The 115343-nt window shown below is 42.3% G+C and carries 115 protein-coding genes, 1 tRNA gene and 3 riboswitches (2 of these 119 running past the window's edge); of the genes, 105 read left to right on the forward strand and 11 right to left on the reverse strand.

Annotated elements, in window-relative coordinates; translation table 11 throughout:
- The 47 genes from AC0MXB_RS03260 to AC0MXB_RS03490 all read left to right on the forward strand — a co-directional run.
- A protein-coding gene (locus AC0MXB_RS03260; protein WP_474038176.1) for a terminase crosses the window boundary here: on the forward strand, window positions 1-94 show its end. It extends 1319 nt beyond the left edge of the window; the window shows 94 of its 1413 coding nt (coding positions 1320-1413); the start codon falls outside the window, past its left edge; its stop codon occupies window positions 92-94.
- Window positions 95-326: 232 nt separating this feature from the next.
- Window positions 327-1688, forward strand: a complete 1362-nt coding sequence (locus tag AC0MXB_RS03265; protein ID WP_474038177.1) for a hypothetical protein — start codon at window positions 327-329, stop codon at window positions 1686-1688.
- The gene (locus AC0MXB_RS03270) at window positions 1672-3342 is read left to right on the forward strand and encodes a hypothetical protein (protein WP_474038178.1); all 1671 of its coding nucleotides are present in this window, start codon (window positions 1672-1674) and stop codon (window positions 3340-3342) included. The genes AC0MXB_RS03265 and AC0MXB_RS03270 overlap by 17 nt, the downstream gene beginning before the upstream one ends.
- Window positions 3342-3581: a hypothetical protein gene (locus AC0MXB_RS03275; RefSeq protein ID WP_474038179.1), complete on the forward strand. Its 240-nt coding sequence runs from the start codon at window positions 3342-3344 to the stop codon at window positions 3579-3581. Before AC0MXB_RS03270 ends, AC0MXB_RS03275 begins: the two co-directional genes overlap by 1 nt.
- A 227-nt stretch (window positions 3582-3808) precedes the next feature.
- Complete coding sequence (locus AC0MXB_RS03280) at window positions 3809-4567, forward strand: hypothetical protein (protein WP_474038180.1); 759 nt, start codon at window positions 3809-3811, stop codon at window positions 4565-4567.
- A 14-nt stretch (window positions 4568-4581) separates the two neighbouring features.
- On the forward strand, window positions 4582-4950 hold the full coding sequence (locus AC0MXB_RS03285; protein ID WP_474038181.1) for a hypothetical protein: 369 nt from the start codon (window positions 4582-4584) through the stop codon (window positions 4948-4950).
- Between the two features lie 55 nt (window positions 4951-5005).
- Window positions 5006-6055 (forward strand): major capsid protein, encoded by a 1050-nt coding sequence (locus AC0MXB_RS03290; protein WP_474038182.1) that lies wholly within the window; start codon window positions 5006-5008, stop codon window positions 6053-6055.
- Between the two features lie 44 nt (window positions 6056-6099).
- Window positions 6100-6600, forward strand: coding sequence for a hypothetical protein (locus AC0MXB_RS03295; protein ID WP_474038183.1), 501 nt, complete (start codon window positions 6100-6102; stop codon window positions 6598-6600).
- Entirely contained in the window at window positions 6597-6974 is a 378-nt protein-coding gene (locus tag AC0MXB_RS03300) for a hypothetical protein (RefSeq protein ID WP_474038184.1), read from the forward strand. Before AC0MXB_RS03295 ends, AC0MXB_RS03300 begins: the two co-directional genes overlap by 4 nt.
- Window positions 6975-6976: 2 nt before the next feature.
- Window positions 6977-7387, forward strand: a complete 411-nt coding sequence (locus tag AC0MXB_RS03305; protein ID WP_474038185.1) for a hypothetical protein — start codon at window positions 6977-6979, stop codon at window positions 7385-7387.
- A 1-nt stretch (window position 7388) separates the two neighbouring features.
- The gene (locus tag AC0MXB_RS03310; protein WP_474038186.1) at window positions 7389-8504 is read left to right on the forward strand and encodes a phage tail tube protein; all 1116 of its coding nucleotides are present in this window, start codon (window positions 7389-7391) and stop codon (window positions 8502-8504) included.
- A gap of 84 nt (window positions 8505-8588) precedes the next feature.
- Window positions 8589-9098 (forward strand): hypothetical protein, encoded by a 510-nt coding sequence (locus AC0MXB_RS03315; RefSeq protein ID WP_474038187.1) that lies wholly within the window; start codon window positions 8589-8591, stop codon window positions 9096-9098.
- A 166-nt stretch (window positions 9099-9264) separates the two neighbouring features.
- Complete coding sequence (locus AC0MXB_RS03320) at window positions 9265-9699, forward strand: hypothetical protein (RefSeq protein ID WP_474038188.1); 435 nt, start codon at window positions 9265-9267, stop codon at window positions 9697-9699.
- Window positions 9696-9923: a hypothetical protein gene (locus tag AC0MXB_RS03325; protein WP_474038189.1), complete on the forward strand. Its 228-nt coding sequence runs from the start codon at window positions 9696-9698 to the stop codon at window positions 9921-9923. The genes AC0MXB_RS03320 and AC0MXB_RS03325 overlap by 4 nt, the downstream gene beginning before the upstream one ends.
- 1 nt (window position 9924) lies before the next feature.
- Entirely contained in the window at window positions 9925-13923 is a 3999-nt protein-coding gene (locus AC0MXB_RS03330) for a transglycosylase SLT domain-containing protein (protein ID WP_474038190.1), read from the forward strand.
- A gap of 4 nt (window positions 13924-13927) precedes the next feature.
- Window positions 13928-14884, forward strand: a complete 957-nt coding sequence (locus AC0MXB_RS03335) for a hypothetical protein (RefSeq protein ID WP_474038191.1) — start codon at window positions 13928-13930, stop codon at window positions 14882-14884.
- A 109-nt stretch (window positions 14885-14993) separates the two neighbouring features.
- Window positions 14994-16274 (forward strand): hypothetical protein, encoded by a 1281-nt coding sequence (locus tag AC0MXB_RS03340; protein WP_474038192.1) that lies wholly within the window; start codon window positions 14994-14996, stop codon window positions 16272-16274.
- Between the two features lie 11 nt (window positions 16275-16285).
- Entirely contained in the window at window positions 16286-17395 is a 1110-nt protein-coding gene (locus AC0MXB_RS03345) for a hypothetical protein (protein ID WP_474038730.1), read from the forward strand.
- A 14-nt stretch (window positions 17396-17409) separates the two neighbouring features.
- Window positions 17410-18348, forward strand: a complete 939-nt coding sequence (locus tag AC0MXB_RS03350) for a hypothetical protein (RefSeq protein ID WP_474038193.1) — start codon at window positions 17410-17412, stop codon at window positions 18346-18348.
- Window positions 18349-18353: 5 nt separating this feature from the next.
- Window positions 18354-19562 (forward strand): hypothetical protein, encoded by a 1209-nt coding sequence (locus tag AC0MXB_RS03355; RefSeq protein WP_474038194.1) that lies wholly within the window; start codon window positions 18354-18356, stop codon window positions 19560-19562.
- On the forward strand, window positions 19562-20461 hold the full coding sequence (locus AC0MXB_RS03360) for a phage BR0599 family protein (RefSeq protein WP_474038195.1): 900 nt from the start codon (window positions 19562-19564) through the stop codon (window positions 20459-20461). The genes AC0MXB_RS03355 and AC0MXB_RS03360 overlap by 1 nt, the downstream gene beginning before the upstream one ends.
- 15 nt (window positions 20462-20476) lie before the next feature.
- On the forward strand, window positions 20477-23611 hold the full coding sequence (locus AC0MXB_RS03365) for a phage tail protein (protein ID WP_474038196.1): 3135 nt from the start codon (window positions 20477-20479) through the stop codon (window positions 23609-23611).
- A 13-nt stretch (window positions 23612-23624) separates the two neighbouring features.
- Window positions 23625-24488 carry a hypothetical protein gene (locus AC0MXB_RS03370; protein ID WP_474038197.1) on the forward strand — a complete coding sequence of 288 codons (864 nt, stop codon included), beginning with the start codon at window positions 23625-23627 and terminating at the stop codon, window positions 24486-24488.
- Window positions 24489-24503: 15 nt separating this feature from the next.
- Window positions 24504-24818, forward strand: coding sequence for a hypothetical protein (locus AC0MXB_RS03375; RefSeq protein WP_474038198.1), 315 nt, complete (start codon window positions 24504-24506; stop codon window positions 24816-24818).
- A gap of 10 nt (window positions 24819-24828) precedes the next feature.
- Window positions 24829-25206, forward strand: a complete 378-nt coding sequence (locus tag AC0MXB_RS03380; protein ID WP_474038199.1) for a hypothetical protein — start codon at window positions 24829-24831, stop codon at window positions 25204-25206.
- Between the two features lie 12 nt (window positions 25207-25218).
- Window positions 25219-26118, forward strand: coding sequence for a hypothetical protein (locus tag AC0MXB_RS03385; RefSeq protein ID WP_474038200.1), 900 nt, complete (start codon window positions 25219-25221; stop codon window positions 26116-26118).
- 12 nt (window positions 26119-26130) lie between these two features.
- Window positions 26131-27084, forward strand: a complete 954-nt coding sequence (locus tag AC0MXB_RS03390) for a hypothetical protein (RefSeq protein WP_474038201.1) — start codon at window positions 26131-26133, stop codon at window positions 27082-27084.
- Complete coding sequence (locus AC0MXB_RS03395; protein WP_474038202.1) at window positions 27084-27365, forward strand: hypothetical protein; 282 nt, start codon at window positions 27084-27086, stop codon at window positions 27363-27365. Before AC0MXB_RS03390 ends, AC0MXB_RS03395 begins: the two co-directional genes overlap by 1 nt.
- 87 nt (window positions 27366-27452) lie before the next feature.
- Window positions 27453-27857, forward strand: a complete 405-nt coding sequence (locus tag AC0MXB_RS03400; RefSeq protein ID WP_474038203.1) for a hypothetical protein — start codon at window positions 27453-27455, stop codon at window positions 27855-27857.
- Between the two features lie 2 nt (window positions 27858-27859).
- On the forward strand, window positions 27860-28135 hold the full coding sequence (locus tag AC0MXB_RS03405) for a hypothetical protein (RefSeq protein WP_474038204.1): 276 nt from the start codon (window positions 27860-27862) through the stop codon (window positions 28133-28135).
- Between the two features lie 2 nt (window positions 28136-28137).
- On the forward strand, window positions 28138-28506 hold the full coding sequence (locus tag AC0MXB_RS03410) for a YcbK family protein (RefSeq protein ID WP_474038205.1): 369 nt from the start codon (window positions 28138-28140) through the stop codon (window positions 28504-28506).
- Window positions 28499-28999: a glycoside hydrolase family 73 protein gene (locus AC0MXB_RS03415; protein ID WP_474038206.1), complete on the forward strand. Its 501-nt coding sequence runs from the start codon at window positions 28499-28501 to the stop codon at window positions 28997-28999. Before AC0MXB_RS03410 ends, AC0MXB_RS03415 begins: the two co-directional genes overlap by 8 nt.
- A 158-nt stretch (window positions 29000-29157) precedes the next feature.
- Window positions 29158-29688, forward strand: coding sequence for a hypothetical protein (locus AC0MXB_RS03420; protein ID WP_474038207.1), 531 nt, complete (start codon window positions 29158-29160; stop codon window positions 29686-29688).
- A 99-nt stretch (window positions 29689-29787) separates the two neighbouring features.
- A complete protein-coding gene (locus AC0MXB_RS03425) occupies window positions 29788-30135 on the forward strand; it encodes a hypothetical protein (RefSeq protein ID WP_474038208.1) in 348 nt (115 codons plus the stop codon).
- A 576-nt stretch (window positions 30136-30711) separates the two neighbouring features.
- A complete protein-coding gene (locus AC0MXB_RS03430; RefSeq protein ID WP_474038209.1) occupies window positions 30712-33372 on the forward strand; it encodes a TrlF family AAA-like ATPase in 2661 nt (886 codons plus the stop codon).
- A 274-nt stretch (window positions 33373-33646) separates the two neighbouring features.
- Entirely contained in the window at window positions 33647-33916 is a 270-nt protein-coding gene (locus tag AC0MXB_RS03435; RefSeq protein ID WP_474038210.1) for a hypothetical protein, read from the forward strand.
- A 189-nt stretch (window positions 33917-34105) separates the two neighbouring features.
- Window positions 34106-36991 (forward strand): KAP family P-loop NTPase fold protein, encoded by a 2886-nt coding sequence (locus AC0MXB_RS03440; RefSeq protein ID WP_474038211.1) that lies wholly within the window; start codon window positions 34106-34108, stop codon window positions 36989-36991.
- Between the two features lie 209 nt (window positions 36992-37200).
- Window positions 37201-38439 (forward strand): DNA polymerase Y family protein, encoded by a 1239-nt coding sequence (locus AC0MXB_RS03445; RefSeq protein WP_474038212.1) that lies wholly within the window; start codon window positions 37201-37203, stop codon window positions 38437-38439.
- An 11-nt stretch (window positions 38440-38450) separates the two neighbouring features.
- Window positions 38451-38684 (forward strand): hypothetical protein, encoded by a 234-nt coding sequence (locus tag AC0MXB_RS03450; RefSeq protein ID WP_474038213.1) that lies wholly within the window; start codon window positions 38451-38453, stop codon window positions 38682-38684.
- Between the two features lie 485 nt (window positions 38685-39169).
- Entirely contained in the window at window positions 39170-39685 is a 516-nt protein-coding gene (locus AC0MXB_RS03455) for a hypothetical protein (protein ID WP_474038214.1), read from the forward strand.
- 581 nt (window positions 39686-40266) lie between these two features.
- Complete coding sequence (locus AC0MXB_RS03460) at window positions 40267-41262, forward strand: TRAP transporter substrate-binding protein (RefSeq protein WP_474038215.1); 996 nt, start codon at window positions 40267-40269, stop codon at window positions 41260-41262.
- A 23-nt stretch (window positions 41263-41285) separates the two neighbouring features.
- A complete protein-coding gene (locus tag AC0MXB_RS03465; RefSeq protein ID WP_474038216.1) occupies window positions 41286-44387 on the forward strand; it encodes an EAL domain-containing protein in 3102 nt (1033 codons plus the stop codon).
- 83 nt (window positions 44388-44470) lie between these two features.
- Window positions 44471-44546 (forward strand) — tRNA-Ala (locus tag AC0MXB_RS03470).
- 182 nt (window positions 44547-44728) lie between these two features.
- A complete protein-coding gene (locus AC0MXB_RS03475; protein WP_474038217.1) occupies window positions 44729-45154 on the forward strand; it encodes a VOC family protein in 426 nt (141 codons plus the stop codon).
- A gap of 768 nt (window positions 45155-45922) precedes the next feature.
- Window positions 45923-46068, forward strand: a riboswitch (FMN riboswitch).
- A 134-nt stretch (window positions 46069-46202) separates the two neighbouring features.
- The gene (gene ribB / locus AC0MXB_RS03480; protein ID WP_474038218.1) at window positions 46203-46847 is read left to right on the forward strand and encodes a 3,4-dihydroxy-2-butanone-4-phosphate synthase; all 645 of its coding nucleotides are present in this window, start codon (window positions 46203-46205) and stop codon (window positions 46845-46847) included.
- 125 nt (window positions 46848-46972) lie between these two features.
- Window positions 46973-47995 carry a DUF1848 domain-containing protein gene (locus AC0MXB_RS03485; protein WP_474038219.1) on the forward strand — a complete coding sequence of 341 codons (1023 nt, stop codon included), beginning with the start codon at window positions 46973-46975 and terminating at the stop codon, window positions 47993-47995.
- 783 nt (window positions 47996-48778) lie between these two features.
- The gene (locus AC0MXB_RS03490; protein WP_474038220.1) at window positions 48779-49468 is read left to right on the forward strand and encodes a phospholipase D family nuclease; all 690 of its coding nucleotides are present in this window, start codon (window positions 48779-48781) and stop codon (window positions 49466-49468) included.
- 57 nt (window positions 49469-49525) lie between these two features.
- Here AC0MXB_RS03490 and AC0MXB_RS03495 read toward each other — a convergent pair whose 3' ends face one another.
- Entirely contained in the window at window positions 49526-49957 is a 432-nt protein-coding gene (locus tag AC0MXB_RS03495) for a bacteriohemerythrin (protein WP_474038221.1), read from the reverse strand.
- Window positions 49958-50346: 389 nt separating this feature from the next.
- Here AC0MXB_RS03495 and AC0MXB_RS03500 point away from each other — a divergent pair, with 389 nt between their 5' ends.
- The 5 genes from AC0MXB_RS03500 (at window position 50347) to AC0MXB_RS03520 (ending at window position 56396) form a co-directional block, all read left to right on the forward strand.
- Window positions 50347-51558, forward strand: coding sequence for a sensor histidine kinase (locus tag AC0MXB_RS03500; RefSeq protein WP_474038222.1), 1212 nt, complete (start codon window positions 50347-50349; stop codon window positions 51556-51558).
- Between the two features lie 24 nt (window positions 51559-51582).
- Window positions 51583-53220, forward strand: coding sequence for a response regulator (locus AC0MXB_RS03505; RefSeq protein ID WP_474038223.1), 1638 nt, complete (start codon window positions 51583-51585; stop codon window positions 53218-53220).
- 187 nt (window positions 53221-53407) lie between these two features.
- Window positions 53408-54490, forward strand: coding sequence for a hypothetical protein (locus tag AC0MXB_RS03510; protein WP_474038224.1), 1083 nt, complete (start codon window positions 53408-53410; stop codon window positions 54488-54490).
- 34 nt (window positions 54491-54524) lie between these two features.
- The gene (gene eutJ / locus AC0MXB_RS03515; protein ID WP_474038225.1) at window positions 54525-55340 is read left to right on the forward strand and encodes an ethanolamine utilization protein EutJ; all 816 of its coding nucleotides are present in this window, start codon (window positions 54525-54527) and stop codon (window positions 55338-55340) included.
- 30 nt (window positions 55341-55370) lie between these two features.
- Entirely contained in the window at window positions 55371-56396 is a 1026-nt protein-coding gene (locus AC0MXB_RS03520; protein WP_474038226.1) for a PocR ligand-binding domain-containing protein, read from the forward strand.
- A gap of 102 nt (window positions 56397-56498) precedes the next feature.
- Here AC0MXB_RS03520 and AC0MXB_RS03525 read toward each other — a convergent pair whose 3' ends face one another.
- Window positions 56499-57659, reverse strand: a complete 1161-nt coding sequence (locus AC0MXB_RS03525) for an iron-containing alcohol dehydrogenase (RefSeq protein ID WP_474038227.1) — start codon at window positions 57657-57659, stop codon at window positions 56499-56501.
- A gap of 283 nt (window positions 57660-57942) precedes the next feature.
- On the opposite strand from AC0MXB_RS03525, the gene AC0MXB_RS03530 reads away from it, so the two are divergent.
- The 21 genes from AC0MXB_RS03530 to ytaF all read left to right on the forward strand — a co-directional run bounded on the left by AC0MXB_RS03530 (window position 57943) and on the right by ytaF (window position 75133).
- Window positions 57943-59034 carry a glycerol dehydrogenase gene (locus AC0MXB_RS03530; protein ID WP_474038228.1) on the forward strand — a complete coding sequence of 364 codons (1092 nt, stop codon included), beginning with the start codon at window positions 57943-57945 and terminating at the stop codon, window positions 59032-59034.
- Between the two features lie 85 nt (window positions 59035-59119).
- Window positions 59120-59878 (forward strand): adenosylcobinamide-GDP ribazoletransferase, encoded by a 759-nt coding sequence (gene cobS, locus AC0MXB_RS03535; RefSeq protein ID WP_474038229.1) that lies wholly within the window; start codon window positions 59120-59122, stop codon window positions 59876-59878.
- Between the two features lie 122 nt (window positions 59879-60000).
- A riboswitch (cobalamin riboswitch) is annotated at window positions 60001-60196 on the forward strand.
- Between the two features lie 115 nt (window positions 60197-60311).
- Complete coding sequence (locus tag AC0MXB_RS03540) at window positions 60312-61340, forward strand: nicotinate-nucleotide--dimethylbenzimidazole phosphoribosyltransferase (protein ID WP_474038230.1); 1029 nt, start codon at window positions 60312-60314, stop codon at window positions 61338-61340.
- A gap of 194 nt (window positions 61341-61534) precedes the next feature.
- A complete protein-coding gene (gene eutS, locus AC0MXB_RS03545; RefSeq protein ID WP_474038231.1) occupies window positions 61535-61876 on the forward strand; it encodes an ethanolamine utilization microcompartment protein EutS in 342 nt (113 codons plus the stop codon).
- 2 nt (window positions 61877-61878) lie between these two features.
- The gene (locus tag AC0MXB_RS03550) at window positions 61879-62325 is read left to right on the forward strand and encodes a EutP/PduV family microcompartment system protein (RefSeq protein ID WP_474038232.1); all 447 of its coding nucleotides are present in this window, start codon (window positions 61879-61881) and stop codon (window positions 62323-62325) included.
- Window positions 62318-62593 (forward strand): propanediol utilization microcompartment protein PduA, encoded by a 276-nt coding sequence (gene pduA / locus AC0MXB_RS03555; RefSeq protein WP_474038233.1) that lies wholly within the window; start codon window positions 62318-62320, stop codon window positions 62591-62593. Before AC0MXB_RS03550 ends, pduA (AC0MXB_RS03555) begins: the two co-directional genes overlap by 8 nt.
- 26 nt (window positions 62594-62619) lie before the next feature.
- Window positions 62620-63423 (forward strand): propanediol utilization microcompartment protein PduB, encoded by an 804-nt coding sequence (gene pduB, locus AC0MXB_RS03560; protein WP_474038234.1) that lies wholly within the window; start codon window positions 62620-62622, stop codon window positions 63421-63423.
- A 22-nt stretch (window positions 63424-63445) separates the two neighbouring features.
- On the forward strand, window positions 63446-65116 hold the full coding sequence (locus tag AC0MXB_RS03565; protein WP_474038235.1) for a propanediol/glycerol family dehydratase large subunit: 1671 nt from the start codon (window positions 63446-63448) through the stop codon (window positions 65114-65116).
- Between the two features lie 23 nt (window positions 65117-65139).
- Window positions 65140-65790 (forward strand): propanediol/glycerol family dehydratase medium subunit, encoded by a 651-nt coding sequence (locus tag AC0MXB_RS03570; RefSeq protein WP_474038236.1) that lies wholly within the window; start codon window positions 65140-65142, stop codon window positions 65788-65790.
- A 19-nt stretch (window positions 65791-65809) separates the two neighbouring features.
- Entirely contained in the window at window positions 65810-66337 is a 528-nt protein-coding gene (locus tag AC0MXB_RS03575) for a diol dehydratase small subunit (protein WP_474038238.1), read from the forward strand.
- 12 nt (window positions 66338-66349) lie between these two features.
- Window positions 66350-68173 (forward strand): diol dehydratase reactivase subunit alpha, encoded by a 1824-nt coding sequence (locus AC0MXB_RS03580; RefSeq protein WP_474038240.1) that lies wholly within the window; start codon window positions 66350-66352, stop codon window positions 68171-68173.
- 5 nt (window positions 68174-68178) lie between these two features.
- A complete protein-coding gene (locus AC0MXB_RS03585) occupies window positions 68179-68688 on the forward strand; it encodes a glycerol dehydratase reactivase beta/small subunit family protein (RefSeq protein WP_474038242.1) in 510 nt (169 codons plus the stop codon).
- Window positions 68681-69304 carry a BMC domain-containing protein gene (locus AC0MXB_RS03590; RefSeq protein WP_474038243.1) on the forward strand — a complete coding sequence of 208 codons (624 nt, stop codon included), beginning with the start codon at window positions 68681-68683 and terminating at the stop codon, window positions 69302-69304. Before AC0MXB_RS03585 ends, AC0MXB_RS03590 begins: the two co-directional genes overlap by 8 nt.
- Window positions 69304-69591, forward strand: a complete 288-nt coding sequence (gene pduA / locus AC0MXB_RS03595) for a propanediol utilization microcompartment protein PduA (RefSeq protein ID WP_474038244.1) — start codon at window positions 69304-69306, stop codon at window positions 69589-69591. Before AC0MXB_RS03590 ends, pduA (AC0MXB_RS03595) begins: the two co-directional genes overlap by 1 nt.
- 36 nt (window positions 69592-69627) lie before the next feature.
- Window positions 69628-70266, forward strand: coding sequence for a phosphate propanoyltransferase (locus AC0MXB_RS03600; protein WP_474038245.1), 639 nt, complete (start codon window positions 69628-69630; stop codon window positions 70264-70266).
- 20 nt (window positions 70267-70286) lie between these two features.
- Window positions 70287-71087 carry a flavoprotein gene (locus tag AC0MXB_RS03605; protein ID WP_474038246.1) on the forward strand — a complete coding sequence of 267 codons (801 nt, stop codon included), beginning with the start codon at window positions 70287-70289 and terminating at the stop codon, window positions 71085-71087.
- Between the two features lie 24 nt (window positions 71088-71111).
- Window positions 71112-71396, forward strand: a complete 285-nt coding sequence (locus AC0MXB_RS03610) for a EutN/CcmL family microcompartment protein (RefSeq protein ID WP_474038247.1) — start codon at window positions 71112-71114, stop codon at window positions 71394-71396.
- 5 nt (window positions 71397-71401) lie between these two features.
- Window positions 71402-72385 carry a cob(I)yrinic acid a,c-diamide adenosyltransferase gene (locus AC0MXB_RS03615; RefSeq protein ID WP_474038248.1) on the forward strand — a complete coding sequence of 328 codons (984 nt, stop codon included), beginning with the start codon at window positions 71402-71404 and terminating at the stop codon, window positions 72383-72385.
- A gap of 44 nt (window positions 72386-72429) precedes the next feature.
- The gene (locus AC0MXB_RS03620; RefSeq protein WP_474038249.1) at window positions 72430-73872 is read left to right on the forward strand and encodes an aldehyde dehydrogenase family protein; all 1443 of its coding nucleotides are present in this window, start codon (window positions 72430-72432) and stop codon (window positions 73870-73872) included.
- A gap of 45 nt (window positions 73873-73917) precedes the next feature.
- On the forward strand, window positions 73918-74463 hold the full coding sequence (locus tag AC0MXB_RS03625; protein WP_474038250.1) for a BMC domain-containing protein: 546 nt from the start codon (window positions 73918-73920) through the stop codon (window positions 74461-74463).
- 70 nt (window positions 74464-74533) lie between these two features.
- Complete coding sequence (gene ytaF / locus AC0MXB_RS03630; protein ID WP_474038251.1) at window positions 74534-75133, forward strand: sporulation membrane protein YtaF; 600 nt, start codon at window positions 74534-74536, stop codon at window positions 75131-75133.
- A 92-nt stretch (window positions 75134-75225) separates the two neighbouring features.
- Here ytaF and AC0MXB_RS03635 read toward each other — a convergent pair whose 3' ends face one another.
- Window positions 75226-75954 (reverse strand): MIP/aquaporin family protein, encoded by a 729-nt coding sequence (locus tag AC0MXB_RS03635; RefSeq protein WP_474038252.1) that lies wholly within the window; start codon window positions 75952-75954, stop codon window positions 75226-75228.
- A 396-nt stretch (window positions 75955-76350) separates the two neighbouring features.
- On the opposite strand from AC0MXB_RS03635, the gene AC0MXB_RS03640 reads away from it, so the two are divergent.
- The 5 genes from AC0MXB_RS03640 to AC0MXB_RS03660 all read left to right on the forward strand — a co-directional run bounded on the left by AC0MXB_RS03640 (window position 76351) and on the right by AC0MXB_RS03660 (window position 81351).
- A complete protein-coding gene (locus AC0MXB_RS03640; RefSeq protein WP_474038253.1) occupies window positions 76351-76587 on the forward strand; it encodes a hypothetical protein in 237 nt (78 codons plus the stop codon).
- Between the two features lie 256 nt (window positions 76588-76843).
- Window positions 76844-77836 carry a beta-ketoacyl-ACP synthase III gene (locus tag AC0MXB_RS03645; protein ID WP_474038254.1) on the forward strand — a complete coding sequence of 331 codons (993 nt, stop codon included), beginning with the start codon at window positions 76844-76846 and terminating at the stop codon, window positions 77834-77836.
- A gap of 14 nt (window positions 77837-77850) precedes the next feature.
- Window positions 77851-78384: a 3'-5' exonuclease gene (locus AC0MXB_RS03650; protein WP_474038255.1), complete on the forward strand. Its 534-nt coding sequence runs from the start codon at window positions 77851-77853 to the stop codon at window positions 78382-78384.
- A gap of 352 nt (window positions 78385-78736) precedes the next feature.
- Window positions 78737-80491, forward strand: a complete 1755-nt coding sequence (locus tag AC0MXB_RS03655) for a 2-oxoacid:acceptor oxidoreductase subunit alpha (protein WP_474038256.1) — start codon at window positions 78737-78739, stop codon at window positions 80489-80491.
- Window positions 80491-81351: a 2-oxoacid:ferredoxin oxidoreductase subunit beta gene (locus AC0MXB_RS03660; RefSeq protein WP_474038257.1), complete on the forward strand. Its 861-nt coding sequence runs from the start codon at window positions 80491-80493 to the stop codon at window positions 81349-81351. The genes AC0MXB_RS03655 and AC0MXB_RS03660 overlap by 1 nt, the downstream gene beginning before the upstream one ends.
- Window positions 81352-81599: 248 nt before the next feature.
- On the opposite strand, the gene AC0MXB_RS03665 is transcribed toward AC0MXB_RS03660, so the two are convergent.
- Window positions 81600-81743 (reverse strand): hypothetical protein, encoded by a 144-nt coding sequence (locus tag AC0MXB_RS03665; protein ID WP_474038258.1) that lies wholly within the window; start codon window positions 81741-81743, stop codon window positions 81600-81602.
- 95 nt (window positions 81744-81838) lie between these two features.
- On the opposite strand from AC0MXB_RS03665, the gene AC0MXB_RS03670 reads away from it, so the two are divergent.
- The 8 genes from AC0MXB_RS03670 to mutY all read left to right on the forward strand — a co-directional run bounded on the left by AC0MXB_RS03670 (window position 81839) and on the right by mutY (window position 88413).
- Window positions 81839-82291, forward strand: a complete 453-nt coding sequence (locus AC0MXB_RS03670) for a HEAT repeat domain-containing protein (RefSeq protein WP_474038259.1) — start codon at window positions 81839-81841, stop codon at window positions 82289-82291.
- 44 nt (window positions 82292-82335) lie between these two features.
- Window positions 82336-82437: riboswitch (TPP riboswitch) on the forward strand.
- 71 nt (window positions 82438-82508) lie between these two features.
- Window positions 82509-82709, forward strand: coding sequence for a sulfur carrier protein ThiS (thiS, locus tag AC0MXB_RS03675; protein WP_474038260.1), 201 nt, complete (start codon window positions 82509-82511; stop codon window positions 82707-82709).
- 2 nt (window positions 82710-82711) lie between these two features.
- Window positions 82712-83491, forward strand: a complete 780-nt coding sequence (locus AC0MXB_RS03680; RefSeq protein ID WP_474038261.1) for a thiazole synthase — start codon at window positions 82712-82714, stop codon at window positions 83489-83491.
- On the forward strand, window positions 83484-84608 hold the full coding sequence (gene thiH / locus AC0MXB_RS03685; protein WP_474038262.1) for a 2-iminoacetate synthase ThiH: 1125 nt from the start codon (window positions 83484-83486) through the stop codon (window positions 84606-84608). The genes AC0MXB_RS03680 and thiH overlap by 8 nt, the downstream gene beginning before the upstream one ends.
- Before the next feature lie 12 nt (window positions 84609-84620).
- Complete coding sequence (gene thiF, locus AC0MXB_RS03690) at window positions 84621-85232, forward strand: sulfur carrier protein ThiS adenylyltransferase ThiF (RefSeq protein ID WP_474038263.1); 612 nt, start codon at window positions 84621-84623, stop codon at window positions 85230-85232.
- A gap of 16 nt (window positions 85233-85248) precedes the next feature.
- A complete protein-coding gene (thiE, locus tag AC0MXB_RS03695) occupies window positions 85249-85887 on the forward strand; it encodes a thiamine phosphate synthase (RefSeq protein WP_474038265.1) in 639 nt (212 codons plus the stop codon).
- A gap of 23 nt (window positions 85888-85910) precedes the next feature.
- Window positions 85911-87215, forward strand: coding sequence for a phosphomethylpyrimidine synthase ThiC (gene thiC, locus AC0MXB_RS03700; RefSeq protein WP_474038266.1), 1305 nt, complete (start codon window positions 85911-85913; stop codon window positions 87213-87215).
- Between the two features lie 130 nt (window positions 87216-87345).
- Window positions 87346-88413 carry an A/G-specific adenine glycosylase gene (gene mutY / locus AC0MXB_RS03705; protein WP_474038267.1) on the forward strand — a complete coding sequence of 356 codons (1068 nt, stop codon included), beginning with the start codon at window positions 87346-87348 and terminating at the stop codon, window positions 88411-88413.
- A 28-nt stretch (window positions 88414-88441) separates the two neighbouring features.
- Here mutY and AC0MXB_RS03710 read toward each other — a convergent pair whose 3' ends face one another.
- Complete coding sequence (locus AC0MXB_RS03710) at window positions 88442-88681, reverse strand: hypothetical protein (RefSeq protein WP_474038268.1); 240 nt, start codon at window positions 88679-88681, stop codon at window positions 88442-88444.
- A 173-nt stretch (window positions 88682-88854) separates the two neighbouring features.
- On the opposite strand from AC0MXB_RS03710, the gene AC0MXB_RS03715 reads away from it, so the two are divergent.
- The 6 genes from AC0MXB_RS03715 (at window position 88855) to cooS (ending at window position 93696) form a co-directional block, all read left to right on the forward strand.
- The gene (locus AC0MXB_RS03715) at window positions 88855-89442 is read left to right on the forward strand and encodes a CheB methylesterase domain-containing protein (protein WP_474038269.1); all 588 of its coding nucleotides are present in this window, start codon (window positions 88855-88857) and stop codon (window positions 89440-89442) included.
- Between the two features lie 16 nt (window positions 89443-89458).
- Complete coding sequence (locus AC0MXB_RS03720; RefSeq protein WP_474038270.1) at window positions 89459-89836, forward strand: response regulator; 378 nt, start codon at window positions 89459-89461, stop codon at window positions 89834-89836.
- On the forward strand, window positions 89829-90308 hold the full coding sequence (locus tag AC0MXB_RS03725) for a chemotaxis protein CheX (RefSeq protein WP_474038271.1): 480 nt from the start codon (window positions 89829-89831) through the stop codon (window positions 90306-90308). Before AC0MXB_RS03720 ends, AC0MXB_RS03725 begins: the two co-directional genes overlap by 8 nt.
- Window positions 90305-90766, forward strand: a complete 462-nt coding sequence (locus AC0MXB_RS03730; RefSeq protein WP_474038272.1) for a chemotaxis protein CheX — start codon at window positions 90305-90307, stop codon at window positions 90764-90766. The genes AC0MXB_RS03725 and AC0MXB_RS03730 overlap by 4 nt, the downstream gene beginning before the upstream one ends.
- A gap of 98 nt (window positions 90767-90864) precedes the next feature.
- The gene (locus AC0MXB_RS03735) at window positions 90865-91518 is read left to right on the forward strand and encodes a TerC family protein (RefSeq protein ID WP_474038273.1); all 654 of its coding nucleotides are present in this window, start codon (window positions 90865-90867) and stop codon (window positions 91516-91518) included.
- 54 nt (window positions 91519-91572) lie between these two features.
- Complete coding sequence (cooS, locus tag AC0MXB_RS03740) at window positions 91573-93696, forward strand: anaerobic carbon-monoxide dehydrogenase catalytic subunit (RefSeq protein WP_474038274.1); 2124 nt, start codon at window positions 91573-91575, stop codon at window positions 93694-93696.
- Window positions 93697-93750: 54 nt separating this feature from the next.
- Here the strand turns inward: cooS and AC0MXB_RS03745 are convergent, their stop codons facing one another.
- The 3 genes from AC0MXB_RS03745 to lgt all read right to left on the reverse strand — a co-directional run bounded on the left by AC0MXB_RS03745 (window position 93751) and on the right by lgt (window position 97080).
- The gene (locus AC0MXB_RS03745) at window positions 93751-94686 is read right to left on the reverse strand and encodes a metal-dependent hydrolase (RefSeq protein ID WP_474038275.1); all 936 of its coding nucleotides are present in this window, start codon (window positions 94684-94686) and stop codon (window positions 93751-93753) included.
- Window positions 94687-94796: 110 nt separating this feature from the next.
- A complete protein-coding gene (locus tag AC0MXB_RS03750; protein WP_474038276.1) occupies window positions 94797-96221 on the reverse strand; it encodes an amino acid permease in 1425 nt (474 codons plus the stop codon).
- 79 nt (window positions 96222-96300) lie between these two features.
- On the reverse strand, window positions 96301-97080 hold the full coding sequence (lgt, locus tag AC0MXB_RS03755; RefSeq protein ID WP_474038277.1) for a prolipoprotein diacylglyceryl transferase: 780 nt from the start codon (window positions 97078-97080) through the stop codon (window positions 96301-96303).
- 119 nt (window positions 97081-97199) lie between these two features.
- On the opposite strand from lgt, the gene AC0MXB_RS03760 reads away from it, so the two are divergent.
- Window positions 97200-99956, forward strand: a complete 2757-nt coding sequence (locus AC0MXB_RS03760) for a PAS domain S-box protein (RefSeq protein ID WP_474038278.1) — start codon at window positions 97200-97202, stop codon at window positions 99954-99956.
- Window positions 99957-99973: 17 nt separating this feature from the next.
- Here the strand turns inward: AC0MXB_RS03760 and AC0MXB_RS03765 are convergent, their stop codons facing one another.
- Window positions 99974-100669: a metallophosphoesterase gene (locus AC0MXB_RS03765; protein ID WP_474038279.1), complete on the reverse strand. Its 696-nt coding sequence runs from the start codon at window positions 100667-100669 to the stop codon at window positions 99974-99976.
- A gap of 177 nt (window positions 100670-100846) precedes the next feature.
- Between AC0MXB_RS03765 and AC0MXB_RS03770 the strand changes: the two genes are divergently transcribed.
- The 3 genes from AC0MXB_RS03770 to AC0MXB_RS03780 all read left to right on the forward strand — a co-directional run bounded on the left by AC0MXB_RS03770 (window position 100847) and on the right by AC0MXB_RS03780 (window position 102795).
- On the forward strand, window positions 100847-101275 hold the full coding sequence (locus AC0MXB_RS03770; protein WP_474038280.1) for a DoxX family protein: 429 nt from the start codon (window positions 100847-100849) through the stop codon (window positions 101273-101275).
- Between the two features lie 26 nt (window positions 101276-101301).
- On the forward strand, window positions 101302-102030 hold the full coding sequence (locus tag AC0MXB_RS03775; protein WP_474038281.1) for a DODA-type extradiol aromatic ring-opening family dioxygenase: 729 nt from the start codon (window positions 101302-101304) through the stop codon (window positions 102028-102030).
- A 123-nt stretch (window positions 102031-102153) separates the two neighbouring features.
- Complete coding sequence (locus AC0MXB_RS03780; protein WP_474038282.1) at window positions 102154-102795, forward strand: RNA polymerase sigma factor; 642 nt, start codon at window positions 102154-102156, stop codon at window positions 102793-102795.
- A gap of 72 nt (window positions 102796-102867) precedes the next feature.
- On the opposite strand, the gene AC0MXB_RS03785 is transcribed toward AC0MXB_RS03780, so the two are convergent.
- Window positions 102868-103263 (reverse strand): hypothetical protein, encoded by a 396-nt coding sequence (locus tag AC0MXB_RS03785; protein WP_474038283.1) that lies wholly within the window; start codon window positions 103261-103263, stop codon window positions 102868-102870.
- 349 nt (window positions 103264-103612) lie between these two features.
- On the opposite strand from AC0MXB_RS03785, the gene leuS reads away from it, so the two are divergent.
- The 4 genes from leuS (at window position 103613) to holA (ending at window position 110268) form a co-directional block, all read left to right on the forward strand.
- Window positions 103613-106093, forward strand: coding sequence for a leucine--tRNA ligase (leuS, locus tag AC0MXB_RS03790; RefSeq protein WP_474038284.1), 2481 nt, complete (start codon window positions 103613-103615; stop codon window positions 106091-106093).
- Between the two features lie 149 nt (window positions 106094-106242).
- Entirely contained in the window at window positions 106243-106848 is a 606-nt protein-coding gene (locus AC0MXB_RS03795) for a ComEA family DNA-binding protein (RefSeq protein WP_474038285.1), read from the forward strand.
- A gap of 11 nt (window positions 106849-106859) precedes the next feature.
- Window positions 106860-109232, forward strand: a complete 2373-nt coding sequence (locus AC0MXB_RS03800) for a DNA internalization-related competence protein ComEC/Rec2 (RefSeq protein ID WP_474038286.1) — start codon at window positions 106860-106862, stop codon at window positions 109230-109232.
- 10 nt (window positions 109233-109242) lie between these two features.
- Window positions 109243-110268, forward strand: a complete 1026-nt coding sequence (gene holA / locus AC0MXB_RS03805; protein WP_474038287.1) for a DNA polymerase III subunit delta — start codon at window positions 109243-109245, stop codon at window positions 110266-110268.
- Window positions 110269-110343: 75 nt separating this feature from the next.
- Here the strand turns inward: holA and rpsT are convergent, their stop codons facing one another.
- Window positions 110344-110610 carry a 30S ribosomal protein S20 gene (rpsT, locus tag AC0MXB_RS03810; protein WP_474038288.1) on the reverse strand — a complete coding sequence of 89 codons (267 nt, stop codon included), beginning with the start codon at window positions 110608-110610 and terminating at the stop codon, window positions 110344-110346.
- Window positions 110611-110764: 154 nt separating this feature from the next.
- Between rpsT and gpr the strand changes: the two genes are divergently transcribed.
- The 5 genes from gpr to hemW form a co-directional block, all read left to right on the forward strand.
- On the forward strand, window positions 110765-111733 hold the full coding sequence (gpr, locus tag AC0MXB_RS03815) for a GPR endopeptidase (protein ID WP_474038289.1): 969 nt from the start codon (window positions 110765-110767) through the stop codon (window positions 111731-111733).
- A gap of 62 nt (window positions 111734-111795) precedes the next feature.
- The gene (gene spoIIP, locus AC0MXB_RS03820) at window positions 111796-112881 is read left to right on the forward strand and encodes a stage II sporulation protein P (protein WP_474038290.1); all 1086 of its coding nucleotides are present in this window, start codon (window positions 111796-111798) and stop codon (window positions 112879-112881) included.
- A gap of 40 nt (window positions 112882-112921) precedes the next feature.
- Window positions 112922-113266 carry a hypothetical protein gene (locus tag AC0MXB_RS03825; protein WP_474038291.1) on the forward strand — a complete coding sequence of 115 codons (345 nt, stop codon included), beginning with the start codon at window positions 112922-112924 and terminating at the stop codon, window positions 113264-113266.
- Window positions 113267-113335: 69 nt separating this feature from the next.
- Window positions 113336-115156 carry a translation elongation factor 4 gene (lepA, locus tag AC0MXB_RS03830; protein ID WP_474038292.1) on the forward strand — a complete coding sequence of 607 codons (1821 nt, stop codon included), beginning with the start codon at window positions 113336-113338 and terminating at the stop codon, window positions 115154-115156.
- Between the two features lie 3 nt (window positions 115157-115159).
- Window positions 115160-115343: the start of a radical SAM family heme chaperone HemW gene (gene hemW, locus AC0MXB_RS03835; protein ID WP_474038293.1), read on the forward strand. 962 nt of this gene lie beyond the right edge of the window; only the first 184 of its 1146 coding nucleotides appear in the window; its start codon is at window positions 115160-115162; its stop codon lies beyond the right edge, outside the window.

Below are 115343 nucleotides of genomic sequence, written 5' to 3' on the forward strand. Positions count from 1 at the left end.
GCGTGGGCTAAAGTCTCCTGACATGGCCGACGCTTTAGCTTTGGCTTTGTGGAAGCCGCGCAAGTTTATTGCAAAAAGTTCGAGCAAGATTTAAGAAGGAGGTGGATGCCTTGGGAGAACGAGAAGCCGTTGAGGCTTATTCTGCATGGTTTAATGTTGATGACTACAAATTCCTCGAAGATGCCTATTATGGCCAGGGCGGTTTTAAAACAGGCGACTACCTGGTTCCGCACATCCGAGAGACACATGAAAAGCATCTTAGGCGTAAGCGGCTTGCTTACTATCTGAATTATGTCAGTGTCGTGGTCAATTCGCATGTTAACCCGGTGTTTCGAAAGAACCCTGAGCGGCAGTGGCAGACGAACGACCTTTTTTCACGCTTTATTGATGACGTGGACACACAGGGAACTCCTATGAGTCGCTGGATGAAGGAAGCGGGAAGACAGGCAAAGCTTCACGGTGTTTGCTTCTTGGTTATGGATAATGTGGCCGATCAGCCGATGAACATGGCCGATGTAATTAAAAATCGGGCATTTCCCTATGTCTACATGGTCACGCGAAAGCAGGTTACAAACTGTGTCTGCAACAAAGTCGGACAGATCACAGAGTTTTCCTACACAGTGGCTGCAGAAAGTTCTTCTGGTAGCCCCACAAAAACAGAGACTTGGATGTGGACTTCCACAGACTGGCTCTGTCAGCGAGCTGATGGTACGATCCATGCGGGAACTCACGGCTTGGGACGCTGTCCAGTTGTGCCGCTTTTGTCGCGCAAGAGCAGCCCTGGTAAGCTTATGCCGCAGTCAGAGTTTTATAACATTGCGCAGGCGAATCTAGCGCTATACAATCTGTGCTCGGAAATTCGTGAGCTGCAGCGGGCGCAGGCTTTTGCTATTCTTACCTATCCCTTATCCGATGATGGACAGGATAAAGAGGACGCTGCCGAGCTTGTTGTTGGTCCTGAAAATGTGCTGCCCTATGACGGGCAGCTCAGTAATAGACCGGAGTACATTGCGCCGCCAGCGGAACAACTGCAGCAACTCCGTGAGGAACGCTCTGACCTGATAAAGGAGATATTTCGCATGGCAGAGCTAAGCCATGTGACTGGCGTGGAAACGAAGACGTCTGGGGTAGCTAAGCAATGGGATTTTGAACAAGCCAACCAGGTCCTTGCTGATTTTGCCTTGAATTGCCAAGATGCAGAGATCAAACTGGCTATTTTATTTGAACTTTGGACCAATAAGAAGGTCGGTTATACCTGCAAGTACAGCGACGACTTCGGCATTGTCGACGTTGCTGGTGAATTGGATGAGGTGGCCAAGGCTATCGATCTAAATGTAAGCCCCGAATTTAATGTAGAGGTCAAGAAAAAGGCCGTAGCGGCTTATTTAAATGATATCCCTGAAGATCGATATGATGCTGTTATCGCTGACATAGAAGCCAGAGCCCAAGATGAGCGTTACACTGCCGATGGAACACAGATGAGCGATGCCATCACATTGCTTTCTGATGTTTCGTCAGGTGCCGTTGCACCGGAAGCAGCCGTCATTATGTTTATTGCCTTCTTCGGTATGGATGCAACTAAGGCGCAGGAGATGGTCGATAGTCAAAAAGCTTTACCACCTGCACAACCGCCACAAAATCAATTACCTCCAGTTGATAAGGTAACCAGCGATGGCAGCGCAGCGTAATCAGTTCACGCTAGAATATCTTAAGCTGATCGGCGAGTACAGCAAGGAGTTTCAGGCATTAGCTCAGCCAGTCGCTGATCGGGCGCTTGAACTAATTGATGATGGTATGGGTGTAAGTGAGGCTATTGCGAAGGCGTTAGCGGAAAACAAGTTCTTCGGTCGCAATCAGGACGTTCTCACGAACGTTCTTTTTCGTGCCGCGGCTTACGGCTACGGCATCGATCCCGATAAGGTGGCCAATCCTGCTGAAGTTAAGCGAAAGCTTCTCCATGAGGCGTGGGCGCCCGATAAAATGAATCTTTCCCAGCGGCTTCATGGGTCGTCGGCCAAGATCCGTCAGGAGATTGTCGATACGATTTCTTTGTCGATGCGGCAACAGAAATCCATTAAAGGCATGGCTATGGAGCTTTACGATGGATACAATTCAGGCAAGAAGGTCATTAAGCAAGCCGAGCTTGTCGATTATCTGGACCAACTACAAAAGGCGGCTAGACGGATTATGCAAGGCGAAGCAGATGCCTTAGGAGAATTTAATCGATCGCTTAAAGCAGCGCAAAAGAATATCGACAAGCTGGCTGCTCATGAGGCACCTACCCGGTCGCTGAAAGCAGCTTATCAAAAAGTTGTTGATGCTGCCAATGATCTTTCAGATAAGGCGCTCACTAATGCGGTTCATGTCGCCGTAGAAGAAAAGAGCCGGTATTTGGCCGAGCGCATTGCCAGGACAGAAATGTCAGCCGCCTGGGGCGAATCTTTTATTGCTAGATATCAAGATAATACAGATGTGATTGCTTACCGCTGGCGGCTAAGCAGTCGGCATCCTAGGACGGATATATGCGACTTTTATATGCATACAGATCTTTATGGTCTTGGCCCTGGCGTGTATCCTAAGGATAAATTGCCGCGGCATCCGGCCCACGCGCACTGTATGTGTCTGTTAGAGCCCGTTTTCGAGGGTGAGATTCATATGGATTTTGCTAAAGAGTCTAAAATATTGGATTCGGCGGCACTGAACAAGGCGGCCGGCGACGAATATCTTAAGACACTTTCGGATTTCGATCAGAAGCAACTGCTTGGTGCTGATGGATGGAAAGAATGGAAAGACGGTAAGGGGTGGCAGCAGTCGCTGAGAAATTGGGAACAACCGGCAAAGCCTGAAACGCGATTTGTTGCGCAGGATTTTTACGGGGGACTATCTCCTTCTGATCAAGTACTTGCTAATAACAAAGCAAGTGTTATAATTAGGGAAAGTGGTGCAAATAGTGGAGCTTTACAACGAGATAGTGATAAGGCACTTGAGCATGCTTTCCGTTATTATGAATCTGTAAGGCATATGAAAACAGATAGTGCTTCTATATCGCGTAATACTGGCATAAAAGAAGAGTTTATTGATAAAATAAAGGAGCATATATTTATCAATAAGCATGATCTCGGTGGTCCAGAACCAGAACGATTCTTTCCTGATTATGAAATGGCACAATCCTGGCAAAGGCTACTTAATGGTGAAAATATAAAAGAACGTGATATTACTTTGCTGAACCATGAATGGATGGAAAGATTCTTCATGGAACAAGGTTACTCGCAAATTAAAGCCCACCAAGAGGCTAATAAGCTATACAACTATCAAAAAATGGTAATGGGGGATGATGATTAATGGTATTTTTAAAAAACATCTTAAAAACAGACAATAAAATATCATGTAATTATTCTCCAGAAAACACAAAAGAAGTTGGTTTTGTTGAGGTTGATATTGAAACAAGAAATTATATAAAAAAAGAAACAACCAAGTATGACTCTGGTTCTGATAGTTATGTTTCAAAGGTTAGATTTAAACTATTAGATTTAGCTAAAATGGATAAGATTCCTACAGAATCACGTGTTGTCTGGTACTAATCGCCTAGCAGATAAATGTATAGGCGGTTTTTTTATTTCCCTTGAGAGGGGGTGAAAGCCATGATCAAGTTGCTCAAAACTGAATACAAAAATCTCCGTAAGTACGGGACCAAAGATCTTAAGCGAACCAAGTACGGTTACTACCTTATGGACGTTTGACGGCGGCTGTCTTGTAAAAGATGACAGTCGCTATTTTTATGCTCAAATTTAAGAGGAGATGATGAATTTTGACTTGGGAAGAATTTCTTGCAGCCCTGGGGCAATTGCCTGAAGGGCAAAAATTAATTGAAGCGATTAAAGCGATTGTAGCTGGTAAAGATGCCGAGATCAAAACAAAAGGTAAAGAAGTTACTACTGCAAAAACTGCGCAAAAGAAGGCTGAGACCGATCTAGCCGCGGCAAATGAACGTCTTGAAATCTTCCAGGATGCGCTTGAAATCGACGGCGACACAGAAGACCTGGACGAAGCCATTGCCGAGGCTAAAACAAAGCTACAAGCGGCGAAAGACGGCGACACAAAAGCTGCTGATCTAGCTCAGGTGCAGTCTGAATTGAAAAAAGTGCAGCGTGAGTATAAGAAGCTTGAAAAAATTAGCGCTGACAATGAAAAGCTTTTAGGCGAAGAGCGAGGCAAGCGCCATACCAGCATGAAAACCCAAGCCTTGTTGACTGCTTTAACGGAAAATAAGGCTATTAAGCCTGATCAGCTCGCGAAGCTTTTGCTCAACAACGTAAAAGTTGGCGATGATGACAATCTTGTTTTTGTAAGTGACGATGGCGATGAAATTCCTGTGGGGGAAGGCGTAAAAGGCTGGCTAGAAACGAATCAAGAGTTTGTGCTCAATAGCCAAAACCCTGGCGGCGGTTCCGGTGGGAGCAGCGGCAACGGCAAGCAAGGTAGCTTTGCTGAATCTATTTGGGAATCCAATAGACCGTCTGAGCGCATCCAAAAGGGCGCCGAATTTTACTTTGGAAATAATCGATAAAGGATGGTGTCAAAATGAAATTTGTACAAACTGATTATTTAAACACAAAGACGGTTTTGAAATTTCCTGACCATGTCGTATCAATCGCAGTTACAGTCGACGATACAGGTGTAACGGCTGATGCAGACGGCAAGAAAATTGTTCCTTGTGGTACGATTATCGGCGGTATTGGCGGTAAGGCCTTAGCAGATGACACATTGCCAGTCGGCTTGCAGAATGATACCGATGCTGAAGGTGTTCTTTTAAATGACGTTGATGTAACCTATGGTCCTGCTTCGGGTGCAATGGTGATTCACGGCTTTATTGATCTCGGTAAGTTGCCGACAGCTCCTGATCCTGCAGCAGTTACTGCTCTAGCTAGCCGAATTGTATTTATGAAGTAGAAAGGAAAGCTTTAGGGCTTTCTTTTTTTATGAAAAATTAGGAGAGTGAAAAAACATGCCAACTATTTTTGATTTGATTAATCCTACTGAAATCGGTGCTTACTGGAATAAGGCTACATCTAATAAGATACCTTATCTTGGTGAAGTCCTATTCCCGGCGAAGAAAAAAGCGGGGCTTACTTTATCCTGGATTACAGGAAGTCAAGGTCTTCCTGTTGCTTTGATGCCAGCCGAATTTGACACGGAGGCACCTATCAGAGAACGTATTGGTGTGTCCAGAATTGAAACTGAAATGGCTTTCTTCCGTGAAAGAATGGTCATCAAGGAAAAAGATCGTCAGGATCTCTTGCAAGCATTGGCAGCACAGAACGATGCTATGATGAATACTTTGGTTACCCCAATTTATGATGATGCTGGAAATCTTATTAGTGGTGTTGAAGTGCAGGCGGAACGGATGCGCATGCAGCTTCTTTCGACTGGGAGAATCGGTGTTGAAGCAAATCGAGTGCAATATAATTATGATTATAAATTCAAGGCGTCACATAAGATTAAACTTACAGGTACCGCCAAATGGAGTGACACTGTGAATTCTAATCCTTTGCAGGATATCATGGATGCACAGCAATTAGCGGAAGATGATACTGGGAACCGCCCGACAACAGCAATTTGCACACGGAAAACCTGGGGCTATTTGATGCAAAACGAAAAAATAAAAAAGGATATGAATGTCCAAAATGGCCAGAACATTATTTTGACGGATGTTGATCTACAGCGGTATTTCATGAATAAGATAGGCTTGAATATTGTCATTTATACGAAGAAATTTGCATTGACGGTTAAGGGAGCAAGTCAGCAGTTTTTCCCTGATGACGTATTTACACTACTGCCTTCTGGTGATCTTGGCAATACTTACTACGGCACGACGCCGGAAGAGGCCGATCTAATGACAGGAAAGAGTAGTGCTCAGGTTAAAATTGTAAATACTGGTGTTGCTGTGACATGTTATGTCAAGGAACATCCGGTAAATGTCGTAACCGTCGTATCCGCCATCACGCTGCCGAGCTTTGAGGCGGCTGACTCCGTAATCATCATGAATGTGGCGTAGAGGGGCTTAGGCCTCTCTTTTCTGTTTAACTGGAGGTGATAGGATTGGATATTCATTTTCAAGTCCCTGATATCGGTAAATTTAATCAGGCTGCAGATAAGGCACCAAACGTACTTTTGAAAAACATGCGGCTTGCGATGAATATATCTTGCCGTGATGTTCAGTCTGAAGCACGCGCCGTTCACATGTTTAGATCGAGAACAGGAAATCTTGAACGAGCCGTTGATTTCAATGTTACCGATAAAGGCGACAATGGAGTTGAAGGTAAAGTTCTTATTGATGAAAACGTTGCTCCGTACGGAAAGTTTGTTCATCCTGGTACCGGTATTTATGCCGGGCGTAGTGCATGGCAAGTTAGGCCGAGGCAGAAAAAAGCTTTACGATGGGTTGGAACTAATGGAAAATTCCTCTTCTCAAGAGGCAACACAATTCGAGGTCAGCGACCGGATCCGTTTCTCTATAAATCTGCTGAAAAAAATCGCCAACACGTTAATGATGTATTTAGTCGTTATACTGATCGTGCGATCAAGGAGGCTGGCCTGTGAGTTACTGTGAGCTTGCTGACTTACGCGATGAGCTTCTAAAAAAGGACGCCACGCAGGATGACATTGATGAGGCAACGGACTACATTGATGATCTTGCCGAGTCTCTTGGTGTTGATCCTGCAAGAATTCTTTCGCCGCCACCATATAAGGTGAAGAAACTTGCCATGGCCTACGCTTTAATGACTACTGCCAGTAATAAGTCGCGGATGAATCAAAAAGGTGTTGATGGCGTCGATGCCTGGGAGCTAAAACGAAAAGTTTTTGCTGCAGAAGTTGATAGAATTACGAGCGAAATAAAGGAAACGCCAAGTATTTTAACAGGCAAAAAGAAAAGATCAAATCTTTTTCAGACGATTGATATGGTTAGGAGGTAGCCATGTATTGGTGGCCAATTATTCAAAACCTTAAAGAGTTTCTAGAGCAGCAACCTGAAATGGCAGACATTATGGTTGTAGAAGGCGCCATTGACGATACTGTCTATCCAAGAATTGAAATTCTTTGGGACGATGAAGGCGGTATGTACCCTCATACATTACGAACTGGCACTGTAGTGCTTTGGGTTGATACCTGGGTGGAAAATACTGCACCCGGTGATGCATCGGCATACGGCCTGCTACATCCATTGCAGGTATCTTTTAACGGTCTTTTGGACAAGTGGACGAATCATGCTCTTAAAAACTTAGGATTGTCCATGAATGTAAAAATAGTGAAGACTGCTTCTGACGGCGGCACTAGCCGACCAATAGCTGGCAGCCGCACAATATTAGAAATAGAATGGAGACGATAAAATGCCAAAATCAGTAGCAATTCCGAGCGCAAGTAATTTTTATATTGGATCAGGACAGGTACTTTTTGCACGAAAAAACAAAAGTGGTCAGCTCGATCCGCTTCGGCATCTCGGCAACGTGCCGAAGTTTGACATGAAACCTGAGGTGACAACGGTCGAAAAGAAATCATCTATGGACGCTGCTAAAAGCGTTTTGGATGAAGCCGTTACCGAAAAGAAGCTTAGTGTGGATTTGACGCTAGAAGAGGTTACTCCCGCTAATTTAGCCCTTGCGGTTTATGGTGACGAAGGCGTGATTGTTCAGGCTGCTAAAACAGCTAGAAATATGCAGTATAAATCGTTCCTGGGGACATACATCCGAGTAGGCGATTATAACTTTGATAAGACTACAGTAAAGGTTAAGCGAGCAACTGCACTTCCCGCGGCGGTTGGTGCTGCAGCTCCCTACGGAACAATTACTGGTGATGGCACAGTAACTTCTGGAGGATCGTACACCGGGACGTCCGCAGAAGATTACTATGTGACGATTTCGGCGCCACCGAATGCGGCCGGCAGTCTAACGGGCTGCAAGATGCAATGGAAAAAAGGGTTAGCAGCTTCCTTTAGTGCCGATGTTACTGTAACAGCAGCGCCCATCACGATTGATTCTGGCGTGCAAGTTACTTTTGCAGTAAGCGGGACAGAAACTTTTGCAGTAGGCGATACGTGGAAAATCAGCGTGACTCCGGCCGTGACTGATTTTGTTGCTGGTGATGATTACGTTGTCGATGATACTCTGGCTCGTAGCGGCATGATTCAGATCCCAGCTGATTCTTCCATTCCCGATGGATCAGATGTACTGATTGACTACGAAGTGCCAGCCATGGCCATTCCTAAGATATCAGGGCTGACCTCAACTACAATTCGAGGGTATCTCTTGTTCTTAGGCGATCCGTCGAAAGGCCGGGTATACAACGGCGAGTTCTGGGACGTTACCATTAAACCGAATGGCAATGTTCCTTTTATTGGCACGGATTATGCCAATTTTGATATTACAGTGACTTGCATGGAAGATAAACGCAACCATCCAGATGAGCCATTTGGCCGTATCATTGATTTGACGGAGGCGCGGGTATAACCCGTGCTTTAACTGTAAGATAAAGGATATTTTAATGTTTTTACAGAAGATAACCCTTAATTACTATTATTAGGGGGATTTTTGATGAAAAAATGTATATTACTAATCTTGAGCATATTTATATTTAATATAAATAGTGCTTTTGCAGAAATAATATCCCGTCAAGATCAATTTTCTAATAAGATGGTTTATGTATCGAGTACTTCTCAAAGAACTCCAAACCCAATAACGAATGAAAAATATAATGCATATTGGTTTGAAAAATGCGGAGTAGGGAATGATGCTACGTATAGTTTTAAAATATGGCTAACATCATATAGCGAATTTAGTTTTAAGGATATACCGATTGAGATAAAAATAGATGACTTACCAGTGATAACTGTTCCAGTAAAAAACACATGGAAAAATAAGTTTGCAATTAATGAGGGCAATAAGCTTTTTTTAGAAGCGGTTCTACCTTTTGATGTTGTAAATAAAATTAAAACTGCATCTAGAGTAGCTATTAGGTGTTTTAGAACAGAAAGCGATTTCGTTTTGATTTTTACTGATGATAGGCTAAATGAATGGAAGACAGTCATTAATATTGGAGAATAGATAATATTGCTCTATGGATTTAAAATACTAGCTGCCTAAAGGCAGCTTTTTTAGGTGGTGAGAAAATATGGCTAATTGAGTAGGCGCAATCCATTTGGCCGCATTATTGATTTGACAGAGGCTCAGGTATAACCCGTGCCTCATTTGTTTTGAGAGGAGAATTTTTATGGAAGACATCAAGGAATTGTTGCCTGACGAGAAAATAGTTGTAGGGTCGGAGGCCGTGAATCTTCGTCCATTTACTTTTGGCCAGTTGCCTGAGTTGATTCGAATTTTCAACGAAGGGCGCAGCGAGTTTCTTCTTGCACTAAATAAAGTGAAGGTAACTAACGGCGATATCGTTTTTAATGACGGAGCGGTTGATGCGGTCTGTGTGCTTTTGGCAAGCCAATGGGAAAGTATCAGTGAACTGATGTGTATGAGTACCGGTAAGGATCAAAAATGGGTTTCCAATTTGCGTTTTGATGAAGGTGTTGAGATTCTAATCAAAACAATAAAGATCAATTGGTCTTTTTTCAAAGAACGGCTGCTTCCGATGCTTCGAACACTTGCGGTAGTAGCCGAGGTAAAAGAAAAAATAAGAAAACAGAAGACGAATTGAATTTCGGATGGTCAGATATTGCCGCCACTTTGGTAGCAAATGGCCACAGCTTTTTTGACATGCAAAAATACTCTCTTTCTCAGGTTCTTGTCTTATTTAAAGCTCATAGACGAAAGACCGCAATGGATCGCCTTAGTTTCATAGTAGATGTTCGCGCTGCTGTCTGGGCTGATGGAAAAGAGTATGAAAAGCATGTAAATGCATTGCAGGAGGAGGTGAAATAGCTTGGCTGAAATTAGTATTAGAATTACCGCGGATAATAAGCAGGCGATTACGGCAATAAAAGAGCTAGTCCAATCAGGACAACAAATCCGGTCTGTTGGTGATCAAGCTGACAATGTCGGTGAAAAAATATCTGCTATTGGTAGTAGTAATTCGTTTTCAGGGCTAAAGTCAAGTGGCGAAGGGTTTTTGGGAACTCTTAGTAAAATTGGTATGTCTATTTATGGGGTTGTAGAATCGCTCCGACTACTCAAAGAAACTGCAGAAACTGTTTTCGGCGTCGGGTTAAAGTATGATCAGCAAATGGAAACCTCGCGCATGGCTATTGCTGGCATCTTAAAGTCCATGACAACATGGAATGACGAAGAAATGAGTCTCAATCAAGCTATGGAACTATCCTCTCAAACTCTTTCGGAAATTGAGCAGAAGGCTGTAAACATCGGCCTAGTGCCGCAAGAGCTTATGGCGGGTTTTCAGTCCATTTTAGGGCCAGGTCTTCAGGCGAAGATGACTCTTGCAGAGATCGTATCGCTTACCACAATGGGGACAAAAGCGGTTAAAGCTATGCTTGGGGCACAAGCTGATGAGATGCAAATTTCCCAGGAACTACGGTCTATTGTTAGTGGTAATATTGACCAAGATTCAACAGTTGCAAAAGCATTAGGTATTACAAATTCAGATGTTCAACAAGCAAAGCAGTCCGCAGGAGGGCTGTTTTCTTATTTAGAGAATAAACTCGGGGGCTTTAAAGAGTTGGCTGAAAAAGAGTGGCCAAACTCCATGACCGGTGTCTTTGATAAGTTTAAAGCCCAATACTCCCAAGCTTCTGGCAGCGCATCTGAATCAATCTTTCAAGCGATTAAAGATGAAGTTAAAGATCTCAACGAATATTTATTTGTCACTGATGAGCAAACGAAGAAGGTAACATTCAATCCAGACTTATTAGATAAGATAAAATTAGTTGTTCAATATACGATTAAGTTTGGAGAAGGCGTTGTTGAAACAGGAAGTCATTTAGCGCAGTTAGCGTCAGGGCCTCTTAGCCTTGTATTAGGGCTGTCATCTAATTTGTTTGATAGTTCGCAACAAATTCTTCTTACTTTTATTGCTTGGAAGGTTATAGAAGAAATTAGACCTATTCTCACTAATTTACGGCGAGAAGCAGGGCTTAATTTAGTTGTATTTAAGGCTCTTGTTGAAACGTCAGGTACATTTAAGGCGACTCTGATTACAACAGGTACTGTCATGAAGGGACTGCTAGTCACAACTGGGTGGGGGCTTCTTGCTGTTGCTATTGGCTACGCGGCAGACCAAGCATTCAGGCTTTATGACAATTTAAGCAAGTCAAATAAAGAAAAGAAGGATTACTTCAAAGAGAAAGAAGCCGAAAATGCCCCTATTCCGCAACAACTTGAAGGGAAGCTTCAGGCGCCACAATATGATGTCAATTCAGATGTAAATATGGGTGGAATGAGTCAGGATGCAATTTTGAAAATGGAGAAATTTATTTCTGCCATTAACTACATGTTTCCTGATAAGCATGTTACCGTAACGAGCGGATATCGGGAGTGGGGCGGTCATACAAGCGGTACTAAAGCTGATATTGTAGTCGATGGGATGGAAGATCCCTTTTTTCGGCAACAATTAATGAAGCTTGCTAAAGATTTTGGTATTGCAGTTTTAGATGAGGTCACTGCACCGGCATCAAGTTCGCCTGAGGCGTTAGCGAACTGGGGCCCTCATCTAGATATTGATATGGGATCGAAAGCCGCTGATGGTAATTTAGGCCTCAAAAATGAACCAAGCACATATGATATTCAATCTAAAAAAGTCGAACTTGTTATACAGCAAATCAAGAACCAAGCTGAAACAGATAAGAAAGCGGCTCAAGTTGAATTAGATCAGTTAAATCTACAGATTAAAACTGGTACTATGGGGATTGATGCCGATCTTAAAGTTGCTGAGCTTGAGCTCCGAAAAAAGCAGATTGATTTGGATGCAATGACTGCACAAAAATCAGCTTACAATACCTTGTATGGTGCAGATACTGACGGTTCTCATAAGGATGACATAGCAAAGAAAATACTAGAAATTAACACGACACCTCTCCAAAATGAAATTAATGCAGGCACAGAGTCTCTAAAAGAAATGGGTGCAGTTTTAGGGCTTACAAACAAGTCATGGCGAGACAATGCGGATCAGATTGATAATTTCACAAATGCTCTCATTGGGATAGAAAGTGGCGGCGATTATAATGCTTTGGGGCCAGTAATTGATGGAGACCGGGCTTTAGGAAAATACCAAATCATGCAGAGCAATTGGGCTAATTGGGCGGAATCGGCTGGATTAGGGAGAGGTGCTGATTGGCATATTCCCGAAAACCAAGATGCGGTGGCTAAGAACCAATTTGTAGAGCTGTTTAATAAATACAAGGACTGGTTGAAAGTAGCGATTGCTTGGCATGCCGGTGAAGGGCATGTAAATGACACGGATGAGCAACTATCTCGGCTTTCTGATGGGAATATGACAACACTGGAGTACAAAAACCGAGTTGCTAGTTTTATGAGTAATAATGCAGCGCAGTGGCAAAAGCAGATTCCCCAGTATGTTCCAAACATAACCAATAGCCTCTCATCGCTTTTTGAAAAAATACAGAACTTGATGAGTAAAATGGCTGAGATTGATTTCATGAAAGCAGAACTTCAAGGAGATACTCGACCTCAGGCATACGCTAGCATTGATAGCAAATATGAACCTTACATGAAGCTGTTTAAGGCGAATGGGCAAAAAGAGTATCTCGATAAGACATATCAACTGGTTCAAATCGAGAAAAACCGCGCCGATTTTACTCCAGTTACACAGAAAATAGACAAAATAAATAAAGATATTGTTTCAAGTGAGACGGAGCTTTTGGAAAGCGTGTATGCGGGGACAAGAGATCCGCTGCTTGCCATCAAGGAATACACCAATATCTATACAACCACGACTAATAGTTCGCTTGAACAGTTAAAAAAGCAGCTAAATCAGGCGCTTTATTTGGGTGATACAACCCAAACAGTAAAAATTAAAGAAGCAATTCAAGGTTTGCAGACAGCCATTGACGATTTTTATGATAAAACAATTAAGCAGATCGATGCTTCTGCTCAATTTAAGGTGTCAATGATTAATGCGAATCCGAAGACAACAGATTTAGAAAAATCCAATGCCATTGAATATGTTCAGAAGCAGCAGTACCTTGATACAGCCAAAATTCAATTGGCTGAAGCGGAGCGACTTACCAATCTGACCAAAGAACAAAAGGCTTCATATGAAACTATAACCGGAAAAAGCGCAGATTTTACAGCGGAAGTCCTTAGAAACTCAGCTACGTTAAATGAGGCTCTAGGTAAAACCCATTCTTATATTGAGGATTTATCTAATGCAGCGCGACAAGGTCTCAAGGATGGTTTTTTAAACTTTTTTGAAGAAGGCATTTTCAAGGTGCATAAGTTCAGCGATGCCTTTAAAGACCTCATAACTAGCATGCTTCAGGAAATGAATAAGATTACAGCCAAAAGGCTTACTAGTCAGATGATGGCTTCTATAAACCTTGATTTTGCACAGGAAAATGCCGATGGCGGTCATATCCAAGGTCCAGGCACTGGGACCAGCGACAGCATATTGTCTTGGCTTTCAAATGGTGAGTTTGTTATCAAGGCTGCGTCTGTAAAAAGATATGGAACTGCTTTTTTCCATGCTTTGAATAATGGATTTCTTCCACCTTCTCTTTTGCCGCGCTTTGCTACTGGCGGTCAAGTTGGTGGAAATGCTGTGGAAGGTGCAGCCGGTCTTGTGGCAAGTATTTCAACCGGAGGAACGTCTATTCCGCTGACCATCGTCAACGTAGATGATCCAAATAGAATGGAGAAATTTTTTGGTACCTCCCGCGGCAGTAAGGTAATTATGAACTGGATGAAAGGCAACGCGCCGACTGTCCGGCAGCTACTCAATATTAAGGGGTGATTCGATGGCGACAATGACAGGAACTGCACGAAAGCCGCTGCAGCTTCTTAAAGATGTTGTGGCATTTCTGATCGATGCAGGAAATTTTGGCGCCGGTAACCCGTGGCAGCTACTAAGGCCAGCTACGGTGGATGCAATAATTGACGAAGTAATTCTTAAAGGAGTCGGCGATGGGCACGACTCCATTTTTGTTGGCATGAAACTGCAGAAAGGAGCAGACGAAGGGCAGATTGATCTGCTCCTCAATGGCTTTGCTGGCTTTGATGCAAACCTCGACTGGCGAGAGCAGCCAGGGGCGATTCCTCACAAGAAATTGCCTATTTTGCCGCTTGTGGAAGATGTTTTTACGACTTACTGGCTGACGGCAAATACAAGCCGTTTTATCATCGTCACTGAGATGTCCACGCAATACGAATGCTGTTATTTAGGCTTTGCAACGCCTATAGCAATATCGAGGCAGTATCCATACCCGCTGCTGATCGGTGGCAGCTACGTTGAGGGGAGCAGGTGGACTAGCTACACGGACGGCCATAGCGCCTTTACTCATCCTGGAAGCGATACTTATGGTGGTTTAGGCGGTTATCGCGATTTACCGACCTATACGGCCAATGATGGAGATACTACTCTGCGCATGAGGCGGCCTGATGGGACGTGGAGAGCGGCGCTAAACAAGACTCCTTTCGAGTTTTTAGGAGTTTGGCCAACAAATGTGAAGCCAACAAATACGCTGACTGTCTATGATCAAGTGCTCACGATCGAAAATGTAATTCAATATCCGTTTTTGCTCCATGAAATGCACCCAAATGGGATCGTGGCCCAACTGGATGGCGTGCGGTGGGTTGGCAACCGAGAAGACCTGGCGGCAAAGGATAACATTATTTTAAATGACAAGGTCTACAAGGTCTTTTACAATGTCTTTCGCCGCGAAAACGATCAGTACTTTGCTATAGAATGGTCGTGATGAAATGCCATGGACAAAAGGATTTGCAACCGACTATGAGGATTTAGTAGAAAAGATATCTCTCTGGGCAAGTGATGCTGCCGTGCATGGCGCGGATGCCTGGGAGGTAATGCGAGCAGCTCCATATCCGGCAGGAACCATTTTAAAAGGGTTTGGCTGGCGCGATGGGGAGCATTTTTATGCCGGATTAATGCCGAGGGATATTGTAAAGGGGAAAACGTATGTAGAGTGGCTGATGAAGTGGTCTACGATCGCGAAGTATTTCATGGGCTATGATACGCCGTTTTCGGTTAACGGAACAACAATTTCATTCCCTGGTGGCAGCATGAGTTTTTCTGAGCCCGAGATATTCCTGAAATCGGCAAAAGTCTTATTTTTTAACACTTTTAAGCAATACTCCGATGGCCTAGATTGGTTCGAGCAGCCAGGCGGTTATCAGCCGCTTAAACCTGCGCTGATGCCTCTATTAGTGACTACGAGCGGATCAGACGGACTTGGAACTGCGGAAGCGCCGCTTCCGCCCGATATTGGTTTTCCCGCTTTTGGCATGGATAGTGATGGACCGAAGGATGGTCGGCTACAGTATTGGATCACAAAAGACCGTCACAGAATGATCATCGTTTCCTTGAACTGCGATGTGTGGGAAGTTGCTTATCTAGGCTTTATTGAGCCATACCAGGCACAGTTTCAGTATGCATGGCCAGCTGCAACTGTGGGAGCAACAACAGGAGCAATTAAGCAGGGGAAGTCAGTCCACTTACATGGAGCGCAAGATCCTTCCCCTGTGACAGGTCTTATGTTCGATTACACTTCTTCCAATTGGTCGCTAGGACGCAGCCTGCCAACCATGGCCGGAATGACTGACGGCACTGATCATGATCTGTCTCAAGTAATTCTGACTTTGCCAGACGGTAGGCATGCTGGCTTTGCAAATTTTATTCAAGGGGTCGAAGTGATTCCGGAAATACAAAACGGAAAAGTAGTTGCCTATTATTTTCCGCAGTCTTTTCCTGCACGACCAGGCGTTCAAGGTAATCTGATTCGACCAACATGCTCAGACATCGGCGGCACCACTCATATGTACGGAACAGGAGAAAAGACTCAGTATCAGTTGGAGCCGCTTGAACTGTTGGAGGCGATCGATGAAAGAGTGAATTTCTTCGGCCGCTTGGAACGTTTTTATTGGCCGAGCATTCCGATCGATCACGTTGGCGAGATCACGATTGATGGGAAACTTCATCTAGCGGTACCGAATGGCTGGGCAGACCGCGATTTTTGGATACACCACGGTTGCGATAAAGTTTGGCAATACGAAGAGCTGTTAGCGATGCAGCAAAAAATTAAGAACATGAATAAGCAGGCAAACTGCCTGATACGATTGGAGGACTGAACGTGGCATATATGAAATACACGGGCTTAGTCGGCCCGAATGCGGTGTTGACGGCGATTCGTGATTTTGCTGTGGCCCAGGGATGGACGATCTTAGAGAACTTGACACAGGACATGGCTATTGATGGCAGCGGGCAGAGCGATGGTTTGAAGCTAACGATTCAGGCACCAGGGAATAGCGATTTAATTATTTGCCTGCGCAGCGCCAATGGCAAAGGCATCTTTAATACGCAAAACAATTTGAATAACGCCTATGGCATCGGCATGGTTTGCCCGACCGGCTACACAAGTACGCCAGCGAGCGGAGTTTGGAGTGATCAGCCGACAGTAACCCGTCAAGTAAGTGTTAATGCCAGTACGGGGCAGCAGGAAATCATCGGAGTCGGCATTCCTACCAACCCATCCGAGGCCTGCACGGCATATGTAAATTTAATAGTTGATCCAGAGCCGCTTTTTATAGTATCGGTAGAAATTGAGCCAAAGACCTATGTTCACTTAGGGGCTGGGCTAGTGCAGAAGATTGGCAACTGGGGAGGCGGAACGATTTTTTCCGGTAGCCGTAACAGCCAGAATATGTTCACCACGAAGTTCGATGCGGACACAATCGACAATGACAACAGCCTTTTATTCGCTATGAATAAGCAGGCTAATACATTCTTACTCGCCCAGGTAGATGCAGCGCCGAATCGGAAACCTGCTGTCAATTGGTTGAGCGCTGGTGCCGATGATAAAATGAATTTTAAGTATATGTACACGGGTAAGCTTCTTGGCCTTCCGGTTAAGCAACTTAATTTTGTGCAGGAGGCATATGATCCTAAGATTCCAAGTTATCACATTTTCCAGTCGCAAAAATCGGATGATGTAGGACGAGACTGCAATACTCTCAATTGTATTACAGTAGATTTGCCCCTTGCTGTGTATGTGCAGCGGGATCCGGACGTACTTAGAAACTATAGCCAGGTCGGTTATATTCCGGGGTTTTTCTTTATTTCGGCGCGTAATGTGGCGCCCGGGCAAACCTACGAAGTCAGCTGGCCGCAATCGGGAAATTTGAATCAGGCTTTTCCGCATTCTCGGCGCGGCGGCAAGCTCGGCTATGACGGCTTTAGTGTTAAACAATAGGCGGTGGGGCGGCTATGAGTACACGCCAAGCAATTGATTTTGCTTCGCTGACAGGAATATGTTTGGAAAATGCTAGTCTCGTTCGTGCGCAGCATTATCAAGATTCCGTTAGGATCTTAGATTTATCTCATTTAGGTAGGGACGGTACCATTTTTTTGTATGGTGACGAATTGACCTGGGATGATATTTCTAATCTTGCCATGTCAATGGGGGATAACCCTAACTTCATATACGCTGAGCCAGAACCAGGATGGAGATATGAATGGAATCTAGGTCGCAAACGTTTTAGCGTGTCGGATAATCTCGGAGGTACAACAGTCTATGAAAATATTGAACATTACGAAGATCTGCTGATCGGCTGGGACGTAACGCAAAGTCATGCTTTTGTAATTGTAATCGATGCGAGCTATGCGCCTGATCCATTCCCGATCGGAACCAAATCCCGCGAGCGTGAGGCGAAGGCGCAGAGCTATGTTTGGGGTGAAAACGATCGTTACCTACTTGGGGAAGATCATTTCCTATTTGAGCAGATTATAGGAGTTTCGCGTCAATTAGGCGATGGTAGCGCGACAATCTTTAAACCGGACCTGATCAGTCATGAGTCAGTTCGCGAGCCGCTTTTTGCGAAGACGCACCCGCTGCAGCAGTCGGGGGATTATCTTATAAACATCATGTTTACAAGCTTAGTCGATGCAATTATTTGCGGACGGCCGCTTCCTAAAAGGACAGGACAGGAAATTCCCTTGGGGCTATTACTTATGATTCAGCAGTTTTCTTCAATAGATGCTGCTTCATTTCCTAACTCCTGGCCATGGATGCTCTATAAGCTTTGGCAATGGCAATGGGAATATACGAAGCCGCCAGGGCCGCGTCCAGGGGATGACGATTTTTCAGGGCCAAGTAAAGATCGTATTTATGATAAAGTCTTTGACTTGTCGCCGAATTGGGGGTGATTTGATTGTCTGGTAATATAACGGAAGAGCTCGTTTTTGAAACGCAAATCCATAAATCTTATAGCAACCGTGAGCAACGGATGGCCCTTCGCCCCAAGCCGCGCAGGGTGATGACATTTGACTATATTGCGTTAAAGGCATGGCAGAGCCAGTACCTTAGGCAAGTGGCGTATGCAAAGCAGACCGAGGCCATCAAGGTGCCTCTTTGGTTTGCGGCCTATGAAACGGAAGATACCATTCCGGAAGGCGCCACGATGGTTAATGTGTCTAAGGAAATGCTATGGCAGTACCGCGACATAGGAAATGTCGTGCTTTGGTACTCTGATGAGTTCGGCGGCAATTATTATAAAATGCGCAATTTGGCCATCGATGGAACGATTCAGCTAGATAAAAGAACAACGCTGACATGGCCGGCAAAGAAAACCATTATACTCCCTGTCGCTTGGGGGACGTTAAAGCAAGAGGGAAACTACAATATGACTACAAGCGTTGTCGGAGATACGAAGCTCTCTTATGAATTCCTAGTTGATTATGATGCTCCTGAACAATTGATAGCTTATGATGAATATCATGATGAGCCATTGAATTTGTTTTGGGGGCAGGGGATTCCAAACTATTACAAAGGTTATGAGGTCTTTATGACGCCGCCAAGTTGGACCAAAGATATAGCCTCTTCGTTTTCGCGCAATGCCAAGCGCCTTGATAATGATACAGGGATATTTAAATATGATCTGCGCAGTAACGATCCAAGCGAGACACTAGATATTGAGTATGTTGGGCTATCGCGGCCCGAGATTAATAATCTGCAGCGCTTCTTTACGCGCTGCCGCGGATGCTGGAAGTCCTTTTATGCGCCGAGCTGGTTCAATGACTTCGAGTTATTGCAGGACGCCTTACCAGGACAGCAATTCTTTTATGCGAAGTGGCCACTTTATTTCAAATACTATACCGGTACCCAAAAGAAAACCCTGGCCGTATTCTTACGAAGCGGCGAGGGCTTTTTGTTAGAGGTGGCAGGCTATGCCATGGACAGCACTGAGCAGTATGGGAAGATTTATTTGGATTCGGTTTTGAAGCGCCCGCTTCGATGTGATGATATTCAAATGATTTCTTTTTTGAATAAATACCGCCATGATAACGATACGATGACGACGGACTATGACTCACAAGCTGTTGCGACAACATCTTTTAAATTTGCGGAGGTGATTGACTAATGGCGAATAGCAATATAGGTACCTATGAATATTCCGTACAAGACGGTGAGCCGATTGAATGCTATCTCTTTACACACGAAGGAGATAGCTTTTTATATACCTCTCATTGCGAGGCCGTCAGCGTTTCCATTAAAACAAATACAGGCTTTCAGACTATGTACTTTGAAGCCGATTATATCAAGCGGGGTGAAATTAAGCCGACCGGCCGCGGCGAAGCAGCGACTCTGGATATAAATGTTGCGATAGATAATCCCATAGCGAAACTCTGGATGGGGCCACCGCCGGAACGTGAGGTTAAGCTTTGGGTTTTTAGGCTTCACCGTCCAGATCTGAGTCGCTATGACACTGTTTTTACTGGAAGGATTGGTCAGGCGTCATTCGAGGATTCTGAATGCAAGCTGACTGGTAAAATGGAAAGCTGGCTTGAAAAAGAGTTACCGGGCATGTGTAAGCAGTATTTTTGCGGCAACTTAATTTTTGATCGTAAGTGCCGATTGAAAAGTTCCGACTATGAAATCACTGCTTTTCTTGATAAAGTGGAACATAACATTTATCTTTATAGCGCTGCTTTTGCACAATATCAAGACGGTTATTTTAAAGGCGGAGTTGTGAAAAAGGACGCAGACATTCGCATGATCCGCGATCATGTCGGCGATAAGATTACATTGCAATATCCTTTTATTACAGTACCTCGCAATAATATTCAAGTACTACCTGGTTGCGACCATTTATTTGGCACTTGTGCTCTCCGGTATAAAAACACTTTAAACTTTACTGGCTTTCCTTATGTGGCTCCAGCTAACCCGAGCCGCAAGGATGTTGGTAAAGGCGTCTATTGGGTTGATAGCCTTGTTGTCAAAAGAGACACTGATGGAGTAGTTGGCACGATTAGCCTTTAGTAGGAGGATTTTAATATGGCAATGTCGCCGTTTACAGGGTGGGCTGTATCCACATTTCTTTTGTGGCGCCTTGGAAAAAATAATAATGGTTCTTCCGAACAGGCTGATGCCAAACCGGAAGAGTTAACTGCAGCCGAAACAGAAACAGGAAAGCCGATTCCTGTCGTGCTTGGTAGGGGGCTTATAAAAAATCCGCTGACAAGCTATTTTGGAGACTTTCGTGCGGACATTTACACGGAAGAGTATGCTGCGCATGCGAGCTTTTCCGCATGGCCTATTATACTTACTGGATTGCTTTCGTGGTTGCTAAAGCCTAAAACAGGCGATTCAGTTGATGCCAATACCAATGGCCATAGCAAGGATACCCATGAACATAATTTAAAAGTAACTGGGCAAGCATCATTGACTCAGGTGAAAAGCGGGGAACATGCTCATGACGTAAAGGAGACGGAAGGCCCCAATTTTTTGATGATGTTAGCGCAGTGGCTTCTTTCTTGGCTGATCAACGGCCGTAATTTAAAAACCACAATTCAGAAGGGGTTCAAATATTATTTAGGCTATCAGCAAGTTGTTTGTTGGAGCGAACCTGGCATGAGACTCAAAGCTGTCTATATTGGTCAAGAAAAGGTGTGGGAGGGCGATGTTGTTAGAGAAGATTATCAGAATGGACCATTTATTATTAAGGTTAATAATGAAAATCTTTTCGGCGGTGTAGACGAAGGCGGTGGGTTTATCGGCGAGCTGCACGTATACCTCGGTGGCGATAATCAGATGCCTGATCCCTGGATGATTAAGCAAATGAAGGCTGATACCATAAAGCAAGAGATTAGAGGGTTAACCCCAGCATATCGTGATTTTGTTAGCGTGGTTATACCAACAGCATATATCGGGAAATCAGCAAGAATCCCAGAAATGTGGTTTGAAGTTGAGTTTACGCCAAATCGCCTGGGCATCGGAGGTATTGGTGGTGATGCGAATCCGGCAGAGGCGATCTATGAGATGGTCGTAAACGAAAATTGGGGATTATCTGAGAACATGGATAGCATGGATCAGGAGGCTTTAAAGGCAGTCGCTACGACTTTTGCAGCGGAGAAAATGGGCGTGACAGTCAAGCTCGAAACGAAAGAGACAGCTCGAACAATCCTAGACTCTCTTTGCGATCATTTGAACATGGTCCGTTATAATGATCCATCAACAGGAAAGCTCACATTTAAGCTCATACGCGATGATTATGATCCACTTAAAGTATTGTTATTGAACGAGGATAATTGCGAAAAGGTCGTGTTTACACGAATTGATTGGAGAGAGACGATTGGAGAAGTAGCTGTGACCTATACCGATCGATCAGCCATATATGAACAGGGGACCATAAACGACCAAGACGCGGCAAATATCACGATCAATGAAGGGACCAAGAACGATAAGTCCTATTCATTCCTCTACTTTACAAACTCGGGAAATGCTTTGTGGGCGGTGCAGCGAGAACTTCGCCAGCAAGGCTACCCGTTGGCTGGATTCACGATTACCGGCAACCGTACATTGTCGGGCCTTAGAACTGGCGATGTAGCCAGAATCAATTGGCCAGCCTATAGCAGCATTAAAAATATGCTGATTCGTGTGACCAGCGTTGATCTGGGCGATTTTGCAGAGGGAAAGGTGACAATCGAGGCTCTTGAAGATGTATTTAGTTTGGATAAAACCGATCTGAATTTTAACGGCAGTACAGACTGGCAGCCTGAATTAAAACATCCTACTGGGGTGCAGGATTATTCATTTATCGAAATGCCTTACGAAATTATTCCGGAAAAATCGTCCTACGTCTTCGCCATGGCGGCCAAGCCCGATGCCGATACTTCGCTTTGGAAAGTGTGGAGGAAAAAGGATGGCAGCAGTTTTGAATCGACAAGCAGTATGACAAAATGGACAGCTACAGCTAGACTTGTTTATGATTACCTGGAGTTTTCTCCTGTTGAGGATCTTGTCGGGATTGAAGTCGTTGATATTTATGGCCTAGAGTGGCTGCATGACGATACTCCGATTAGTGGCAGCCCTGATCTGACGGCGGCTCGAAAAGGAAGCAAGGTAATCGTTCTTGGCGATGAGGTCTTGGCGTGGAGCGGCATCAAGCAGATGGCGAATGGCCACTGGAAGGTTACCGGCATTTTACGAGGCACCCATGATACTGTACCTCGGTTTCATAGCGCTGGCGAGATCATGTATTTCCTTGAATCCGGTACCTATGCGAATGTGACAAGTGGCGGCGCTGTGGTGAACTCAGGGCAGACCGTGGTAGAAGAGTACAATATCACGACAGCTACAGCTTACTTTGAAGAAGAGTTTTCGGATGCGAAAATTAAAGTCGTAGAAACTGTAAGACGCCCGGAGCGGCCCAATGCCCCTGGGCGTTTTCGTATGTCTGACTTCGGTGCTCAGAATCGATATTTTTCGAACGAAGCCGTGGGCGATATGACATTCGACTGGATCGCGAGAAATAAGGAATTTAGCTTTGGTTGCGTGTCCCAGGATGATCAGAAGGAATACTTTACGCAGCAGCAATTTAAGCCTATTGACGACCTCGAGTATCTGATCAAGGTCTATGTTGGGGGTATTTGGATCAAGGATTATACAACGCAGGCAGCGTCCTGGCAATACACTTGGGAGCAGCGCTGCCTGGATAGTAGCAATGTTTTGGACAAGACCAGGATCGAAGTGTACAGCCGTCTGAATGGACTTACTTCGTATCAGCCGCAAGTTCGCTCTTGGCAGTGGCAACCGCCCAGTATGGTAAATGCCTGCGAAAGCGAAGATGCCGCCTATCGGCAGCTTTTAATGTGGGATACCGATGATCGAGTCGTGGTCCCTGTTGGACCGCTATGCGATGTAGAGCGTCAGTTTATGCATTACGATATGCCTGTTATGCTGTTAGGCACGCCCTGCGGTAGAAGTATGCCTGGAGCTGTTGCCTGTTGGGACGGCAGTTATATTTTGCCGAATGGCAAGATGATGATCATTACCGAGAAGTGGGGATGGAAGACCATTGATCTTCCTGTTGGGTATACGATTTACTCCTGGTGGGTTCCGGAAGCCAGCGGCGGTCGTGTGTATTATAGATGGAATGGGGCAGGTATGGATCGGACATTAGCCGAGTAAAGGGGGAATGCAAGTGGCTGTTACGAACAATTTGAAAATACCATTGATCGATGGCAGTAAGAAATTTGGGAAAGACAGCATAAATGAAGCCTTAGAGGCCGTAGATCAAAACGCTTTACCGATGAGTCATGCTGATAGTGTGGCTCATTTTCCTATTTGGCAGCCTAAGCTCACTGTGGCCAAAGGCGATATCGCCCGAATGGACGGTCTGCCGCAATGGGGCTTTTTGGAGTGTACTGTTGCGGGGATTACGGCAGCAACGCCGCCAACTGGTTTTTACGGCGAAGGCGATACAAAATTAGATGGCACAGTCACTTGGGTGTTGAAAAAGATTGGGTCCGGCAGGCTGCAGCATAATGATCTTTTGGGGCGCAGTGCCGCCGATCAGCATCCGATTGAGGCGATTACGGGCCTTAGGGCATTGCTCAATACTTTAATCACAACAGCCGATGCGCAAAAGTATACAGACCAGAAGATAGCCGATCTAATTGGAGGAGCGCCAGAGGCTTTAGATACTCTAAAAGAACTCGCTGATAAGCTATCCTCTGAGGACGATTCCCTTGCCGCTATAATCACTCAACTAGCAAATAAAGTAGACAAGGTGGAGGGCAAGGGCCTTTCGACGAACGATTATAGCGATGCAGAGCGGCAAAGAATTGCTGATCTTGAAAAAGAGGCCCATACGCATACAAACAAAGACTTGCTCGATTCCTATAAACAAACAGAGGCAAACCTCGCTGATGCTGTTAAGAAGGCCCATGAGCATGATAACAAGGCGACATTGGATAAACTGACGGAAACTGACGGGATTTTGCTTTATGGTAAGGCCAGGCTTGCAACCAAAAAGGATATTGTAAAATATGCAATCGTTCTATAGAGAGGGGGCTAAAGCATGATTTTAAATTCAGCGGTACCGACAACCGGTAAAAGTATTTGCGCGACTGCAGCAAATAGTAGCTATGCTGTTACAGCTGCTTTTTTCTGTAATACTTCAAATGGTTCACCTGAAGTATTGAATCTCTATCTAGTTTCCAAGACCGGAGGCGTTGGAAGTCAGTCTCTGATTATTAATAATCTAGAGATAAAGGCGGCCGATACTTTCGTCCTGGACACGGAAAAAATAATTCTCGAAAATGGGGACTATCTGTATGCAACGTGCTCAAATGGTAATATATCCGCGACTCTATCCGTCATGGACATAACGTAAGGAGGCCGTCATGAAGTTTATAAAAGAAAATCAGCTTGCTAACGATCTCACCGCGAGCCTGGCTAAGCAATTAATCGAAATCGAAAAGACTGTGCCGGTTACGGCTGGTAATTCAAATTTCTTTGCTGCAGTAGTCAATTACGATACCTTTGATATTCGCACTGTTTATGCGATATCGGACAATGGCGGCGCCTTAAGGATATCGCTCTTTGATTCGCCTCAGGCGGACCGCGAGATTTATCGAAGCCTTGAGCAGTCGGTCATCAATGATATTGCTGCGGTACCTTGTCGAGATAAAAGCGGCGGAAAAAGCTTATACATCAGGGTTTCTAATACAACGCAGCAAGATTTTAATGTTAAATTGCTGATTAAATTAGTCAATCTGTAAGGAGGGATGACTGTGGCTTATATTTTTAAATCAGGGACCGTGAAACGGACTGGTGTGTATGATTTGATTCTTAATTCGCTGCTTGCAGCTGGGTGGCAAAATATCAGTTCAAATCTAGCCGATGGTGATGTTTTGGTGAGTAATGGAATAAATGGTGACAAAAACTTAGTTTTTCAAATGTTTCCTTATCCAGCTTCTGCTATTGGAATGAGCGCGGCTAATTATAACAGTACAACTTATTCTGTTAGGTCAAACCAAAACAATCAAACGGAAATAAATTTCCGCTTGTGCATGAAGTATACGCCTGGGGCAAGTGGCGCGGCGGGAAGCACACCTCGACCAGCACAAACAATCAACAGGTGGGTATTTGCTAACAATACAAGCGTAACTGTTGATCCAACGACAATTTTTGAGTATGACATTTACGTCGATAAAAGCAAATTGATTCTTGCTTTAAAGGCGCCTGATGTTGTCACGAAATATGCTTCTTTGCTTTATATCGGCCTTCCTGATACTCAGCATGTTGTAAATAATTCTGATTCGAGAGGTCTTGTTTTTGCGGCTTCACCACAATTGAACATGAATGCTAGTGGGGTTTTGTGTTGCTCTGATTATCCTCATAATACAATGGGAAGTTATGGCGATATTTATAATTGTGCGTTGTCTTATATTCAAATTTCAAAAGTACCAAACTGCAATGGCGTGTATCTTTTGAATGAGCCTTATTATGTCTCAGATATATGCGGAGAGGTCGGAAAGTTAGACGGTGTGTATATGGTTGGCGATAGCCAAAAACTTAACCATGGCGATATTATTCCTGTTGGCAATGCCAAATTCAAAGCACTAAACGTAACTAATGCCGCTTGGTATAACAGTTTTGCAAAAACTTTTGTTGCAATTCAAATTGCGTAAAGGAGAGATAACATGGCACAGATTTTTACTAAAGGCCAATGCGCTAAAAAAGATTTATATGATATGTTTTTGACTTCATGTTTGGATGCAGGATGGCAAAACATAAGCTCTAGCCCTGCTATTGATGGCGATGTTCTTCTTAGTGCAGGAATAAACGGGGATAAGAAACTTCTGCTTAGAATTTGGCCTTATTTACAAGTGACTTCAGCTGCTAACAATGCAGCTTATAGCATGAGAACTGTTGCTACAACGCATAGATGGAGCGCCCAGCTTCAACTTGGCTATACACCTGGCGCGAGTGGAACAGCGGGAACTTTCTTGCACCCATCAAGGCCGTACTACAATATGGGACTTTTCATGCCTGATGGCTATGGAGTAAGCCCCGCTGATTTACCACTAGACGCGCTGATTGATTATTATATCTACGCTGACAAAAATAAAATCATGTTGTTAACGAAGCCGTCAGATGCTTACACAACCAAATGGGTCTTTAATGTATTTGGACTTCCTGACATCCAGTACGCAAAATGCGAAAATGCCAGGGGAATGTCGTGGCTTGGATCGTTTATACCAGGGCTTCCTGCGTGGAACCAGTGCGTAACGGCGGGGCCGCCCGACGAAGGAACCGGTTTGACGGACGCTAATATGTGGTATCCTGACATACAACAAATTCGTGCACCTTTTTCGCCTACCAGACTTCAGCCTAACTTAGCAAAGAACTTTTTTCTGAGTGAAAATTATCTTTCTAGTCCCAGTTATGGTATGATCGGTAAGTTTGAAGGCTTTCTTGCTGGTGGCGGTAATAATATCAATAATGGTGATACGATCCAGTACAATGGCGACACATACACCTGTTTTCGCATAGATACTTTTACACTTAATTATCAGCAAGGAACAAATTATCCCATCTCTACGTTTTGGCCAGAAGGGAACGCGCCTTCTGCCGTTGCCGTGAGGTTATCATAATGGCAGCGTTACCTTGCTTCGCCACAAAGGATAATCTATACGGACCGAAAACTAGCGTCAATCCAGATTCTTCTATCGCCATTCCTAAGGTGGGAGCATATCAGATTAAGCCGATTGGATCGATCAAGAAAGAAAGTGTCTTGGTGGGGACCAAGAAAACTCATAATAAAGGAACAACCGTTACTAGCTCAGTGACGATTATTAGCGTGAATCAAATAACCGGCCCACGCCAGTGGCCACTTGAAATCGCATGGAAGAAAGCCGAAGTCGGGGAGTCATGATTAAAAGACGAAGAATGCCGCGAGAGCCTTGCAGTCGCTAAAGATGGGGCTGTTTTTTTATGACCTTTTAACGCCGGGGGTGAGAGATTGGATTTAGCAAAGTTTTTAGTAGATATTTTCAGAGAGTTTGGTGCTGCCAATACTGTGTTTTTAGTCATGCTCGGCTGCGTTGTTTGGGTGACAGTTAAGGTATTGCCAAAATTTATTGAGCGCATTGTTTTAGCAATTGAGGGGCTTGGAAAAACTTTCGCCGCACATGACGAACGGGCCAATTTGTTATATCAGCAGGTAATGTCACTGCAAAGTGACATTAATACTATGCAAAAAAGCGCCATAACACTTGAATCAATTATGCGGATACACGAACGAATTGATAAGGCAGTGCTGGTATTGGCCACGAAAGAAGATGTTGATGCGGTATTAAAAGCATTGGATAGGCATTCTGATGAGTGTGAGCGCCGCAGTGAAAGAATTTTTGATAAGGTGGGATGAATTTGAAGGTAGTTAAAAAGTTTATGATTAGTCTTCTTTATGAGGGAGGGCAACCTAGCCGGACCGGATTATTTAGCATTATAGCGTTCTTAGCCTTTTTGGCTGGGAGCGCTTATTTAATGCTTAAAAATCAGTCGTGGCCGCATTATGACACGTTCGCTGCTCTTACTGGCGGTGGTGGTCTCGGAGGTCTGGTTGGAAACAAATTCATTAATAACAAATACGGCTCACCAGAAGGCCAGCCGTATATAAAAAATAATCAAAATGGGGGTATGTAATTATGGAAAGCAAATATTTTTCTGAGTCTGAATTAGTATGCAAGTGCTGCGGACAACTGCCGGAAAGCGGTATCGACGAACGACTATTGGAAGTGTTAGATTCTATCCGTGAACGTGTTGGCGGTCCTGTAAGTTTGTCTTGTGCTTATCGTTGTCCGGATCACAATGCTGAAGTCGGAGGCGTTCCCAATAGTCAGCATGTTCAAGGATGTGCTGCTGATGTATTGGTGCCGGACAATATGAGTGTCGACGAGTTAGCGGAAATCGCGGAAGAATGCGGCGCTGATGGAATTGGACGTTATTATGACAGCCTATTTGTCCATGTGGACACGCGGGGCTATGCAGCGAGGTGGACTGATCAAGATGCCTAAGATGTCACCAGAAGAATTTATCTCATGGCTGGCACCAGCCGCAAAGGTGCAATGCCAATGTTATGGGCTCCCTGCTAGCGTTTTAATTGCTCAAGGGGCGATGGAATCAGGCTGGGGAGAATCTGTTATCGGGCAATTTAACCCATTTGGGCGTAAAGCTGTTGATGGCGATAAGGCGGTGGCTGTTTGGACCCGCGAATACGGCGACGAAAACAGCTATGCAGCTGATGATGAACACATCTACATTGGATCTGGTTGGTGGAGGATCAAAGCTACATTTAAGGACTATGATAATCTTTTGCAGGCATGTGATGATTGGTGTATTTTGATTACCCAAGAACCTGTATATGCAAGTGCCTGGGGCGTATGGTGCGATACTGAGAATATTGAGCTGTTTGTACGGGAACTTGCTACGGTATATGCAACTGATCCAGACTATGCTGACAATATCATGGCGACAATCAAGGCTAATAGCCTTGAACAATATGATTGAGCATGAAAGCCATAGTTGAATTACTTAAATATATCAATGACCTAGAAGCAGAACTGCTCGCTAAATATCCTAATGCAAAAGCGACTATAGTCGCCGTGATGGATAGATGGCGAGCTGTTGTATTTCAAAACGAAAAAGAGAAGGGAAGATGATTTTACATGAATTTACTTGGAAAAGGTGTACCTACGGCGCTGATCGGGAGCGAAGGAGATTATTATGTCGATACGCTAACCAATTTTGCCTATGGCCCAAAAACAAGCGAAGGCTGGGGCGATAAGAAACCTCTTGCTAGTATTTTAGACGACCTTACTGAAGTCGCGCCCGATCAACCAGAACCGGCTCCAACTCCTGATTCTACTAATGTTGTTGATCCTACGCCATTACAAAAATTAGAGGCTAAGATTGCTGAATTAGAAGCAGACGGTAGTGAGATGTATACAGTGCCGATTTTAGCACTGAAATATGAAAGAGATAAGTTGATTCTGATTTCTAATTCTAAGGCTAAAGCCGCACAAGTTCAAAAGGTGGTACAGGAAGCCGCCGAAGAAGTAGAAGAAGGTGTGAAAGATGCAGAGCAAGCCGCTCAGTCTTTCTGGCAAAAACATGGCCGCTCTATTACCGATGGAGCAAAAATTTTCTTTGCTGCAGCTTCGGCGGTTGAATTACTTATTTTACTGATCAAGCACTAAAAACTAAAAATCGAAAGGGATGGAAAAATGAATGAGAAAGTTAAGTATGTTTGTATTGGTATTGTTTTGCTTATCGTTGGGTATGGGGTCTACTGGTTCATGCTCAGGGACGTACACACTGACGGAACAACAGCTGCAGACGTTACAGAACAACTTGGAAGCGTTGCAGCAGAACAACGAGGCGCTGAAAAGTCTCTTGATCGAATCGACACAGGACTTGACGACAGCCTCGCAGGAGTCGGACGTCTTGAAGAATCAAATCGAAGTGCTGAAGCAACAGCTGCAGCAGTCGGAGAATCAAATAGCCGAATTAAAGCAGCAATTACTGACGCTCAAGAACGAAACGGCAAGTGCGCAGAAATCCTTGCAGACAGCGAACGAAGAATTAAAGAGTGCCAGTCAGTCCTTCAAGAAGTACGCAACGGAACAGGAACAACTACAAAGTGACCTACTCTTTCAATGCACGTTATGGAAGATCATAGCTGGCTTGGGGATTGGTTACGGCTTGCATAAGTAAAGAATTACCCCCTACTTTGGCTGCGAGGCTGAGGTAGGGGGATTTTAATATAAAAAAAGTGTAATCGATTGGACAAGCAGAAACGACTTTTGGCTACATTATAAACAAGTCACACTATAGTATTTACAAATACATTTATGTCTTTAAATTAAAAATTTCAAAAATGTCTGAAATATCTTATAACAATTTTATTTTTTAATAAGAGTTTTGTTTGCTTAGAGGGATGTAAGTTATTGAGTTTATATGTCGGAAGAGATTTATTCAGTGCGATATAATTTAGACTTGCGTTAGTATATTCATGACGAAAAAAAGAAATATTGTAAAAATTTTGCTGAATTAGCAGGAGTTTTGCTTTGTTAAGAATAAATTTACAATAGTTTACTAATAAATGTTTAAGAAAATTATTGATATATAAACGCTTCTTCATATTAATAGAGTTAATGTAATTTAGCTATATGAAAAGTAATAAGGCGTAGATAAGCCATTATTATTTTGGAGGGGATAAAATGTCTTTAGCGCAATGGTATAAGGTGGATTTTCATGTGCATACACCAGAGAGCAACTGTTTTCCAGACAAAGATATTACAGCAGACGATTGGCTTAGAAATGCTAAGGCTTCAGGAGTTAATGGAGTTGTTATAACCGACCACAACTCTATAGGATTTCTTCAAGCCATTGAAAATGTGAAAAGAAATTATGAAGATAAAAATAAATTTAAAGTGTTTTATGGAATTGAAATTTGTGTATCAGCAGACTTTACGCATTTTATTATTATTTTTAATGACAAATTACCTTTGTCAACGATAAAAGACGATGTTGTTGAATATTTAGGTCTACGGAGCGAAAACTGGGGAGATACTACAAAAACTGTGAGTGAAGATAAACTCTTCCGCTTGTATAGAGAGAAAAGTGATGATGTTTTTATTATCCCGGCTCATTTTGCGTCCAGTAAAGGGCTGGGTAGAACTAATATTAATGCAATAAAAAATTACACTGATAATATTACATTTTCTGCTATAGAAGTTAGAAGTAATGATGATTTAATAGAATATAATAATAAAGTCGTTGCAGGAGCTATTAAAAAATGTGCTAAAATATCTGGATCAGATAATCCTATGGATTCTAATGAAAGTAAACATTGTGTCCAAGGTATCGGAAAACGCTTTTCATGGATAAAGGCTGCAACTCTTGACTTTGAAGGATTGAGGCAAGTTTTTATTGATCCAGAGTACAGAGTTATAGACTTTGTAGAATTTGAAAAGTTAGGGCGAAATTATAATCCAAATGATATATTGCAGAATTACATTTCAGGTATAGTGTTAGAAGATTTTAAACACATCGATAAAATAAGTTTGCGATTCTCTCCTTATTTTAACTGTATTGTAGGTGGGCGAGGAACCGGAAAGTCAACTTTTATAGAATCAATTCGGGCCTCATTACAGGGAGAAAAAACATTTGAAGATAAAATGTTGTTAAAAAAGACACTACAAAGAAGTGGAAATATATCAACATACTATAATTTCGGAAGCTGTAATTCATATAAAATTCAAGTAACTAAGAATGGTCTTAAAAATTACATTTATAAAATTGAGGATTCCAATGGTGAAGTTGCGGATCCACCGACGTTTATGGCAGATATATATAGCCAAAAAGAAATATATTCATTAGTGGAAGATGAGAATAATATCTCTGTATCAGATAAAAGTCCTTTTATAGAGATTATTGATTCAAAGGATATAACCAATATCTATAAAATACAAGATAAGTTAGGCGATATTATTTCTGAATTGTTTTCGGAATCTCAAAAAATATATAATTATCGTGCAAAGTATCAAGAATTATCCGCATTGAGATCTGAGATTAAATCAGTTGATTCCGCAATGAAACAATTTGAAGAAAGTGGTCTTGATAAAAAAAGAAAGGAGTATGCTGAAATTAGCCAGATATTTGAAAAGGGCTATACGAGCATAGGCTTTGTTAAAGATATATATGTTTCATTTCAGAAAAATTTAGAGCAGGCTCTTGTCGAGATGGATAAGGTATTATTAGATGAAAACTATTGCAAAATTTTGGAATATAATAACAAGTTAGTTGCAAGCTTATCGAAGGTAAATCGTGAGATTAAGCAGGAAATAGATGAAATAGATATAGTGGCAAAATCGTATGAAGAATCAGAAGTTAATAATTTAGTTGTAAAAGCAAAAGAAACATATGAAGAAGTATTGAAATCTTTACAAGGCACAGGAAGTGCGGATGCAGGAGAAATTGATGCGAAACTACGAGCACTAAAAAATAGAGAAATGTCTTTGCTTAAATTTAAAGATGAAGAAGAAATTAGTGTTAACAGAATTAAGCAACTTGTTGAAGAATATATCTCAATTAGAAAGAGCTTAACTGACTGTAGAAAAGCAATTATTGAAAATACATCGATTGATACTTTGAAAATTCAGATTGAACCAATGGCACATATAAGTAGGTTTAGAAAAAATATTCAGAAGGAATTTGGAAAAGAAGATATTTACAACAATTTATTCGAGGCGCTTTGTCAGAATATTTTAGATCCCGCAAATGATTATAGTAAACTTAAAGAATATATGCTATTTTTGCTCATTAACGAGGATGGAAATATAAATCGATTTTTTAATGACGAATGTACAGAATCTAGATTTATCAAGCTATGGAAAGAAAAAAAAGAGAAAAATACACTTGTTTCTTTAATTAATATTTTACCAGAAGATCTAATTAAGATTACGATACGTGATAATGGGGTAGAAATTGATATCAACGAAGGGTCTCCAGGACAAAAGTCTGCAGCTGTTTTAGCTTTTTTGTTGAGTAATGGGAGAAATCCGCTGATTATAGATCAACCTGAAGATGATCTTGATAATAGTTTGATTTATAACTTAATTGTTGAGTCAATAAGAAAGATGAAGTTAAAGAGACAAATTATAATTGTTTCACACAATCCCAATATTCCGGTACTTGGTGACGCAGAAGGCATTATTATACTTGAACGAAATAAAGACGGAATGGTATCTTTATTTAAAGAAAAAAAAGCAGGCTGTATTGAAGAAAAAGTAATTAGAGATGGAATTTGTGATATTATGGAAGGCGGCGAATTAGCTTTTAAAAAGCGAGAAGAAAAATATATGTATAAATACTCTTGATATTAATTTCTCACTCTACTTATAGAAAATTACTCAATTTCCTTATTTTATTTGGAGGACGACAGTTTTTATAATTTAGATGAACATTTGGTATTAAGCTTAACTTATTTATCGTAATGAGTCGTAATTTATTATGAATATCATAATAAATATTTTGTTGGGAAATGAGGACAGTTCATTTCCTTTTTTTATGGATAGGAGAGATTATTTTTATTTTCTTTTTACCTGAAAAAGAATAAAACCAAATCGCCTAAAAAGTTAGGGAGTGCTAATCATGGCGAGAAACGATAAATATTCATGCCAGCAAGCTGAAGTCGAAGAGTTCTTTGGTACATTACCGCAATTGAAAGGAGCTGCGGAATATGTTTGGTTTGCACAGCAAATTCGAATTTCGGTACTGCACGAGATCGCTCAGATGATCACAGATGGAAAGTTGAAGCGCAATAATGTTAAGGTAATGGGACTTCTTGCAGAAACACAGTGCAATTGGTGGATTAGGCACCAAAAATGCAGTGTTCAGGAGTTTCTGATCGCTACAATTTAATTAGGAAATATAAGATTGAGTAAGACCCTGGACAATATAGGGTCTTGTTTTTTTGCAATATTAGTCAATGCTTTGATTTTCATAAGTAAATGGTTAAATGTATTAATGAAATTGAAGGGTTTGGCAATTGTTTGTACTAATGTTATTATAAAGCCATATTTTAATATAAAATGAAGTGGAATGATATTAATGTTAATGTTTTTATTGAAGATTATAATATGGGGAATTTTTGTACGTATTTATTTTGATTCTGCCTTCATGATTTGGAATGCATATATTGTAACTTTCATAATAAATATAGCCTTAGTAAAGGAAAACCAAGCAATACAAAAAATATTATTTTTATTATGCTCAGTAATTCCTTTATGGGGAGTCGTGGGAGCTAGAGTCTGGAAAATTAGTAGTTTAATACTTAAAGATCTTCAGATAAATAAAATGTTATTTTTTATTAGCGCCTTATTTGTAGGGGCTTATGTTGGCGGTTTTTTTGATATTTACTTTCTATATTTACTTTCTCAGTTTATTAAATATATAGATTGTAACATTTTATATGGACTATTAGTAACGTTATGCTTTTTATATGTTTTTTTGCTTATTAATTTTTTATGTAATTATTGGAAGTCCTATGTAGAAAAAAAACATGAAAACATGGAAAGCAGTAAAAAAACTACTCCCTTTATTTATATGGATAAGGAAATAACAACATTTAAAGATGACTACCTAGATATGGAGGAAAAAGTTAATAAAGTTTCTAAGTTTGTACTGAATAATGGATCCCGAGATTGTTTTGTATTTGGGATTGATGCGCCGTGGGGAACGGGAAAATCATCTTTAGTCAACTTATGTAAGGAAAAGTGGGAAAATGATGAGGCTTATGCTGGGAAAATAGTTGTATTTATTTTTAATCCGCTTATTTATGCTGGTAAAGAACACCTATTTAAAATTTTCGTGGGGGAATTAATAAGAAAAATTAGAAATGATTTTTTTGTTCCTGAACTAGAGAGTTCTATACGAAACTACTTAGCATCTCTTAAAAATTTTAAGCCTACAATTACGTTAGGAATATTTAAAATGGAATATTCATCTGCAAAGGAAAATGAGGAGCGGATTTTCAGCGATTTAAAAGAATTTTTTTGTAAAAGTGATAAAAAATTTATAATTGTTATAGACGATTTAGATCGCTTAGATTTTAAAAATGTAAAGAGAATTTTATATGGAATTAGGCATTTTACCTTTTTACCTAATATTACTTTTGTTTTGCCATATAGCTCAGAAAATATTACTAATGCGGCAAAAAGTGATATGAATGCACAACAAACTGTTGAATTTTTAGAGAAGTTTATTAACGCAAAGTTTAGCCTGTATGTAAATAGCCAAAGTTTAATTAATTTTTTATATTTAGAAAAGGAAATGAAAGATGAGAAAAGTATTTTTATTAAAGAAGTTTTAGGGGAATACTTACGAAATATCAGTAGGACTGGTGACTATCATAGATATATTCCTTTTCTTGGAGATATAAGGAAATTAAAAAGGATTGTTAACTCTATTAGGCTTATAGAATTAGAGAAAATTGACTTTACTATATTTGATTTTAATATTTCAGATTTAATTCATTTAATACTAATATATAATCAATATCCAAAGCTTTTTGGACTCATTTATCATTCGGAAACAGAAGGACGCTGTCATTTATTTTCGGTGGAGACGGCAAATAGTGATAAGGGTAGTCAACAATTTAAGAAAAGTATTAGATATGATGAAATTACAAAAAAATGCAATGATGATGAAAATTTTTTACTTGAAAAAGTTTTTGATTATAATGAAAGAATACGTGCTTTTCCTAATGCATATGGTAGCTCTAATAATCCTTCTGAAGAAATGCTTAGTGTTTGTGCATGCTTTAACGAATCGTGGAACTCTACATATCCAACGGGAAATTTAGAGAAATATTTAAATATGATAGTTGATGGAATTTTACCACCCTTATCACAACAGTATAATAATTATAAAAGATTAGAAAATGCCTTTCTAAAGGATGAACTGTTTTTAAAGGACATCTTTGATGACGAAACTTTTAAAGATTGGAAATCTTATAAAGAATTTTTTCGGATTTTAGAAAGAAATTATAGTTCGGCTTTTAATACTGAGAAATGTAAATTAATTATAGAATATTTGCTGGAGAATATTCAAAAATTTTCTCTTTGTGTAGAAGGATCTCGATTTTCAAACTGGCCTATGCGTGAATTAATGATTAGTTATATGGTGGTATTTATCAATAAGATTGAAATGGTAAATGCAGGTTCGATAGAAAGAGAGAAAATAATTGGAGAATATGTTTTTGATAAAGTTTTAAATCCTTTAATAGTCAAATATAGAGAAAGTGGAAGTTTACTAGTTTTGCACGACTTATTAGTTTTAAGATTGAATTGTTGCCGTGATAGAGGTGGCGAGCAATATAGCCTATATGGTGCGCTTCAAAGGCGTTTCAATCCTAATGTTGGTAACATTGAAGGGCTAACTCATACTTTGTTAATAGACGAAATGAGAGAAATGTCTCAACAAATATTTGATGGGTTTTATAAAGAAATAATAAAAAAGAAAATAAACATTTTTGATATGGTGGAAAAAATTTCTGTCGAAGATTTAAAAGGGATAGGAATAAAGGGGGAAATATCAACTGAACAAATTGAAAATGCAAAAATAGGAATGCTGCAGTTTATTATCTATCAAATTGGGAACACTAATATTGATCAAGGAATTGGTTGCGGTTACTATGATTTACAGGGGAGAGATGATGCACATGAAATTAATAAAATATTTACTGATTACCTTTTAGATTTGTTTAAGAATGATAAAAAGCTGCTTATAAAATATGTTAATTTGAATACTGAAAAATTAGCTTTTGGAAATCAATTTAGGCATTTTGTTTTAGATAAAGAAAAACTTAGAGCATTTTGGAATGAATACAAAGACGAAATAATGAGAAGTGATAAAGAGGTTTTAAAAGAAGATAGCACTATACATGAAATATCTAGTTTTATAGAAGGGTATCTTAAAATTAATAAGGTGGGATAAAGTAACTATCATATGTTTTGTTGTAGAAGACAATTTATAGATTATGAATGTTACTTTTAAGGATTCTAAGACATATGGAATAGTTTGTACTAAGATAAAAAATCTTCTTCGTTAGTTCTTGCAACTGGGGAGGAGATTTCCATTTGCATTTTTTCGTTATAACGCCTATAATTTAAACGAACAAACGTTCGCTTATTGGAGGCGTAAATATGGCGAGGACAATCTTGCATGTGGATCTCAATAATTTTTATGCCAGTGTAGAATGTCTGTATCGGCCCGAAATCAGAGATAAGCCCGTGATTGTGTGTGGTGATATCGAGGCACGTCACGGCATTGTGTTGGCTAAAAATAATATTGCCAAAAAGGCTGGGGTGAAAACTGGCGATGCTATATGGGAAGCGAAACAAAAAATAGCCGATTTGGTAGCGGTACCGGCTGACTTTAAGAAGTATCTTCGTTTCTCTCAAATGGCTAAAACTATTTATGCCGATTACACTGATCAGATTGAACCGTTTGGGATCGACGAATGTTGGCTCGATGTGACTGGATCTGTGTGGCGTCTTGGATCAGGTGAACAGATCGCAAACGAGATACGGCGGCGTATTCGCAGCGAACTCGGAGTTACAGCTTCGGTCGGAGTCTCGTGGAATAAAATATTTGCAAAACTCGGATCGGACATGAAAAAGCCAGATGCAACCACTATTATAATAGAAGAGAATTTTCGAGATAAGGTTTGGCCGCTGCAAGTCGATGAGCTTCTTTATGTGGGCCGATCAACTGCCAAGAAACTTCGAAGTCGCGGTGTCTATACAATCGGAGATCTAGCGAATCGTGATCTACATAGCTTAAAGCTGCTCCTAGGTGTATGGGGTGAGACTCTCTCTTGCTTTGCGAATGGTCTTGATTCGGCGCCGGTAAAAAAGGCCGGGGAAGAACGGGTTATTAAATCAATCGGAAATAGCACAACGACGCATAGAGATTTGTTCAATGATAAAGATGTGAAAATGATCATTTATGTATTAGCTGAGAGTATTGCGGCGCGGTTAAGGGCTCATGGGCTAAAATGTACGACTGTATCAATTTATGTGCGTGGCAATGACTTGGCATCCTTCGAACGGCAAGGGAAGCTGCAACAGCCGACTTTTGTATCGGGAGATATTGCCGGCAAAGCATTTGAGCTATTTTTTACCAATTATCGCTGGGATCGCCCGATTCGAAGTTTAGGCGTGCGCGGTTCTGATCTTGTTACGGCAGCTGGCCATGTTCAGCTAGATTTATTTGGAGAAGACTCATCCGTGAAAGAATCCGTTGAGAAAACGATCGACGATATTCGGCGCCGATTTGGTCAATTTAGCATTCAGCGCTGCTCTATGCTTCAGGATCGGATGCTGACCGGCTTTAATCCTAAGGATGATCATGTTATTTATCCAACATCATTTTTTAGATAGAGGTTTTTATTATGGGAAAGGTAATAGTCAAAGTAGTCGCAGAACATGATACGCAGGGGCAAATTAGGCCGCTTCAGATTACCTGGAGCGATGGACGCCGCTTTGCTATTGATCGAGTTTTAGACGTTCGGCAAGCCGCTTCGCTAAAAGCTGGGGGCTTGGGAATGCGTTACACTTGCAGGATTTGTGGGAAAGAGATCAAGCTGTTTAATGATAATGGTATTTGGTTTGTTGAGACGGACTAATGAGAGTGGCTTTTGGGAGTAATTTCTTATGATATAATCTATAATTAAATTTGTTTGAAATTTTTTTGGATAAAAGAAGGAGTTTTACTGGTATGCGTCATATATGTGTTATGCATAACACATATATGACGCATACCAGCTACATCACCACTTTGAGCAATTAAAGTATAAAAAATTATTTTATGGATAGAATAAAATTTTGCTTTAGATTTTATTGACACAAATCCTAATACTATCTATACTATAAGTAAGATATGTATTTTCTCCGAGAATGACGGAGTGGGATACCATAGAATATCATTCACCGGTATGTTTGACCTCCGAGAGTGACGGGGTGACGAAACGTAGAATATCACTCACTATGATGTTTGACCTCCGAGAGTGACGGGGTCGTGAAAATGTAGAGTATTACTCACGAGTATGTGCTATAAAAAAATCCCTCTTAAAAAAGAGGGATTTTTTTATAGCACTTGGGGAGGACAAGTATGAAATTTACTTCCATTGCAAAAGCCTTTTTTGAACTTTGTTCATTTGAAGAAGAGTTGTTGGACAATAAAGGAAACAGGAGACCATATCTGTTAATATTAAAACTTAAATATAAGGGGAAGAAACGAGACTTTGCTATTCCGTTTCGTTCTAATATATCTGGAACAACTCCGAAAGAGCAATATTACTCTTTGCCTGTAAGAAAAAGTACTCAAAAGGGGAGAAAGCATGGATTACATTATACCAAAATGTTTCCAATAACAAAGGCATATCTTGAAAAGTATCGATTTTTGGAAGATGAATACTATAAATTGATAATGGAAATTATTGAAAGGGACATAAAAACAATAATTTCTCAAGCCCAAATCTATTTAGATAACTTCGAGAAGGGAATAAGACTTCCATATTGTACTGATATTGATAAGATTATAGAAGCAATAAGTCCTGTAATTGTGCCTGAACAAGAAATAGCTGCAATGGAAAAAGAGGCGGCCGCAACAGTCGAGAATAAATAAAATTAGTTTGGCTTTTTGTTCTCTTTTAGGGTTTAGCTTTCATTTTAATAGGTCATATACTTAGTTATGGTACCAGGTCGACGATATTAATACTGTCAATTGGGATGATACGGACACAACGAATAGTAGACAAAGGTTTTCTATGCTCGATGATTTGTACGGTCGTATCATAAAAAGAAAAATCCAGAATAGTCATGGTCTTGTTATTTGATGTGATAACTTTGCAGCTTCCAACATTTTTCTAACCGTTACAGTCTCAAACAACTATAAGTATATGGTTAGAACATGTTAGAAGTGCTGATTTTTCTAAACTATAATTATCTATATTTTATGTAGATCATAAATGGCATTCAAGAGGTCAGCGGTTCGATCCCGCTTATCTCCACCAAATAAAACAAAAAGACTTTGTGCTTGATGCGCAAAGTCTTTTTGTTTTATTTGGCCTTTTGTTTGAAAAATAGAAAGGTTTTTGATTTTTTTTGACGAATTAGAGCGGTAAAAGAGGGTGCGGATGATTTGAAGTAGTAAGAAATTTTGAAAGCGTTGCGGCTATTGCACTAAAAGAAGCTGGAGGGATAGCCATGAAAAAAGTATTGCTTGGGGCGACTATTTTGGCAATCTTTATGGTGACTATGGTAGGCTGTAGTTCTTTTAGTGAAAAAAAACCGGAATATGTGCTTAGATTAGGTTATGGACAACCGACAACAAGTACGCGGCATGTTATGGCGGAACGATTTTCTACTTGGATTTATGAACAAAGCCAAGGCAAGATAAAAATAGAACTTTTTCCTGGTGAGTCCTTAGGAACTGATAAACAGATGACGGAGATGGCAATAACTGGATCTTTGGATCTGGTAATTACGGCACCAGGCGTTCTTGCTAGTTATGAACCAAAATTAGCGGCGTTGGAGCTACCTTTCTTATTTTCCTCTCGGCAATCAGTAGCAACATTATTAGATGGAAAAATTGGCGAGGAGTTAGCAGAAAGTTTGCCGCAACGAGGCATTCGACTTTTGGCCTACTGGGATAATGGTTTTAGGCAATTTACTAACAATAAACAGCCAATTGAAAGGATCGAAGATTTTAAAGGTCTGAAAATTCGTGTTCCTGAAAATGCCATGACTTTAGCAATTTTGCGCGCCTATGGAGCGAGTCCGGTTGTTATGGCTTTTCCCGAAGTATATCCTGCATTGCAACGCAAAGAAATTGATGGACAGGAAAATCCAATTAGTACGATTTATAGCAATGAGTTTTATAAGGTGCAAAAGTATCTGACAATACTTGACTATAAATATGAAGCGACACCCCTTATTATAAGTGAAAAAACTTGGCGCAGATTATCGCCAGACCTACAGAATTTGTTACGGGAAGGCGCACTTCGCTTTGCCAGTGAGCAACGTCAATTAAACTATGAACGGGAAACGCAAAATTTGCAAACAATGGAAGCTTTAGGCATGGATATTCGTCGGCCGTCTTTAGTGCCCTTTCAGAAAACTTCACAAGGTATTTATAAACAATGGGAGAGCTCTTTAGGAAAAGACTTCATCGATAGAATTTTACATGAGGCAAGAAAATAGGAATTTAGAATGAGGTGACAGGAATGAGACCTTTTTGGGCTTTTAAGCTAAAGCGGTTGCTCTATTCGCTACAGGCTAAATTTCTGTTGGCTTTTTTACTTCTTTCGCTTGTTCCACTGCATTTTATGGAAACGCTAGAGTACTTTGATGATAAACAGATTTTAATTGAGGATGCTTATCGTTCGCTGTATTCGGCTTCTTTTCAAACTGCATCAGGTATTGATACCTTTATTCAATCAAATAAAACAATTCTTGCAGTGGAGGCAAGATTACCTGATTTAGCTGATTATTTTGCTTTGAAAAATTCGACGGCCCCAAAAGCCGATGCCTATGATCGAACGATGGCGATACTGGAATCATTCCGAAATCGTGACCGTTCCTATATTGTTTCTTACGGCTTGATCAATTTAGCAGGGAAAGACATTCTTGATACCGATGAAGACAAAATTGGTCGTGATTTTTCTCATTTTTCTTATTTTCAGGAAGCCCTAGCAACAGGGGCGCCTTATGTATCTTCGTTGGAGCTTTCACAAGATACTTTAGAGAAGGGATTTTTCTATTTTAGCTGTCCGGTTTTAGATCAGGCAGGGCGACAGACTGGTGTTCTCGTTTTGCAGTATCGTGCAGAAATTTTGCATAATTTACTTAATAAAAACTTCATTCAGAATGGACCGGAGTCTTTCGCTATTTTGCTTGATGAAAATTTTCGTGTTCTTGCTGATAGTCGAAAAACGCAAATTACTCATGAACTTATCAAATCTGATGCGTTACTGCACGAAGGTTTAGGGAAAATTGATTCGCCAGCGCCGTATTTTACGATTCCATTTCCTGATCAACAGGGAGAGCCTATGGCTGGTGTGTCTACCAGGATTGGCTCAGTTCCGTGGTTTATTGTTTTTTTGCAACCAGAGGATGTTTTTTTACAGCCTATTTATGCGCAAATTGAATGGAAACGCTATTTTGTGTTGCTCATTGCAGCGATTTCAGCGATTTTCGCTGTCATTTTATCACGTCATTTCTCTCGGCCCATTTTGCATTTAACGAATCTATCACGGCAAGTTACGGCAGGAGACCTTAAAGTAGAGGCGAAAATTTCTACGCATGATGAAATCGGGTTACTTACTTACCATTTTAATCAAATGATTCGGACAATGCGGTTTTCGCAAGAAAGTCTGGAACAAAAAGTGGAAGAACGTACGGTAGAAATAGTGGCGGCCAATCAAGAGCTTGTAGCGATGAATGAAGAAGTACGGGCCATGAATGAGACATTGCTTGATATCAATCGAAAGTTAGAGTCGGAAGTAGCGATTCGCTGTCAGACGGAGCAAGAGCTTTTGCGGCGAGAACGCCAATATGGGGCGATTACGAGTTTGCTTACCTGTGAAGCAGAAGATTTTGGTGCACTCTTGTCCCTGATATTACGTGATGCACTGCAGTTGATTAAGGCACCTGGCGGTTATATTGGTCTCTACGGTGAACAAGAGAAAACGCTGGTAATTCACTATATTTTTGGTCAAGATGAGTCGAAAAGTATGGAACATTTAGCTGCCGATGAAACTTTGCAGCGTCTTGTTTATGACAGTGGTGAAATGATTCAAATCAGTGATTATCGTCAATATCAGAAGCGGGCCATGAAGCCAGGCTGTGAACGGTTGTCTAGTATCATTATGCTGCCGCTTAAAGAAAAAGGCTGTGTAAAGGGAATTCTAGTTGCAGGCTGGTTTGATGAAGTTTATCCTATTCGCCCTGATGAGGTCGCTGTTTTGCGGCAGTTCAGTGACTTGGCAGCGCTTGCGTTGCAACGAGCAGCGGCTCAGGAACAAATTCGTACGATCGCTTTTCATGATAGTCTTACTGGTTTACCCAATCGGGCTAGTTTATCCAACCGGCTTCAAGATGAGCTAGTTTTGGCGCAAAGATTGCAAAGAAAAGGTGCGGTTCTCTTTGTTGATTTAGATGATTTAAAATCTGTTAATGATACGCTAGGACATTTAGCTGGCGATGAAGTGATTAAACAGGCGGCTTTATATATTCGCAATGCTGTAGAAACAGAAGCATTTGTTGCGCGTATTAGCGGCGATGAATTTATTGTCATTGCTTCAGGTGTAGAAAGCAGAGTACAAGCGGCGCTTCTTGCTGAAAAACTTGTTAAGGCCTTGTGCCAGGAATATGTGGCAGCAGGCGAAAAACTTCATTTGTCGGCTAGTATCGGTCTTGTTGTTTATCCAGAAGATGCTGATAATGCCGAAGAAATTTTAAAACGCGCTGATAGTGCTATGTATGCTGCTAAGCAGGCAGGGAGAAATTGCTGGCGATTTTATGAACCGGCATTGCTCCAGGAAGCATCAGAAAAAGTTATTTTAACAAATGCTTTACGGCAGGCTTTGGAGAAAGGGGAGCTTTATTTAGAATTTCAACCGTTAATGTCTTTGCAAAGCAATGATGTTTGGGGCTTTGAAGCATTGTTGCGCTGGTATCATCCGATTTATCAGCAAATTTCACCAGCGCGGTTTATTCCTTTGGCTGAAGCAAGTGGATTGATTGTGCCTATTGGGCGCTGGGTGTTACAAGAGGCCTGTTTATTTGCGAAGGATTTAGCTGATTTAGGCAGGGATAGTATACATGTGGCTGTAAATATTTCTTCACGGCAGCTTGCGTCAGAGGATTTTGTTGAATCGGTCTGTCACAGTATTGAAAAGGCGGGGATTGAGGCAAAACAACTAGAGCTGGAAGTAACAGAAAGTAATTTGATTGAATCAATGGAACTGAGCGTGAAAAAACTATCTCAGTTGCGTTCGTTAGGCGTAGGTATATCTTTAGATGATTTTGGCACAGGCTATTCATCTTTAACATATTTAAGGGATTTGCCAGCGACAATTCTTAAAATTGATAAATCTTTTGTAGATCAAATTAGTATGGATCAAATGCAGTTAAATATAGTTGGCTCCATTGTTTCCTTGGGCCATAGTTTGGAAATGACGGTAGTCGCTGAAGGAGTTGAAACAGCAGAACAATTAAATTTACTTAGACTGTTTCATTGTGATTGTATACAGGGATATATTTTTGGCCGACCCTTAAAAAGCGATAAGGCAATTCAAACATATTTGCAAAAAAAATCTTGCTAGATACTTGCGTATTTTTCAGAAATCTTTTATACTAAATAAAGTAATTATACATAATGTTTTAGTTATGTATAGTTAATAGCTATGGGGGTATAGCTCAGCTGGGAGAGCGCTTGAATGGCATTCAAGAGGTCAGCGGTTCGATCCCGCTTATCTCCACCAAACAAACATAGACAGCGTAAGGCTTTGAGGCCTTACGCTGTTTTTATATTATGTTAAGTTGTCCCTTGCCGAGTCCCTTATGACGAAAATTCGCTTGGATATTGAGAATAATACGTCTACTGGACAGGTATAGAAAGCTATAAGATAATAATCTTAAACATTTATGTGGAGGAGAGGTCTAATTGAGACAGAAAATTACTTTGATTACTTTAGGCGTTCAAGATATGGAGATTTCACGCAAATTTTATCAAGAAGGGTTAGGATGGACTCCTTCAAAAGCTAGTCAAGAAAGTATAGTCTTTTTTGACCTAGGCGGTGTCGGGTTAGCCTTATTTCCCATTAATGAACTTGCTAAAGATGCAATGGTAAACGCAGGAGGAGCTGGTTTTTCAGGGATTACTTTAGCTCATAATACAAAAACCAAAAAAGAAGTAGATCATATACTTCAACAAGCCGAACAGGCAGGCGGTAAGATAATGAAAGAAGCGCAAATGGTATTTTGGGGAGGTTATAGTGGGTATTTTGCTGATCCCGATGGCCATTTATGGGAAGTAGCTTGGAATCCCTTTTTTGATTTTGACGCGAACGATGCATTAGTTTTTCCTTAATTTTCATAAGTATAGTTATAATATAAGGATCATGGCAATAGCTTTTTCTACTAAGTGGGTAGCAAGAGGTACTGCCTTAATGGATTCAAAAGTAGGCAGCAGAAACCTTGTAGCTTAACCGTAACTTAACCTAGCCATAACAATACATAAGGAATTTTTTGCTATAATGAAACTAAGTTAAATAAACGATTTGACCCAATGGGCAGATACGTTTCAAATAAGTTCCCTTGTACACAGTTATTCCCTCATTTTCCGCCGTAATGGCGGTATTTTTTTGTTATAAATCTTAGTGATGATATTTGCTTGGGTATGAATAGGATGTTATTAGGCAGTGATCCATTCAAATTGTATAATTTTTTGAGGTTTGGCCATGGTTTTTCTTAAGCAAGTCAGTAATAAATCTTTCACGATACGTATATAATGGCAAAAGAGAGGCCTCAACCAGAGGCTGAGGCTAATTCAAATCAGAGCATTAAAATGAAGTCGATAATTAGGAAGAGGAGAATTACGAAGTCTTGGATGGTTAAGTCGATAGAAATTTTCATAAGACCACCTCCAAGTTTATTAAGGAATAGGTCACAACTATTCCTTATATTTTTTATGCTCAAAAAATAAAAATATACCTAATTCAAAAAGGTACGAAAGCAAACTGGACAAAAAGATAGTTAGAAAAATGTGAGAAGGCTACTTAAAACAGAAATACTGAGATAAAAAAATTGATATAAAAATTGACAAATATAAACTTTCAGGAATATCATATACTTAGTGACTTATTCTCAGGGCGGGGTGAAATTCCCCACCGGCGGTATCTCAGTTACTACTGAGGAGCCCGCGAGCGCTCTTGATATTAAGAGGACAGCAGAACTGGTGAAAAACCAGTGCCGACGGTACAGTCCGGATGAAAGAGGATAAAGCAGTCAGCTAATTTTATTTTCAATAGACAGAAAACTGATGCACTATAGGTTTATTATTTTTGTAATGAATAAGCTGTCTGTATCTGTGCCCTGATTCTAGTAAGTCCTACTAAACTATTAGGAGGAAGTATACTATGAATCAAATTTTTCTTACTGAATATGAAAGTGCCGCCATGCGAGTGGAAGCAGCTCTTAATGCACTGCGCTGCGGCCAAGGAATTTTAGTTACTGATGATGCGGGTAGGGAAAACGAAGGCGATATCTTCTTTGCTGCAGAGTCTTTGACAAATGAGCAAATGGCAATGTTGATTCGTGAAGGCAGTGGAATTGTCTGCTTGTGTTTGCCTGAAGAAAGAGTTCGGGCATTGGAGTTACCAATGATGGTAGAGGTTAATACAAGTAGCTTTCAAACTCCTTTTACAGTTTCCATTGAAGCAGCAGAGGGCGTTACGACAGGTGTTTCAGCAGCTGATCGTGTAATGACAGTGAAAGCGGCAATTTCTGATCCTGTAAATCCTGATAAGCTTCGGCGGCCAGGACATATTTTCCCATTAAGAGCTAAGCCAGGCGGAGTATTAGAAAGACCAGGCCATACAGAAGCGAATGTTGATTTAATGCGGCTCGCAGGCTTGAAACCTTATGGAGTTTTATGTGAACTGACCAATCCGAATGGCACAATGGCGCGGTTGCCGGAAATTATAGAGTTTGCTGAAGCGAATAATATGGTAGTCGTTACCGTGGCAGATATAATTGCTTACCGAGAAAATAAAAAAATATGAAATAAATTGTGATTGATTGTATGAAGTATTATGGAGAGAAATGCTATCTGGCGTTTCTCTTTTTATTTCTCATTGCTGGTTTGGTCCTTCTATTTAGAAAAGCGAGCGTAAAGGAGATAATTATTGTGGCTGTTAAAGGCTGGGATAAGTTAATAATTACTACGGATGATGGCGAAAAGGTTGAAGCGATTGCGCCAATCATTATTTCGGCAAGCCGTGCAACTGATATTCCTGCGTTTCATTCCGAATGGTTTATGAATCGGCTCAATGCAGGATATGTAAAATGGATGAATCCATTTTATGCAAGTTATTCACAATATGTTTCTTTTGAAAAGACGAGAGTTATCGTGTTTTGGACAAAAAATCCTAGGCCAATCATTACATATTTAGATGATATAAGTAATAAAGGGTTAAACTTCTACTTTACTTACACTGTCAATGATTATGAGGCGGAAGGCTTGGAACCCAATGTACCGCCTTTAGATGAAAGAATTAATACATTTATCGAATTATCTAATAAGATAGGCAAAGAGCGAGTCCTATGGCGATTTGATCCTTTAATTTTAACAAATAGCTTGGATATAAGTACACTGTTAGCAAGAGTTGAAAAAGTAGGTGACTCATTATATCAATATACAAATAAACTTGTGATTAGCTTTGCCGACATCCAGGGGTATCCCAAGGTGCAAAAAAATTTAAAAAGAGCAGGTATAGAATATAAAGTATTTACGAACGAAGCTATTTTAGAAATGGCGAAGGGAATTCAGGCTATCAATAAAAAGTGGAATTTATCTATCGCAACTTGTGGCGAAGCGATTAACTTACAAAAGTATGGGATTATGGCCAATAAATGCATTGATGATGAATTAATGCTAAAGTGTTTTTCTCATGATAAAAGGCTTATGGAATTTTTAGGATATGAAAGAGTTCAAATGGATTTATTTTCAGCGCCCCCTCGTGCAAAACGAGTTGTTAATCTAAAAGATACAGGGCAAAGAGCCGCCTGTGAATGTATCGTAAGTAAGGATATAGGACAATATAACACGTGTATGCATTTATGTTCATATTGCTATGCAAATTATTATCCCAATATGGTAAGGAATAATTTTAAAAAATTAAATCGATATGGAGAAACGATTTTGACGTAAGATACGCTTTATTTGGCTTTTGCAGCTGAATAGAGCGTTTTTTTATTGTTTTTTATAACTTTAGGTATAGTTCTTTATTGTTCTAGAAATCATGTCAAAGCCTTATTAAACCTATATTTTTATTGAATAATAATTATTAGAAAAATATATCTTTTGACAGAAGCAACTTTACTTTAGTTCTATTACACTATACTCAAGAGGAACAAGAAAACAAGAACGGCAAGCTGCCGGAAGAAACATCCTGTTAAAAGATCTCATTTATCTTATTATTATATATTTTTGGTCAGGGAATACTAAGGAGGCGATGCAGATGATCTGTCAAAAATGTCAGAAGGCTATGGGGATTTTGCCCAAATCGACCCTGGATGGTTGTCTCTATCCAGAAAATAGAGTTCAAAGTAGCTGTGAATATACTTTTTATTATTGCAGGAAGTGTCATGTTTTGGGGATGAGGAAGGAATCTGTACATGAAATTATTACAATACAAAATGAGATTCCTAGCATAGAATGGTAAATAGAAAAAAAGTTACACTAATTTTACATAATATATAGTATAATATATATGGATATGGAGAAAACTTATTTTTTAGATACGATTTTTAAAAATAAAATGGAAATGGTTAGAAGGGATTGATCTTATGCACTATTTGTTTTGGGGACTCGGTGTTGCGGCTGTAATTGCAAGCGGCTTATTTATGCACATGTATTCGGTTTTACAAGTTATATAATAAACAATTCGAGCTTTCTGGTAAAGCTGGGATTTTATTTTCAAAGGAGAAAAGGATGGAGCGTAAAAGAAGTACTGTTTTCAGTCAATCAGTTAGAAAATATGCCGTTACAAGTGTTGTTGTATTTACGGCGCTTGCTGTTGGCTTTATAGCTGGCTGTACCAATAAAACGCCTGTTTCTTCAGCGGAAACTAAAAATGCCGCTAAACAAACAGCTGTTATGCCAGATGGATTAAAAGGCGTTCACACTGTCGCAGCGGCAGGTTCTGTTGATGTAGCATTTAGCCCTAAGGGTGGTGTTACTAATATGATTGTAGGCGAACTGGGAAAAGCGCAAAAATCTGTACAAGTACAAGCCTATAGTTTTACTTCAAAAGAAATTATTGATGCCTTGATTGCTGCTAAAAAACGTGGCGTCGATGTGCGGATTATTATTGATAAAAGTAATATTGATAATGATGATAAGGAGACCGCTAGAGAGAAGAAAGAAAAAGAATTGCTTAATTCAATCGCCGATAGCGGAATTTTAATGAAAGTTGATTCGGATTTTCAAATTGCTCATAGTAAGATTATGATTATTGATGGAATGGATGTCATTACAGGGAGCTTTAATTTTACGTATTCGGCGGAGAACAGCAATGCTGAAAATTGTTTAATTCTTCGTGGTAATAAGGCGCTGGCTGAACAGTATGTGAAGAATTGGCAGTGGCGTTGGGATGCAACAAAAGCTTATGCAAAACAATAAATTTTAGACTTCCTTGTTAAAAGAGACTGTCGGCGAAATGCTGACAGTCTCTTTTTATCAAGAAGATTCTTTCGAAGCATATTTTGTTTTCATACTTTTTGCTATAAATTGTGCATATCCTTTATCAAGTGAATAAATGTGAGGAGTGATTGAATCACGTAAAAGTTGAAGAATTTGATTACAGATGAAAGGATTGTTTACATTCATTTGGTTTTTATAATTTTGGACTTGTTCAAATAAATTTTTATGGGCCTTTTTGTGTAGGGAATAACTGGGATATTTATGATGCAGCATAAATTTTTCCTCGTGAAAAAAATGATTTTTTAAAAACACCAAGACCTCATCAAGGAGAGCTTCTAAGTTATGAATTTGATCTTTATCTTTAGTGGCATCATGGAGCGCATTCAGCATGGAAAAAATCTCTTTATGTTCTTCATCGATACTATCGATGTGTACGCTGAGTTGGCTATTCCATTTAAAAAGTATCATGATTTGTAACCTCCTAAGTGAGTAATGTAATCATTTAATATAATAAAGTGTACCATTTTTTGCGATGCTTTTATATAGTTTCATTAAAAGTTGTTATATTCTGAGATTTTTATTAAGTGAATTTTATTTTTGTTTTATGAAAATGCGAGAAGCAAAAGAACTAAAAAGAATTTACGGTATTATTTTTACATTGGATATAACTATATTGCTATTGTTTGGCGATTTATAGGAAATTGGAAGAGTTTGGCGAAATAGTATGATGATTCAATAATTTGCTATTAAATTGATAATTTTTGCTTCTCTTTTTACTATAACTAAAGGATTATTTTTGAATCCTTTTACTTTACTTTGCAAGGTATGGATAAGAAGTTCAGTAAGGAGGGAAAAAGATGAACCGTACGAATCAATTGACCTTAGGAGAGACGGTCAATGTTCAAATTTTACAGGAAATACAAGATAAATTTTCTGATGCGACAGGTCTCGCTGCGGTTATTGTTGATGCTGAGGGCAATCCGATTACACGTCCTAGCAATTTCACTCGTTTTTGTAAAATTGTCAGATCAACGGCAAAAGGGTTAGAACGGTGCATCAACTGTGATGATCAGGGTGGTCGCCGTCATCAAAAACCATCAGTATACCGTTGCCATGCGGGACTTACTGATCTTGCGGCGCCGATTATTGTACAAGACCAATATATTGGCGCTTTTTTGGGCGGACAGGTTTTAGTAGCGCCGAAAGAGAGCAAGGCTAAAGATGAAATGTTTGATTTTACAGCAGACTTGGCGATTGACAACGACCAATTAGGCGAAGCTTTTAATGAAGTAAAAGTAATTGCTAAAAAACGGATTCAAGCGGCGGCTGATCTCATGTATATTATGGCTAACTATATTGTCGAGATTGGAGCTGCTAATATTTCAGGCAATTTGCTTATGGAGGAAATGAAAGCAAAAGCTGATTTGGAAGCAATGCTTCGTGCTACAGAGCTTAAGGCGTTGCAGTCGCAAGTGAATCCGCATTTTCTTTTTAATACTTTAAATACAATCGCTCGTTTGGCATTATTGGAAGGCGCGACGCAAACACAGGAAGTTGTTTATGCGTTAGCGGATTTATTGCGCAATAATCTTAGAGATATGGATGATTTACGTACGTTGGAGCAAGAAATTAAATCGATTACTGACTATTTGACGATTCAAAAAGTGCGTTTTGGGGAACGAATTCGCGCTGTTATTGATGTGGATCCTCAAATTGCCGATATCAAAGTGCCGGCACTTACTTTGCAACCTTTGATTGAAAATGCGATTATTCATGGTTTGGAAAGAAAAGTAGAAGGCGGTAAAGTGAAGATTTCAGCAAAACGCTATGGCGATCATGTTATGATTTCTGTCGTTGATACAGGAGTTGGTTTACCGCAAGAAAAAATTAATACAATCTTTCAGGCGGAAAAACGGAAAGAAACTCATGGTCAGACAACTGGACTAGGAATTTTAAATGTTCATAAACGGATTCAACACTACTTTGGCAGTGAATACGGTGTGAAAATTGATAGTGTTTTGGGGGAAGGAACAACGGTGGAAATTCACTTACCTTACCATTGTGCATAAATCATTGATTTGGGAGAGAATGCTATGGATAAGCTGTTGATTGTAGATGATGAAAAACTAGAAAGAAAAGCTCTTACATTTATTATTGAAAAACACTGCCCTAATATACAAATTATTGCAGAGGCAGGCGATGGCGCTAGCGCCTGCGAATTAGCGGCGCTTCACAAACCGGACATTGTCCTTATGGATATTCGCATGCCAGGAATGAATGGTCTTGATGCAGCTAAGCAGATTCATGAGCAATTACCTGATACTTGTATCGTAATTTTAACTGCCTTCGATGAATTTTCTTATGCTAAGGCGGCGCTAAAGATCGGTGCCGTCGAATATTTGTTAAAACCGGTGCGGCCTGATGATATTATTGCAACTTTAGGCACGGTAAGTCGGAAAATTAGTGCAGTGAGGGCAAAGAAAATAGAAGAAGAGCAACTTCGGGCTAGTGTAACGGCGGCACTTCCCTTTATCCAAATGTCGTTTGTGTATGATCTGATTTCCGGCTCAATTTGTGATAAAGAAACTTTGCGAGAACGCTATCGTTTCCTAGGGGTACCGGTGGATCCCAGCGTGGCCCTAGTAGCGGATATTGATAACTTTCGCCAGATTACACGTCAGGGAACGGAACTAGAACGGCAAGTGATTAAGCAGAAAGTACATCATTATATAAAAGAACTGCTTGGCAGTGATGTTTTAGTAACGCCTCTTGGCAGTGATAATTTTATTATATTACTTAGTTTTGTAGAATCTGATGAGACAATGATTGAAAAATTGGCGCGCGAAAAAGCGGCGCTGATTCGTGATTCTATTGCAACCGATTTAAATCTCAGTGTAACGATTGGGATTGGTAACTATTATAAAGAAATTTGCGAGATCCACAAATCCTATGTGGAAGCTGTGGCAGCGAAGCGCCAACGTTTTTATTTCGGCGATAATCAAATTATTCATATTAAGGATATTCCTCATTTAACGGAAGGGCCGTTGCAATATCCTTTTCAATATGAACGAGTTTTGCTTGAACAGATTCGTTGCGGTGATCGAACTAAGGCGCAAGAGGCCTTGGGCCTGTTACTTAACGAAATCTTTTCCAAACATGCAAGTATAGAAATTGTTAAGGCTTGTGTTTTAGAACTAATTATTGTGACTTCGCGAGCGGCTGTTGAGGGCGGAGCTAGTCTTGAGAAACTTACGTTGCTGAATTTTAATTATTTGGATCAATTGCAGGAATGTACGAATAAACAGCAGGTTGAGGAATGGCTGCATGATCTCTTAGATAAACTTGTTGATAACATGCTCGATAATCGAGCCAGTATGAATGTTCGAGTGATTCATAAGGCCTGCGAATATATTGTGAGAAATTACCATAAAAATATTTCGTTAGAGGAAGTCGCGCAAACGGTTCATCTCAGTCCGTTTTATTTCAGTCGCCTGTTTAAGCAAGAAAGAGGTTATAATTTTGTGGATTTTCTCACAAAGGTTCGTATTGATAAGGCAAAAAAAATGCTGCAGAATTCCGATTACACAGCAGTTCGGATTGCAACTGAAGTCGGCTATAAAGATGCCAGCTATTTCAGCCGTGTCTTTCGCCAGGCTGTAGAAATGACGCCAAATCAGTATCGACATGCGGTACGCTCACGTCAGTCCGAAAAAAACAGTGAAAATATCTAAAGCAATATTTTTCTATAAAGAGCTGCTACGGCAGCTTCTTTTTTTCCGTAGATATCCTTTTTAGGGAATATAGAACTTTTTTTACAAGTTTCGATAGTTTTCTGTCAAAACAAGCCGAGCTAGTAGGAGGGCGATAGGGAGCAGGCGAATTAAATTAACAGACTTTTAACATAATGGGGGATTTTAGGTGACGTTACAAGATATTTTAGCGGCGTTTAGCGTAATTTTAAATGGTCTGCCTGCTGGATTGTATGCCTTAACTTTTGGGTTTGCTGCTGTTCCGACTGCGATTGGTTTTGCTATCGGGGCTATCGGTTGCGGTTTGTTGGGACTGGTTTCACCGATTTCCTTTCAGGCGGAAACGATCACCTTAGCTGGGACATTAGGAAATACGCCGCAAGAGCGCTTTTCTATTATTTTTTTAGAAGGTTTCATTTTACTTATCATTGGTTTACTAGGATTTTTTCAAGCACTTGTAACCTTTATTGGGCCGGTTATTACTAGCGGAATGATGGCCGGTGTTGGCATTATCTTAGCTCGTGTTGCCGTAGATATGGTGATAAGGCGACCAGTCGTTGGTTTTGTGTCGGTTGCAACCGCTCTGGCAGCTTATTATATGACGCCGAATCCTGCGGACAAGCTTGTTTATACGATTGTTATTTCTGTTCTGGCCGCTTCTTTGGCAGGATGTTTTTTTACAGGAAGTCAGCCTACGCTTAGTGACAAAAATAAAGAAAGCTTTGTTTTACAAAAATTTATTTTTAATCGGCGCGTGATTCGCGGTGCTTTGGCAATTTGCGCTTTAAATATTGGCGCTAATATCGCTTTTGGCAGTATTACTGCTAAAACTTTGGCACAAAGTGATATTAATCTAGATCACCTAACAATTGTTAGTAGTTTAGCTGATATGGGTTCGTCGCTCTTTGGCGGCGGTCCTGTACAAGCTATTATTTCGGCAACTGGGGCGGCACCGCATCCTGTTGCTTCAGGGGTCCTGATGATGAGCCTTATGGCTATTATCTTAGTAAGCGGCATGCTGCCAAAACTAGGGCGTTATGTTTCCGGTGAATCAATTAGTGGATTTCTACTTGTATTAGGTGTTATTGTAACGGTTCCAACGAATGCCGGTTTTGCTTTAGCTGGCGGTATTGGTTCATCTAGCGCTATCGTAGGCGGTGTTACTATGGCTATGACAGCGATTACCGATCCCTTTATTGGCATGCTTGGCGGTTTATGTGTACAGCTTCTAATGACTCTTTTTCCTGTTTAAGGAAAAGTGCAAGCAAAGAAAGGAGTTTTGTAGTATGGAGGCCTATGAGAAAATTGAGCAATTACAACATTTAATTGCAACCAAAACAGCAGCAAAGCTACCAGGCCCGTATAAGGTTGGTGTGGATTTGGGGACAGCGGACGTAGTTCTTGTCGTAACCGATGAAGCGGGAAATCCTGTAGCTGGTAGTATGGAGTGGGCTTCTGTCGTCAAAGACGGTTTAGTCGTTGATTTTCGCGGGGCTACGATGATTGTGGAGAAGCTAAAAGCGGAAGTCGAGGGGATTCTTGGTTTTACTTTAGACAAAGGGGCAACGGCTATTCCCCCGGGAACGGTAGGGCGTAATGCCGCCGCTTGCGGTCACGTTATTGCTGGAGCCGGACTTGATCCAATCTGTCAAATTGATGAACCAGTCGCTGCTGCGAAAGCCTTGGGAATTACTCATGGTATTGTTGTGGATATTGGCGGTGGTACGACTGGGGTGGCTGTACTAAAGGATGGTGAAATTGTCTTATCAAAAGATGAAGCTACAGGCGGTACCCATGTTACGCTGGTCCTTGCTGGCGCTTTTAAAATTAGTACAGAGGAAGCGGAAGCTTTGAAAAAGGATGTAAGTCGTCATCGTCAGATCTTGCCAGTGATTCTGCCTGTGATTGAAAAAATGGCGACCGTTGTGCAGCAAATGCTAACAGGATATGAGGAGTATAACGATTATCCTGTCTATGTAGTTGGCGGAACCGCTTATTTAACAAACTTTGGTGAAGAATTCGGGAAGGCCTTTGGCAGGCCAGTTCATGTGCCGCCTCATCCTTTGCTTGTTACGCCGCTCGGAATTGCTATGTTTGGCTAATATCACACTTGGAAAGTGAGGTCATCGCAGATGAAAGAGTCAGAAGACGAAAAAATCGTTTTATCGGATATTGTGGACTTAAAGTTTTTGCAGGAGTTTCAAGATAATTTTGCTGAAGCCGTCGGTGTAGCAAGTATTACTGTTGATACGACTGGAGAGCCTGTGACGCAGCCGAGTAATTTTACGGATTTTTGCATGAAGTATACGCGCGGTTCTGATTTGGGATTAAAGCGATGTAAAGAATGTGATAAAATCGGCGGGGAGCAGTCGGCGCAGACTGGTAAGCCCGCGATTTACGATTGTCATGCTGGGCTAGTTGATTTTGCCGCGCCGATTCTGCTAGAGGGAAGGCAAATTGGGACGATTGTAGGCGGACAAATTTTGACGGATCAGCCAGAAGAAGAACTCTATCGTAAAATCGCTCAGGAAATTGGCGTTGATTCCAATGCTTATGTTGCTGCCTTAGAGAAAGTGAAGGTGGCGCCAAGAAAAAATGTAGAGGCGGCGGCAAAGGTTTTATTTTTAGTTGCTAATACTTTATCTAAGTTAGGACACCAGCAATATAAATTGCAACAAATGGCTAGCTCCATTAATACGAGTATTTTGCAGATTTCAGCGATGACGCAAGAACTTGCCGCTTCGGCATCTGATGTCAGGCAGAATCAAACCAGTCTGAATGCTGAAATAAATCAGGTTGATACTGTATCACGGCAAATTAATGAGGTTATGGGATTTATTAAAGACATTGCTGACGAGACAAGACTTCTCGGCTTAAATGCGGCGATTGAAGCAGCTCGGGCCGGTGAAGCCGGGCTAGGCTTTGGCGTAGTGGCTAGGGAAATACAGAAATTATCGGATAATTCAAAACAAACTATCGGGAGAATTCGGGAATTTACCGATATTATTCAGGGATCGGTACAAAAAACGGTAATTATGGGAAATGATACGTTAAAAACAGTTGAAGAGCAAACTGTCGCAATTGAAAAGGTTACCGAGAATATGAATGAAGTCACTACGATGGCGGGAGATATCTACACTTTGGCTAAAGAAAAATAAGCAAAGCGGTTTTATATCATTGTAGAGTCGACAAAAAGACGGTAGCTTGTTTAGAAGCTGACCGTCTTTTTTATAAAATCTGTTTTTGGATTATGCACTTAGTTATATGGCAGCTCGAAAGAGTTCCTCCATTTGTTCCTGGGTAGCTTGGCGTGGATTCGTTAAGCTGCACATGTCTTTGAGAGCATTCGCAGCGAGAAGTGGAATATCTTTCTCATTAAAGCCGCGTACTTCTCTAAGCCCAGCTGGTATTCCTACTTCCTTAGACAGTGTGCGGATCGCAATAATTGCGGCTTGGGCACTTTGTTCCAGCGTCATATTCATCGTTTTGATGCCAAATGCTTCGCTGATATCGCGGAACTTTTCCTGGGTTTCTTTTGCATTGAATTCGGCAACAACTGGCAGCATAATGGCATTGCATAAACCATGGGGCAGATTATAGAAGCCGCCTAATTGATGGGCCGCTGAATGAACATAACCGACACTGGCATTATTGAAGGCAATCCCAGCAAGGTAAGCGGCATTAATCATCATTTCCCGAGCATGCAGGTTTTTTCCATCATGGACAGCTGTTGGTAGGTGATTGGCAATGAGCTCGATGGCTTTTAGGGCTTTGCAGTCCGTAACAGGCGTAGCGTTTGTTGATACGTAAGCTTCAATGGCGTGGGTCAAGGCATCCATGCCGGTAGCTGCTGTTAAAGAGGGGGGCATGTCAACCATGAGTGTAGCATCATTGATGGCAATGCGGGGCGTAATACGCCAATCGGAAATTGTCATTTTTACATGACGTTCTTCATCGGTAATAACACAGAAACGAGTCAATTCACTGCCTGTTCCAGCGGTAGTATTCACACTAATCATTATTGCTGATGGTTGTTTCAGTTTATTTAATCCTTCATAATCGTTAATTTGCCCGCCGTTTGTAGCTAGGAAGGCTACGGCCTTCGCACAATCGTGCGGTGAACCGCCGCCAAAAGAAATCAGAAAATCACAGCCGTTGTCTTTAAAAAGTTTCAGTCCGTAATTCGCGTTGTTAACAGTAGGATTAGGATTTACGCCGTCATAGATTACATAGAAAAGTCCAACACTTTCTAACGTATCAGTGAGACGGCGAATCAAGCCGCTTTGAACCAGAAATTTGTCACTTACAATAAGCGCTTTTCTTAGCTTCATCGGTTTTAGATAGTCGGCTAGTTTTTCTAGACAACCTCTTCCGATCAAGCTGATCGGCGCCATAAAATACTCATGTACTTGGTTTTCCATTTCAATCAGCTCCCTGTTTTCCATTCATCTCCTTCATCCTATCATTTCAAAAGAGGGGAAACAAGAGAAGGACAGGCCGATTTGCGGAAGTTGGCAAGATAAGCCTATAATGTGAAAAATAATTGCTGAATGCAATTTTCTGTAGTTGGGAGATGCGCAAATATTTTTTATAATGCCGCAAATATGTAGCTTCGATCTCTTTCCCATTCCGTATTATAATAAGAATAAGAATTGAACAATTTTTCTCGAGGCTGAGGAAGGATATCGAATGGGGGAACTGTAGATGAATAAGATTATGATTTCACCAAGCCGTTATGTACAAGGTCCGGGAGCTATTCATTCCATCGGTGAACAAGTGAGTTTGCTCGGCAGTAAAGCACTTGTACTTGGCGGAAAAAACGGTTTAAAAACAGTAAAAGCTGCTATGGAGGCAAGCTTTGCTAAGGCAGGGATTAGCGCTTTATTTGAAGAGTTTAGCGGTGAATGCTGCAAACAAGAAATTGACAGACTCGTAGAAAGTATCAAGGAAAAAGGCGTTGAAGTCATTTTAGGTGTAGGTGGCGGTAAGTCCGCTGATACGGCTAAAGCAGCAGCTTATTATGCCAAATTGCCTGTCGTCATTATTCCAACAATCGCTGCTACTGATGCTCCCTGCAGCGCCTTAGCTGTTATTTATTCAGCGGAAGGCGTATTTGAATCCTATCTGGTATTGCCGAAAAACCCTGATCTTGTGTTGCTTGATACAGAAATTATTGCGAAAGCGCCAGTAAGGCTGCTTGTTTCCGGCATGGGCGATGCACTTGCTACATGGTTTGAAGCCGATGCTTGTGCGAAAGCTTTTGGCAAAAATCTTCCTGGCGGTTATTCTACTTCGGCGGCGCTTCAATTGGCCAGACTTTGTTATGATTTGCTACTGCAGTATGGTTTGCAAGCAAAACTGGCAGCGGAAAGCAAAGTGCCTACGGAAGCTTTAGAAAAAGTGGTAGAAGCCAATACGCTATTAAGCGGTCTTGGTTTTGAAAGTTCTGGTCTGGCTGCGGCCCATGCTGTTCATAATGGGTTAACTGCTTTAGAAGAAACGCATGCATATTATCATGGTGAAAAAGTTGCATTCGGTACGTTGGTGCAGCTGGTGCTGGAAAACCGCTCTCGCGAAGAATTGTTAGAAGTGATTCGTTTCTGCCGTGAAGTCGGACTGCCTGTAACTTTGGCTGATATTGGCGTTACGGAGATTACCGAAGAAAAAATTCAGAAGGTTGCAGAGGCTAGCTGTGCCGCAGGCGAAACCATATTCAACGAACCTTTCCCTGTTACGGTAGAATCGGTTCGTGCCGCAATTTTAGGAGCAAATGCGCTCGGATCAAGCTTGAAATAAGAAAAAACAATAGGCAAAGCCTTGTACTTTTGTGCAGGGCTTTCTTCTATCTTAAAAATAGCGCTTCAATAGTGGAGGCTTTTCCATGGTGAAACAATGGTTTAGTGATTTTATTACAGGCTTTCAATTTTTAACAAGAATTCAACTACTCAGCCATCATGACAGCTCGCTAGAAAGTTTTGGGCGCAGTGTTCGTTATTTTCCGCTTATTGGCGCATTGATCGGTGTTTTACTGGCCTTTTTGCTCGTGGCAGCTCGTTGGGGCTTTGGCGGTTTCAGTCCCCAGTTGTCTTTGATTGCTTGTCTTATTATTGGTGAAGTCGTTATTACTGGGGCGCTGCACTGGGATGGCTTTATGGATACTTTTGATGGCGTGTTTTCGGGGCGGGAACGCGAGCGTATGCTTGAAATCATGAAAGATAGCCGGGTAGGAGCTTTTGGCGCTTTAGCGCTGGCACTAGCCCTGTTAGCTCGTTTCTCCTTTTTATACGATCTTGATCCGTTTGTTTTACCTTTGGCCTTAATTGCTATGCCGACAACAGGAAGATTGGGAATTGTTTTTACGATTACTTTTTTTCCTTATGCTCGCCCGAGTGGGTTAGGACAAGTTTTTCCTTCACATAGGCAAAACCGCAATCTCTATATTGCATTAGTCTTTTTTGCCCTTGTTTTTGCCTTTTTGGGGGTGAAATGTCTGCTTACTGCGCTGGGCGGCTTAGCAATCGGCTTATTATTTGCTGCGTATGTGAATCGTTGTCTGGGCGGTGTGACTGGTGATGTTTATGGCGCTGTAAGCGTGGTGACAGAACTGGCGGTGTTATTTTGTTTCCTTTGTTTCTATTAATGTTTCTATTTAAAATAAAGTAGGATTTTTTTTACGGCCTTATCGACTTTCTTGCTTAGTCGTCAACTTAGCAAGGAAACGCGAGTTTTCTGCCGAAGTAGGAAGTAGATTGATATAATTTCATAATATGCCACCAAACAGGTGCCTCTTTGTTAAAAGAGGAGAATAGGGAAGATCGGACAGAAGCAATTCTGAAACGACGCGGTCGCGCCACTGTAATCGGAGAGATGTTTTGGCTGATGCCACCGGAAAACCGGGAAGGCGTCAAAACATTGATGAGCCGTTAGCCAGGAGACCTGCCTGTTATGGCTGTCATTTGTCTTCGCGTAAGAGAGAATGCCAGAAGGATAGGAGCTAATCAAAGCAGCGCCTGCCTTTTTGGCAGGTGCTGTTTGTCTTGTGACAGGTATTTTTATTGAAGGAGGGATTGATTATGGATTTTGAAAAGACAGTGGATGAATTGATTGATGGCGCGGCAAAACCGCTGCACAGTCTGGGGCTTCTGGAAAAACATTTAAAGAAAGTGCTGATGGCATGGGAAAAAATTCATACGGAGATTCGTCCTTACCACATTATTTATGCTGCTGATAATGGGGTAGTAGAAGAAAGTATTGCGCCTGATCCGGTGGAGTTTACGTATTTGCAGGCCAGAAATATGGCGGCAGGCTTGGCTACCATCAGCTGTTTTTGTCAAATGCATCAAATTCCTTATGAAGTAATTGATATTGGCATTCGTGATACGAGAGAAGCTGGCGTTTGTCGGAAAGTCGCTTTTGGCACCAAAAACTTCATGAAAGAAGAAGCCATGAGCCAGGACGAATTTCAAAAAGCCTGGGATATTGGTAGAGAAAGAGTTCAAAAAGCGGTTCGGGAAAAAGGAGCCAATCTACTATCGTTTGGCGAAATGGGGATAGGCAATACGACGACATCTTCAGCGGTGCTTCATGCCTTGACTGGAATGCCGCCCGAGTTCGTGGTTGGTCATGGCGCTGGGCTAAAGACGCCAGAGGCGTTGCGGCGTAAACGCCAAATCGTCGAGAAAGGCGTAGAGAAGCATAAGGTAAAACTTCATGCCGTTGAAGATATTTTACGGTGTGTCGGTGGATTTGACATTGTAGCTATGTGCTCTAGTATGCTGGAATGTGCCAAGCTAAAAGTTCCCTTTGTGCTTGATGGCTTTATTACAGCCGTAGCCTATGCTTGTGCGGTTAGAGTAAATAGCAAAATTGATTGCTATGCAATTCCGTCGCATATGTCGAAAGAACCAGGCATGGCGTACTGTTTGCTACTTGGCAATATTATGGCCGAGGATGTGATTTTAAAAGCCGATATGGCCTTAGGGGAAGGTACCGGTGCTGTATTAATGGTGTCAATTTTGAAAACGATGCTTTATGCGATGCAAAATGTAGCTCGTATTTCTGATTTTTTAGCAAGTACGTCAAAGCAGAATTTAGCCATATAAGAGGGGCGGGTAAAAGAAAGAGAATAATAGAACAAAAAAATCCTATTCTAGCAAAAAGCTTAAATGCTTTTTGCTTTTTTGTTTTTTAAGGCAGCAATTATGTGCGGTGCCTCGGCAAAATTTAAGCAAGGTAGAAAGGCAGAAAAATCAAATATAAGTAAGTGTAAAAACTATGAAAAATAGGTGGGGGGAAAATGGCACCGGAAAAACCGCGCATGGTTCAAGAATATGTACCAGGCAAACAAGTAACTTTAGCTCATTTAATCGCGAATCCCAAAAAAGACTTGTGTGAAAAATTAGGCCTGACAAATGCTTCGGCTATTGGCATTTTAACGATTACTCCCTGCGAAGCAGCGATCATTGCCGCTGATGCCGCTACGAAAACAGCTGATGTTGCAATCGGGTTTATGGATCGCTTTACTGGTTCTGTTGTGATAACAGGGAATGTATCTGCTGTAGAAGCGGCTTTGCAGCAAGTGATCCACCTTTTGACCGAGGGGCTTGGTTTTTCCGGCCCGAAAGTAACGCGGTCCTAACCATGAACCAGGTTATGTTTGTTGGTGCTGTCGGCGCAGGGAAGACATCACTGATTCATGCGCTAAACAAGGACTCGAAAAAGGCAGAAAAGACACAATCTTTTGTTTTTACTGATGGAGCGATTGATACACCTGGCGAGTATGCGCAAATGCCGCGATTTTATTCAGCCCTTATGGTTACGGCGGCGCAGGCTTCGCTTATTGTAATTGTCCAAGACAGCCGTAACACCCGTCCGACTCTGCCTCCGGGCTTTGTCGGCATGTTTTCTCGCGACAGTATTGGGGTGATTACCAAAATCGATTCGCCTGATGCTGATCGGGATAAAGCTCGTATCCGTCTTTTGGAAAGCGGTGTAAAAGGACCTATATTTCCTGTTTCCGCTTTTACAGGAGAAGGTATAGAAGAATTAATGGACTACATTTTCGAAAGGAGGTGCAGCAATGAGTGAAGCGTTAGGGATGGTGGAAACAAAAGGTCTGGTTGGTGCAATAGAAGCCGCCGATGCCATGGTAAAAGCAGCCAATGTAATTTTAATTGGTTATGAAAAAATCGGTTCAGGTCTAGTGACTGTTATGGTGCGCGGGGATGTCGGCGCGATAAAAGCAGCTACAGATGCCGGTGCTTCAGCAGCCCGTAAAGTAGGTGAAGTTGTATCTGTTCATGTAATTCCTCGTCCGCATATGGATGTAGAAAAAATTCTGCCAAAAGTAAAGTAGGAAATTTTATGGAGGTGACTATATAAATGCAAGAGCAATTGATTGACAAAGTAATGGATGAAATTAAAAAAAGAATGGAAGCGCAAGGAGCTGGAACGGGAGCTGCCGAAGCCCCAACAGCAACTGCCGCCGCATTTGCAAATCCCGGACTTACGGAATTTGTCGGCACGGCAATCGGCGATACCATTGGTCTCGTTATTGCCAATGTGGATCCCATGCTTCATGACATGATGAAGATCGATCCTAAATTCCGGTCCATCGGTATTTTAGGCGCTCGTACTGGCGCTGGTCCGCACATTATGGCGGCTGATGAAGCAGTTAAAGCAACAAATACGGAAATCATTACGATTGAACTAGCTCGCGATACAAAAGGCGGCGCTGGTCATGGTTGCTTGATTCTCTTTGGCGCTGAAGAAGTTTCAGATGCCAGACGGGCGATTGAAGTGGCTTTAAAAGAATTAAATCGTACTTTTGGCGATGTTTATGGCAATGATGCTGGTCATATTGAATTGCAGTACACGGCTCGCGCCAGCTATGCCATTAACAAAGCTTTTAATGCCCCTTTAGGGAAAGCTTTTGGTCTGATTGTCGGCGCTCCGGCCGCTATTGGCGTACTTATGTCGGATGTGGCTGTAAAAACAGCCAATGTAGAGTTAATCGCTTATTCTAGCCCAGCACAAGGAACGAGCTTCTCCAACGAAGTTATCATTGCGATCAGCGGTGACTCAGGAGCCGTTCGTCAGTCCGTACTGGCTGCTAAAGATGTTGGTAAAAAACTGTTGGAAGCTCTAGGCGGTGCTGCTCCGTCTACTACTACACCTTATATCTAAGTCGACGAGGAGGGGATTTATCATGAAGAGATCAAAACGTTTTGAAGCGCTTGCTGCCCGTCCCGTCAATCAGGATGGGTTCGTAGTAGAATGGCCGGAAGTTGGTCTTATGGCTATGGGCAGCCCCAATGACCCTGTGCCTAGTATTAAAGTACAAAACGGAAAAATCGTGGAAATGGATGGAATTCCCCGCGATAAATTTGATTTTATCGATCAGTTTATTGCTGATTATGCAATTGATGTCACGATAGCAGAAAAAGCAATGGCTATGAATAGTGTGGAAATTGCTAAAATGCTTGTAGATGTCAATGTATCACGGAAAGAAATTGTAAAAATTGTGAGAGGCTTGACGGCAGCAAAACTTGTTGAAGTTTTTAATGCTATGAATGTAGTAGAAATGATGATGGCGCTGCAAAAAATGCGTGCTCGCAAAACGCCTTCGAATCAGTGCCATGTTACGAATGTAAAAGATAACCCGGTGCAGATTGCTGCTGATGGTGCCGAAGCATCGTTGCGCGGTTTTGATGAAATGGAAACAACCGTTGCTGTCGTTCGGTATGCGCCATTTAATGCTCTGGCCCTTCTTCTGGGCGGGCAGGTCGGTCGCGGCGGTACGCTGATTCAATGCGCTTTGGAAGAAGCGACAGAGCTGGAGTTGGGAATGCGCGGCATCACTGCTTACGCTGAAACGATTTCCGTATACGGCACTGAAAACGTTTTTGTTGATGGCGATGATACGCCGTGGTCGAAAGCATTTTTGGCATCGGCGTATGCTTCACGCGGTCTCAAAATGCGCTTTACGTCAGGCACTGGCTCAGAAGTACAGATGGGCTATGCCGAAGGAAAATCGATGCTTTACCTGGAAGTGCGTTGCATCATGATTACTCGCGGCGCTGGTGTTCAAGGTTTGCAGAATGGTTCGGTAAGTTGTATCGGTGTTCCGGCAGCTGTTCCTTCAGGGATTCGCGCTGTGCTCGCAGAAAATCTTTGCGCCGCTATGCTGGATCTGGAAGTGGCTTCCAGTAATGACCAGACTTTTACCCATTCCGACATTCGTCGTACAGCCCGTACTTTGATGCAGTTCCTGCCAGGTACTGACTTCATTTGCTCTGGCTATAGCGCTACGCCGAATTATGACAATATGTTTGCTGGTTCTAACTGGGATGTAGAAGACTATGATGATTGGAATATTCTGCAGCGTGACCTTAAAGTAGATGGCGGCCTTCGCCCGGCGTCAGAAGAAGAAGTCATCCGCGTTCGTAATAAAGCAGCGAAAGCCATTCAAGCTGTATTTAAAGAACTCGGGTTCCCAGCTATTACGGATGAAGAGGTAGAAGCTGCAACCTATGCTCATGGCAGCAACGATATGCCGCCGCGTAATGTTGTGGAAGACCTTAAAGCGGCGCAAGAGTTAATGAGTCGAGGCATTACGGGGCTCGATATCATTAAAGCGTTAGCGAAAACAGGCTTTACCGATATAGCAACGAATGTATTGAATCTTTTAAAACAACGTATTTCCGGCGACTATCTCCATACGGCAGCTATTTTGGATAAAAACTTCAATGTTATTAGTGCCGTTAATCAGCAAAATGATTATCAGGGACCTGGAACCGGTTATCGCCTCAGCGATGAACGCTGGGAAGAAATTAAAAATATCAGTCAGGCGATCAATCCGTCTGATTTCGATGTTTGAGTCGGGGAAAGAGGTGCGAAAAAATGCAAATTAACGAACAAATGATTCGTGAAATTGTTATGCAAGTTATGCAAGGCATGGAGCCCAAAGCTTCCGGTACTGCCGCAAGTAAACCGGCTGTTTCCGGACGTCCCATGACACTGGTGGAAAAAGGCGAAGCTCGCCCTGGTACACGGACTGATGAAGTCGTAATTGCTCTTGCTCCGGCTTTTGGCAAATATCAAAATAAAACGATCATTAATATTCCTCATAGCGATGTGCTGAGAGAAATGATCGCTGGTATTGAAGAAGAAGGAATTCAAGCCCGCGTTATAAGAGTTTTAAGAACATCTGATGTGGATTTTGCCGCTCATGATGCAACAAAGTTAAGCGGTTCTGGTATTGCCATTGGCATTCAATCGCGTGGTACATCGGTCATTCATCAAAAAGATTTACCGCCGCTTAGCAATTTAGAACTTTTCTCGCAGTCGCCCCTGATTGATTTGCCTACTTATCGCGCCATTGGCCGAAATGCGGCTAAATACGCTAAAGGTGAATCCCCAACGCCTGTTCCCACCAAAAATGATCAGATGGCGCGTCCAAAGTACCAAGCGAAAGCAGCCGTACTTCACATCAAAGAAACAGAACATGTTGTGCCTGGCGCAAAACCGATTGAAATAGAAGTGCAATTTTAAATCAGCGGAGGTGAAATCAATGTCTCAGGAAAAAGTAGTAGAAGAAATTGTTCGTCAAGTTTTACAATCAATGTATCAAGGCGGGGCAACGCCAGCACCGCAAGCGGCTCCTAAATTTGCTTCGACTGCAGGTGGTCTTTGCCCAGAAAAAGATTATCCGCTTTCGGCAAAGCATCCTGATATGTTAAAAACTCCTACAGGCAAAAAATTAACAGATATTACGCTGGAAAGCGTATTAAATGGCAGTGTTACACCGGAAGATGTGCGCATTGCACCAGAAACGTTGCGGATGCAGGCTGAAATAGCCGATGGAGTAGGCCGTAATCAGTTTGGTGATAATCTGCGGCGAGCAGCAGAACTTACGGCGATTCCCGATAAACGAATTTTAGAAATTTATAATGCCCTGCGGCCTTATCGTTCTACTAAAGCAGAGCTTTTTGCAATTGCTGATGAAATGGAAACAAAATACAATGCAGTAATGAGTGCGGCTCTAGTCAGAGAAGCTGCAGATGTTTACGAACGGCGGAATCGACTCAGAGCAGAGTAGGATGGGATTCTCATGACAATTATCGCAGGTGTGGATGTTGGCAATTCAACAACTGAAGTTTGCTTAGCGCAAGTTGACACTAGTGGCAGCCGAAAATATCTTGCTAGCAGTATTGTTAAAACAACCGGGATAAAGGGAACGATCGCCAATGTGCCAGGCATTATTTTAGCTTTGGAAGAGGCTGTTAAAAAGTCTGGTATTGTCTTAAAGGATATCAGTGAAGTTCGTCTAAATGAAGCGACTCCTGTTATTGGTGACTTGGCGATGGAAACAATTACTGAAACAATTATTACGGAATCGACAATGATTGGTCATAATCCGTCTACACCGGGTGGTATTGGTCTTGGTGTTGGAACGACAATTTCTTATGACCATTTGTTAACAACCGCTGCTCATGAAAAAGTGATTTGTGTGATTCCTAGTGGAATTGATTTTGAGGATGCTGCTGTTGCATTAAACGCCGCCATTGATCGGGGTGTTGATGTGCAGGGGGCGATTGTAAGGCAAGATGATGCTGTCTTGATTGCGAATCGACTTCATAAGCGTATTCCCATTATTGATGAAGTCACCTTGATTGATAAGGTTCCGCTTAACATGCTTTCCGCTGTTGAAGTTGCTTTGCCTGGCCAAACGATTCAAACCCTGTCAAATCCTTACGGAATTGCTACTGTTTTTGATTTATCGCCAGAGGAAACAAAGCTTATTGTACCAATTGCCAGAGCTTTGATTGGAAATCGATCAGCTGTTGTTGTTCGAACACCAGCTGGCGATGTCAAGGCTAGAGCGATTCCGGCCGGATTCATTACTTTGATCGGAGAAAAAGGCCGGGAGGATATTGATGTAGAGGCTGGGGCTCGTAAAATTATGGAAACCGTGGAACGAGTACAGCCGATTCGCGATATTCAGGGCGAAAAGGGAACGAATGTTAACGGCATGTTGGAGCGGGTCAGACAGGTTATGAGTGATTTGACTTCACAGCCTATTGGTGAAATGAAGATTCAAGATATTTTAGCTGTTGATACTTTTGTCCCGCAGAAAGTGCAAGGCGGACTTGCCGGGGAATTTGCCCTAGAAAATGCCGTTGCCCTGGCTGCTATGGTCAAAACATCACGGTTACCAATGCAACAGATTGCGGATCAGCTGACAGAAAGACTGCAGGTATGTGTTGTTATTGCCGGTGTTGAAGCTAATATGGCAATTTCTGGCGCGTTGACAACACCTGGTACCGATAAGCCTTTAGCTATTTTGGATATGGGTGGCGGTTCTACTGATGCAGCGATTATTACAAGGCAAGGGCGGGTAGAGTCTATTCATTTAGCTGGCGCTGGCGATATGGTTACGATGCTGATTAATTCAGAGTTAGGTCTTAACGATTTTGACTTAGCGGAAGATATCAAAAAATATCCTTTAGCGAAGGTTGAAAGTTTGTATCATATTCGTCTGGAAGATGGCACAGTGCGATTTTTTGAAGAAAATCTGCCACCGCAGGTCTTTTCACGCGTGGTTATTTTAAAAGAGAATGACATGGTGCCGATTCCTTTTGATCATCCGCTTGATAAGATTCGTCATGTACGGCGGGAAGCCAAACGGCGGGTGTTTGTGACAAATGCGCTTCGGTCTCTGGCAAGGGTAGCGCCTACAGGAAATATTCGCCACATTGAATTTGTGGTACTCGTCGGTGGATCGGCTCTTGATTTCGAAGTTGCTGACATGGTGACAGACGCGCTTGGCGAGTTTGGAATTGTGTGCGGACGCGGCAATATTCGTGGCAGTGAAGGGCCGCGGAATGCTGTTGCGACAGGTTTGGTGCTTTCATATTTTGATGGAAAGGCGTGAGGGACATGACAGCAAATCAAACTGCTAGTAAGCCTTGCATTGTTATTCAAATGCAGCCTCACGCTGGTTATGAAAGAAAATTGCGCGAACTGACTGCTGGAATGGAAGAAGAAGGAATTCCCTATCGCATGATTGAGACGACAACAACTGACACGGTGGAGGAACTGGCTCATGAAGCTGCGACGCAGTCGCAGCTTGGTGTTGGTGTTGGTATCACGACCGCGAAAATGTGCATTCACTATGTGAAACTTCCCATAGCAAAACCGCTGTTTGTTTCGGAAGAAACAGATAACCTAAGCGTTTGCCGCGCGCTTGGCTATAATGCCGCGCGGCTTGTTAAGGGAATTCCCTTTAAATCCCTAAAGGCCGTTAGCGAAGACGTCAATACTTCTTTGACCTTTGATCAAAAGGAACAAGAGGACTCCATGGCCTTATATCAATTAGTATCTTCCATAGTCAGCCGGGTTTTGCAAGAATCGGCCCACGGCCATGGGGAGGTGTTGAAACGTGTCTAGGCAAGCATTAGGTTTGATTGAGACGGTAGGATTAGCTGCTGCTGTTACGGCAGCTGATGCAGCTGTGAAGGCAGCAAATGTAAAACTATTAGGTTACGAATTCGCCAAAGGCGGCGGTCTCACTACGGTAAAACTTTTTGGCGATGTTGGCGCTGTTACAGCTGCTGTTACGGCAGGCAATGCGGCAGCGATAAAAGTAAATCGAGTATTTTCTTCTCATGTCATTCCGCGGCCACATCAGGAAATCGACGGCCTTTTGTTTACGAAAGATACGGTCGGTTGGCAAAAACAGGCCAGTGGCTCTAGTGAGGCCGATGTAGTGGCGCCAGAACAGGGAGAAGCTGTGGTCGAAGTTGCTGCGGTGGAAGTTGCTATAGCATCTGACACTGTTTTGGGCGAGGAAGCTGTCGTAGCAGAGTCTAAGGAGTCTGTACAAACAGCAATAATGAATGAGACAACAAGTGAAGCAGACAGTCAGGCGGAAGTGAAAAAGACTGAAAAAAAACCGGAAGATCTTTGCAATCTCTGCTCTGATCCGGTTTGTGAACGCCGTAAAGGAGAACCGCGAGTGAACTGCATTCATTACGACGAACATAAGAATAGGGAGGAATCATAATGCGGGGAGAAGCTTTAGGAATGGTAGAAACAAAAGGCTTAGTCGGTGCAATTGAAGCGGCTGATGCTATGGTAAAAGCAGCAAATGTCATACTTGTTGGGTATGAAAAAATCGGTTCTGGCTTAGTTACTGTTATGGTGCGAGGTGACGTAGGAGCTGTAAAAGCAGCTACTGATAGTGGTGCCGCAGCAGCGGGAAAAGTCGGAGAACTTGTATCGGTTCATGTTATTCCTCGTCCGCACACGGATGTAGAAAAAATTCTACCAAAAATTGACGGACAAGAATAATTAGGCTTTTAGTCTACATGATTCGGCAGGGAAACGGTGGGAGTGAGTAGTTTGGAAGAAACGATGATTCAAGCAATTGTAAAGCAAGTTCTATGTCGTTTAAAGGAGCCTGAAGGAATTCCTGTGGGCGTATCGAATCGTCACATCCACCTTTCTGCCGAACATATGGAAGTCTTATTTGGTTGCGGAAAAAGTCTGACTAAGAAGAAAGACTTGAGCCAGGTTGGGGAATTTGCCGCAGAAGAAACAGTGACTTTAGTAGGTCCTAAGGGAGCGATGACTGGCGTAAGAGTTCTTGGTCCCTTGCGAAAAACTACCCAGGTAGAGCTTTCGCTTACCGACAGTTTTAGTCTCGGTGTAAAAGTTCCCTTCCGCAATTCCGGTGATATTAAAGGTTCTGCCGGAATTGTGGTTGTTGGTCCCTGCGGTGCAATTACACTACAAGAAGGCGTTATTTGCGCAACCAGACATATCCATATGAGCGGCGACGATGCACGGCGGTTTGGCGTCCAAGATGGTGAATTAAAAACCATTGCCTTTGATGGGGTTCGCGGCGGTACGATGACTCATGTTTTGATTCGCGTGCAAAATCACTTTAGGTTGGAACTTCATATTGATACAGATGAAGCAAATGCCTTCGGTTTGAAAAATGGTGATAAAGTTACTTTGCTGTAAAGTTAGGAGGTGCATCATAGGTGAATTATGATGTGCTTGTCGAACAGGTGGTTACAGAAGTTATGCGCCGCCTGCAAACTTTGCCGCAAGTTCCTCAGCCGCCCGAAAGGAAAGTTCGGGCTTTGGCTATTTTTACAGGCGGAACAATCGGCATGGAAGAAAGTTTTATTGAATTGACAAAGCTTCAAAAGCAAGGATTTTTCTTCACAGTCGTTCTTTCTCAAGCGGCGGAGCAAGTTATTGGCTTAGGACGGATTACGGCCCAGCTTGGTTCTAGTGTGAAAATTATAACGGCGGCTTCGCCTTATCCGGGCAAAGAACTGCGCGATGCTGACCTAGTTCTTGTCCCTGTGCTAACACAAAATACAGCAGCTAAAATTGCTCATACGCAAGCTGATACGTTATGTACGACTTTAATTATGCAAGCTTTGATGATGGGAAAACCTGTTGTTGCTGCGCAAAATGCTGCAGATCCAGGCGATTGGGGACGACGTGAACGCAATATGGGAAAAGCTTCGCCAGCCTTAATGGCGGCTCTTACCAAAAATCTAGAAACCATCGCGCAATTCGGCATTCATTTAACACCTGCTTTAGAGCTTGCTAAAGTATGCTTCGGCAGTTTATCAAAAGCAGTAAAAGTCGAAGCGGTAGTTGGCAGGAACCCGAAAAGCGGGACGAAACGTGCCGTTCTTGATGCTAAAATAGTTCAGGCGGCAGTCGCCCAAGGGCTTTCTAGTATTTCTGTTGTACCTGGAGCCCTTATAACCCCTCTGGCGCGTGATATGGCCCGAGACTATGGGATTACTTTTAGCCAAGAGTAAGCTTAAGCGATAGGAGCGATCGTTATGTGGTTAGGAAAAGTAGTAGGAACAGTCGTAGCAACGCCAAAGGATGAAAGTTTGACAGGCTGCAAACTTTTAATTGTACAGCCGCTTCGCCTTTGCTCCAATCAAGGTCTTAGCCCTGTTGTAGCTGTTGACACGATTGGTGCTGGAACAGGAGAGTCCGTTTTGGTTGTTACAGGCAGTTCAGCCAGACATGTGACGGGAAATCCGCAATCGGCTGTAGATGCGGCGATTATTGGAATTATTGATACAATCGAACTAAACCAATCGCTCATTGAGGAGTAAGTACAATGAAGGTATATACAAAAACAGGCGATCAGGGAGAAACAAGTTTATTTAGTCGTCAGCGCGTACCGAAGGATCATGTGCGGGTAGAGGCATATGGTACGATTGATGAGGCCAGTGCTGCTTTGGGGCTTGCCAGAGCTTTATCCAAACAGGACTGGGTTATTGAAGCGATCGTAAGGCTTCAAGAAGAGCTGATCTGGCTGAATGCCGATTTGGCAACAGAAACACTACAGAACGGTCAGTCTTACTACATTACTGAGCAGCATGTAGCGAAGTTGGAAGCTGCCATTGACAAGCTGGAAGAACAGCGTATTCCACAAAAGTATTTTATTACGCCAGGGACTTCTGCTGTGAGCGCAGCGATTGATTTGGCAAGAAGCATGGTTAGACGAGCCGAGCGAGCTGTCGTGAAAGCACGGCGGAGCGAAGAAATTCCGCCAAATGTTTCGCTCTATATTAACAGGTTATCTGATTTCTTATTTGTTTTAGCTCGCTGTGCAGAACAGGAAGAACTGATAACAACTGTTACTCAAGCAGTTATAAAAACACTGCAAGCAGCGCCGAACATAAATACACCAACGGAAAGAATGATGCCTATGTTAGAAAGAGCAAAAAAAATAGTAGCAGCCGCTGAACAAAAAGCGATCACATTAGGAATTCCTATGGTGATTGCTGTAGTAGATTGTGGTGGGAATCTTGTTTTGCAAGAGCGGATGGATGATTCTTTGTTAGCAAGTATTTCCTTGGCTCTTGATAAGGCTTATACAGCGCTTTCATTGAAAATGCCAACTGATGAAGTGGCTAAAGCCGTTCAGCCGGGAATGCCAATTTATGGACTAGAAGGCAATTTGAATGGTAGATTTGTTGTATTTGGCGGCGGATTCCCCCTCATTGAGCAAGGCGTTGTTGTCGGAGCGATCGGCGTGAGCGGCGGAACGGTAGAGGAAGACATGGCAGTTGCTAAAGCTGGCCTTGCCGCATGGTAAGGGACTGACGAGAATATTTATGGAGACCGAATGGGGGTAACAACGTGAACATTGATCAGACACTCATTACAAAGATCACTGCTGAAGTATTGGCGCAGCTCCAACAGCCTGAAGCTGCCAAAGGTCATGGCGGTGATTATGGCGTGTACGAAACGGTAGACGAAGGTGTTGCCGCCGCACGGGAAGCTTATCTTAGTTTAAGAGCCCTATCGATTAGGGAACGGGAAAATCTAGTAAAAGCGATGCGAGAAGCGGCCTATAATAATGCGGAGCTTTTAGCAAAAATGGCGGTAGAAGAGTCTGGGATGGGCCGAGTGGCCGATAAGATTATAAAAAATCAAATGGGCGCATTAAATACGCCTGGAACAGAGGATTTGAGGACAGAAGCAAAGACGGGCGACCATGGACTGACCCTTTATGAAATGGGACCTTACGGCGTGATTGGTTCGATTACGCCGACAACGAATCCATCAGAAACTATTATTTGTAACGGAATTGGTATGATTGCTGCAGGAAATGCTGTTTTTTTCAGTCCCCATCCTACCGCACGCAACACTTCGCTTACGACAATTAAAATTTTAAATAAGGCGATTATGGCCGCTGGCGGACCGGCTAACTTACTTACGGCTGTAGCTACCCCGTCATTAGAAACGACAAATGCTATGATGAGTCATCCCGGCATTAATATGCTTGTAGCCACAGGCGGTCCTGGCGTAGTGAAAGCTGTGTTATCGTCAGGCAAAAAGGCGATTGGCGCCGGAGCTGGTAACCCACCAGCTGTTGTTGATGCAACAGCTGATATTCCCAAAGCAGCAAAAGACATTATTGCGGGCTGCTCTTTTGATAATAATTTGCCTTGTATTGCCGAAAAAGAAGTGATTGCTGTGGGCTCCATTGCCGATCAACTCATTTCGTATATGCAAAAATATGGCGCTTATTTAATTTCTGGTAAACAAATTGATGATCTTTTGGCAGTTGTTATGGTTGAAAAACCCGAGAAAATGGCTGAGGGTTGTACCGAAAAACCAAAAAGATCTTATGGGATCAATAAGGATTACGTTGGCAAGGACGCTAAATATTTGCTAAGCAAAATTGGTATTGAAGTACCTGACAGCGTTCGTGTGGTTTTGTGCGAAACCGCGGAAGATCATCCGTTTGTTGTAGAAGAACTTATGATGCCGATTTTACCTGTTGTGCAGGTGAAGGATATTGACGCAGCTATTGAACTTGCTGTGAAAGTCGAACATGGCAATCGTCATACGGCGATTATGCATTCCAAAAATGTCGATCATCTTACGCGATTAGCAAAAGCGATCGAAACAACGATCTTTGTAAAAAATGCTCCTTCCTATGCTGGTATCGGTGTAGGCGGTGAAGGTCATACGACTTTTACAATTGCTGGGCCAACTGGTGAAGGTCTTACTTCACCGCGTAGCTTTACGCGTCAGAGACGGTGCGTTCTTGTTGATGGATTTTCTATTGTATAAGTCGAGGTTTATCTAGTAAAAATGTTGCACTAGGGAGTGAAAAAGATGAAACAAGCTATTGGCTTACTAGAATTTCGAAAAATTACCTGCGGTATTGCCGCTGCTGATTCGATGTGTAAAGCGGCGTCGATAGAGCTTCTTACGGCTCAAGCGATTTGTCCCGGCAAATATCTCGTCATGGTTACAGGCGATGTGGGAGCTGTGAAAAGTGCTGTGGCCGCGGGAACTTCTAGCAATACTAGTAAAGAGCTTGTGGCATCTTTTGTCATCCCTAATTTGCATGAAAGCGTAATTGCGGCGATAAAGCGTCAAAATCAGCCAGAGGCCCTGCAAGCGTTAGGCGTCATAGAGTGTGCTTCTGTAGCGTCAGCTATTGTGGCTGCTGATGCGTCAGCTAAGAGTGCGCCGATTCAATTGTTAGAAGTTCGTTTAGCTCGATTTATGGGAGGGAAAGCGGTGGTTTCTCTAACTGGCGAAGTATCAGCTGTTCAGATAGCCGTTGAAGCGGGCTGTCGTTCTATTGCTGACAAAGTAATTGATCATTTGGTTTTACCAGCGCCCCATAAAAAGCTAGGAACTCTTGTTTTTTGAAAAATACAGTCTGTAATAAAAGAGTAGGGAAGTTTTTCCTACTCTTTGTTTTCTTTTAGGAGGGGTTTTCTTGACCTGGATTCTGGCGCTATTTACAGCAATTACGGCGAATCTCGATAATTTAGGCGTAGGGATCGCCTATGGGGTTAGAAATATTAAAGTTTCCTGGCAGGCTAACCTAATCATTGCTTTTTTATCATTTGGCGCTACCTTTTTTGCTGAAAAAATTGGTGAGTTAATAAAGGCTCATATTGCTTTGGCTGTAGCGAATCTTTTTGGCGCTGCTTTAATTGTCTTTGTGGGAGTATGGGTGCTTATTGGCGCTTCTGGCATAAAAGAATCGAAAGATTTTAAGAAGAGTCGCTGGCCGCAGGCGATTATTGGCCGACCGGAGCAAGCCGATCATGATGAATCACACCATATTGATTGGCGCGAGGCTTTTGTACTGGGGTTTGCCTTATCCATCAACACTCTGGCGATCGGGATTGACGTTAGTATGACCGATTTACCGAGTTTGTTAATGCCTCTTCTTGTCGGCCTTTGTAGCTTTATTACTTTATGGATTGGCGCTTATGTTGGTAAAAAATATGGGGCTGAATGGCTTGGGCAAAAAGCTACTTTGCTTTCCGGTTTTTTGCTTATTTGTCTTGGTTTGCGGCAATTGTTTTAATCAAATAAATATAGGGAAAGAGACTGCTACAAGTTCAAAAAGTTCTAACTTGCAGCAGTCTCTTTTTTATTTGTTTTCTTTTTTAGAGTGGATTATAAAATACCAGTTGCTTTGCTAAGCATAAAAGCAAGAACTGCGCCGATCATTGGACCAGCAACAGGAACCCAGGAATAAGCCCAATCAGAGTCGCCTTTGCCGGCAATCGGGCAAATAGCATGAGCAATGCGCGGGCCAAGATCTCTGGCGGGATTTAAGGCATATCCAGTAGTGCCGCCGAGGCAAGAGCCGATGCCTAAGATCAAAAGGGAAACCATAAAGGGACCGACAGCCGGTGGGATTGTTCCGACGTTTTTAGAGAATATAGCAAAGATCGGGAATATCAGCATAAGAGTTGCCAAGGCTTCGCACAATAAGTTTTGGGAATAATTGCGAATCGCTGGGGCTGTGCAGAAGACGCCTAATTTTGCACCAGTATCTTCTGTTATTTCCCAATGGCCGCGGAAGAAGATCCAAGTGAGGCAACCGCCGACAAAACCGCCAGCAAGTTGGACAAGCATAATTCCCATAGCTTCAGAGCCGGGATAAACGCCGTTTAAAGTTTTTGCTAAAGTTACTGCTGGATTTAGATCGGCTTGCGGTGCACCACAGGCAATGGCGACGAAAACGCCCATTAGAACGCCAATAGCCCAGCCAATAATTATGTTTATCCAGCCAGAACCTTCCGCTTTGGAGTTTTTCAGCAACGTATTTGCTACTACGCCGTTGCCGAAAAAAATCAAGACTGCCGTACCAAGAAATTCACCTAGAAATGGACTTGTCATGAATAAAACCTCCTTTAATATAATAAAATCAAATGATTCCAGTAAAGAACAACAACCCTCCTTTCTTAAGATAAAGGTATTTTCGAAACTTACTGAAAATAGCACATGGTAAAAAATTAATCAAATTTTTTGTTAGTGCTTTTATTATATCATATTTGAGGAAACAAGAGAAAATGCCTGTAGCAAAAATTGCTCTTTTATATTGGATTATTGCTTTGAAAAAAGTAATAATCTTATTTTTAACTAGGCAAAAAAATTATAAACACTGGTTTATAGAGACATTTTGCGTTTCTATTGAAAAATAGGAAGAGAGCATAGCTGCCAAGTTGGTGGAACAGTCTGGACTATTTGTGGTATAATAGTACTAACTTTTATTTATGGAAAGGGAGGCCGAAAATGAGACGGGCAACCTTTATTCGTATCCTTACCGGAATTAAGCTTGTTTCAAATAATGTAAGCGTTGTAGAAAATTTTAATAATAAGGCGCTTGTAACGATTCGAGTACCAGAAATTATCGGTGAGACGCCGAAACAAATCCGTTCTTTTCAGAAGCTACTAGGGCGTGCTTCTTATTATAGCATTCGCTCTGAAGATAATGAGATTGTCGTAACTTTGTCTTTTGAATGGGCGTAACCACGACTCATTCGTCTTTTCGGTAGAACCATATATTATTTTGTGGTTCTATTTTTATCTGATTTTTGATGGGGAAATTCTTGGTGGTTTTCAAGATAATGGAATTTTGTTGCCTGTTTACTAGACTTAATGATAAAATAATGCGTCAGCGCAGTTTTTAAGATAGGGATTAGGTCAGTTAATATAACAAATTCTACTCGACATAAGAAAGCGTTATTTGTAGACGCTAATGAAAAGATGAAGGAGAGATCAATCTATGGCCGAGAAAGCTGTTGGTATACTAGGAATTGGCTCATATGTGCCTGAGAAAGTAATGACAAATAAAGATTTAGAAAAAATTCTTGATACAGCAGATGAGTGGATTGTTGAGCGTACTGGAATTCGAGCGCGGCGGATTGCCGCTGAAGATCAAACTACTTCGGATTTAGCCTTTATTGCAGCGGAAAGGGCGTTAAAAGATGCCAATGTAACGGCGGAAGAACTGGATTTGATTATAGTAGCAACAGTTACACCTGATATGGTATTCCCTTCTGTAGCTTGCTTACTGCAAGATCGGTTAAAGGCTTCAAAGGCGGCGGCTTTTGATTTGACTGCTGTATGTTCTGGGTTCCTTTATGGCATGGCTGTAGGTACTAACTTTATAAAAGCAGGAACATATGAAAAAGTTCTTGTAATCGGAGCCGAAACTTTGTCGAAAATTACTGACTGGACAGATCGTGGTACTGCAATTCTTTTTGGCGACGGTGCTGGCGCGGTAGTTTTAGGAGAAACCGAATCTGGCTATGGGATACTGGGAAGTCATCTTGGTGCAGACGGAGCTGGTGGTGATCTCTTAAAAGTACCTGCAGGAGGCTCTAAATCTCCTGCTTCCAGTGATACGATTGAAAAACGGCTTCATTATATCAGCATGAATGGAAATGAAGTTTTTAAATTTGCTGTAAAAATTATGGGCGAGGCTGCTAATAAAGCACTGGAACAAGCTCACTTAACTGCCGATGATGTAACTTATTTAGTGCCGCATCAAGCTAACTATCGCATTATTCAGTCGGCGGCAAAACGGCTGAAATTACCGCTAGACCGTGTTGTCATAAATGTTGATAAATATGGAAATACCTCGGCCGCATCTGTACCAATTGCTCTTGATGAAGGCGTTAAGAGCGGCCTTATCAAAAAAGGCGATGTCATTGTTCTTGTAGGCTTTGGTGGTGGTTTGACCTGGGGCGCCAGTGTTATAAAATGGGATCATTGAGCATAGGAGGCGCTATGTGTCCAGAACGATTTACGGCCATTGATTTTGAAACAGCGAATCCTAGGCATTATAGCGCTTGTCAGCTTGGAATTGCCCTAGTAGAAAAAGGCGAGATTATTGAGGAAAAGTCTTGGTTTATTCGACCGCCTACCCCGACGTTTACGTTTACTGATATTCATGGGATTACGTATAATCAGGTAAGAGATTCTTTGACTTTTCGCGAAATCTGGGCAGAAGTGGTTCCTTACATTGAAGGACAAATTATTGCGGCCCATAATGCACGGTTTGACGAATCGGTTTTATTAGAATCGCTTGCTTATTATCGATTACCTGTGCCATCATTTCAAGTGATTGATTCGCTCGATGTCGCCAGAAAAGCTTGGCCTCAACTAAAAAATCATCAGCTTCATACTGTGGCTGCTCATTTGGCAGTAGAATTAAATCATCATGAAGCTTTAAGCGATGCCCGCGTTTGCGCTGCCATTATCGCCAAGGCTGCAGCAGAACATATTATTGTGAAGTCTTCTTGTTTAAGACGCAGTGGATGAGAGTGTATGAATTCTAAAAAACGGAATTTAGCAGAAATATGGAGGAGATACGATGGTTTTTCGCCCAGTTGATCATCCGAATAATTCAAAGGCAAACTATATTTATGGGCTTATTGTCTTAGCTTTAATGATTTATTTAGGCTTTTATTCTTTGACCCAATCATAATGAAAAAATAAACCAGACTAGCCGGTAGGCTTTGTCTGGTTTATTTTTTAGGCGTACGATAAAAATCCAATAAAAGATTTACATAAATAATAAACAATATTTTTTAAAAAATATAATTCAATTAGAAGGCTTGTTTATAAGTTTGGCGAATGTTTATTTATAATAAGAAATAAAGGGGGAACAGGAATGTCAAAAAAATCTTTTACTGCCATGTTTGGCGGACAAGCAGGGTACGGTGTAATGAGCGCTGGCTCTACCGTGGCCAAGGCGGCTAGCCGCTATGGTTTGTGGGCTATTGTAGTTAACGAGTATCCTTCCCTTATTAAAGGCGGTTTAAATGACTGCTTAGTACAGATTGGTTCTGTGCCTCAAGATGCTTATGATGAAGAGCTGGATTTTCTCGGCGCTTTTTCACAGCCCGCTTGGGATCAAAATATAAACAAACTAAAACCTGGGGCTGTGGCCTTGTATGATGACGGTGCTGTCAAACCTGATTTAGTGAAATTGCCTGAAGGAGTTCAGGTTTTTCCTGTTAAGTTAGTTCAGTCGCTAGAAAGTGGCGATGAGAAAGTTATGGTCAATAGCGCTATGCTTGCTGCTTTTTGCGCTTTAACCGGATTTTCTAGTGAAGCAATTCTTCATGTTTTCGCTAGCGAGTTTACAAAAGCCGATGTGCTAGAAAAAAACATGTCGCTGTTTCATAAGGTTTTTACTGCCGTGCAAGATGAATATAAAGTTAGCAAGCAATTTCCTTTTGCTTTTGAAAAAACTGACCGCAAGAAAATGCTGATTAATGGCAATGACGCGATTTCGCTCGGTGCTTTGGCGGCAGGTGTAACTTTTGCTGCAGGCTATCCAATGACGCCTGGCTCCAGTGTGCTTACTTATCTAGCAGACCACGGGGCTGCCTACGGTTTAGTTTTCAAGCAAGCTGAAGATGAAATTGCGGCAATGAATATGCTCATTGGTGCTGGTTTCGGCGGTGTAAGAGCAATCGGCGCCACGAGCGGCGGCGGTTTTGCTCTGATGGTAGAAGCGCTAGGGTTTGCGGCGCAAGCAGAAATCCCTGTTGTAATGGTACTGGCCCAACGAGGTGGCCCAAGTACTGGTTTGCCTACGCGGACAGCTCAGGCTGATTTGAATTTCGTCTACTATTCCTCGCAAGGAGAGTTTCCTCGCTTGATTGTAGCGCCAGGTGATGTAGATGAGTGTTTCTATGAAACCTTTCGGGTTTTCAATTTAGCTGAAAAATATCAAATGCCTGCCATTATTCTGACTGACAAATATTTGGCGGATTCCAGCTGGGTTCAGGACTTTTTTGATCAAAGCGGCCTTGCAATTGAAAGAAGTTTGGCTGATGAGGATTACTTGGCGAGCCATCAACCTTATTTACGATATAGTTTAACGGAAAACGGCGTATCGCCGCGGTCTTTTCCCGGTCAGAAGGGTGGTCGTCATATAGCCACAAGTTATACTCATGGCGCTGACGGATTTTATAGCTCGGGAAACCGGGAATATGCGGCAGAAGAACCAAGCATTACGGAAAAAGGTACTGATAAGCTATTTAATAAGGTTGAAGATTTGCTTAAGGAAATTCCTTCTGTCAAACTGCACGGTCCTGAGGTGGCCGATTTGACGGTGATTGGTTGGGGATCTTCTAAAGGCGCGATTTTAGCAGCGATGGATGAAGTAGCGCAACAAGGAGTTTCTGTGAATTATTTACAAGTTTTGTATCCTTCGCCTTTTCCCACAGCGGCCGTTGAGGCTGTTTTACAAAAGGCGAAAAAAACATTGTTGATTGAAGGCAACAAAACAGGACAGCTTGGCTTGCTCTTGGGTTCTTATACCGGAATAAAACCAGATTTTACTTATTTTAAATATGACTCTAGACCATTTAGTGTTAAAGCTATCGCCGATAAAATCAAGGAGGTGCTAGTATAATGGATCAATATACTTTACCTTATGTTCCTACATGGTGCCCAGGCTGTGGTAATTTTGGTATTCATGCCGCTTTGAAAAAAGCCTTTCAACTGCTTGAATTAGATCCGGAACAGACGGCTCTCGTTACAGGAATCGGTTGTTCCAGCAAAATAAGTCAATATGTGAATACATACCGTATTGAAACGCTTCACGGTCGTTCGCTGCCTGTGGCTACAGGATTGAAGTTAGCTAATCATAAGCTGACTGTAATTGCCGAAGGCGGCGAAGGCGACGGCATGGGCCTTGGAATGGGGCATTTTATCCACACAGCACGGCGAAATTTAGATATTTCCTATTTTATTCATAACAACCAGATATATGGCCTAACTAAAGGACAGGCCTCGCCTACAAGTGATCTAGGGGCGATAACGAAATTCACACCGCCGCCGCTAGGTAATTTAGAAAAGCCTGTAAACATTGTTCAACTTGCTTTGCAGGCTGGCGCGACTTTTGTTGCTAGATCCTATTCAGCCGACCTGGCGCATTTGAGCGAAACGATGGCTATGGCAATTCAGCATAAAGGTTTTGCTGTTGTCGATATTCTGCAACCTTGCGTATCATTTAATCATGTTAATACGTATCAATGGTATCAAGAGAGAATCTACAAAGTGGATACCTTGTCCGATTATGATGAAACTGATTTTGCTAAGGCTAGCGCCATTGCCGGGCAATGGGGTGATAAAATTCCGCTTGGCGTTATCTATCAGACTGATAGAATGACATTAGAGGAATCCTTGCCCGCTTTGGCGCAGGGAACACTTATCGCCAGAAACTTGAGTCAGCCGAGTTCGGTGCTTTCGTTAATGGAAGAGATGGCGTAAGTCCCTTTTAGTAGAAGTAATTCCACCAGTAGGGATGGTAATTCCACCACCAGCGGCGACATGTATGAAAGTATTGATAAGGGTAGGCGCAGCCTTTACCCCAAAAATAGTTTTTCTGGCATTTGGGGCATTTCAGTCGCATAGTTTCACCACCATAGCTTTTTTGTAGCTTATGCGTTTTTGAGTCGTTTTGTCTCAAACCAATAAAAAGAACAGTCAGGCTGCTTAATTGAGCCTGACTGTTCTTTTTAAGTTGGCAGAGAGTTTTTACAGGGGAACTTTTTCTGTTCTTTGACAGTCTCAGTATCTGTTTTTGCTGATTTTTGCACTGACGCTTCTGCCGGACGCGATTTTTTTTGCGGCTCAGAATTGGCCATATCTTTAAAAGTCATTGCCCATCCTTCTTTCCTATTGTTTTTCTTACTATAGCCTAAACTTACAAGAGTTATACGAAGAATAAAAAAAACGTAAGCGGGTATGGTAAGAAGTGAAGCAGAAGATTGAGGTGAAGAAAGTGCGGGGAAAAATTTTTAGCAGTATATTAGTAGGGCTCATTTCAGGCCTACTTATCGCAGTTGGCAGCTTTCTGTGGCTTGACCGTCATTATATTCAACAGCGAGCTGTTATGACACTTGTACAAACAAGCATGGATAATCCAGCCATACAAGATATGTTGGCGGCGCAGGTTTTGCGCTATCTGAAATCGCCCGAGGGAAGCCAGGAAATGTTGGAGTATTTAAAGCGACCGGAGGTTGCTAAGGTTTTGGCAGAGCATTTAGAAAGTCCGGAAGTAAGGCCGCAGCTTGTGCAACTTTTTAACCAGCCTGATGTTCGTCGGGCTTTTATCGCTTCTTTGGCAAAAGAGCCTGAGTTTAAAATTTTACAGGCCCTTAGCGAATTTGCCGAAGATACAAATCAGGCACAGGGAAGCAGTCAATAGTTCTTTACAAAGCGATAAGGCTGTACTATAATACAGATAAATTAATAGTTCGCTAGGGGAGCCGGTTGGCGGCTGAGAGAAAGATTTTTCGACCCTTTGAACCTGATCTGGTTAATACCAGCGTAGGGAAGCACGCACTTAGCTTGGTTTAAGCTCGCGCCTATGTTGGATCGCGAGCTTTTTTATTTGCGATTTTTTAGCAAGTGAGGTGAGGCGAATGCAAATCCGTTTGAACGGAGCTGAGGTTGTTTTTGCAACAGAAGTTTCACTAGAAGAGTTATTATTGCAGCAAAAAATCAATTTGGACACAGTCATAGTGGAATTAAATCAAACAATTATAAAGCGCGACGAATTGGCTCAAACAATTGTTAAAGATCAAGATACGATTGAAGTGTTGCGCTTTGTCGGAGGCGGTTAATTATGCAACAGCAGGAAGATTTTTTTGAACTTGGCGGGAGAAAGCTCTCTAGTCGCTTATTTATTGGCTCAGGGAAATATAGTGATGATAGGTTGATACCGGCTATTGCCGAGGCATCTGGCGCCGAAGTGATTACAGTGGCACTCAGGCGTATTGATTTTCAAGCAAAACAAGATAATATTTTAGAAAATATACCAGATCATATGCAATTACTGCCCAATACATCAGGCGCTAGAACAGCAGAAGAAGCGATTCGTCTGGCTCGTTTAGCAAAAGCGTCCGGCTGTGGGAATTGGATTAAAATTGAAGTTATTTCTGACAGTAAGTATTTGCTGCCTGATGGTTATGAAACTGTAAAAGCTGCCGAGGTTTTAGCGAAAGAAGGTTTTGTGGTTTTGCCTTATATCAGCCCCGATTTAATGGTGGCAAAAGCGTTAGTAAATGCCGGAGCTGCTGCTATTATGCCTTTAGGCGCGCCGATTGGCACCAATCGCGGCTTGAAAACGAAAGAACTAATTCGAATTCTCATTGAGGAGATTTCACTCCCGATTATCGTTGATGCAGGGATTGGAGCGCCGTCTCATGCCGTAGAAGCTATGGAAATGGGTGCGTCAGCTTGTTTGCTGAATACGGCGATTGCTAGTTCTCCCAATCCATTCTTAATGGCAAAAGCTTTTGGTCAGGCAGTAGCCGCCGGACGACAGGCCTTTTTAGCTGGGTTAGGCGTAGATCAGACTCTAGCGCGAGCGTCGTCGCCGCTTACAGGGTTTTTACATGAATAAGGGTAGCGTCTTTGACGCCCTGCAAGAGTATGATTCCTTTGATTTTCCGGCATTTTTTGCCGCTGTGTCGGAGCAGGATGTAGCGCAGGTATTGCGCAAGGATCATCTCTCCTTAGCCGATTATATGAAGTTGTTAGCGCCAGCTGCGGAGGCTTTTTTAGAGCCTATGGCGCAGAAGGCTAAGGATCTTACAGCACGCCACTTCGGCAGAACGATTCTATTGTTTACGCCAATTTACGTATCTGATGTTTGCAGCAATCAATGCCGCTACTGTGGCTTTAGCGCTTTAAATACGGAGCTCAAACGCAATCATTTAACCTTAGAAGAAGTAGCGCTTGAGGCGCAAGCTGTAGCAAAAACCGGATTAAAACATATTGTTTTTTTAACGGGAGATGCACCGCAGATTGCTTCAGTGAACTATATGGAAGAATGTACTAAAATCTTTCGGAAATATTTTTCCTCTATTTCCATTGAGGTTTACTCCTTGACCAAAGCAGAATATGAACAGCTTGTCCAAGCGGGCGTTGATAATATGACCATGTTTCAGGAGACTTATAATGCGGCGCTTTATGATACACTACATCTGAAAGGACCGAAAAAAGATTACCGCTTTCGCCTCGATGCGCCGGAACGGGCTTGTCAAAGCGGCATGGCGTCGGTTTCGATCGGGGCCTTGCTTGGACTCGATCAATGGCGGCAGGAGTGTTTTAAAACAGGGCTTCATGCAATGTATTTGCAGACGAAGTATCCGGCGGTAGATGTGAGTATTTCGGTTCCCCGCATGCGGCCTCATACGGGTGAATTTCAGCCACCTGTCGCTGTGACCGATAAAAATTTGGTCCAATATATTTTGGCCTATCGATTATTTATGCCTTACTCTGGTATTACGATGTCATCGCGTGAAACTCCAGTTATGCGGGATCATATGATGGGAATCGGTGTAACTAAAATGTCGGCAGGGGCTTGTACTGTTGTCGGCGGACATATAGCGCATCAGAAAAATGCGGGTCAGTTCGACACGTCGGATGAACGGGATGTATCTGCCATGAAAGACGCTATCTTACGGCAAGGTTGTCAACCAGTTATGAAAGATTGGCAGCCCCTTTGGAGCAGGTAAAGGAGGTCTCTTGTGAACGCTTTCGAAACGTCTTTGGCGAGAATGATTGGCTGTGAGGCTTTAGCTAAGATTCAAAGTTTTAAAATTGGTATAGCCGGAGCTGGCGGGCTTGGTTCGAACTGCGCCGTTCATTTAGTGCGCAGTGGTTTTATCGATTTTACGATTGCTGATTTTGATGTGCTTGAGCCAAGCAACTTAAATCGTCAATACTACTTTTCCCGGCAGATTGGTTCTTTAAAGGTTGAGATGCTGCGGGAAAATTTGACGGCCATTAATCCGGCGGCGCAAATTCATACAGTAGCTCAAAAACTGGATACTGATGATTTTAGCAGGGTTTTTGCGGATTGCCATGTGGTCATTGAAGCCTTTGATAAGGCCGAATATAAGAAGAAAGTTATTGAAGCGTTGCTTTCTTCCGACAAACTGCTTGTAGGGGCTTCCGGACTTGCGGGCATGGGCGACAGTGACGCGATTACGATTCACCAGATAAAAGAACGTTTCTTTTTAATTGGTGATTTAGTGACAGGTGTAGGAGTGGATCAGCCGCCTTTAGCGCCGCGTGTGGCAGTGGCAGCGGCTAAACAGGCTGATGTAGTTTTGCGATACGCTTTAGGCATGATTTAGGGAAAGGAGTATTTTTATGAAAAAGCAAGATTGTTTGGGAACAGACTTGTATGGATTGACTGGTGAAGTTTATTCCCAAGGCCGTAGCAACATAGATATTGTCACAGCCATGTTAAAAGCAGGCATTCAAATTATTCAGTATCGGGAAAAAGAGAAAAAGCAGCGCTATAAGTATGAAGAATGTCGCCAGATTCGCGCTCTTACGCAAGAATATAACGCGACCTTTATTGTAAATGACGATATTGAAATTGCCAAACTTGTGAAAGCTGACGGGGTACATATTGGACAAGAAGATCTACCAATTGAATTGGTCCGTCAAATTGTGGGACCTGATATGATAATCGGTCTTTCTACCCATTCGCCACAGCAAGCGCAAGATGCCGTCAAACGGGGCGCTGACTATATTGGCGTTGGTCCAATTTTTGCTACTAAAACGAAAAAAGATGTGTGCAGTCCAGTTGGTTTTGATTATCTTGATTATGTCGTAAAAGAGATTGATCTTCCTTTTGTCGCAATCGGCGGTATTAAAGCTGATAATATTAATCAAGTTGCGGCTCATGGAGCAAAGTGTATTGCCTTGGTAACCGAGATTGTCGGCGCTGACGATATTGCCGCCAAAGTTATTGAGATTCGAAGAAATATGAAGCAAGCTTAAATAACAATAGAAGGAGTGTTACTATGACTTATAGTACGCAAATGGATGCAGCGAGACAAGGAATTATTACCGAACAAATGAAAGTTGTCGCACAAAAAGAAGGCATGGATGTTGAAAAGTTGCGAGGCCTTATTGCGACAGGCAAAGTAGTTATCCCTGCTAATAAGAATCATAAAAGCCTCAGCCCGGAAGGCATCGGTGAAGGACTGAGGACAAAGATTAATGTAAATTTAGGCGTATCGAAAGATTGTTGCGACTTAGATAGCGAAATGGAAAAAGTTAAAAAAGCCGTTGAATTAAAAGCGGAAGCCATCATGGATTTGAGCTGTTACGGCAAGACGCAGGAGTTCCGTCGCCGCGTGCTGGACTATTCGCCAGCCATGATCGGAACTGTGCCGATGTATGATGCTGTTGGCATGCATGATGCAGACCTAAAGGATATGACAGCCGACCAGCTCTTTGAAGTCGTGGAACGCCATGCAGCCGATGGCGTAGACTTTATGACGATTCACTGTGGTTTAAACCGGGCGACAGCCGAACGAGTCAAACGCAATCGTCGCTTAACTAATATTGTGTCCCGCGGCGGTTCGCTGCTGTTTGCCTGGATGGAATTGAATCAAGCGGAAAATCCTTTTTATGAGCAGTATGATCGCGTACTTGATATTTGCGCCCGCTATGATGTGACAATTAGTTTAGGCGATGCTTGCCGCCCTGGTTCGATTCATGATTCAACTGATGCAGCTCAAATTGCTGAGCTGATGACTTTAGGAGAGCTTACTAAGCGTGCTTGGGAGAAAAATGTACAGGTCATGATTGAAGGACCCGGTCATATGGCTCTCAATGAGATTGCGGCGAATATGGTCCTAGAAAAACGTCTCTGTCATGGTGCTCCTTTTTATGTGTTGGGACCACTAGTGACTGATGTGGCTCCTGGCTATGATCATATTACTAGCGCTATTGGCGGTGCTATTGCTGCAGCTAACGGCGCCGATTTTCTCTGTTATGTGACACCAGCGGAACATTTACGGTTGCCTAATTTAGAAGATATGAAAGAAGGTATTATCGCTTCGCGAATTGCTGCTCATGCGGCTGATATTGCCAAAGGCATTCATGGAGCTAGAGATTGGGATAATAAAATGAGCAAAGCAAGAGCCGATGTGGATTGGAAGACCATGTTTAATTTAGCCATTGATCCCGAAAAAGCCAGACGCTATCGTCAGGAATCGGCGCCAGAAGAAGAAGAAACTTGTACGATGTGTGGTAAGATGTGCGCTATGCGCAATATGAATAAGATTTTAAACGGTGAAGAGGTCACTGTAAAAGACTAATTTTTGCCTAATAAATCTTTATTAAGGAATATTTATATAAGATAAAAAAGACTTGTCTTTACGAGACGAGTCTTTTTTACTATAATAAACTGTATTGAATTTTTTATTAAAAGAGGTAAGGGGGAAGATCATGGAGCTAGCCAAAGCTTTATTAACTTGGTACAAAGCGGAAAAGCGAGATCTTCCTTGGCGGCGAGATCAAGATCCTTATAAAATATGGGTATCTGAAATTATGTTGCAGCAGACGCGGGTGGAGGCGGTTATTCCTTATTTTGAGCGTTTTTTATCCCGATTTCCGACTATTGAGAGTTTGGCCGCTGCGCCAGAAGAAGAAGTTCTGCAATACTGGCAAGGCCTTGGCTACTACAGTCGGGCGCGTAATCTTCATAAAGGCGTACAGGAAGTAGCTGCTGCTTACGGCGGGAAAATTCCCGTTTGTCCAACTGAAATCAAAAAATTGGCTGGTGTTGGCGACTATACAGCCGGTGCGATTGCCAGTATTGCCTTTCAAGTGGATTGTCCTGCTGTGGATGGCAATGTTATGCGCGTATTCAGCCGTCTTTTTGCTGTTGCGGAAGATATTAGTACAACAGCAGTAAAACGAAAAATTACTAAACTAGTTCACGATCAATTACCTCAAGGCGAAGCTGGCGACTTTAACCAGGCACTAATGGATTTAGGGGCTGCTGTATGTATACCAGGTAACCCGCGGTGTCAGTTTTGTCCGCTAACTGTATATTGTGAGGCTTTTAAGCTTGAAAGGACAAAAGAACTGCCCATAAAGCGGCCCAAAAAGCAGCCGCGTTCTGTCTATGTTACAGCGTCAGTGATTGTTTATAAAGAAAAATATTTAGTAATACAACGGCCTAAGACGGGACTTTTAGCGGGTATGTGGCAGTTTCCGGCGCAAGAGCTAGAAAGGCCGCAAGTTCTTGCGGAGAATGCTTCTTTTTGGGAGACGCAGGGAATTCAATTTGAAACGGGAGAGTTTCTTTGTGCGCTGACTCACACCTTTTCCCATATTCGCTGGTACTTGGAAGTGTATTGTTATAGCGCCAAAGTGATTCCCAAGGAGCTTGCTGCCAATTCTCCTGTTAAGCGTTGGTTGACTTGTTCTGAACTTAAAGATATTACTTGGGCAGGACCCTATGGTAAAATCGCGGCTATGATACTAGACAGAAATAGCCCCACTGCCTAGGGCAGCGGGGCTATTTACAGCTATAAAGTTATTTGGCTTTCGCCGGATCTTTTTTCTCTTTTCCAGCCTGACGACGCGAAAGTTCTTTTGTTACCATACGATAAGCCCCCCAGAAACAGAGGGGAACTAGAATAACTTTTACTGCTAAGTCAAGGGTTTCGTTGGATGGGTAAAAAAACATAACTGTTAAGCTGTAAATTGTAGAATAGACCAAATAGCTGAAATGCCATAAAACAAAACCAAGTGCAAGTGTATAAATGTATTTCAATGTGACAGCCTCCTTGTAACATCAAGTCTAATTATACTTGATACCTTGTTCGTTGAGCAAGTCACTTCCTAAAGAAATAGAGCGATTATTTTAGTAAGTACTGCTTCAGGGCAGGAAATTAGTAGGATCCTGTCGAAACGTTTTTATAATTTGAAGAAAACTGAGGTGAGCCTGTGGCATTTGATTTTATTTTAATTGCTGCATCTACAGGCGGACCAGCGGCTCTCAATGAAGTCTGTTCAGGACTTCCTGACAGGATCTCTTGTCCTGTCTTAATTGTGCAGCATATGCCGCCTGACTTTACAAGACTTTTAGCAGGTTCTTTAAGTAAAGTATGCAAATTGCCGATTGAGGAAGCAACAAACGGTCAAACGGTTTTGCCAGGTCATATTCTTGTAGCGCCTGGCGGCTGGCACATGACTGTAAAAAATGAGCGAGGCCGTAAGACGGTAGAGCTTTTGAATACCCCCTTAGTTAAGGGAGTACGTCCGGCTGCAGATGTTTTATTTGATTCGATAGCTCGGTCTTTTCCTAGACAGAAAATACTTGCTGTAATTTTGACAGGCATGGGAAATGATGGCTTAGACGGCGTTCGTCGGATGAAAGAAGCCTGTAATTGCTATTGCTTGGCCCAAAGCGAGGAAAGCTCTGTTATTTATGGCATGCCCCGCAGTGTTGTTGATGCTGGCTTGGCTGACGAAGTGATTCACTTAAAAGATATGGCTAAGAGAATCCATCAGCTTGTTCCATTTCAAAAATAGCGAAGGAGACGAATTCATGAAGTTGCGTGTGCTAATTTGTGACGATTCACCAATGATTCACTATGTGTTATCTAATCTTTTGGCAAAACTAGATTATGAAGTCTGTGGTATTGCTCATGATGGGCAAGAGGCTATAGAACAGTGTGCAAAAGCACTTCCTGATGTTATTTTACTTGATATTACGATGCCCGTTATGAATGGGCTTGAAGCGGCGCAACAAATTCTTCAAACTCACGAAGACATAAAAATTATCATTGTCAGTGCCATGGCTGATATAGAGATTCAAGAGCAGGCCAAGGCCCTTGGCATTTATGCTTATCTGAAAAAGCCAATTGATGATGAACAACTTGCTGCTCTGTTAGAAGCTGTTGAAAAGGAGAAAGCCCATGGATAAACGATTGACGGATCCTTTTTCCGCTAGTCTGGTTCGTATGGTTTTTGCTATGACGAAGCTACAGTGCACTTCTTTTGGTGCAACAAACTATTCGGTCAAGCCCATCACTTCGTTTGGCGTGGCTTCCTTAATTCATTTGACTGGTAAGATTTGCGGACGAATTATGCTTGACGTCGAAGCGGAAGTAGCGCTTGCTTTGACAGAAAAAATTACGGGAACGCGCTATACATCCGCTCGGGAAGAAGCCGTTTTGCTTACTTTAGCGGAAATTAATAATATTGTTACAGGTGATGCCGTGACCGCTCTTAATAATGAGTTTTCATTAGCTCTTCGTTCTTCACCGCCTATTGTTTTCGCTGGCGAGAATGCGGCGATTGCTTTGCCTAAAATCGAAACGGCTACCATGCTTTTTACAAGTTTGCCGGGGAATTTGCAATTGAGTGTTGCTTTTAGGGGAGGGCTTACTTCGTGAAAAGCGAGCAAATCAATCCTTTCTTGCAGGCTTTAGTTACTGTACTAGGTCAGTTTGGCCTCCAGCCTGTAAATAAAGGTGCTATGCAGTTGAAATCAGGTTTAACTATTGATAAAGAAGTAACGACTGTGTTAGGTTTAGTCGGGGAATTGCAAGGGAATGTAGCCTATTCTTTGGCAAAATCAACTGCGTTGCAGCTTGCTTCAACCATGATGATGGGCATGCCTGTCGCAGAACTTGATGAAATGGCGCAAAGCGCTATTTCTGAGTTTTCGAATATGGTTACAGGGACAGCGGCAAGCTATTTTTCTGAACAGGGCGTAAAACTTGATATTTCACCGCCTTCGTTAATTATGGGGGACAACCTATTAATGTCCGTGAGTTCGGCTACAACAGTTGCGATTACGATGCAGACGCCTGTAGGCGACATTGAAGTCAATATTGCTTTTGTTGCGTAAAAAAAGTTTTTTTGCAAATTACTAGTTATAAGACGAAGGAACAACCATCTCATAAAGAGATGGTTGTTTGCTTTTATCTAATAAACGCGGAGGGCGCCATGGAGACTGTTAGAATTCTTGCCAGCATTATTTTTATTAATTTGCTGCTTAGCGGTGACAATGCATTGGTCATTGCTTTGGCGAGCCGTAGTTTACCGCACCAAAAACAAAAAAAGGCAATTCTTTGGGGGAGTATTGGCGCGGTAGTGTTGCGCGTTCTGTTAACTTTTGGCGTTGTATTTATTCTCGCTGTGCCCTATCTTCAGCTGATTGCCAGTCTGTTATTACTCTCCATTGCCATAAAGCTGTTACAAGGGGAAAGCGAGTCAAAAGAGCGAATTGCCGCCGTTTCTTCTTTGGCAGAAGCGATTAAAATGATTATTACAGCCGATTTTATTATGAGCCTTGATAATGTAATTGCGATTGCCGCCGTAGCTAAAGGCAATCTGGTCTACCTGTTTCTGGGGCTTGCTCTTAGTATTCCAATTATTATGTTTGGCAGCCGTCTTGTTCAGCAAGCTTTAAGCAAATGGCCTGTGTTGATTTGGCTTGGTTCTATTTTTCTTGGCTGGACTGCTGGTGATATGGCGGGAGCGGACAGGCAAACGAAAGTTTTGTTAAGCAGTTGGCCCGCTCTATTAGAGTTATTGCCGTCACTTTTTGCTTGTTTTGTTTTGGCGGCAGGTCTATGGCTGAAAAGAAAACGTGCATAGGACGGCCTGTTCCAGGCAAAATAAAAGCAATGTCAAAATAGCTTGGAGGCATCTATGGAGAAAGAAAAAACTCTGATTCATTCAACCGATGAAGTGAGTCACGGCCAGGTGGAATCACTGTCAGGCGCAGGCGAGGCCAGTGGCACAAATTCGCCGGATGATCATTTTGATATTCATAAAAATCAACGTAAATACTATGAAATTACGCCATCGCCTGACCCCGATGAAGTTTTTTCCTGGCAGCGAGAGCATATTTCGCGGGGCGATCAGGGGCAAGAGAATTATCCGCTAAATATTATTCTTGATCCGGCGATGCGAGAAATGTATCAGCACGTTCATGCGCAGGGACTGACCAATGTGTTTGATCGTTACAGTCAACAAGAAAAAATTCGCTGTAATTTCTGTAAACAAGGGTTGTCATGCCAACTATGCGCTCAAGGGCCTTGCCGGATCAGTCCTAAAGTACCGCGAGGAACTTGCGGCGTTGACGCACATACGATGGTGGCGCGAAATTTTGTATATCGCCATGTAACAATTGGAACCGCTGCTAATATATTTCATGCTGGTCAAGCCGCGAGAACATTGAAAGCGGCGGCTACTTCGCCGGAAAGCGGTCTGAAAATTCGTGAACCGGAAAAATTGTTTTTTTATGCACGAGAAGCGGGATTAGGCGCTTTTTCTCAAGTGAATGAAGCAGCCATTGCTTTTGCCGATTTTTGTTTAGCTGATATCGGAAGGCCCTATTGGGAGGAATCGCTGTTAACGAAAGTATTTGCGCCTGTGAAACGGCGTACTCTTTGGTCTAATTTGGGGATTTTCCCTGGCGGCGGCAATAGTGAAGTTGCGTTGGCTCAGACGAAATGTATGACGAATTTGAATGCGGATCCCGTTGATTTTTTGCTTACGGCGGTTCGACTCGGCATAGCCAATGAATATCAAGGCCTCTTTGCGCTTGATATTTTACAGGAAATTCTTATGGGAACACAAAAAATTACCACACAGGAACAGAATATGGGACTGCTTGACAAAGAAAAAGTCAATATTATAACAAATGGTCATATGCCGCTCTTAGCACAAGTTCTTATTGCGAAAGCCTCGGAAGAAACTTGGCAGAAAAAAGCCCAGGAGATGGGCGCCGCAGGAATTCAAGTTTTAGGTCATGTCTGTGAAGGACAACAATTACTAAATTATCGCGGCATGCAGGAATTGAAAGCCTATCGGGGGCAAGAAGGCGAATGGCTGAGTGAAGAATATCTGCTTGCTACAGGCTGCGTCGATCTTTTCATGTTTGACTATAACTGTACTGTGCCAACTTTGCCTCTCTATGGCAAACGGTTTGGTACAAAGTTGATTAGTACACACGAGGTGATTCGGCTACCTGGGGTAGAAACGCTCGCCTTTGTTCCAGAAAAGATGGAACAACAAGCTGAGACGATTTTGCAAAAAGCCTTAGAAGCTTATCAGGAAAGAAAGGAACAAAATCGGCCTGTTTATATACCAAACTATACGACGAAATGCATGGTCGGTTTTAGTACCGAATCGGTCAAAGAGGCTCTTGGCGGTACGTGGGAGCCGTTGCTTGAAGCAATTAAGGCAGGAAAAATCCGCGGTGTTGCGACGATCGTCGGTTGTACTACAGCAGCCTATGGTCAGGGCGGTAGCAATATCTTCCGCATAACAAAAGGGTTAATTGCCAAAGATGTTTTGATTTTGTCAGGCGGCTGCACGTCGTCGGTCATGGAGTACACGGGGTTGACGCGGCCAGAAGCTGCGGCAGAATGTGGGCCAGGCCTAAAGGAAATTTGCCAAGCACTCGGCATTCCACCAGTTCTTTCTTACGGCGCTTGTGTTGATATTGGCAAGATGACGCAAACAGGCAAGGAACTAGCAGAAGCTCTCGGTGTGGATACGAAGGATTTGCCCTTAGTAATTGGCGCGCCGGAATATTTAGAGCAAAAAGCTGTAGCTGATGCTTGCACGGCCATTGCTTTGGGGTGGCTGGTACACGTGGCTCCTGTTCCTTCCGTAACCGGCAGTGATGTAGTCGTCAAAACACTTACAGAAACGACAGAAAATCTAGGATTAGGAAAACTCATGATTGAAACTTCCGCCGATAAAGCCGTAGAAATTTATCTGGATCATATCGAAGGAAAACGGCGAGCCTTAGGCCTCTCATAAGATGTAAGAATACCAAAAAAGCTGTCTCAGGATATTCTGAGGCAGCTTTAAAATTTATGGTGCTATAAGAATTTTTTGTTTGTAGGTAAATAGATAGGTCGTTTCTAGTTGCTTGTTTTGATTAAAGTGCATGAACCCCCAGTGAATAAATCCTGTTGGCGAAGTATAGCGCAAGTCAGAAATAGTGATACAGAAACTTGCCTCGGTTTTTGTGACAGAATAGTAGGGATAAGGTGTGAAGAACTGGAAGAATTGGTCTAGGCGCGTGCCTGTTCCCAAAGCTAGTAGAGCATTTTCCTCACTCATCGGTAATACTTTATTTTCGGTAAGAATCCCTGATAAAGTAGCGTAATTTCCCAGATGAATCTTTTGTTCGCTTTGCACAATATAATCCCAGCACAAGCCATGATTTAGGCTCGGCATAATATAAATGTGTCGGGCTGCTTGATTTTTATAGTGCTGTTGTAGCTTACCTTTGACAACATAGCGAAGTTGGTATTGGAGCAGAACATAGGCAGCAGCAAAACAGAGCGATTCAATACCTTGGTTTACTGAGGCTGGGGCAAGTAAAAAAGGGAGGATAATAAGGCAAAGCAGTATAGGATCAAATACTTTGAGCAACGGCTCAGATAAACGTTGTTTTTGCCACGGCCAAGCCACACTGGCGCCATGCGTATTAAAATAATCAAATATTATATGGCTGAAGCAGCCGCAAGCGGCCCACATAAACGACGCAGTAAAAGCATGGCCGTAAAGATATAATACGAGTCCAATGAGCAGCGACCAAACCAAAAGACCAGGCAAACTGTGAGATAATAAGCGGTGAGTTTTTAAGTAAGCCCAAGGACCTCTTAAGTGACTCACAATATCTAGATCAGGCGCCTCAGCGCCAAGCAGCGCAGCGAGATATACAGGATCATGCAAAGAAAAAGGATGTCCCGACAAACTGGCTACGGCAAGTCCTAAAGCAAGATGCGTTAGAGTATCCAAGGGAATTCGGCTCCTTTCCCGCTATAAATGCACGAAAAGTTTATAGACAAGGCTAAATTATAGCGGGAAAGGAGCAAAATGTCGATGGATCTTTCTGGCGAATCTTATGCTTATAATGGTTTTATCGGCAGGTCTTTTACGGGATTCATGCGTGGCTGCAAAAAGAAAATATAATAGCCATAAATTGCTGCTAAAATCGGAATACCTGCATAGAGAACGATACGTTGTGATTCGTCAAAGTAAAGACTGATAACAACAGCAAGGTTGAAGAAGATGGTTAAGTAAGGTACAAGCGGGTAAAAGGGAGTACGAAATCCTAGTTCGTTTAGTTTGCCGCCGCGGCGTAGAAAAGACTTACGGAATCGTAATTGACACCAGCCAATAATGACCCAGATCAAACAGCCAGTAAGGCCTGTGCTAGCCATGAGCCATAAGTACACAGTATCGGCAGCATATTCTTCTGTTAATAGCGATAATAAGGCTAATACAAGTGTAATAAATATACCATTAAAGGGGACTTTGCGGCTATTGGTTTTGCCAAGCCATTTAGGGGCAAGTCCTTCTTTCGCCATAGACCATAACAGGCGAGAACAGGCGTACAGAGCAGAATTGCCTGAAGACAAAGCTGAGGTTAGAACGACAAAATTCATAATATCTTTCGCGTAAGGAATTCCCATCATGCCAAAAACATGAGCAAAAGGACTTTCTAAGACGCCAGCGTCTTCCCAGGGAATCGTTCCTGTAAGCACAATCATAGCTAAAACATAAAATAAAATAATTCGTACTGTAATTCCATTGATTACCCGCGGAATATTTTTGCCGGGATTTTCGCATTCGCCAGCAGCAATGCCGACAAGCTCAGCGCCTTGAAAAGAATAGGTTACGGCAATCATCGTTAAAAAAAGAGCTTGAAAGCCTTTCGGAAACAGCGACCCCGTTTCATTGGCAAAGAAGTTAGAGAAACCTAGAGCAGCGCCGTGGTTCGAAAAACCAAACATCATACCAGCGCCTAAAATAATAAAAGCAACAATAGCGGTAACTTTAATGCTGGCAAACCAAAACTCCGCTTCCCCATAGGCTCTTACAGAAACTAGGTTTAGCAGAGCTAATACAATGGCAAAAGTACCGCACCACAAATAGGTCGGAATATTAGGAAACCAGTTATGCATGATAATACCGGCTGCAGTAAAATCAGTGGCGATGCAGATGGCCCAGTTTAGCCAGTAAAGCCAGCCGGTAGTAAAGCCGACGCCTGGAGAAATAAAGTGCGTAGCATAACTTTGGAAAGAGCCTGATACAGGCATAGCCACAGCCAGTTCGGCCAAGCAGAGTAAGACGAGATACATAATAAAACCGCCTACCATATAGGCGAGAATGGCGCCGAAAGGACCAGCCTGACTGATTGTTTGGCCGGAGCCGACAAATAGGCCTGTTCCGATGGTACCGCCAATAGAAATCATCAATAAGTGACGTGATTTCATGTCTCTTTTTAATGTTTCTGTTGGCATTATAGTGTTTTCTGTTTGTGCATTCAAAAAGAAGCCTCCTTATTTTATGGCAAATACGTATTAGTTGTTTCTTATTTTCTTATTTTATTATAGTAAAATAAGAGTGTCAACGATTGAGGGACTTGCGATCGATATGTCCGCGCCAAAAGAATAAGATGATGCCTAGCACAATGACTGATAAACTCGTAAGTTGAGCGGATTTAAGGCCAAATAAAAGCGTATTGTAGTCGCCGCGCAGATACTCCAGGAAAAAGCGGGCTGTGGAATACAGAATGGCATATAAAATAAAAACCTGGCCCTTGGCATAATGAGTCGTGCGAAAGATAAGCAGCAGAGCAAAAAGCACGATATCAATCTGACATTCCCAAACTTCGGCGGGCCAAAGTGGTTGTGCGCCATAAACATGGTAGGCTAAGGTGGTAGATGGATAGATAATGCCGAAAGGACCGCCTGTAGGATGACCAAAGGCGTCACCGTTTAATAGGTTGGCACTGCGTCCAATGGCTTGTCCTAACAACAACGCTGGGGCAATAAGATCAGCCATAACCCAGGTATCTATATGATGTTTTTTGGTATAAAGAATGCCAACTAGGGCCCCAGCGATTACACCGCCTTGGATCGCCATGCCGCCTTGCCAGACAAAGGGGATTTCTAAAAGATGCGAGGAGTAATAACCCCAGTCAAAAAAGAACACATCCCAGAGTCTGGCGCCGACAATCCCGGCAATGCCGCAGTATATGCCCATATCAGGAATATGCTTATGCCAACGACCGTCCTGTTTGGCAAAAAAATAAGCAACACCTGTAGCCAAAATTATACTTAGGCTTAAAATTAAACCGTAGGCGCGAATGGGAAAATCGCCGATGAAAAATAAATATTGATGCATAAGGACCTCCGTTTGAATTCTTTTTGTACATAAGTATACCACGACTTTTTTTGTTGCGTTGCGATTTTTAGCGGCATAAACTTTTATAGAACCTATTATGTAATATAGGAGGGCGCAGCATGGACCAAGACAATGTTCTGTGGCCTGATTATGGGGCTCTCTATGAAACTATGCCGATTAGTGCTTTTTTGCTTACAGAAACAGGCGAAATTTTGGCAGCTAATTCCCTCGGTATCGAGTTTATGAATCAATTTGCTCAGGAAGTCCCGCCAGGCTTTTTTGGTGGAATTTTATCGGCAAAACATCGCCTGGCTTTTCAGGCCTATCTTGAGGCTTTATTTGCCGGCAAGGAAGCTGTTGACTGTCAACTAGAAATTGGTAACCTAGAAAATGTTTGCCATGTTCTTTTAAAAAGCCGTGTTTTCTTCGACGTTTTGTTGCAGAAAAAACTGTGCCATACCTTTGTTATTGATATTACTGGCTATAAGCGCGGGCAAGAGGAGGCGGTTTCTGAGCACAAACGTTTGCGCCGCCAAATCAAGCAGGAGCGAAATTGCCATCAGCGAGAAGTGCTTACTTTACTTGATTCTCTCCCTGCTTTAGTTTTCTTTAAAAATCTCGGATGCATGTATGTAATGGCTAATCAGACTTTTTGTGATGCCGTTGGTTACTCGCTTGAAGAGATTATTGGCAAGACTGATTATGATTTGTTTTCAGCAAAGCGGGCTGATAAATACAGGCAAGATGATTTAATCGTTTTACGTGAAGGTCGACCGCTCTTTATTGGCGAAGAGGAAGTCATCTATGGCGGCATAAGCTATTCTGTCATTACGCGGAAAGTTCCAATTTGCGATGAAAATGATCAAGTAACAGGGCTTATTGGCTTAGTATTTGATATTCGCGAGATGAAAGAGGCGGAACAAGACTTAAGAGAGAGCGAGGAAAAATATCGTTTACTCTTTTCAAAAGAAAAAGATGCAATTATGCTGTTTGATGTTGCGAAAGACCATTTTATTGATGTGAATGAAGCGGCAGTTCAGCTATACGGTTATTCTCGCGAAGAATTGCTGCAAATGTGCGCACGCGATATTTATGCGAATTTAGATGGCGGTTCCCAAGAATTACATTTGGTAAATCAGTGCCTTATGGCTGTTGCACCGGAACAAGATAGTGAGCAGACTGCCTTTCATTGGCATAAAAAGAAAGATGGCACAGTATTTCCGGTGGAAATTGCTGCAGCTCCCTTTACTTGGAAGGGGAGGAATATGGTATGTGAAATTATTCGTGATATTTCAGGACAGTATAAAGTGGAAGCAGAACTAAGGCGGGCGAAAGCAACAGCCGAACAGTCGAATCGGATGAAAAGCGATTTTTTGGCTATGGTCAGCCATGAAATTCGAACGCCGATGAGCGGCGTTTTAGGCATGCTTGATTTGCTGCTAAAAACAAAACTAAATAATACACAAAAAAGAATGGCAGAAGCGGCTCATTTATCCGCAGAAAATTTACTTGTGATTATTAATGATGTCTTGGATTTTTCTAAAATCGAAGCAGATAAAATTACTTTTTCTTCGCTTAGTTTTTCTTTAACTAATTTGCTACAAGATACCTTAGAAATGATTCGGCCCATGGCAATGCTAAAAGGCCTTACCTTTGAATATTCCTGTGAAGATTTGGCGGCTCGTTATTTTAAGGGAGACCCCATTCGCATTAAGCAGATTTTACTAAATTTATTAGGTAATGCTTTAAAATTCACCGAAAGGGGAACCATACGTCTTAGTGTAAAGCAACAAGAAATATCATGTGAAAACGTCTGCCTGTTATTTACCGTAGAAGATACGGGAATCGGTATTGCCGACAAGGACGTGCAGGATTTATTTCAACCTTTTACCCAAAAAGAAAGTACTTCTTCGCGTCGTTACAGCGGGACAGGGCTTGGTTTGGCCATTTCTAAACGACTTGTTGAGCTAATGAATGGCAAGATTGGTGTAACAAGTGAATTTGGCAAAGGTTCCGCTTTCTGGTTTACTCTTTGTTTGCCAATTGCACTGGAAGAAGAACCTGAAATGACCGAAGCAGTTTTAGTGGTAGAAAGACCAGAGGAAAAAGCGAATAATGACTTTGCTTGTGTAAGATCGAATGATTATCGCATTCTCGTAGCTGAAGATAATCCGATTAATCAGGAAATTGTTTTACATTATCTTGAAACTTTGCAACTTGAGGCGACAGCTGTGAATAACGGCAAGGAATGTTTAGAGCTGTGGCGGGCGGGCGATTATGATCTTATCTTATTAGATTGTCAGATGCCGGAAATGGATGGCTTTGAAACAGCAAGACAGATTCGCCGTGCGGAAGAAACGCAGCAAAATGCAATTCCTATTATTGCTATGACTGCCTATGCGATGGAAGGGGACCGCCAAATCTGCTTAGCTGCGGGCATGGATGATTATATTAGCAAACCTTTAACGGCAAAACAGCTTGAGCAGATTTTGCGTCGTTGGCTGCCAGGTATCGGTCATGTTTTGGAAGAAAGCGTTCTGCGTGATCTTGCCTTGGGGAGTGGCGATGATCAAGGAAGCTTACTTCACAAATTAGTGTGTCTATTTCGTGAGCGTATGCCGGAAACAGTAAGTGAAATTGAACGGGCAAAACAAACTGGAGACATGACCCAGCTTAGTTATGCTGTTCATTCTTTAAAATCTGCCAGTGCTCATTTAGGTGCGTTACGCCTTGCTGATCTGTGCCGTCAAATTGAAGTAAGCCTTCAAAATGAGAAATTGGAAAAGATCCCGACACTTATTTCTCATTTGCCTAAAGAGTATGAGCTGGCGAATAGGGCACTGCAGGAATGGCTGAATGGTGCTAAAATAAAATAAGAGTGCTAAAAGCACTCTTAGATTTGTTTTAAAGTAAAATTTAGCGAATCACAAGAAACTAAATGATAGGTTGTTTCATTGCGCTTACCTTGAAAAGCGCCTTTGACCGATTGATCATGCAGGTGACCATAGAGACAATGTGTTACTTCATAAGTATCGATAAGATCAAGAATTTTATTTTGATCAGTCTGTGAGAAGAGAGGCGGATAGTGTAGTAAGACGATCATCTGACTATTCCCGTTTTTCCTGGCTGCAGCTAAGGAAGCGTCAAGTCGCAAAACCTCGCGGTCAAAAATTGCTTGGTCCGCTTCTTTGAAGTTAGGGTCCTGTGGCAACATCCAACCTCTTGTACCGCATAAAGCTAGATTTCTTTCCGGTAATTCATAAAAATTATTTTGCATAAAATGCAGTGAAGGCGGCGCTAAACGCTGCATTTTCCCAATTGTTTGCCACCAGTAGTCGTGATTTCCCCGAATCAAATATTTTTGGCCAGGCAGAGCGGCGATTGCTTCTAAATCAACAAGGGCGTCCTGCCACTTCATTGCCCAGGAGATATCGCCGACGAGGAGGACAGCATCTTCGTCGGTAACTTTTTTTTCCCAGTCGGCCTTGAGCTTTTCCCAATGGCCGCGCCAGTGTTCGCCGAAAATATACATTGGTTTGCTTGGCGGTTCGCCTGATAAGTGTGGATCGCCGAGGGCAAAAACATTCATAACGTAAGATCGTCCTTTCCCAAATAACTTACTTCTTTCCAGTATAGCTGATTTTCTTTTGCGAGTGCAACAAGGGAACAACTGAAAAAAATTACAAAAGACCGTATCCTTTTTTATTTTTTAGTGACTAACATAGAGAAAATAAAATTTTGATTACAAACGATAGGAGAGAAAAAAATGCAAAATTTGGTAAAGTGGCTTGATGAGAACAGAGATGAGGCTTTATTTGTCGTTCGTTTACTTATTGGTTTCATGTTTGTTTTTGTTCATGGCGGTCCCAAAATTATGGGAGGCGAGGCTGGCTGGGCAAAGCTTGGTTCAATGATTGGCGTGCTTGGATTTACTTTTGCCCCCGCTTTTATGGGATTCATTGCCGCAGTTTTTGAATTGTTGGGAGGTATCTTTATTTTCTTCGGTTTGTTTACTCGGCTCGGGGCATTAATGATTTTAGCGACTTTACTTGTTGCTGCTCCGACGATGCTTGTTAGTAAAGGCCTTTTTGCTGCGGCGCCAGCGATTGAAGATAGTCTGCTTATGATTCTTGTTTTGTTTAGCGGCGGTGGTAAATATAGTTTGGATTATCGCTTTTTTTCTAATAAAAATTAAATGATTGACCGCAGGGAGGGAAACCTGTGATTGTATCGACTTCCAATATTTATAGTATTATGTTACCGCCTGCCCCGCTATTATTAGAGCAGGCGGCAAAAGATCGTTCTTCCATGGTAATACAGGCGTTAGGCGATTTAGGAGCTCGCTTGAAGGCCTGGAATGTGGCTGCTGCTGTGGTTGTTTCTGACCAATGGCGAAGTCCTGATTCATTCTTTATTGATACATCAGCGCAGCACCAGACAAATAGCCATTATCCTTTGCCTGGCGACTCTGACTTAGCAAAGCGGCTTTTAAATGCTGGGAAAAAGAATTTGCTCTTTCCGGAAGCTGTTGTTTATGGTCTTGACGCTGCCATTACTGTACCGCTTCAATTTTTATTTCCGCAAGGCGATGTACCTGTTGTTCCTTTATCTATGGGCCTTTCGCCATTACATTCTTTTCGCTGGGGACGAACGATTGGTGAGGTGTTACGGCGAGAAAAGGGAAACTTTCTTTTTTTGACTACCGTGGAACCTAGTTGTTCGCTAATTGCATTTTTAAAGCAAAGTTCCTTTTCCGCTAACTCTTTATTTCAAGAGCAAATCAGCAATCTGCTTATGACGGGAGAAAGTAACAATACGTGCAGTTCTTTATTTATGTTGTTTGGTTTACTAGGAATCGATTATCTAAAAACGATGATTCGCATCGATGACTTTCTCGGTAACGCTTGGGAGGACGCCGTAGATGTTTCTTCAGGTCGGTTACTGCACTAAGTCTATTTTTAAATAGTTGTTGTCTGGAAAAAATATTGATATAATAATTGTTGTTTACTTAAAATGCTTTGCGGCAAGACGCTGCTTTAAAGAGAATGCTCTGGGTAAGGAGGAGTTGAGTTTATGGACAGTAAGGAATTGACTGTGGAAAATAGAATTCTTGCCCTCTATGGCCAGGGCGATACCGATGAGGCATTAAAGCTGTTTATTGCTGAATATCAAGGTCGTTTATATTCTTTAGCGTATCAGATGCTCAGTAATCACGATGATGCTATGGACGCTTTGCAAGAGATTTTATTTCAAGTAAATCGATCGCTACCGAAATTTCGCGGACAGTCAGGTTTGTATACTTGGGTATATCGTTTGGCTTCTAATGTATGTCTTACTTTTCGGAAAAAACGTCAGAAAATTAAACATCATGTTACTTTTGAGGACTCGATGCTGCAAAATGAGCTTTTGCCGATTGAACGACCCAATGAAGATCCTGATAAAATGTGCGAAACAAAATATAAGCAGTTTTTGGTACGCCAGGCCATCGCTAAATTGCCTGAGACACAACGCGTTTTGCTTGTTCTGCATGACTTAGAAGGCGTAACGATTGTGCAGGCAGCCCAAATTGTTGGCATTGAATTAAGTGCAGCCAAAGCACGACTGCATCGTGGCCGCGCGGCGTTAAAACGTTTAATTATGGAAGGTATGACTGTAAAAGGCATGGAAGGTGTGGGCTCTGCTTTATTTGGAGCTGCCGGAGAAGTTGTAGAATAATCGAGTAGGTTGTTGCACTAAAGCATTTTTCTATTTTATATAGGAAAGCTGCTTTTGCTGTAATAGCCTTTTTTATTTTAGTGAAGCGACCCATTCCGCAAAGGCTTTTAAGACTTCTTCTCTAGCGTCGTTGACGGAGCTGCCGTGCCATTCTTGTCCTGTATCATTATCATACCAAAGCTCGCGATTGCCAAAGTTGCCTGAAGGATTTAGTTTTTCCTGAACCGTTGTTTCGATTGTATCAAGCATGCTTTGCTTAATGCTTTTTCGCGTAAAGCGACAGCCGCTTTTTTCCGTTGTCCTTACCGAGGGGCCTGATTCATCGAGATGAATTTCTACCTGGCTTAACAATTTGTTTTGAGCTCCTGCTGTTGCGATCGCATCCTTGGCTAAGGATGCGGCTTGGTCACGACCGATCGCATCATCAAATACGGTAACTCTCACTGTGCCAATAATCAACTTATACATGACGTTACCTCCTGACTATGAGTATCTGTCCGACTAGGTAAAACCTAGCTGCAGTATTTGACAGTATGTCAAAGATTGCTATATAATTATATGCAATAACCGTTTCAATTAGAGCAGTAAGGTTTGTCGAATTAGCAGAAAGCTGGCGATTCTTTGCTGAGATAGATTCCTGCCAGACTGGATGCAAAGGAGCGGCGGCGTGAGAACCGTCGACGGGAGGCCGTCGTTACCGGACTCGAAAGCGATCGAATCGCTAATTAGGGTGGTATCGCGAGTACACTCGTCCCTGGCTGTTCAGCCGGGGATTTCTTGTTTTTCCTCATTTACTATATATTTGGAGGCTGTCGCAATGAACGAAAAATATGTACCTGCCGAGATTGAGCCAAAGTGGCAACAGGCATGGGCTGATCAAGGCGCTTACCGAACACAGCTTGACAGGCAAAAACCGGAATACTATGTTTTAGAAATGTTTCCTTATCCTTCAGGAAATCTGCATATGGGCCATGTTCGTAATTACTCTATCGGTGATGTCATTGCCCGCCATAAGGTCATGCAGGGCTACAGTGTTTTACATCCTATGGGGTGGGATTCTTTCGGCATGCCTGCAGAAAACGCAGCAATTAAACATGGCCTGCGCCCAGGTGACTGGACATGGGATAATATTTCTAATATGCGCCGTCAGCAAAAGGAGCTGGGTCTTTCTTATGATTGGGAAAGAGAAGTAGCTACTTGTCATCCTGATTACTATCGCTGGACTCAGTGGCTCTTTTTGCTTTTTTACGAAAAGGGCTTAGCCTATAAGAAAAAAGCGGCAGTTAATTGGTGCGACGATTGCAATACAGTACTGGCCAATGAGCAGGTTATTGATGGTCATTGCTGGCGTTGCGATTCGGTCGTGGTCAAAAAGAATTTAGAACAATGGTTCTTAAAAATTACCGACTATGCAGATCGATTATTAGAAGATTTAACAGAGCTCAAAGGCTGGCCGGAACGAGTTAAAACAATGCAGGAAAATTGGATCGGCAAAAGTACGGGGGCTGAATTTTCATTTGAAGCGCCAGAAATTGGCGAAAAAATTTCTGTTTATACAACGCGTCAGGACACGGTGTTTGGCGTAAGCTATATTGTTTTAGCGCCAGAGCATCCCTTTGTGGAACGACTGATTGCTGGCAAGCAAGAGGCTGAGGCCGTTAGAGCTTTTGTGGAAAAAGTAAAAGGACTTAGCGAAGTAAATCGAACTTCTGGTGACACGGAAAAAGAAGGTCTCTTTACAGGCGCTTATGCGATTCATCCGTTTACTGGGGCGCAGGTGCCTATTTGGGTTGCAAATTATGTACTGTTTGAATATGGTACTGGCGCTGTTATGGGTGTTCCAGCTCATGATGAACGCGATTTTATTTTTGCGAAGAAATATAATTTGCCTATTAAAGTTGTAATTCAGCCTGCTGGTGAAGCTTTAACCGTCGATACGATGACAGAAGCTTACAGTGGACCTGGTACAATGGTCGATTCTGGTGAATTTACTGGTCTCGATAATGAAGCCGGTAAGATAGCTATTGCTAAATGGTTTGAAGAACAGGGAATCGGCAGTAGTCGTACAAATTACCGCTTGCGTGACTGGCTGATTTCTCGTCAAAGATATTGGGGAGCGCCAATTCCGATTATTTATTGTCCAGAATGCGGCGTAGTACCTGTACCAAAAGAAGATTTGCCAGTGCTTTTACCTGAAAATGTAGATTTTAATCAGGGAGCATTGTCACCGCTGGCGACAGTCGAAGAATTTGTTAACTGCACTTGCCCGAAATGTGGCGGCAAAGCACGGCGGGAAACCGATACCATGGATACCTTTATTTGTTCTTCCTGGTATTATTTTAGATATACAAGCCCCAAATTTGAAAAGGGTCCTTTTGATTCTTCTCAGGCTAATTATTGGTCGCCTGTGGATCAGTATATCGGCGGGATTGAACATGCTATATTGCATTTGCTTTATTCGCGCTTCTTTACGAAAGTTTTGGCTGATGCCGGTCTCTTGAATGTAAATGAGCCTTTTAAAAACCTTTTGACCCAGGGCATGGTAATTAAAGACGGATCGAAAATGTCTAAATCAAAAGGCAATGTTGTTTCACCAGAAGAAATTGTGGCTAAATATGGTGCTGACACAGCGCGACTCTTTATTCTGTTTGCGGCGCCGCCGGAAAGAGATCTTGAGTGGAGTGATCAGGGGGTTGAAGGTTCGTTCCGTTTCCTAGGTCGTTTCTGGCGCATTGTAGCTCATTACCAGGACGTAGTACTGCAAGCAGAACCTGGCTATGACGCTGCTACACTCACAAAAGCCGAAAAAGAATTGCGTCGGGTACTTCATCAAACAATCAAAAAGGTAAGTGACGATATTGGTGATCGCTTCAACTTCAATACCGCGATTAGCTCCATTATGGAATTAGTAAATGCTCTCTATGCTTTTAAGGATCAGCAGGAAAGCGGGAACAGTGGTTTAATTTACGAAGTGGTTACCTCGCTGGTCAAACTTTTAGCGCCTTTTGCACCGCATATCACCGAAGAGTTATGGTCTGAGTTAGGACAAGCAGGCAGTATTCATAAGCAGAATTGGCCGAAATATGATGCGGACGCATTAAAGTTAGACGAAGTAGAAATTGTATTACAGATTAACGGCAAAGTTAGAGATAAACTTGTTGTACCAGCAAATCTTGATAAAAAAGCCTTGGAAGAGCTTGCTTTGGAACAAGAAAAAGTTAAGAAGCTAATTGACGGTAAGCAAATCGTAAAAATGATCTGCGTGCCCCAAAAACTTGTTAATATTGTAGTAAAATAATATAGAATTTTATTAAAGCTGTGGCAAACTTGAAGCTAAGTTTGCTACAGCTTTTTTTATAAAAACGCTAAAATATATAGGGATCCTTTGAAAAAAAGCGAAGTGGAACTATAACCCCTAACAAACGACTGAATCCAATAAGGGAGTCGATGATGATGGATACGTATCAGAAACGTTTGATCTTAGGTGTTGTTTTCTTAACGCTGGCTGTCGGCGCAGCTTTTGTTTTCTCACCTGGATCGAAAGCCGATCCTGGCAATGCAGTGACAAGCTTGGCCGAAAATTCTGCGCCTAAAAGCGCCAAAATGGGAAAGGAGGCTTATGTTTATATTACTGGTGCCGTAAATCACCCTGGCGTATATCCGCTTACGACACAAAAAAGGGTGAGCGAAGCACTTATGCTTGCGGGAGGATTGTCCCCGGAAGCAGATGATAGCAAGGTTAATTTGGTGAAACCAGTAAAGGACGGAATGCATATTCATGTACCAGCTCGTCATGAAAAGGCGGCGCCAAAAGTAAGGACAAATGCCGGAGTCGAAGAAAATCAGACAGAAAATCTAGTGACATTAATAAGTGTCAATACGGGAACAAAAGAAGAACTTTTAACTGTGAAAGGGATGACGCCAACTATGGCGGACCAACTTATTTTTTATCGTCAAGTCCATGGCAATTTCTCTTCGCTAGATATGTTGGCAAATGTCAAAGGGTTTACGGTGCATAAAATCAAAAAAATGCAAAATCAACTTTCTTTATAGGGGGCAGGGCGATGATTTGGCCGTTGACTGTCTCGTTTATTATAGGGCTTTGGTGCCAGCATTACATAGCATCATATCTTAGCCTTGGGAAACTCGGCTATTGTCTTTTGCTTTTAGTCGGTTTAGAAAGCTACTTTGCCTATCAAAAAAAGATTACTTTAGCCTATAAAATCTTTTTTCCACTTTGTTTTGTTGTCGGTGTTACGTTAATGACTTTTGCCCTTGCAATTGCTTCTGATGATATTAGCCATTTTTCTGGCGAGAGAATCGTAAGGGGAGAAGTAATGGATCTGCCGCAGGAGCGGCAGGTTGAAGACGGTCTGGTAGAGCGGCAGTATTGGTGCCGAGTTCAAGCCGTAGCGGGCAAGGATCACTGGCAAAAGGCATCAGGTGGTCTGCGCCTATTTATTAAGCAGAAAGCAGGAGAGCCTGTTTTTTCAAATGGTGATATAGTTATTGCTAAAGGTAAGCTTTTGCTGCCGCACGGTTATCAAAATCCTGGTAGAAGCGATGTTCAAATTACTTTGAAGTCAGAAGGGATTACAGCTACGCTTTTGGCTAAGTCACTTCAGGGCGAGAAGAAGGGCCTGAATAGTCTTACTGTATTGCTAGAAAAGTTGCGTAAACAAATTACCGATAAGCTGAATGAAGCCATAGCCCCAGGCGATGCGGCGCTTCTAACAGCGATGATGTTTGGCGGCTATGCAGGTATATCTTCAGCGGTCATTGATGATTTTTCTACGACGGGTATCATTCATATCCTCTCAGTGTCAGGTTCTCACATTGCTTTGATTGGCGGCGCCGTCATTTTGATCTGCTCTTTTTGTCATATTCGGCGCAAAATCACCGTTTGGATCTGCGCTTTTCTCATCTTTTTTTATGCTTTGCTTGCTGGTTTTTGCGCTCCCGTGCTGCGGTCGCTCCTTATGGCTCTGGCCGGTCTTGGTGCTATCTTAGCTGGGAGGGAACAAGATAGTTCACAGGCTTTTGCTTTAACGGCACTTTTATTACTGATTTATGAGCCTCTTTGGATTTATGATGTGAGTTTCTTACTTTCTTTTAGCGCTACTGGGGGGATTTTATTTTTCTATAAGCCGATTGCAGTAAAACTTGCTTGGTTGCCTCGTCCTGTAGCGCTATCTTTTGCGGTGACGTTGGCGGCCGAACTCGCCTCTTTGCCGTTTATTGCTTACTATTTTGCTGTTTTTCCGGTTGCTTCTTTTGTCGCTAACCTTGTCGCTGTTCCTCTATTAGAAATGGCGGTTTTACTGGGGCTGCTCGGCTCACTTTTTGTTTGGCTTTTGCCTAGTCTCTATTTATTCTATCGTTTGCTGTTCGTAGTCTGCGCCTGTTTGATCGGGCTTAGTGTATTTCTAGTGCAAAAACTAGCCCTATATTGTCCTCCCCTGTATCTTCCTGTTTTTTCTTTTGGCGCTGCGCTTTTTTACTATGGTGGCCTCTTTTATCTATTTGGTTATCATCCGGCGGCGATTCCTGCGGCAAAAACTCTGTGGCGGCGTGGGCGTCTGCTCGTTATCGTAGCCCTACTTTTGATTAGTGGTGTATTTAGTTACGCTTATTGGTATCCAGGGCCAGCGTCAGTTCACTTTATTGATGTGGGGCAAGGTGATGCAACTTTAGTGATATCCTCGCAGGGACATGCTGCTTTAATTGATACGGGTGGACTTGTTGGTGAAAATCCACATTTTGATGTAGGTGATAAGGTGGTTGTTCCTTATCTGCGCCATTACGGCGTTCGCTGTTTAGATTATCTCATGTTAACTCATGGCCATGCCGATCATGCTGGCGGGGCAGCGGCGGTAGCGGCAAAGATTCCTGTAAAGAAAGTAGTTTTAGCCCAAGAACCGCCGTCACTACCAGTTCAGGCTTTAGAGAAGGCCGTAAATTATAATCAAATTATTTTTGCGCAGGAAGGGCAGTTTTTTTCTTTTGACGATATTTCCATAGAAGTAATTCACGCCAAGAGTGGCGGTAGAGACGAGGGGAAAAAAGAAAATGAACACTCCGTTGTATATCGTATCAACTGCGGCAAGGTAAGTTTTCTTATTACAGGTGATTTAGAAAAGGAGGAAGAGCAGGTTTTATTGGAAAAGCCGCTTGCACCTGTGACTGTTCTAAAAGTGGGGCATCATGGCTCGAAGAATGCCTCTAGTACCGATTTTTTGCAAGCCCTTCAACCGCAATATGCTATAATATCCGTAGGCTATCAAAATCATTTCGGGCATCCTCATGCCGAAACATTAGCGAGGCTCCAGGCGCAGCATATTAAAATTTTTCGTACTGATTTACAGGGAGCCATTCATTGTTTGATTGACAGGGATCAAGTGCGGATAGAGCCATTTATCAGATCAGAAACAAAGTAGGAGAAAGCTTATGACCGTAGGAGTTTTACAAAAAGAACTAGAGCAAGGGAAGATTTATTCTTTGTACTTATTACATGGTGATGAAGTCTATTTACTTGACAAGCTGCAAAAGACGCTTGTGAATGGACTGGTTCCGCCCAACGATCAGGAAATGAATTTGACTGTTTTCGATCAGGATCCGTCGCTAGAGGAACTGGCCGGAATGGTATCCGCTATATCCTTTTTTGGTGGTAGAAATGTTATTTTAATTCGCAATACGCGGTTTTTTAGTGCTGGGAAAAAGGCGGATGGCGAAGGGACAGCTAAAAAAGATGAAGCTTTTTTGAAACTTTTAAAGCAAGTGCCACCAGAAACGACAGTGATTTTTGCCGCCTATGATAAAGTTGATAAACGGCGCAAGGCCTATAAACTCATCGGTGAGGCCGGGGTTGTTTTTGAAGCTGTGCCGTTAAAGGGGCAGGAATTATTTCAGTGGCTGCAAGCAGAGATACGTCAACGAGGAAAAAAGATTGAAGCGGCAGCGTTAGAAGCGATTTTAGCGGCAGTGTCCTTGATGCCCCATGCTTCTTTATCGTTTTTAGATCAGGAAATTACAAAACTGCTGTTATTTATCGGTACAAAATCGATGATTACACTGCAAGATGTAGAGTTGCTTTTGGCGAATGTGCCGGAAATGTCTGTTTTTGCGATGACGGAAGCAATGAGCCGCAAAGATGTGGCTCAGGCCCTAGCTGTCTTAGCGGATCAAATTGAAAGTGGTCAACCACGCCTGAAAATTCTGGGACTGTTAGCTCGTCATACCAGACAGCTTTATCAGACTAAGGCTCTATTAGAGGAAGGATGGGGGGCAAAGGAAGTAGCGAAAGAACTAAAGCTGCCGTCCTTTGTGGCGGATAAGCTGATAAGACAAAGCCGGTCCTTTTCTTTAACGCAGTTAAACAAGGCCATGGAGCTTCTTAAAGAAGCCGACGAAGACTTGAAATTTAGTCGAGAATTAATTTCATTAGAAAAAATCATTTTGTTTTTATGCCATTGATGCAATATAAATAATAAAAATAGGCAATATAAAAAACCTGCCAGTAAAAGACAGGTTTTGTTATATTGCCTATTTTTATTGTGCTAAAGCGTTTACTTTGTGAGCCAAGCGGGACTTTTTACGAGCCGCAGCATTTTTATGAAGAACGCCTTTGGCAGCAGCTTTATCAATTTTGCTTGTTGCTTGAGCTAGGAGGGATTTCGCCTCATCTGCCTTACCGTCAGCAATGGCTTCGGTAGTTTTGCGCGTTGCGGTTTTCAAAGTAGATTTGACCGAAGCATTAGCCTGACGACGTTCGCTATCGGTTTTTACGCTACGTACAGAAGATTTAATATTTGGCAAGTTGTTCACCTCCTTATGATCTATTACCTAAGATATTTTAGCATGGACAAAGTAAAAATGCAAGCAACAAATCCCAAATTATAATCTATGAAGGGCATCTCGGATAAGGCGATAAGAGATGGGATACTCTAGAAATAAAACAGGAGGAGTCATTGTGGTGGATCAAGGAAGTTTGCGGACCGATCTGGCCGTTGAAGTAAGAGAAAATGTGACAAGGTCTACGGGAAAGGAAATCCCAGGTCTAAATGTAGAGACAGAAGAACAAGAAGAAATCACTGTTACTAGGGTTCATATTGCGTCAGATGAAGCGAAGCAAGCGATGGGAAAACCGACAGGTATGTATATTACGGTGGAAGCGCCAGGGCTTCGCTATAAAAACACGCCCTTAGCAGATTCAGTAATGAACACCGTAGCGCAAGAACTTGCTTCTCTACTCCAAATTTCTAAGCAAGGTGTGGTTCTTGTCGTCGGTCTGGGAAATTGGAATGTGACGCCTGATGCGTTAGGCCCAAGAGTGATTGACAAGATTGTTGTCACTAGACATTTGGAAACGTTATTGTCACCGGAATTAGCCGGCGGCGTTAGGTTGGTGTGTGCGCTTGCCCCCGGTGTCTTAGGCCTAACTGGTATGGAGACAGCTGAAATTATTCAAGGTGTTGTAGCTGAAGTGAAGCCTGCTGCGGTGATTGCTGTAGACGCACTGGCGGCAGCCGCTAGCAGTCGTGTAGCAACTACGGTTCAGCTTAGTACTGCCGGAATTCATCCAGGATCAGGCGTGGGAAACAAGCGTTTTGGTCTTACTCAGCTTTCTTTGGGGGTTCCGGTTATTGCCATTGGCGTTCCTACGGTGATTCATGCTTCAACGATTGCCATGGATACCCTTCAGGTTTTGCAAGAGCACGCCGCATTCGCTCGCTATTTTAAAAGTATGGCCACCCTTTCGGAAGCAGAGCAGCATGTAATAGTTCGGCAGATTCTTCCTGATCTTTTAGGGGATTTGATGGTTACGCCGAAAGAAATTGATCGGATGATTCAAGATATTGCTACCATTGTGGCCGGTGCGATTAATCAAGCACTGCATGAGGGAATCGACTATAAAAATATTCATCGTTATCTGCAATAGAGCATAGGTGCTCCTCCTAGCGCATATATAGTACAGGTAATCTGACGCGGGAGGAGATCAATTTGAGAAGACGAAGCCGCAAAAAGCTACGAAAACCTGACTATCTTTGTATTATAGTACTGTCTTTGCTTACGGCGATTTTTTTAGCTGGCGGCTTTTTCTTTTGGTGTGATTCATTTGCACCGGAAACAGCTTTGGTTCTGGCTCAGGGGCCTTCAGTCGGACAAGCAAAGTCTTCCTTTTTTTTCGGAACTCTTGCCTCAGGGCGGGATCTGTTAGGCGCCGGCGTACCTGGGTTTGCTCGAAGTTTGCCCAAGCCTTCGACGGAAGCGGAGAAAAACCATTTTTCACCGACCAAGGGATTGCGTTCGGCGCTGCTCTTATTTACCGATATTGATACAGAAGATATTCGGTCGATTTTGCAGCGGGAAATTCCGCTTTTGGCAGGATTAACCCATAGCGAAGTGGCAACTCTCAGTGCCAATAGTACTGAGACTTTACCTAAATTTGAATTCTCCTTGAGCGGTAAAGAAGGTAAACCGCTTGTTGGTATTTATCATACCCATACTTCGGAATCCTTCATTCCTTCTTCCGGTAGTTCCCATAGCGCGGGCGGTCAAAAAGGCGATATTGTACAAGTTGGCGCTGCTTTAAGTAAACGGCTGGAGAATAGAGGGGTTGGCGTTGTGCAAAGCAGCGCTGTTCATGATTATCCGTCCTTTATGAAGGCTTATAATTTGTCGGAAATCACGTTGCAAAGAATGCTGAATGATCATCCTTCTTTGCAAATGGTTTTCGATATTCATCGTGATGCACAAAAACGAGAAAACGTGACAACGACAATTCAAGGTGTGCCGACAGCCCGTATTTTGATCATTGTTGCTGTAGGACGGCCTGATCTTGTCCAGCCCCACTGGCAGCAGAATCATGCTTTTGCTAAACAGATTGAAGCGAAATTAAACAAGGAGTATCCTGGTCTGTGTCGCGGCATTAAGCTGGAAGACTGGCGATACAACCAGCATCTGCATCCGCGAGCGTTGCTGCTTGAAGTAGGCAGCGAAGAAAGTTCTTTGGAAGAAGCCTCGCGCAGTATGGAAATACTAGGAGATGTACTAGCCGATTTAATTGAAGCCGGGGCGAAGCCGTAGATTACAAAGGTTGACAACTAGCAACTAGCAGGAGGCAATCATGAATCAATGGAAACTGCTTTATCGAGGAACCTTTCTTCTTCTGGCAGTCACTTTATGCGGTCTTTGGACTGCTCAAGGGCAGCTAACCCAATTAACGCAGCGCCAGGAAGCGCCGCTTTTTTCTGTGGCGAGCCCGAAGCGAGGCTCTTATGAAATTGTTTGGTTAGGTGATTCTTACGACTGGCGGCAAGCTTATGAAGTTGGTACGTTATGGAGCGATAGGGATTTTCTCTATCTAGGGGATGGTACAAAAAATTTCCGTTTGCCTTTACAGTATGGATTTTTTTTGCAGCCACTTTATGTCGAAATGAACGAATTGATTGCCTCTCTCTCCTTGCCGTAAAGGTAAGACTTGCAGGCGCTTATAGCAAAATGCTATAATTTAATGTACAAATTTGACTGCTTCCTAACAATGGGATGCAGAGAGGAGGACAGCGTGGAGATTTCCAAGATCCGCAATTTTTCGATCATCGCTCATATCGATCACGGTAAGTCCACACTGGCTGACCGCTTGCTTGAGTATACTGGAACACTATCGGCTCGAGAAATGGAGAGTCAGGTTCTTGACCAGATGGAATTGGAGCGAGAACGGGGCATTACGATTAAAGCTCAGGCTGTAAGGCTTTCCTATAAGGCAAAAAATGGCGAAACTTACATGCTTAATCTTATTGACACACCTGGTCATGTGGATTTTACTTACGAAGTTTCGCGTAGCTTGGCTGCCTGTGAAGGCGCACTGCTTGTGGTAGACGCTGCGCAAGGAATTGAGGCGCAGACACTGGCCAATGTTTATTTGGCACTGGAACATAATTTGGAAATCATTCCTGTTATTAATAAGATTGATTTACCAAGCGCTGATCCAGAAAAAGTGAAACAGGAGATTGAAGATGTAATCGGTCTTGATGCTTCGGAAGCGGTATTAACAAGCGCGAAATCGGGAATTGGCATTGAAGAGGTACTAGAAGCGATTGTAGCTAAGATTCCGCCGCCGCAGGGCGAACGCGAAAAGCCTTTGCAGGCGCTGATTTTTGATTCGCATTTCGATGCGTATAAAGGGGTTATTGCCAATATCCGTGTGTTTGACGGCGTGCTAGCCCCTGGTATGAAAATGCATATGATGGCTACGAAGAAAACTTTTGAAGTCACGGAAGTCGGGGTTTTTAAGCCTTACATGGCATTAGTGGACGAGTTGGCGCCTGGTCAAGTTGGTTATGTTGCAGCTGCCATAAAAAATGTAAAGGATACGCGGGTAGGCGATACGATTACTTTGGCCGATAATCCGGCACCGGCGCCTTTAGCTGGCTATCGGACTATTACGCCGATGGTCTATTGCGGGCTCTATCCTGTAGAAAGTTCACAGTATGACGCGTTGCGTGACGCTCTTGATAAGTTGAAACTTAATGATGCTTCTCTTGTCTTTGAACCGGAAACTTCCATTGCCTTGGGTTTTGGCTTTCGTTGCGGCTTTTTAGGCCTTTTGCACATGGATGTCATTCAGGAACGAATTGAACGGGAATATAATATTACGCTCATTACGACAGCGCCAAGCGTTATTTATGAAGTCTATAAAACAGACGGTGAAATGCTTCGGGTGGATAATCCGTCACTGTTGCCGCCTGTTGCGAATATTGATCATATTGAGGAACCTTACGTAAAAGCAACGGTGATTGTACCGAATGATTTTGTCGGGGCCGTTATGGAGCTATCGCAGGACAAACGGGGCGATTTTAAGGATATGAAGTATCTTGATGAGAGTCGCGTTACGATCGAATATCATTTACCGCTCAGTGAAATTATTTACGATTATTTTGACAAGCTAAAATCGTCGACACGGGGTTATGCTTCGCTTGATTATGAATTAATTGGCTACCGCACATCTAAGCTCGTAAAGCTTGATATTCTTTTAAACGGCGAAGCTGTTGACGCCTTAAGTGTGATTGTTCACACCGATAAAGCGGCAGCGCGTGGACGTGGTTTGGCGGAAAAATTGCGCGGAATCATTCCGCGGCAAATGTTTGAAATTCCTATTCAAGCTGCCATCGGGAATAAAGTCATTGCCAGAGAAACAGTTCGGGCTATGCGTAAAGACGTACTTGCCAAATGTTACGGCGGCGATATTACGCGGAAACGTAAACTGTTGGAAAAGCAAAAAGAAGGCAAAAAGCGCATGAAGCAAGTTGGTAGTGTGGAAGTGCCGCAAGAAGCCTTTATGGCAATTTTAAAAATGGATTGATCGATGATGAAACGAAAGACCTTAGGGCTTTATGTTCACATACCTTTTTGCCGCCAGAAGTGTTTTTATTGTGATTTTCCGTCAATGAGCGGGCAGGAGGATTTGTTTGACGCCTATACGAGAGCATTATTAACCGAGATTGCTGTGCAAAGCAAAAAAATTTCTGATTATGAAGTTGATACGGTAT

It is taken from the genome of Pelorhabdus sp. sgz311001, from assembly GCF_055901755.1.

What these genes read in the sequence shown, in the direction of transcription:
- AC0MXB_RS03270 (WP_474038178.1), top strand. Translation starts at nt 1,672, where the DNA reads ATGGCAGCGCAGCGTAATCAGTTCACGCTAGAATATCTTAAGCTGATC.
- AC0MXB_RS03275 (WP_474038179.1), top strand. Translation starts at nt 3,342, where the DNA reads ATGGTATTTTTAAAAAACATCTTAAAAACAGACAATAAAATATCATGT.
- AC0MXB_RS03285 (WP_474038181.1), top strand. Translation starts at nt 4,582, where the DNA reads ATGAAATTTGTACAAACTGATTATTTAAACACAAAGACGGTTTTGAAA.
- AC0MXB_RS03290 (WP_474038182.1), top strand. Translation starts at nt 5,006, where the DNA reads ATGCCAACTATTTTTGATTTGATTAATCCTACTGAAATCGGTGCTTAC.
- AC0MXB_RS03305 (WP_474038185.1), top strand. Translation starts at nt 6,977, where the DNA reads ATGTATTGGTGGCCAATTATTCAAAACCTTAAAGAGTTTCTAGAGCAG.
- AC0MXB_RS03310 (WP_474038186.1), top strand. Translation starts at nt 7,389, where the DNA reads ATGCCAAAATCAGTAGCAATTCCGAGCGCAAGTAATTTTTATATTGGA.
- AC0MXB_RS03315 (WP_474038187.1), top strand. Translation starts at nt 8,589, where the DNA reads ATGAAAAAATGTATATTACTAATCTTGAGCATATTTATATTTAATATA.
- AC0MXB_RS03320 (WP_474038188.1), top strand. Translation starts at nt 9,265, where the DNA reads ATGGAAGACATCAAGGAATTGTTGCCTGACGAGAAAATAGTTGTAGGG.
- AC0MXB_RS03335 (WP_474038191.1), top strand. Translation starts at nt 13,928, where the DNA reads ATGGCGACAATGACAGGAACTGCACGAAAGCCGCTGCAGCTTCTTAAA.
- AC0MXB_RS03340 (WP_474038192.1), top strand. Translation starts at nt 14,994, where the DNA reads ATGCGAGCAGCTCCATATCCGGCAGGAACCATTTTAAAAGGGTTTGGC.
- AC0MXB_RS03345 (WP_474038730.1), top strand. Translation starts at nt 16,286, where the DNA reads ATGAAATACACGGGCTTAGTCGGCCCGAATGCGGTGTTGACGGCGATT.
- AC0MXB_RS03350 (WP_474038193.1), top strand. Translation starts at nt 17,410, where the DNA reads ATGAGTACACGCCAAGCAATTGATTTTGCTTCGCTGACAGGAATATGT.
- AC0MXB_RS03360 (WP_474038195.1), top strand. Translation starts at nt 19,562, where the DNA reads ATGGCGAATAGCAATATAGGTACCTATGAATATTCCGTACAAGACGGT.
- AC0MXB_RS03365 (WP_474038196.1), top strand. Translation starts at nt 20,477, where the DNA reads ATGGCAATGTCGCCGTTTACAGGGTGGGCTGTATCCACATTTCTTTTG.
- AC0MXB_RS03375 (WP_474038198.1), top strand. Translation starts at nt 24,504, where the DNA reads ATGATTTTAAATTCAGCGGTACCGACAACCGGTAAAAGTATTTGCGCG.
- AC0MXB_RS03380 (WP_474038199.1), top strand. Translation starts at nt 24,829, where the DNA reads ATGAAGTTTATAAAAGAAAATCAGCTTGCTAACGATCTCACCGCGAGC.
- AC0MXB_RS03390 (WP_474038201.1), top strand. Translation starts at nt 26,131, where the DNA reads ATGGCACAGATTTTTACTAAAGGCCAATGCGCTAAAAAAGATTTATAT.
- AC0MXB_RS03395 (WP_474038202.1), top strand. Translation starts at nt 27,084, where the DNA reads ATGGCAGCGTTACCTTGCTTCGCCACAAAGGATAATCTATACGGACCG.
- AC0MXB_RS03410 (WP_474038205.1), top strand. Translation starts at nt 28,138, where the DNA reads ATGGAAAGCAAATATTTTTCTGAGTCTGAATTAGTATGCAAGTGCTGC.
- AC0MXB_RS03415 (WP_474038206.1), top strand. Translation starts at nt 28,499, where the DNA reads ATGCCTAAGATGTCACCAGAAGAATTTATCTCATGGCTGGCACCAGCC.
- AC0MXB_RS03420 (WP_474038207.1), top strand. Translation starts at nt 29,158, where the DNA reads ATGAATTTACTTGGAAAAGGTGTACCTACGGCGCTGATCGGGAGCGAA.
- AC0MXB_RS03425 (WP_474038208.1), top strand. Translation starts at nt 29,788, where the DNA reads ATGCTCAGGGACGTACACACTGACGGAACAACAGCTGCAGACGTTACA.
- AC0MXB_RS03430 (WP_474038209.1), top strand. Translation starts at nt 30,712, where the DNA reads ATGTCTTTAGCGCAATGGTATAAGGTGGATTTTCATGTGCATACACCA.
- AC0MXB_RS03435 (WP_474038210.1), top strand. Translation starts at nt 33,647, where the DNA reads ATGGCGAGAAACGATAAATATTCATGCCAGCAAGCTGAAGTCGAAGAG.
- AC0MXB_RS03440 (WP_474038211.1), top strand. Translation starts at nt 34,106, where the DNA reads ATGTTAATGTTTTTATTGAAGATTATAATATGGGGAATTTTTGTACGT.
- AC0MXB_RS03445 (WP_474038212.1), top strand. Translation starts at nt 37,201, where the DNA reads ATGGCGAGGACAATCTTGCATGTGGATCTCAATAATTTTTATGCCAGT.
- AC0MXB_RS03450 (WP_474038213.1), top strand. Translation starts at nt 38,451, where the DNA reads ATGGGAAAGGTAATAGTCAAAGTAGTCGCAGAACATGATACGCAGGGG.
- AC0MXB_RS03455 (WP_474038214.1), top strand. Translation starts at nt 39,170, where the DNA reads ATGAAATTTACTTCCATTGCAAAAGCCTTTTTTGAACTTTGTTCATTT.
- AC0MXB_RS03460 (WP_474038215.1), top strand. Translation starts at nt 40,267, where the DNA reads ATGAAAAAAGTATTGCTTGGGGCGACTATTTTGGCAATCTTTATGGTG.
- AC0MXB_RS03465 (WP_474038216.1), top strand. Translation starts at nt 41,286, where the DNA reads ATGAGACCTTTTTGGGCTTTTAAGCTAAAGCGGTTGCTCTATTCGCTA.
- ribB (WP_474038218.1), top strand. Translation starts at nt 46,203, where the DNA reads ATGAATCAAATTTTTCTTACTGAATATGAAAGTGCCGCCATGCGAGTG.
- AC0MXB_RS03490 (WP_474038220.1), top strand. Translation starts at nt 48,779, where the DNA reads ATGGAGCGTAAAAGAAGTACTGTTTTCAGTCAATCAGTTAGAAAATAT.
- AC0MXB_RS03495 (WP_474038221.1), bottom strand. Translation starts at nt 49,957, where the DNA reads ATGATACTTTTTAAATGGAATAGCCAACTCAGCGTACACATCGATAGT.
- AC0MXB_RS03500 (WP_474038222.1), top strand. Translation starts at nt 50,347, where the DNA reads ATGAACCGTACGAATCAATTGACCTTAGGAGAGACGGTCAATGTTCAA.
- AC0MXB_RS03505 (WP_474038223.1), top strand. Translation starts at nt 51,583, where the DNA reads ATGGATAAGCTGTTGATTGTAGATGATGAAAAACTAGAAAGAAAAGCT.
- eutJ (WP_474038225.1), top strand. Translation starts at nt 54,525, where the DNA reads ATGGAGGCCTATGAGAAAATTGAGCAATTACAACATTTAATTGCAACC.
- AC0MXB_RS03520 (WP_474038226.1), top strand. Translation starts at nt 55,371, where the DNA reads ATGAAAGAGTCAGAAGACGAAAAAATCGTTTTATCGGATATTGTGGAC.
- AC0MXB_RS03525 (WP_474038227.1), bottom strand. Translation starts at nt 57,659, where the DNA reads ATGGAAAACCAAGTACATGAGTATTTTATGGCGCCGATCAGCTTGATC.
- AC0MXB_RS03530 (WP_474038228.1), top strand. Translation starts at nt 57,943, where the DNA reads ATGAATAAGATTATGATTTCACCAAGCCGTTATGTACAAGGTCCGGGA.
- cobS (WP_474038229.1), top strand. Translation starts at nt 59,120, where the DNA reads ATGGTGAAACAATGGTTTAGTGATTTTATTACAGGCTTTCAATTTTTA.
- AC0MXB_RS03540 (WP_474038230.1), top strand. Translation starts at nt 60,312, where the DNA reads ATGGATTTTGAAAAGACAGTGGATGAATTGATTGATGGCGCGGCAAAA.
- eutS (WP_474038231.1), top strand. Translation starts at nt 61,535, where the DNA reads ATGGCACCGGAAAAACCGCGCATGGTTCAAGAATATGTACCAGGCAAA.
- AC0MXB_RS03550 (WP_474038232.1), top strand. Translation starts at nt 61,879, where the DNA reads ATGAACCAGGTTATGTTTGTTGGTGCTGTCGGCGCAGGGAAGACATCA.
- pduA (WP_474038233.1), top strand. Translation starts at nt 62,318, where the DNA reads ATGAGTGAAGCGTTAGGGATGGTGGAAACAAAAGGTCTGGTTGGTGCA.
- pduB (WP_474038234.1), top strand. Translation starts at nt 62,620, where the DNA reads ATGCAAGAGCAATTGATTGACAAAGTAATGGATGAAATTAAAAAAAGA.
- AC0MXB_RS03565 (WP_474038235.1), top strand. Translation starts at nt 63,446, where the DNA reads ATGAAGAGATCAAAACGTTTTGAAGCGCTTGCTGCCCGTCCCGTCAAT.
- AC0MXB_RS03570 (WP_474038236.1), top strand. Translation starts at nt 65,140, where the DNA reads ATGCAAATTAACGAACAAATGATTCGTGAAATTGTTATGCAAGTTATG.
- AC0MXB_RS03575 (WP_474038238.1), top strand. Translation starts at nt 65,810, where the DNA reads ATGTCTCAGGAAAAAGTAGTAGAAGAAATTGTTCGTCAAGTTTTACAA.
- AC0MXB_RS03580 (WP_474038240.1), top strand. Translation starts at nt 66,350, where the DNA reads ATGACAATTATCGCAGGTGTGGATGTTGGCAATTCAACAACTGAAGTT.
- AC0MXB_RS03585 (WP_474038242.1), top strand. Translation starts at nt 68,179, where the DNA reads ATGACAGCAAATCAAACTGCTAGTAAGCCTTGCATTGTTATTCAAATG.
- pduA (WP_474038244.1), top strand. Translation starts at nt 69,304, where the DNA reads ATGCGGGGAGAAGCTTTAGGAATGGTAGAAACAAAAGGCTTAGTCGGT.
- AC0MXB_RS03610 (WP_474038247.1), top strand. Translation starts at nt 71,112, where the DNA reads ATGTGGTTAGGAAAAGTAGTAGGAACAGTCGTAGCAACGCCAAAGGAT.
- AC0MXB_RS03615 (WP_474038248.1), top strand. Translation starts at nt 71,402, where the DNA reads ATGAAGGTATATACAAAAACAGGCGATCAGGGAGAAACAAGTTTATTT.
- AC0MXB_RS03625 (WP_474038250.1), top strand. Translation starts at nt 73,918, where the DNA reads ATGAAACAAGCTATTGGCTTACTAGAATTTCGAAAAATTACCTGCGGT.
- AC0MXB_RS03635 (WP_474038252.1), bottom strand. Translation starts at nt 75,954, where the DNA reads ATGACAAGTCCATTTCTAGGTGAATTTCTTGGTACGGCAGTCTTGATT.
- AC0MXB_RS03640 (WP_474038253.1), top strand. Translation starts at nt 76,351, where the DNA reads ATGAGACGGGCAACCTTTATTCGTATCCTTACCGGAATTAAGCTTGTT.
- AC0MXB_RS03645 (WP_474038254.1), top strand. Translation starts at nt 76,844, where the DNA reads ATGGCCGAGAAAGCTGTTGGTATACTAGGAATTGGCTCATATGTGCCT.
- AC0MXB_RS03650 (WP_474038255.1), top strand. Translation starts at nt 77,851, where the DNA reads ATGTGTCCAGAACGATTTACGGCCATTGATTTTGAAACAGCGAATCCT.
- AC0MXB_RS03655 (WP_474038256.1), top strand. Translation starts at nt 78,737, where the DNA reads ATGTCAAAAAAATCTTTTACTGCCATGTTTGGCGGACAAGCAGGGTAC.
- AC0MXB_RS03660 (WP_474038257.1), top strand. Translation starts at nt 80,491, where the DNA reads ATGGATCAATATACTTTACCTTATGTTCCTACATGGTGCCCAGGCTGT.
- AC0MXB_RS03665 (WP_474038258.1), bottom strand. Translation starts at nt 81,743, where the DNA reads ATGACTTTTAAAGATATGGCCAATTCTGAGCCGCAAAAAAAATCGCGT.
- thiS (WP_474038260.1), top strand. Translation starts at nt 82,509, where the DNA reads ATGCAAATCCGTTTGAACGGAGCTGAGGTTGTTTTTGCAACAGAAGTT.
- AC0MXB_RS03680 (WP_474038261.1), top strand. Translation starts at nt 82,712, where the DNA reads ATGCAACAGCAGGAAGATTTTTTTGAACTTGGCGGGAGAAAGCTCTCT.
- thiH (WP_474038262.1), top strand. Translation starts at nt 83,484, where the DNA reads ATGAATAAGGGTAGCGTCTTTGACGCCCTGCAAGAGTATGATTCCTTT.
- thiE (WP_474038265.1), top strand. Translation starts at nt 85,249, where the DNA reads ATGAAAAAGCAAGATTGTTTGGGAACAGACTTGTATGGATTGACTGGT.
- thiC (WP_474038266.1), top strand. Translation starts at nt 85,911, where the DNA reads ATGACTTATAGTACGCAAATGGATGCAGCGAGACAAGGAATTATTACC.
- mutY (WP_474038267.1), top strand. Translation starts at nt 87,346, where the DNA reads ATGGAGCTAGCCAAAGCTTTATTAACTTGGTACAAAGCGGAAAAGCGA.
- AC0MXB_RS03720 (WP_474038270.1), top strand. Translation starts at nt 89,459, where the DNA reads ATGAAGTTGCGTGTGCTAATTTGTGACGATTCACCAATGATTCACTAT.
- AC0MXB_RS03725 (WP_474038271.1), top strand. Translation starts at nt 89,829, where the DNA reads ATGGATAAACGATTGACGGATCCTTTTTCCGCTAGTCTGGTTCGTATG.
- AC0MXB_RS03735 (WP_474038273.1), top strand. Translation starts at nt 90,865, where the DNA reads ATGGAGACTGTTAGAATTCTTGCCAGCATTATTTTTATTAATTTGCTG.
- cooS (WP_474038274.1), top strand. Translation starts at nt 91,573, where the DNA reads ATGGAGAAAGAAAAAACTCTGATTCATTCAACCGATGAAGTGAGTCAC.
- lgt (WP_474038277.1), bottom strand. Translation starts at nt 97,080, where the DNA reads ATGCATCAATATTTATTTTTCATCGGCGATTTTCCCATTCGCGCCTAC.
- AC0MXB_RS03760 (WP_474038278.1), top strand. Translation starts at nt 97,200, where the DNA reads ATGGACCAAGACAATGTTCTGTGGCCTGATTATGGGGCTCTCTATGAA.
- AC0MXB_RS03765 (WP_474038279.1), bottom strand. Translation starts at nt 100,669, where the DNA reads ATGAATGTTTTTGCCCTCGGCGATCCACACTTATCAGGCGAACCGCCA.
- AC0MXB_RS03770 (WP_474038280.1), top strand. Translation starts at nt 100,847, where the DNA reads ATGCAAAATTTGGTAAAGTGGCTTGATGAGAACAGAGATGAGGCTTTA.
- AC0MXB_RS03780 (WP_474038282.1), top strand. Translation starts at nt 102,154, where the DNA reads ATGGACAGTAAGGAATTGACTGTGGAAAATAGAATTCTTGCCCTCTAT.
- AC0MXB_RS03785 (WP_474038283.1), bottom strand. Translation starts at nt 103,263, where the DNA reads ATGTATAAGTTGATTATTGGCACAGTGAGAGTTACCGTATTTGATGAT.
- leuS (WP_474038284.1), top strand. Translation starts at nt 103,613, where the DNA reads ATGAACGAAAAATATGTACCTGCCGAGATTGAGCCAAAGTGGCAACAG.
- AC0MXB_RS03795 (WP_474038285.1), top strand. Translation starts at nt 106,243, where the DNA reads ATGATGATGGATACGTATCAGAAACGTTTGATCTTAGGTGTTGTTTTC.
- AC0MXB_RS03800 (WP_474038286.1), top strand. Translation starts at nt 106,860, where the DNA reads ATGATTTGGCCGTTGACTGTCTCGTTTATTATAGGGCTTTGGTGCCAG.
- holA (WP_474038287.1), top strand. Translation starts at nt 109,243, where the DNA reads ATGACCGTAGGAGTTTTACAAAAAGAACTAGAGCAAGGGAAGATTTAT.
- AC0MXB_RS03825 (WP_474038291.1), top strand. Translation starts at nt 112,922, where the DNA reads ATGAATCAATGGAAACTGCTTTATCGAGGAACCTTTCTTCTTCTGGCA.
- lepA (WP_474038292.1), top strand. Translation starts at nt 113,336, where the DNA reads ATGGGATGCAGAGAGGAGGACAGCGTGGAGATTTCCAAGATCCGCAAT.